This is a genomic window from Alistipes sp. AF48-12 (assembly GCF_003477565.1).
Lineage (GTDB): Bacteria > Bacteroidota > Bacteroidia > Bacteroidales > Rikenellaceae > Alistipes_A > Alistipes_A hominis.
Genome location: NZ_QUDJ01000005.1, coordinates 1 through 115,343 on the forward strand (window position 1 = coordinate 1; position 115,343 = coordinate 115,343).

92 protein-coding genes, 3 tRNA genes and 10 pseudogenes are annotated in these 115,343 nt (G+C 51.9%); 49 read left to right on the forward strand and 56 right to left on the reverse strand.

Going from position 1 to position 115,343, the window contains the following annotated elements; genetic code table 11:
* Positions 1-110 precede the first annotated feature (110 nt).
* The gene (locus DW082_RS04195) at positions 111-899 is read left to right on the forward strand and encodes a hypothetical protein (RefSeq protein ID WP_118457508.1); all 789 of its coding nucleotides are present in this window, start codon (positions 111-113) and stop codon (positions 897-899) included.
* A 75-nt stretch (positions 900-974) separates the two neighbouring features.
* Here the strand turns inward: DW082_RS04195 and DW082_RS04200 are convergent, their stop codons facing one another.
* On the reverse strand, positions 975-1,865 hold the full coding sequence (locus DW082_RS04200; RefSeq protein ID WP_118457607.1) for a HEPN domain-containing protein: 891 nt from the start codon (positions 1,863-1,865) through the stop codon (positions 975-977).
* 479 nt (positions 1,866-2,344) lie between these two features.
* Here DW082_RS04200 and DW082_RS04205 point away from each other — a divergent pair, with 479 nt between their 5' ends.
* From DW082_RS04205 to DW082_RS04215, 3 genes are read left to right on the forward strand one after another with little or no spacing between them, the layout of a single operon-like run.
* Entirely contained in the window at positions 2,345-3,061 is a 717-nt protein-coding gene (locus tag DW082_RS04205) for a helix-turn-helix domain-containing protein (RefSeq protein WP_147386958.1), read from the forward strand.
* A 34-nt stretch (positions 3,062-3,095) separates the two neighbouring features.
* Positions 3,096-3,563, forward strand: a complete 468-nt coding sequence (locus DW082_RS04210; protein WP_145996565.1) for a hypothetical protein — start codon at positions 3,096-3,098, stop codon at positions 3,561-3,563.
* The gene (locus DW082_RS04215; protein ID WP_118457512.1) at positions 3,553-4,173 is read left to right on the forward strand and encodes a hypothetical protein; all 621 of its coding nucleotides are present in this window, start codon (positions 3,553-3,555) and stop codon (positions 4,171-4,173) included. The genes DW082_RS04210 and DW082_RS04215 overlap by 11 nt, the downstream gene beginning before the upstream one ends.
* Here DW082_RS04215 and hxsC read toward each other — a convergent pair.
* The 12 genes from hxsC to argF all read right to left on the reverse strand — a co-directional run bounded on the left by hxsC (position 4,151) and on the right by argF (position 16,584).
* The gene (hxsC, locus tag DW082_RS04220) at positions 4,151-5,026 is read right to left on the reverse strand and encodes a His-Xaa-Ser system radical SAM maturase HxsC (RefSeq protein WP_118457514.1); all 876 of its coding nucleotides are present in this window, start codon (positions 5,024-5,026) and stop codon (positions 4,151-4,153) included. The genes DW082_RS04215 and hxsC overlap by 23 nt on opposite strands.
* 1 nt (position 5,027) lies before the next feature.
* Positions 5,028-6,437: a His-Xaa-Ser system radical SAM maturase HxsB gene (gene hxsB, locus DW082_RS04225; protein WP_118457516.1), complete on the reverse strand. Its 1,410-nt coding sequence runs from the start codon at positions 6,435-6,437 to the stop codon at positions 5,028-5,030.
* Between the two features lie 3 nt (positions 6,438-6,440).
* Positions 6,441-6,794: a His-Xaa-Ser system protein HxsD gene (hxsD, locus tag DW082_RS04230; RefSeq protein WP_118457518.1), complete on the reverse strand. Its 354-nt coding sequence runs from the start codon at positions 6,792-6,794 to the stop codon at positions 6,441-6,443.
* Positions 6,794-7,615, reverse strand: a complete 822-nt coding sequence (locus DW082_RS04235; RefSeq protein WP_118457519.1) for a peptidoglycan-binding protein — start codon at positions 7,613-7,615, stop codon at positions 6,794-6,796. Before DW082_RS04235 ends, hxsD begins: the two co-directional genes overlap by 1 nt.
* A 221-nt stretch (positions 7,616-7,836) precedes the next feature.
* Positions 7,837-7,913: transfer RNA gene (locus tag DW082_RS04240), tRNA-Asn, on the reverse strand.
* A 314-nt stretch (positions 7,914-8,227) separates the two neighbouring features.
* Positions 8,228-9,868, reverse strand: a complete 1,641-nt coding sequence (locus DW082_RS04245; protein WP_101572909.1) for a family 78 glycoside hydrolase catalytic domain — start codon at positions 9,866-9,868, stop codon at positions 8,228-8,230.
* Positions 9,869-9,939: 71 nt separating this feature from the next.
* Positions 9,940-10,779 carry a hypothetical protein gene (locus DW082_RS04250; protein WP_118457521.1) on the reverse strand — a complete coding sequence of 280 codons (840 nt, stop codon included), beginning with the start codon at positions 10,777-10,779 and terminating at the stop codon, positions 9,940-9,942.
* A 272-nt stretch (positions 10,780-11,051) separates the two neighbouring features.
* Positions 11,052-12,341, reverse strand: coding sequence for an OstA-like protein (locus tag DW082_RS04255; RefSeq protein ID WP_147386959.1), 1,290 nt, complete (start codon positions 12,339-12,341; stop codon positions 11,052-11,054).
* 10 nt (positions 12,342-12,351) lie between these two features.
* Entirely contained in the window at positions 12,352-13,761 is a 1,410-nt protein-coding gene (locus DW082_RS04260; protein ID WP_101572907.1) for a peptidylprolyl isomerase, read from the reverse strand.
* Between the two features lie 6 nt (positions 13,762-13,767).
* The gene (locus DW082_RS04265) at positions 13,768-14,634 is read right to left on the reverse strand and encodes a hypothetical protein (protein ID WP_228385793.1); all 867 of its coding nucleotides are present in this window, start codon (positions 14,632-14,634) and stop codon (positions 13,768-13,770) included.
* A 45-nt stretch (positions 14,635-14,679) separates the two neighbouring features.
* A complete protein-coding gene (locus DW082_RS04270; RefSeq protein ID WP_101572905.1) occupies positions 14,680-15,567 on the reverse strand; it encodes a CPBP family intramembrane glutamic endopeptidase in 888 nt (295 codons plus the stop codon).
* Between the two features lie 12 nt (positions 15,568-15,579).
* The gene (argF, locus tag DW082_RS04275) at positions 15,580-16,584 is read right to left on the reverse strand and encodes an ornithine carbamoyltransferase (RefSeq protein ID WP_055205161.1); all 1,005 of its coding nucleotides are present in this window, start codon (positions 16,582-16,584) and stop codon (positions 15,580-15,582) included.
* Positions 16,585-16,927: 343 nt separating this feature from the next.
* Between argF and DW082_RS04285 the strand changes: the two genes are divergently transcribed.
* The 18 genes and pseudogenes from DW082_RS04285 (at position 16,928) to DW082_RS04360 (ending at position 33,106) form a co-directional block, all read left to right on the forward strand.
* Positions 16,928-17,692, forward strand: coding sequence for a ParA family protein (locus tag DW082_RS04285; protein ID WP_055205062.1), 765 nt, complete (start codon positions 16,928-16,930; stop codon positions 17,690-17,692).
* A gap of 10 nt (positions 17,693-17,702) precedes the next feature.
* On the forward strand, positions 17,703-18,581 hold the full coding sequence (locus DW082_RS04290; protein ID WP_055205063.1) for a ParB/RepB/Spo0J family partition protein: 879 nt from the start codon (positions 17,703-17,705) through the stop codon (positions 18,579-18,581).
* A 307-nt stretch (positions 18,582-18,888) separates the two neighbouring features.
* A pseudogene (locus DW082_RS15420) lies at positions 18,889-19,599 on the forward strand (DUF5683 domain-containing protein); the annotation flags it as partial.
* A gap of 62 nt (positions 19,600-19,661) precedes the next feature.
* Positions 19,662-20,954 (forward strand): lytic transglycosylase domain-containing protein, encoded by a 1,293-nt coding sequence (locus DW082_RS04300; protein WP_118457526.1) that lies wholly within the window; start codon positions 19,662-19,664, stop codon positions 20,952-20,954.
* 2 nt (positions 20,955-20,956) lie between these two features.
* Positions 20,957-22,345, forward strand: a complete 1,389-nt coding sequence (mnmE, locus tag DW082_RS04305) for a tRNA uridine-5-carboxymethylaminomethyl(34) synthesis GTPase MnmE (protein WP_101572900.1) — start codon at positions 20,957-20,959, stop codon at positions 22,343-22,345.
* Positions 22,346-23,034: 689 nt separating this feature from the next.
* Positions 23,035-23,578: pseudogene (locus tag DW082_RS04310) on the forward strand (metallophosphoesterase).
* A gap of 1 nt (position 23,579) precedes the next feature.
* Positions 23,580-24,356, forward strand: a complete 777-nt coding sequence (locus DW082_RS04315; RefSeq protein WP_118457528.1) for a metallophosphoesterase — start codon at positions 23,580-23,582, stop codon at positions 24,354-24,356.
* A gap of 3 nt (positions 24,357-24,359) precedes the next feature.
* Positions 24,360-25,730 (forward strand): hypothetical protein, encoded by a 1,371-nt coding sequence (locus DW082_RS04320; RefSeq protein ID WP_259335501.1) that lies wholly within the window; start codon positions 24,360-24,362, stop codon positions 25,728-25,730.
* A gap of 257 nt (positions 25,731-25,987) precedes the next feature.
* Positions 25,988-26,376 (forward strand): annotated as a pseudogene (locus DW082_RS04325) (DUF6577 family protein).
* 151 nt (positions 26,377-26,527) lie between these two features.
* Entirely contained in the window at positions 26,528-26,731 is a 204-nt protein-coding gene (locus DW082_RS04330) for a helix-turn-helix domain-containing protein (RefSeq protein ID WP_101572897.1), read from the forward strand.
* Between the two features lie 5 nt (positions 26,732-26,736).
* Positions 26,737-28,707, forward strand: coding sequence for an N-6 DNA methylase (locus tag DW082_RS04335; protein ID WP_259335502.1), 1,971 nt, complete (start codon positions 26,737-26,739; stop codon positions 28,705-28,707).
* A 256-nt stretch (positions 28,708-28,963) separates the two neighbouring features.
* On the forward strand, positions 28,964-30,328 hold the full coding sequence (locus DW082_RS04340) for a restriction endonuclease subunit S (RefSeq protein ID WP_118457530.1): 1,365 nt from the start codon (positions 28,964-28,966) through the stop codon (positions 30,326-30,328).
* A gap of 57 nt (positions 30,329-30,385) precedes the next feature.
* Entirely contained in the window at positions 30,386-30,658 is a 273-nt protein-coding gene (locus DW082_RS14255) for a hypothetical protein (RefSeq protein ID WP_147386960.1), read from the forward strand.
* A gap of 300 nt (positions 30,659-30,958) precedes the next feature.
* A complete protein-coding gene (locus DW082_RS04345; RefSeq protein ID WP_118457532.1) occupies positions 30,959-31,240 on the forward strand; it encodes a hypothetical protein in 282 nt (93 codons plus the stop codon).
* Between the two features lie 167 nt (positions 31,241-31,407).
* Positions 31,408-31,575 (forward strand): annotated as a pseudogene (locus DW082_RS15425) (hypothetical protein); the annotation flags it as partial.
* A gap of 39 nt (positions 31,576-31,614) precedes the next feature.
* The gene (locus tag DW082_RS14950; protein ID WP_259335503.1) at positions 31,615-31,968 is read left to right on the forward strand and encodes a hypothetical protein; all 354 of its coding nucleotides are present in this window, start codon (positions 31,615-31,617) and stop codon (positions 31,966-31,968) included.
* The gene (locus tag DW082_RS04355) at positions 31,947-32,276 is read left to right on the forward strand and encodes a hypothetical protein (RefSeq protein ID WP_118457536.1); all 330 of its coding nucleotides are present in this window, start codon (positions 31,947-31,949) and stop codon (positions 32,274-32,276) included. Before DW082_RS14950 ends, DW082_RS04355 begins: the two co-directional genes overlap by 22 nt.
* 2 nt (positions 32,277-32,278) lie before the next feature.
* Complete coding sequence (locus DW082_RS04360) at positions 32,279-33,106, forward strand: GIY-YIG nuclease family protein (protein ID WP_101572887.1); 828 nt, start codon at positions 32,279-32,281, stop codon at positions 33,104-33,106.
* A 53-nt stretch (positions 33,107-33,159) separates the two neighbouring features.
* Here DW082_RS04360 and DW082_RS04365 read toward each other — a convergent pair whose 3' ends face one another.
* The 4 genes from DW082_RS04365 to DW082_RS04375 form a co-directional block, all read right to left on the reverse strand.
* Entirely contained in the window at positions 33,160-36,408 is a 3,249-nt protein-coding gene (locus DW082_RS04365) for a DEAD/DEAH box helicase family protein (protein ID WP_118457538.1), read from the reverse strand.
* Between the two features lie 6 nt (positions 36,409-36,414).
* On the reverse strand, positions 36,415-37,032 hold the full coding sequence (locus tag DW082_RS14685; RefSeq protein WP_220452638.1) for a hypothetical protein: 618 nt from the start codon (positions 37,030-37,032) through the stop codon (positions 36,415-36,417).
* 54 nt (positions 37,033-37,086) lie between these two features.
* Entirely contained in the window at positions 37,087-39,333 is a 2,247-nt protein-coding gene (locus tag DW082_RS04370) for a site-specific DNA-methyltransferase (RefSeq protein ID WP_220452639.1), read from the reverse strand.
* A 308-nt stretch (positions 39,334-39,641) separates the two neighbouring features.
* Complete coding sequence (locus tag DW082_RS04375) at positions 39,642-42,413, reverse strand: SNF2-related protein (RefSeq protein WP_259335504.1); 2,772 nt, start codon at positions 42,411-42,413, stop codon at positions 39,642-39,644.
* 433 nt (positions 42,414-42,846) lie between these two features.
* Between DW082_RS04375 and DW082_RS15290 the strand changes: the two are divergent.
* A pseudogene (locus DW082_RS15290) lies at positions 42,847-42,942 on the forward strand (PKD-like domain-containing protein); the annotation flags it as partial.
* A complete protein-coding gene (locus DW082_RS04380) occupies positions 42,922-44,022 on the forward strand; it encodes a PKD-like domain-containing protein (protein ID WP_147386961.1) in 1,101 nt (366 codons plus the stop codon). The pseudogene DW082_RS15290 and the gene DW082_RS04380, both read left to right, overlap by 21 nt.
* A 1,441-nt stretch (positions 44,023-45,463) precedes the next feature.
* Here DW082_RS04380 and DW082_RS04390 read toward each other — a convergent pair.
* The 4 genes from DW082_RS04390 to DW082_RS04405 all read right to left on the reverse strand — a co-directional run bounded on the left by DW082_RS04390 (position 45,464) and on the right by DW082_RS04405 (position 51,898).
* Positions 45,464-46,531 (reverse strand): metallophosphoesterase, encoded by a 1,068-nt coding sequence (locus DW082_RS04390; RefSeq protein WP_118457542.1) that lies wholly within the window; start codon positions 46,529-46,531, stop codon positions 45,464-45,466.
* A 20-nt stretch (positions 46,532-46,551) separates the two neighbouring features.
* Positions 46,552-48,066 (reverse strand): redoxin family protein, encoded by a 1,515-nt coding sequence (locus DW082_RS04395; protein WP_147386962.1) that lies wholly within the window; start codon positions 48,064-48,066, stop codon positions 46,552-46,554.
* Between the two features lie 127 nt (positions 48,067-48,193).
* Complete coding sequence (locus DW082_RS04400; RefSeq protein ID WP_118457546.1) at positions 48,194-49,996, reverse strand: LysM peptidoglycan-binding domain-containing protein; 1,803 nt, start codon at positions 49,994-49,996, stop codon at positions 48,194-48,196.
* 69 nt (positions 49,997-50,065) lie between these two features.
* The gene (locus DW082_RS04405) at positions 50,066-51,898 is read right to left on the reverse strand and encodes a hypothetical protein (protein WP_118457547.1); all 1,833 of its coding nucleotides are present in this window, start codon (positions 51,896-51,898) and stop codon (positions 50,066-50,068) included.
* 328 nt (positions 51,899-52,226) lie between these two features.
* Between DW082_RS04405 and DW082_RS04410 the strand changes: the two genes are divergently transcribed.
* Positions 52,227-52,715 carry a ferritin-like domain-containing protein gene (locus DW082_RS04410; protein WP_259335505.1) on the forward strand — a complete coding sequence of 163 codons (489 nt, stop codon included), beginning with the start codon at positions 52,227-52,229 and terminating at the stop codon, positions 52,713-52,715.
* A 226-nt stretch (positions 52,716-52,941) separates the two neighbouring features.
* Here the strand turns inward: DW082_RS04410 and DW082_RS04415 are convergent.
* The 3 genes from DW082_RS04415 to DW082_RS04425 all read right to left on the reverse strand — a co-directional run bounded on the left by DW082_RS04415 (position 52,942) and on the right by DW082_RS04425 (position 54,406).
* A tRNA-Asp gene (locus DW082_RS04415) sits at positions 52,942-53,015 on the reverse strand.
* 103 nt (positions 53,016-53,118) lie between these two features.
* Positions 53,119-53,655 (reverse strand): RsmD family RNA methyltransferase, encoded by a 537-nt coding sequence (locus tag DW082_RS04420; protein WP_101572864.1) that lies wholly within the window; start codon positions 53,653-53,655, stop codon positions 53,119-53,121.
* Positions 53,642-54,406, reverse strand: coding sequence for a DUF3822 family protein (locus tag DW082_RS04425; RefSeq protein WP_118457551.1), 765 nt, complete (start codon positions 54,404-54,406; stop codon positions 53,642-53,644). The genes DW082_RS04420 and DW082_RS04425 overlap by 14 nt, the downstream gene beginning before the upstream one ends.
* Positions 54,407-54,582: 176 nt before the next feature.
* Here DW082_RS04425 and DW082_RS04430 point away from each other — a divergent pair, with 176 nt between their 5' ends.
* From DW082_RS04430 to DW082_RS04470, 10 genes and pseudogenes are all read left to right on the forward strand, one after another.
* A complete protein-coding gene (locus DW082_RS04430) occupies positions 54,583-56,004 on the forward strand; it encodes an ATP-dependent RecD-like DNA helicase (RefSeq protein WP_118457553.1) in 1,422 nt (473 codons plus the stop codon).
* 91 nt (positions 56,005-56,095) lie between these two features.
* A complete protein-coding gene (mutS, locus tag DW082_RS04435; RefSeq protein ID WP_172970802.1) occupies positions 56,096-58,687 on the forward strand; it encodes a DNA mismatch repair protein MutS in 2,592 nt (863 codons plus the stop codon).
* Between the two features lie 301 nt (positions 58,688-58,988).
* Positions 58,989-59,416, forward strand: a pseudogene (locus tag DW082_RS04440) (Hsp20/alpha crystallin family protein).
* A gap of 303 nt (positions 59,417-59,719) precedes the next feature.
* Positions 59,720-61,972, forward strand: coding sequence for a pyruvate formate lyase family protein (locus tag DW082_RS04445; protein WP_101572858.1), 2,253 nt, complete (start codon positions 59,720-59,722; stop codon positions 61,970-61,972).
* Positions 61,930-62,346 carry a hypothetical protein gene (locus DW082_RS14260; protein WP_147386964.1) on the forward strand — a complete coding sequence of 139 codons (417 nt, stop codon included), beginning with the start codon at positions 61,930-61,932 and terminating at the stop codon, positions 62,344-62,346. The genes DW082_RS04445 and DW082_RS14260 overlap by 43 nt, the downstream gene beginning before the upstream one ends.
* 11 nt (positions 62,347-62,357) lie before the next feature.
* Entirely contained in the window at positions 62,358-62,951 is a 594-nt protein-coding gene (locus DW082_RS04450; protein WP_118457555.1) for a 6-bladed beta-propeller, read from the forward strand.
* A gap of 56 nt (positions 62,952-63,007) precedes the next feature.
* Positions 63,008-63,580 carry a hypothetical protein gene (locus tag DW082_RS04455; protein ID WP_118457557.1) on the forward strand — a complete coding sequence of 191 codons (573 nt, stop codon included), beginning with the start codon at positions 63,008-63,010 and terminating at the stop codon, positions 63,578-63,580.
* Between the two features lie 34 nt (positions 63,581-63,614).
* Positions 63,615-64,883, forward strand: coding sequence for a 6-bladed beta-propeller (locus tag DW082_RS04460; protein ID WP_118457559.1), 1,269 nt, complete (start codon positions 63,615-63,617; stop codon positions 64,881-64,883).
* An 8-nt stretch (positions 64,884-64,891) separates the two neighbouring features.
* Positions 64,892-65,284, forward strand: a complete 393-nt coding sequence (locus DW082_RS04465) for a DUF1573 domain-containing protein (protein WP_220452640.1) — start codon at positions 64,892-64,894, stop codon at positions 65,282-65,284.
* 200 nt (positions 65,285-65,484) lie between these two features.
* Positions 65,485-65,559: transfer RNA gene (locus tag DW082_RS04470), tRNA-Pro, on the forward strand.
* 560 nt (positions 65,560-66,119) lie between these two features.
* Here DW082_RS04470 and cysK read toward each other — a convergent pair.
* The 7 genes and pseudogenes from cysK to DW082_RS04505 form a co-directional block, all read right to left on the reverse strand.
* Positions 66,120-67,067 (reverse strand): cysteine synthase A, encoded by a 948-nt coding sequence (cysK, locus tag DW082_RS04475; RefSeq protein ID WP_101572831.1) that lies wholly within the window; start codon positions 67,065-67,067, stop codon positions 66,120-66,122.
* Positions 67,068-67,198: 131 nt separating this feature from the next.
* Positions 67,199-70,981 carry an ATP-binding protein gene (locus tag DW082_RS04480; protein ID WP_118457561.1) on the reverse strand — a complete coding sequence of 1,261 codons (3,783 nt, stop codon included), beginning with the start codon at positions 70,979-70,981 and terminating at the stop codon, positions 67,199-67,201.
* A gap of 269 nt (positions 70,982-71,250) precedes the next feature.
* Positions 71,251-71,916, reverse strand: a pseudogene (locus tag DW082_RS04485) (DUF1080 domain-containing protein); the annotation flags it as partial.
* 161 nt (positions 71,917-72,077) lie between these two features.
* Positions 72,078-73,549: pseudogene (locus DW082_RS04490) on the reverse strand (Gfo/Idh/MocA family oxidoreductase).
* A gap of 36 nt (positions 73,550-73,585) precedes the next feature.
* Positions 73,586-74,458 (reverse strand): sugar phosphate isomerase/epimerase, encoded by an 873-nt coding sequence (locus DW082_RS04495; protein WP_259335506.1) that lies wholly within the window; start codon positions 74,456-74,458, stop codon positions 73,586-73,588.
* A gap of 319 nt (positions 74,459-74,777) precedes the next feature.
* The gene (locus DW082_RS04500; RefSeq protein WP_180951556.1) at positions 74,778-75,659 is read right to left on the reverse strand and encodes a hypothetical protein; all 882 of its coding nucleotides are present in this window, start codon (positions 75,657-75,659) and stop codon (positions 74,778-74,780) included.
* Between the two features lie 5 nt (positions 75,660-75,664).
* A complete protein-coding gene (locus DW082_RS04505) occupies positions 75,665-76,303 on the reverse strand; it encodes an HAD family phosphatase (RefSeq protein ID WP_101572821.1) in 639 nt (212 codons plus the stop codon).
* 90 nt (positions 76,304-76,393) lie between these two features.
* Between DW082_RS04505 and DW082_RS04510 the strand changes: the two genes are divergently transcribed.
* Genes DW082_RS04510 through DW082_RS04520 form a run of 3 tightly spaced genes read left to right on the forward strand, consistent with a single transcriptional unit; the run spans position 76,394 to position 79,405 of the window.
* Positions 76,394-76,615, forward strand: a complete 222-nt coding sequence (locus DW082_RS04510; protein ID WP_055204903.1) for a DUF4492 domain-containing protein — start codon at positions 76,394-76,396, stop codon at positions 76,613-76,615.
* Positions 76,616-76,619: 4 nt separating this feature from the next.
* On the forward strand, positions 76,620-78,236 hold the full coding sequence (locus DW082_RS04515; RefSeq protein WP_101572819.1) for a cytochrome ubiquinol oxidase subunit I: 1,617 nt from the start codon (positions 76,620-76,622) through the stop codon (positions 78,234-78,236).
* A 14-nt stretch (positions 78,237-78,250) separates the two neighbouring features.
* Positions 78,251-79,405: a cytochrome d ubiquinol oxidase subunit II gene (locus DW082_RS04520; RefSeq protein ID WP_055204908.1), complete on the forward strand. Its 1,155-nt coding sequence runs from the start codon at positions 78,251-78,253 to the stop codon at positions 79,403-79,405.
* Between the two features lie 98 nt (positions 79,406-79,503).
* Here the strand turns inward: DW082_RS04520 and DW082_RS04525 are convergent, their stop codons facing one another.
* The 8 genes and pseudogenes from DW082_RS04525 to DW082_RS04560 form a co-directional block, all read right to left on the reverse strand.
* Complete coding sequence (locus DW082_RS04525) at positions 79,504-80,382, reverse strand: carbohydrate kinase (protein ID WP_055204910.1); 879 nt, start codon at positions 80,380-80,382, stop codon at positions 79,504-79,506.
* A 55-nt stretch (positions 80,383-80,437) separates the two neighbouring features.
* Positions 80,438-81,550, reverse strand: coding sequence for an ABC transporter permease (locus DW082_RS04530; protein WP_118457565.1), 1,113 nt, complete (start codon positions 81,548-81,550; stop codon positions 80,438-80,440).
* A 2-nt stretch (positions 81,551-81,552) separates the two neighbouring features.
* The gene (locus tag DW082_RS04535; protein ID WP_101572813.1) at positions 81,553-82,659 is read right to left on the reverse strand and encodes an ABC transporter permease; all 1,107 of its coding nucleotides are present in this window, start codon (positions 82,657-82,659) and stop codon (positions 81,553-81,555) included.
* Positions 82,660-82,663: 4 nt separating this feature from the next.
* On the reverse strand, positions 82,664-83,404 hold the full coding sequence (locus DW082_RS04540; protein ID WP_118457567.1) for an ABC transporter ATP-binding protein: 741 nt from the start codon (positions 83,402-83,404) through the stop codon (positions 82,664-82,666).
* On the reverse strand, positions 83,397-84,311 hold the full coding sequence (locus DW082_RS04545) for an ABC transporter ATP-binding protein (protein ID WP_055204916.1): 915 nt from the start codon (positions 84,309-84,311) through the stop codon (positions 83,397-83,399). The genes DW082_RS04540 and DW082_RS04545 overlap by 8 nt, the downstream gene beginning before the upstream one ends.
* Positions 84,311-85,203: pseudogene (locus DW082_RS04550) on the reverse strand (HlyD family secretion protein). Before DW082_RS04550 ends, DW082_RS04545 begins: the two are co-directional and overlap by 1 nt.
* 1 nt (position 85,204) lies before the next feature.
* A complete protein-coding gene (locus DW082_RS04555; RefSeq protein WP_118457613.1) occupies positions 85,205-86,464 on the reverse strand; it encodes a TolC family protein in 1,260 nt (419 codons plus the stop codon).
* Positions 86,465-86,511: 47 nt separating this feature from the next.
* Positions 86,512-87,150: a TetR/AcrR family transcriptional regulator gene (locus DW082_RS04560; protein ID WP_101572807.1), complete on the reverse strand. Its 639-nt coding sequence runs from the start codon at positions 87,148-87,150 to the stop codon at positions 86,512-86,514.
* Positions 87,151-87,582: 432 nt separating this feature from the next.
* On the opposite strand from DW082_RS04560, the gene DW082_RS04565 reads away from it, so the two are divergent.
* The gene (locus DW082_RS04565) at positions 87,583-89,250 is read left to right on the forward strand and encodes a family 43 glycosylhydrolase (RefSeq protein ID WP_118457568.1); all 1,668 of its coding nucleotides are present in this window, start codon (positions 87,583-87,585) and stop codon (positions 89,248-89,250) included.
* A gap of 122 nt (positions 89,251-89,372) precedes the next feature.
* Here the strand turns inward: DW082_RS04565 and DW082_RS04570 are convergent, their stop codons facing one another.
* Genes DW082_RS04570 through pstS form a run of 8 tightly spaced genes read right to left on the reverse strand, consistent with a single transcriptional unit; the run spans position 89,373 to position 96,074 of the window.
* A complete protein-coding gene (locus tag DW082_RS04570) occupies positions 89,373-91,172 on the reverse strand; it encodes an ATP-binding protein (protein WP_259335507.1) in 1,800 nt (599 codons plus the stop codon).
* Positions 91,150-91,833, reverse strand: coding sequence for a response regulator transcription factor (locus DW082_RS04575; protein ID WP_118457570.1), 684 nt, complete (start codon positions 91,831-91,833; stop codon positions 91,150-91,152). The genes DW082_RS04570 and DW082_RS04575 overlap by 23 nt, the downstream gene beginning before the upstream one ends.
* 2 nt (positions 91,834-91,835) lie before the next feature.
* The gene (locus DW082_RS04580; RefSeq protein WP_055204928.1) at positions 91,836-92,519 is read right to left on the reverse strand and encodes a PhoU domain-containing protein; all 684 of its coding nucleotides are present in this window, start codon (positions 92,517-92,519) and stop codon (positions 91,836-91,838) included.
* 13 nt (positions 92,520-92,532) lie between these two features.
* Positions 92,533-93,294 carry a phosphate ABC transporter ATP-binding protein PstB gene (pstB, locus tag DW082_RS04585; RefSeq protein ID WP_055204930.1) on the reverse strand — a complete coding sequence of 254 codons (762 nt, stop codon included), beginning with the start codon at positions 93,292-93,294 and terminating at the stop codon, positions 92,533-92,535.
* On the reverse strand, positions 93,282-94,160 hold the full coding sequence (pstA, locus tag DW082_RS04590; RefSeq protein ID WP_055204932.1) for a phosphate ABC transporter permease PstA: 879 nt from the start codon (positions 94,158-94,160) through the stop codon (positions 93,282-93,284). Before pstA ends, pstB begins: the two co-directional genes overlap by 13 nt.
* 2 nt (positions 94,161-94,162) lie before the next feature.
* On the reverse strand, positions 94,163-95,029 hold the full coding sequence (pstC, locus tag DW082_RS04595) for a phosphate ABC transporter permease subunit PstC (protein ID WP_118457572.1): 867 nt from the start codon (positions 95,027-95,029) through the stop codon (positions 94,163-94,165).
* Positions 95,029-95,289, reverse strand: a complete 261-nt coding sequence (locus DW082_RS15295) for a hypothetical protein (protein ID WP_310648297.1) — start codon at positions 95,287-95,289, stop codon at positions 95,029-95,031. Before DW082_RS15295 ends, pstC begins: the two co-directional genes overlap by 1 nt.
* Positions 95,286-96,074 carry a phosphate ABC transporter substrate-binding protein PstS gene (gene pstS / locus DW082_RS04600; protein ID WP_310648298.1) on the reverse strand — a complete coding sequence of 263 codons (789 nt, stop codon included), beginning with the start codon at positions 96,072-96,074 and terminating at the stop codon, positions 95,286-95,288. The genes DW082_RS15295 and pstS overlap by 4 nt, the downstream gene beginning before the upstream one ends.
* Before the next feature lie 258 nt (positions 96,075-96,332).
* On the opposite strand from pstS, the gene DW082_RS04605 reads away from it, so the two are divergent.
* The 5 genes from DW082_RS04605 to DW082_RS04625 all read left to right on the forward strand — a co-directional run bounded on the left by DW082_RS04605 (position 96,333) and on the right by DW082_RS04625 (position 99,739).
* Positions 96,333-96,833 carry a flavodoxin gene (locus DW082_RS04605; protein WP_055204938.1) on the forward strand — a complete coding sequence of 167 codons (501 nt, stop codon included), beginning with the start codon at positions 96,333-96,335 and terminating at the stop codon, positions 96,831-96,833.
* Entirely contained in the window at positions 96,830-97,189 is a 360-nt protein-coding gene (locus tag DW082_RS04610; RefSeq protein ID WP_055204940.1) for a DUF2023 family protein, read from the forward strand. Before DW082_RS04605 ends, DW082_RS04610 begins: the two co-directional genes overlap by 4 nt.
* 89 nt (positions 97,190-97,278) lie before the next feature.
* The gene (locus DW082_RS04615; RefSeq protein ID WP_101573151.1) at positions 97,279-97,974 is read left to right on the forward strand and encodes a hemerythrin domain-containing protein; all 696 of its coding nucleotides are present in this window, start codon (positions 97,279-97,281) and stop codon (positions 97,972-97,974) included.
* A complete protein-coding gene (locus DW082_RS04620; RefSeq protein ID WP_101573149.1) occupies positions 97,974-98,585 on the forward strand; it encodes a response regulator transcription factor in 612 nt (203 codons plus the stop codon). Before DW082_RS04615 ends, DW082_RS04620 begins: the two co-directional genes overlap by 1 nt.
* Before the next feature lie 122 nt (positions 98,586-98,707).
* Positions 98,708-99,739, forward strand: a complete 1,032-nt coding sequence (locus DW082_RS04625) for an AI-2E family transporter (RefSeq protein WP_055204941.1) — start codon at positions 98,708-98,710, stop codon at positions 99,737-99,739.
* A gap of 16 nt (positions 99,740-99,755) precedes the next feature.
* On the opposite strand, the gene DW082_RS04630 is transcribed toward DW082_RS04625, so the two are convergent.
* The 3 genes from DW082_RS04630 to DW082_RS04640 all read right to left on the reverse strand — a co-directional run bounded on the left by DW082_RS04630 (position 99,756) and on the right by DW082_RS04640 (position 102,022).
* Positions 99,756-101,420, reverse strand: coding sequence for a hypothetical protein (locus tag DW082_RS04630; RefSeq protein ID WP_118457574.1), 1,665 nt, complete (start codon positions 101,418-101,420; stop codon positions 99,756-99,758).
* A 104-nt stretch (positions 101,421-101,524) separates the two neighbouring features.
* Positions 101,525-101,797, reverse strand: a complete 273-nt coding sequence (locus DW082_RS04635) for a hypothetical protein (RefSeq protein ID WP_118457576.1) — start codon at positions 101,795-101,797, stop codon at positions 101,525-101,527.
* Between the two features lie 18 nt (positions 101,798-101,815).
* Positions 101,816-102,022 carry a hypothetical protein gene (locus DW082_RS04640; RefSeq protein ID WP_055204947.1) on the reverse strand — a complete coding sequence of 69 codons (207 nt, stop codon included), beginning with the start codon at positions 102,020-102,022 and terminating at the stop codon, positions 101,816-101,818.
* Positions 102,023-102,464: 442 nt separating this feature from the next.
* On the opposite strand from DW082_RS04640, the gene DW082_RS04645 reads away from it, so the two are divergent.
* Positions 102,465-102,791, forward strand: coding sequence for a nitrous oxide-stimulated promoter family protein (locus DW082_RS04645; protein WP_055204949.1), 327 nt, complete (start codon positions 102,465-102,467; stop codon positions 102,789-102,791).
* Between the two features lie 178 nt (positions 102,792-102,969).
* On the opposite strand, the pseudogene DW082_RS04650 reads toward DW082_RS04645, so the two are convergent.
* The 5 genes and pseudogenes from DW082_RS04650 to DW082_RS04670 all read right to left on the reverse strand — a co-directional run bounded on the left by DW082_RS04650 (position 102,970) and on the right by DW082_RS04670 (position 107,771).
* Positions 102,970-104,020: pseudogene (locus DW082_RS04650) on the reverse strand (class I fructose-bisphosphate aldolase).
* A gap of 19 nt (positions 104,021-104,039) precedes the next feature.
* Entirely contained in the window at positions 104,040-104,789 is a 750-nt protein-coding gene (gpmA, locus tag DW082_RS04655) for a 2,3-diphosphoglycerate-dependent phosphoglycerate mutase (RefSeq protein WP_118457617.1), read from the reverse strand.
* A 249-nt stretch (positions 104,790-105,038) separates the two neighbouring features.
* Positions 105,039-105,755, reverse strand: a complete 717-nt coding sequence (locus DW082_RS04660) for an ATP-binding protein (protein ID WP_101572796.1) — start codon at positions 105,753-105,755, stop codon at positions 105,039-105,041.
* Positions 105,749-106,336 (reverse strand): DUF2284 domain-containing protein, encoded by a 588-nt coding sequence (locus DW082_RS04665; protein ID WP_101572794.1) that lies wholly within the window; start codon positions 106,334-106,336, stop codon positions 105,749-105,751. Before DW082_RS04665 ends, DW082_RS04660 begins: the two co-directional genes overlap by 7 nt.
* 1 nt (position 106,337) lies before the next feature.
* The gene (locus tag DW082_RS04670) at positions 106,338-107,771 is read right to left on the reverse strand and encodes a GH39 family glycosyl hydrolase (RefSeq protein WP_182424088.1); all 1,434 of its coding nucleotides are present in this window, start codon (positions 107,769-107,771) and stop codon (positions 106,338-106,340) included.
* Positions 107,772-108,055: 284 nt separating this feature from the next.
* Here DW082_RS04670 and DW082_RS04675 point away from each other — a divergent pair, with 284 nt between their 5' ends.
* Positions 108,056-111,196 (forward strand): ATP-binding protein, encoded by a 3,141-nt coding sequence (locus DW082_RS04675; protein WP_182424089.1) that lies wholly within the window; start codon positions 108,056-108,058, stop codon positions 111,194-111,196.
* On the opposite strand, the gene DW082_RS04680 is transcribed toward DW082_RS04675, so the two are convergent.
* Positions 111,193-112,245: an HPP family protein gene (locus tag DW082_RS04680; RefSeq protein ID WP_182424090.1), complete on the reverse strand. Its 1,053-nt coding sequence runs from the start codon at positions 112,243-112,245 to the stop codon at positions 111,193-111,195. The genes DW082_RS04675 and DW082_RS04680 overlap by 4 nt on opposite strands.
* 146 nt (positions 112,246-112,391) lie before the next feature.
* On the opposite strand from DW082_RS04680, the gene DW082_RS04685 reads away from it, so the two are divergent.
* From DW082_RS04685 to DW082_RS04695, 3 genes are all read left to right on the forward strand, one after another.
* Positions 112,392-113,219: an AraC family transcriptional regulator gene (locus tag DW082_RS04685; protein WP_118457580.1), complete on the forward strand. Its 828-nt coding sequence runs from the start codon at positions 112,392-112,394 to the stop codon at positions 113,217-113,219.
* 94 nt (positions 113,220-113,313) lie between these two features.
* On the forward strand, positions 113,314-113,919 hold the full coding sequence (locus DW082_RS04690; RefSeq protein WP_055205151.1) for a DUF417 family protein: 606 nt from the start codon (positions 113,314-113,316) through the stop codon (positions 113,917-113,919).
* Positions 113,906-115,276 (forward strand): FAD-dependent oxidoreductase, encoded by a 1,371-nt coding sequence (locus DW082_RS04695; RefSeq protein WP_118457581.1) that lies wholly within the window; start codon positions 113,906-113,908, stop codon positions 115,274-115,276. The genes DW082_RS04690 and DW082_RS04695 overlap by 14 nt, the downstream gene beginning before the upstream one ends.
* Positions 115,277-115,343: the final 67 nt, after the last annotated feature.

The window sequence follows — 115,343 nt, forward strand, 5'->3', positions numbered from 1 at the left end:
ATTACGGCCCTGATCGCGGCTACGACCGAGGCTATTCTCAATCAGATCGCCGAGAACAACCGTAAGCGGCAAATCAAACCGAAACAACAATTTAAAATGAAATTTTAATAATGGAAAATACTGAATTATTAACCGAGTTATATGCTACGGTCAATAAAATCCTGAATATCGTGACCGACCTGAAAAAGAACCGACCGGACGCAAATGCGACACCGTCCGACGGCAGTACGGTCGATCTGGATTTGAAAGCCGATATTTTAAGCCTGAAAGTAGGCTTTGAGTTCTATGTACAACAGATGCAGTTAATGGTACGGACGGTTTCCAATCTTTCGCCGAATTTCAATTTCAGCTTGCCCGACATGACGAACCTCGAAGACCTGTATCGAAAGATCTTGAATGAGATTGCGCTCATCAACCGGGACAAGGCATCTACAAAATCCGTCGAAAGGTTGTGCGAACAGATCGAGGCTGCGGTCCGTTCCGACATGAAAAAAATCGAAAGCGTATTATTGGCTGGATTCGCCGAGTTGAAAACGTCCGTCGAGAATTTTGAAAACAGCGTCCTGCGAAATCAGCGGCTACGCAACCGGAATCATTTCTGGAAAGCGTTATTGGTCGTTTCCATCGCCGTCATGGTTACGTTGTCTTCCGATTTCTGGCAGTACAGGCGCGACAGTTGGAAATACCGCTACTTGCGGGCGTACAATTACGGGCGCGACTCGATGATCCTTTTACTCGACGATGTGTATGACTTTCATCCGTGCGATTCGGCGATTCGAAAAAGCAAACAGATTGCCCGCGAATACGAGACAGAGGCTGAAACGGTCGATTATGCCGGAGTGAATCGTAGGTATCAGGAAGCAGAGGCTTCAACGGAGAAGCAACCACAGAAGCGATAACCGTTTCAACAGGATTAATTAAAAGACAACCGACCGAAATAGAATCGGTCGGCTTGTCTTTATTTTGGCAGTCTTTTATTTGCGGCTCAATCGGTCGTACTCGGCGATCCGTTCGGTGCAAATCTTTTTGGTAATATCGCGGAGTTGTTCGACTTTGGGTGTAAGGGCGTCAATATCTGATTTCGTCACGATAAAATCATCGTTATAGCGGGCCTCAACGTAAGCGCGCTTTAAAAGTTCGAACAACCGTTCTTCTTCTTCCGTATCGCGTGGAAAAACTTTTGCCAGTTCCAGTGTATGTAGTTTACATTTCCCCAGTAAAAATTCGAGATCGTGTTCCTTATGACCGTAAAGACTATAAACCAATCGGATTGTTTTCAAATAACTTTCAGCAGCCTGATGGAGTTGAAAGGCGCATCTTTGATACCGTCCTTTTTCATACAGGGCTCTGGCTGCAATTGAAAAATCTTCTGCTGTCCCAAATTTGTTATCAAAATATTTCTGCGCCATTTCTTTGATCTCGGAATAATTCAGGTCGCGGGGAGTAACCAATTCATACTCTCCTGAATCATAAAGCATAACCCCCTGTTCGAGAATATCGACATAGAAATACCAACATTCTGAAATTGCGTTGTTCAGTTTAGAGATACTCTCGTTGATGATTTGAGGTCGCGTATTGAACTCGGCATCCTTACCGCACAAAAAACGGTCTTTGATGCGGGTGTTGATTGTGGACTCCCTCTCTCCCAATCGTCTTTTCGTCACGACTAACAAATCGTAATCGCTTATGTAAAACGTTTTCACGCCGAAATCGCGGCGTTCGTCGCACTCGACATAGGTATTTTTGGCGTAACTGCCGTAAAGAATAACCATTACGACATCTTTTACCTCGTCGCGGATCAGGCGGACGAGTTCGTGCAGGTCGCGTTGTTTGCGCTCGGGCAGAAAATCGATCGAGTTCTTCATACTCACAAAATTAGCAAGAAATTTCCAGAAATACATACCCGGTGCGCTGAATTAATTTTTATTCGTATCTTTGTTTAACGGTTCCTTAAAACAGGTTTTGTTGTATAGGGACGGCATAAGTCGTCCGGGAACAAACCTAAAAGCAATTACAATGCAAACTTTAAGGAACTACGACGATTCGGCATAGCCGATGGACATAGTATAAGGGTAAAAACAACTCTTTAGGCCATGTGGTAATCTTGCGACCATCGTATTACGGTGGGATTATTTTTCCGGCTTTAACTGTTGTCTAACCCGAGCTATACCCAGACCAAACGTTTGGGTAAGCTTGGGCGCAGGACAGTTTCCGGAAAAAGGTTCGCAAGACCGACCACATGGGGCTGACACCGCGCCTTCTTTTTTCTCCCTGCACAAGACCGATCTATTTCTTTGCTACGGAATCGCGGGCGCTATTTTCCAATCCTGTAAAATATCGAGCCGTGAAAGCACCGACCAACGCAAACTGGGAACGGCTGTGTAAAGTGATCGAACATTCGGGCCTCTCGGTCAATGCCTTCGCCCGCGCTATCGGCCTGTCGTGCGGGGAAACCCTCTACCAGATCAGGCGGGGCAATAACGGCATCAGCCCCAACGTGGCCAAACGAATCCACCAGAAATACCCCGACTTCAGCCTCGCATGGCTGATGTTCGGGTGCGGGGAACCTGTGTCCGAAGTCTCCGGCTCCGTCGCCCGGATTCCGGTGTACCGCACATTGCCCGAACGCCTGTTTCGGGGCGAACCGGACGACTGCCTGATCCTCTCGGCGGCATCGTCCCACGGGGCCGAGTTCGCCGTGCCTTATGCCGACGATCTGCTGAATCCGTTTCTGCGAAATTCATTGCTGCTGCTCCGGCAACAAAAAGGCGCAATCCTCTACGGCAATATCCATCTGGTTGAAACCGAACACTTCCGCCTGTTCCGCATCCTGCAACCCGCGCCGAACCAGTCCGTCCGTTTAACGGTTTTGCCGGGTTCTGCTTTGCCCGGAGCCACTTTGTCCGATTCCGCCGGGCTGAACGGGCAAAATGGACGGGCAGGGCTGAATGAGTTCAGGCGCGTTCCTGCCGAAAATCCTTTTGCCGACATCGTTGTTCCGCGCAGTAGTATCCTCTCCCTCTGGTTGGTCTGCGGCGCCGTCTGCGACCTGTGCCGGTAAACGATTTACCAAATTACTATTATTGAATATCATTATGAAAAAAGAACTCTTATTATCCCCGCACGAACTCGACCGCTACAACCGAAGCGCCGATTTCCTGCAAAACCATACCATCGTATTCGTCAGCCAGCACGAAATCCCCGATCCGCTGTTGGTGTCGTGGTTGGAGTGCGATCCGGTCGGAGTACTGATGAAATTCGCCGACCAGACCGCCGAACCCGGACAAATTTTTACCTACGCGATCTATTTGTACGCCTACGAGTTGCATGACCGGTGTTACCATCAGATTTTGGGAGAATCGTACCGCACCCCGCCGGAAATCGTGATGCTGAATTTTCTCCGTTACCAGAAACTACTGCGCTACACGGCTTTTCTGCGTAACCGCCGGATCGAAACCCCGCCGTTCCAGATTCTTCATTTTATGAACTATCTGACGATCTACCCGATGATGAGAAAGTACGCACACGGTTACATGAATGACAAACAGCGCAATGGGGATTGAAAAAACGAACCGGGAAATACTCGTCCGGTTCGTCCGGGAAAATTTCAATATTCGTTCCAGGGAGATACCGGGCGACATATTGCGTCGGCTGCGGGTAAAGGGCGATCCCGATCTGGACGATTTGACGAAACCGCGCTTTCAGCCGATCCACGATTTGATGGCGGATATGATCGCCCTGTACGAAAAGCGGCTGAACGTGAATATCCGGATACTCAGCATGGACGAATACGTGCGGCTGTCATGCCGGGCGAAATACGCCTGCCGCCTTTGCGGGTTTATGGAATACCTGTTCGATGCCGAAAACCGAACGGTCTACATCGAGAGATACGAATACGATATCCGGGTCCTGATTTTCCTGTATTATGCCGATGCGGTTTTACGTTCGCGCGGTTGGTTCCGTCGCCCTGTGAGCAATATCCGACTGTTTTGCATCCATGCCTATCCGCCCCTGTCAGTCTTTGCGCTCAACAGGCTACACCGGTTCGGAAACCCGTTCCTCGGATCGGGCGACCGCTGCGCGATGTATCTTCCCGAAACTCTGGAAAAAGCACGGTATTGGTTTAACAAGAATATAATAATGAAGCGGACTAAATGGTTTGAACTGGTTTGATATTGATACTTTGATATTTGGATGTTCCGAATAATCCGCAACACATTTCTTTTACGGCACATTCATGGCAACATGGAGCATATATATTTTTCCAATCCGATATCGATCTTTTTGCATAAGACCATAATGACTGATTTAATAAACAGTGTTGTAGATTAAAAATAGATACATCCTTTTTCCATTGAGATAGTCCGATAACAGCGGATTCCAATTCTTTTTGATAATCGACTGGCTCAATCCAGACCTGTGTCCTATTTTTGATAGTATAGCCTGTGTATTCTAAACCCATTAACGATATGTACTGGACGAAAGGGAGATTTCGGTATATGAAATTAGGTAGAAACGGTAATCGCTGATAATTTAGTTTTGTCAGGACTACCCGTAATTCAATTCCGAAATCGAACCGAGCCAGATTATACAGTCCGCGCATGGTTTCGTTGAACGAACCTTGTATTTGTGTTATTGTATCGTGATCTTGGACACAATCCGAATGGATTGGAATACCCAATAATAATTTATCGGTTCCGCAATCGGCTAGCCTCCGAGTAAATTCTCTGTCCGAGAACTTCCGCCCGTTGGTTAGCAAATGGATTTCCGTTTGTGGCAATTTTGAGCGAATATGACCGATGAGTTTTAATAAACGATCTCCCAAAAGTGTCGGTTCGCCTCCCGTGATACCTATACTGATTAATTCCGGTGGCGCAGAATCGATCAGCGCAATATTTTTATCGAAAAGAAAATCGAGATCAGGTTTACTCAAGGGCGGTTGGCAGCACATAACACAGCGATTATTGCATTGTGCCGTGACAAACAATGCATTATCATTGGAGTTTATGTCGATGGTATCTCTCATTTTATCCTCTTGTACCTGTAAGCCAGCGTTTAAAAATAGGTAAGACTCGTTCTTCCTGCTCCGTCAATAAAGTGAAAATATGTTCGATAATTGCTTTATGTTTTTTACAGAATGTTGAAGTCGGTCGGAAACCATACATATTTCCCTGTGTGGAATAATTACGAACGGGGTCGGCTCCGCAAATGGACTGGAAAGCGCAATCCGCACATCCGGCTATTGTTTCAGTAGCCCACAACTGTGCTATTTTTTGTACTTTTTCCCCATAAAACAAATAAAGATAATCATCCGATACTTTTCCTAACTGAAATGTGTAGTCATTGAACTCGGCTAACATTCTTGATTCATCCGATGCATATACGTAGCCATCGTAATTATATACGACAACGGCATTGATAATTCCTGCAGGAGACTGCAAATCCACAAAACCAATTGGAAACGGAGTGAGAATTTTTCTCAAAATCAAAGTTGTAAACTCTTCGATAAACATTTCTCCTGACAAATTGATCTCAATAATGTAGTCCAATGCTTTCTTATAAAAATCAACAAATCGATCAAAATACAGACCCCAGTCTTTATTTTCTCGTGCCAGTCCATAAGGATTCAATGCGCGTATAAAAATACTGTGAAATTGATTTTCCCGATAGCTGTCGATAATCTCTTGGGGATAGTTCAACGAGTCTTCGGATGTTGTCATCAAGGCCGAAACTCGATGTTGCCCAAGACGTTCTTTTGCTTTCGTTATCCCTGCAATTACTTTCTGATAACTGTCCTGTTTCCCCCGGTTATGGTTGTGCAAAAATAACGGGCCGTCCAAAGAGGTTGAAATCAAAACTTTATATTTTTCACAAATATCCAGTATTTCGTCAGTCAGATTAACGCTATTGGTACAAATGACATAATTGATTTCTTTGTTTGCGTTCTCATTTTTTGATTCTGCATATTCAATAGCGAAACGTATTAACTGGGGAACTAAAGTAGGTTCTCCTCCCTGAAATTCCATTGTCAGACAAGGCGATGGAGAACAGAACATTAAATCGACAGCCTTTTTCAAAGAATCTATCGACATATCGTATCCGTGCAATTCTTTTTCCCTACTTGATGCCTGACAATAGATGCAATTTTGGTTGCATCGGAGTGTCAGAACGAAAATATGCAATGAGGTAAAGTGATCTAAAAAAGCTTTCCGGGTTGCCAGTCGGACAGACATTACATCTAATAGTTCCGGAACAGGCGTCTCGCTAATAAAAAACGAAGCTGTTAAGTTTTTATACAGTTCCTCGTCTTTTTCGATATTTTTATTTGCGATACGCTGTACCGTTCCGCGTGGGACGATCATGTAATCCCCTAGGTCATTAATCAACAGTTCTTTGCCGTTGAATATGTTAAATTTGAACGGAAGCAGATAATACATTGGTTATTGTTTGTCGGAGAAGTCGAATTCTATAAAATCGTCCCGGTTTGCAAAGGCTTTTACAAATAAAATATTACGTAAATCTTTTGTTTCTTCATCTATAATCTGCCGAGTCTTGAAGTCAATGAAATCGTGGTTGAGACGTTTTTTAACACGACAAAATTCCTCTTCGGAAATAATTCCGTTAATTTTATTGAAACAGATTTTTTGATTTACTGAGCCTGCAATATATTTTCTGCTTATAATATAGTCTTCTGACAACCAATATAATACTTTAGATATAACGTTGTCATTGTATATCTTTGTATCTACATATAAAATGATCTGATTGTCATCCCTGAGTTTGATATCGTACATTACAGTTTTATTAAGATAGACAATGTTTTATTGTCTACTATACCAGTAGCTGTGATATTATGATCTTTTTGAAACGACTTTACCGCTTTTTCTACGTGTTCATCAAATAGCTGTTCGTCTTCGATCTCTGAATCAGATAATAGATCTTGAGCAATAAGTACCTTTATCAATTCAGCGACATCAGAACCATACATACCTTTTTTCAAGACCCGATCTCCTAATTCTGGAGACCAATGTTGTAACTTGGATATAGTTACTGATCCCGCTATACCGTCTGTTTTTAATTTGGCGTCTTCTTGAAACGCTTTAATTGCTTTGGTAATATGAATGTCGCAGCAAACATCTCCCAAATAATCTTTTTGTACAGAAGACTCATCCAGATAACGATATTTTACCAAAAGTTTTGCTAAATCTTCGACATCCTCGCCGCTAACGCCACTGCTGATCGTCCGTTGTCCGAGAGAATAAGTTTTGACTGTTGTCGTAGTTGATGAGTAATGGGATGACGCTGAAGAATGCGATGAATGTGAAGTATGAGAGTAATGCGAAGAACCAGAACTATGTGAACTATGCGAACTGTGACTTCGATGTGAACTGTGGCTTCGATGAGCGGCCAGTAGATACGTATCGTCACTATTCAAATGCAACAGCATTTTGACGTTCAGTTTATTCGACGATTTGGATAGTGTAAGGTTGTCATCCTCTGCCGCATCATCTGATAAATGATAATTAGGTACAGCTTTTAGTCCATGTGTTTGAACTAAAGTGGCTATGGATGTAACAACAATACTTTGGAGTAATGTTTTAAATTTTGCTTTCATCTATTTATATAATAATCTGTAATGTATTTTCGATAAAATATGTACAAATTTAATAAAACTAATTTATTAGATCATATACAAAAGGCTAATTATCTTGGTAAGTGATAAATTCTGATTTTTTTTGTTAATATTCAGATTGTGACTTTGAATATATTTGTATGCAAATTGTATGTACACAAAAGAAAAGAGGTTACGATGAAAATCGTAACCTCTTGATTTTCTGGCTCCTCAACTAGGACTTGAACCTAGGACCCCCTGATTAACAGTCAGGTGCTCTAACCAACTGAGCTATTGAGGAATATGTTTCCAAAAGAGAGCGGTTGAAGTTTTTTAATCGAACCCGATGTTTCTCTTTTGCGAGTGCAAATATATACCAAATAATTTATTCTGCAAACAGTTTTGGTAAAAATATCTTCGCTTTTTGCTATTACGACCGCGGGCGTGGCGTATCGGGAATATTGGTGTCGGTCGAGGCGGTCTTCCGTTCGAGTGAAATAAAAAAATCCGGAACGTTTCTGATCCTCAGAAAACGTTCCGGATAGGATCGGGATCGGTTACGGGAACCGGGTCCGATCGACGGGCGGCGAATTGTGGAACGCCGTCCGCCGGTTGTTATTGCTGGAAAATTTCTTTGTACTTGTTGATAAAATAGACCGGTGTACAGCTCCAGGCATGGCAGTAGCTGTTGATCGGGTAGAAATTATAGGGGGATTTAAAGTCGTCCTTCGGATCGTACACTTCCCAGAAAGTGTCGGCTCCCTTGCGGATCATACTGCCCCAGTAATCGACCAGCAGTTCTTTTGCCTGCCGGTTCATGCCGCAGTGCAGCATTGCTTCGATCAGATAGTGGTAGGCGTAGGGAGAGCCCGGATAGCAGCTTGCCGGATCGGCAAATGCGGCTTCGAGCGCCCGGACGCTCTCTTTTTGGGACAGCGTGCCCGAAAGAATCATCCATACCTGCGATAGGTAGGAAACCTGCCTGTCCGGGCCGGATACGACGACTCCGTTTTTCGAATCGTAGAAGTTTTTCCGCGAAGCCTTCCGCATGGCTTTGACAACTCCGGGCCATTCGGCCACTTCCTGTTCGCGTCCGAGCATCCGAGCGAGTTCGTAGCTCCGGTCGATGGCGAAAGTCATCAGCCCCTGCATCGGCGCGTGGCGGTTCAGGTCTTCTTTCCAGTCGAAAACAAGCCACCATTGCGGTTTCTTGTCCATGTCGTAGATGTCGTCTTTGAGGTAGGTGCGGGCGAATTCGATCTGGCGCACCACCACCGGCCATAGATCTTCGGCGGTTTCGCGGTCGCCGGTGGCCTTCAGGTATTCGTACAGGGTCACTCCGTAGAGCAGACTGTAATCCATGCAGTGTTGCCCGGTTTGCGGGTGCGGGTCGGGGTATTCGAACACCGTCGCATGCAACCAGCCGTCTTCGTCGGCCAGCGCGGCGAGCAGGTAGAGGCAGCGCCGGGTAAGTTCATGGTTCTTGAACGAGTAGGTATTGGCGAGGGATTCGAGGTACAAGTCGCCGATCCACAGCCGTTGGTCGCGTTTCGGGCCGTCTTCGTAGACGGTCTGCATACACTCTTTCAGCGTGATCAGGCCCATCCGGTTGATTTGGGCGATTATGGGATCCGTGGTCGGAGCCAGTTCTTCGGGCGTGCCGCTCGCCGACGTTACGGCGGTAAACTGCATGTCGGTAATGGCGAAATCGAACGACGAATGGGCCAGCATCTCGATCTTTACATAACGGAAGGCCATACGGCGGGGCAGCGTGACCGTCGCCGGCGCGCGCATCACGGTGACCACTTCGTCTTGCAGCCATGCGCGGCTCAGACCGCCCGGATAGGGATCGAATGGGGTATTCAGTTCGGCGGGCACCTCGGCGAACGTCAGGCGGAACCGCAACGGAGCGTCGGCGTCGGTGTTCAGTTTGCCGATCGTGAACGAGAAGTAGCCGGTAAGATGTTCCCCGAAATCGACGGTCACCTCTTTCAGCGCCTTGAACGATTGGTTGTACAGCGTTTCCATGCCGTCGGTCTCGACCATCTTCCAGCCCTGGAAGGCATCCGGATCCTTTTCGCTGCGGACGAGGCATTGCGGTTTTTTGACGGTTTCGGTTAGTTTCGGCATGTTGTCGGCGGCTTTGCGCAGCCAGTTTTCCCGTTCTGCGGCGAAGGCTACCGGCTGGGCATGCACCGATGCGGCGGTCACCCCGAGAAGTACTACGGATTGCAACAGGTGTACGATTTTTCTCATCGAGTCAGATTTAGGTTAAAAAATATATGCGGTTAAAATATGAGTCCGTATGTCGTTTCGTGTCCGAAAGATCAATTCCCCAGCGAGCGGACGAATTCCAGAGCCTCCTGGCTCAGGTAACGGTCCGTCCGGTCAATCCAACCCGATTTCGGAAGTTCCGTACGCTGTTTGTCGATGCGTCCCGTGATCGGATAGGTCGGTTTGCTCAACGTTTCGTAACGGGCGCGCTGCGACGGACGGATCGTTCGGGTGAAGACCTGCTCTTTGGTCGGCTTGCGCTCGATTTCCCATTTGAATCCTTTCATCAACTGCGACTGCGTTTCCGGAATTTTATCCATCGGGTAGATCGAATAGGACGGGTTGCCTCGGTAGACGATCTCGCTGACCTGCCGCTCGGTGAATCGGAACGTGATGTCGGCGCATTCCGCGACCAAGAATCCGCTGATGTACCGGTCGGTACTGTCTCCGTCCTCCATGTAGTAGTAGGTTTGGCCGTTTCCGTTCACATCGGTTTTGAAGATCTCCCCATTGTTGAAATAGGTTTCGATCACTTTGCCTTTCACCTGGTTGAAATGCGTCGAATCGACCCTCGAGCACATCAGCGGTTCCCCTTTGAACACCGCTTTTTCGATGGTTTGGTTTTTCGTGAAGATATCGACCGTCTGGGCCGTGATTTGGTTTTCCCCGTTCCACAGCACCGGATTGGTGTACATGTGGATCGTCGAGTCGATCGAGAACCCCACGATCGAGTCGCACACGGCCTGGAAATCCGAGCGGTAGATGCGCACGTTGTAATATCCGCGGACGATCCTTACCAGCGAATCCGCCGGATCGACGATTGCCGCCGAATCGGCGGCCGCTTTTACCGTCGCCGAGTCCGCGGCAGGGGCGGGGGACGGCGTTTTCTGCACGGTCGAATCCGGGGAGGCCGCCAGCGTGTCCGCTGCGAAAACCTGTTGCAGCGAATCCAGTTTCAGCAGGGCCAGCGTATCTTCCGAGGTGGCTTTGCCTTTGAGGAACCGACGGGCCAGCTCTTTGCGCTGCCGCGCCCATTCCTGTTCCTGCTGGGCCCGGGCGATCGCCGCTGCTTTTTCTCGCGAGGCTTTGATCTTCGCTTTGATTTTTGCGGTGCGTGCTTCTTCCTTTTCCTTTCGGAGTCTCTCTTTTTCGAGCTTTTTGGGGTCTACCGGCCGTTTTTTCGCCTTTCGGACGGAATCGCTCGTCGATACGGAGTCCGGTACGGGGGGCTCCGATTGCGCCAGGGAGTCGGCCGTTTCGCCCGGGATGTTCCGTTGCGCGGAGTCGGCCGGGGTTTCCGTGTCGTTTCCGGCCGGAACCGGGGGCGGAGCGGGGCAGACGCAGGAGGCGGAGCTTGCCCGTCCGGAAGCGTCGGAATCGGCGGACGTCCCGGCCCGTTCGTCGCGGGACGGACCGCCGCGCTGTCTGCGGCGGGGGACGGCGCGGGAGTTTCCGCTGCCAGCGAATCCGCTGTTTTCTGCGTCGGAACAGAGTCGTTGCGGAAACGGTTCAGCGTATAGATGAAGATGCTGTCCGAGCGCATGAAAACGGTATCGGGTTGTTCACCCTCCTCGTAGCTAAGCACCGATGGGTCGCGGGTCAGCAGGGCTTGTTTTTTATCGCCCCAGTATTGGCCGTAATCGCCGAAAGCCATGGCTTTTTGTTCCTGGTCGGCGATCTGGATGTTGTTTCGCAATACCGCGTCCTGTCCGGTTTGCCGGTACACGATTGTGTCGGCCCACAGTTCCTGGGTTTTGGTCATGATATAGGAGCTGTCGGTGAACGTATAAAGGTCTTCCTTGGCATTGTAGCTGCCCCGGCGGGCCGTGAGAAATTCGTCCTGGTCGTTCCAGATGTAGGACGGCGTATCGAAAGTCGCGATTTCGGTGTCCATGTTATACGTTACCGAATCGGAGCTGATCGTATATTGCGGGTTTTGCATTTCGACGTTCCGTACGCCGATCAGCTCGCGGTTGTCGGCGTAGTAATACCCTTCGTCGGACTCCATTAGGTTGTCTTTCTGCGACATGGTTCCCCCGCCGTAATAGCGTCCGATGTTGGTCAGCGTGTTGAACGTAAAATTATAGGTGTACAGCGTAGCGTCCTTGTCCACCATTTTGATCAGCGGGGAATAGATGCGCGCTTCGTTCAGCAGCCCGTTGTAGTCGGCCTTGTCGCCGTAGATGAACGTGCTGTCCTTGTTGACGACCACGTTGCGGTAACAGTCCATCATGCGGTCGCTGTACCGGATTGCGCTGTCGCAGGTAATGACGGCCCCGTTGTGGAAAAAGACGACGTGCCCGACCAGGCACAGCGCCGTGGAGTCGGCTATCTTGATGCTGGACATCACGTCGGCCCGGAAGTCCACGGTCGTGACTTCCTGCCCCCGTACGCCTGCTATGCAGGCCAGCAGCAGCACCGCGAACACGGCGGCTATGCGACTTCTTCGGATCACCGGCAGCGAATTATTTAAGGAGTTCTTTGTGCTGGAAATCGCAGTCGTGGAATTCCTTGTCGATCCGGATGTACATTCCCTCGATCTTGCTTGCGAGCCACTTGTCGAAAACTTCCTGCTGTTTCTGGGCGAGGGTCAGTTTCTCGATCTGCTTGTAGTCTTCGTTCAGGTTGGCCGAATGGGTCGGGATGACCTCCTTGAGCATGACCAGCTTGCACAGCAGGCTTCCGTGCGTGTCGACGGCGGCGAAAGGTTTCGACACCTCGCCGGGGGTCAGCGTTTGCAGTGCTTCCAGGTCTTCCCGGTTCAGGTTTTCCTTGTAGAACTTCGTCGAAGCTTCCGACGGGTCGACCATTCCCCGGTAGTAGAATTCGAGTTGTTCCAGATTGGATACGATCCCGCCGTTTTTAGCGGAAAAGCGGTCTTCCGAATATTTTTCCACGGCTTTTTCGAACGTCAGGTTGCCGGCCTTGATCTCCCTGCTGACGCTGTCCAACAGGTCGTAAGGTTCTTCCATATCTTTCTGGGTGTACTGCGGCTTGATCAGGATGTGGCGGACGTGGTACTGGCTACCCGTTTTGTCGATCATCTGGATCAGGTGGAATCCGTATTCGGTCTCCACGACTCCCGATACTTGTCCCGGTTTGAGCTGCGACATCGCCTTGGCGAACGGCTCCACCATCATGTCTTTGGTAACCGTACCTACGTCGCCCCCCCGAGACGCCGATCCCGGGTCTTCGGAGTAGATACGCGCCAGCATGTCGAACTTGTCCCCTTTCAGGATCCGCTCGCGCAGTTCGAGCAGGCGTTCCTGCGCCCGCATCTTGGCATTTTCCGCCGCGGAAGGATAACGGACGATCTGCGCGTATACGTATTGTTCCGGGATGACCGGAATACTGTCCTTGGACTGTCGTTTGAAATATTTTTCGACTTCACCCGGAGTGACGGTGACTTTGTTCTTCACCGTATTCTCCATTTCGTAGGCGTAGCTGTCTTCCTGGGCGCTTCTCTTCATATCCGCCCGTATGTCGAATATCGGCTTGTGGTAGTACATTTCGAGCGCGGCCAGCGATCCGAACTTTTCGGTTTCGTCGTTCAGGCGATCCTGCACCTTCTGGTCGATGATGCGTTCGTTATAGATCTTGATCGAGTCGATCTGGGACTGGTTGTAGAGCACTTTCTGGACGATCAAGTGTTCGAGCGCCTCGCAACGCGGATCCCGTCCGGAAGTATAACCCGTCTCTTTCTGCTGATCGATCAGCGATTGGGTCAGCCTTTCCAGGTCGGAATAGAGCACCATCGAATTCCCGACCACGGCGATCACCTTGTCCGCCGTAAACTGCTGCTGCGCCGCAGCCCGGTTACACAAAGCGCAGGCGAGCAATCCGCCCAGAACGATCTTCAATTGATATCCACGCATCGTATTTTAATTTACATTTACTACTATTTCCTTGTTGTCCAGCGCCCCGCGGTACAGGCTGTCCTCGTGGGCGCGGATGATTTCCTCTTTTCGTTTGTTGAAAATGACCCGTTTGATGACCTCCCGCACGCTTTCCTGCGGCGCATACTCCCCGGCCCTGCAAACGGACAGCACCCGGACGTAAAATATGAAGTCGTTCGCTTCGAACTCATTGACTTTCGCCGTGTTGAGTAGGTAGTCGTAATCCTGAGTCTTGTCGACCGGCAGCAACGACCGCAGCACCGCGAAGTCCGTCCATTGGTTCAGTTCGGTCAGTTCGAAATTGTTTTTGACGCACAGGTCGAGCAGATCCTGATAGCCCTCCTCGCGCGGGGTGAGCATCAGCTCTTCGATCGTCTTTTTCTTGTCGTAACTGCGCGGAATACGTACGATCCGGGCCTTCACTAGGGTCTTGTCTAGGATGAAATCGGCCTTGTTCTGGTTGTAATAGTCCGCAATCTGCGTATCGGTGAAAAGCGTGTCGATGTTCTTGTCCACGTAGAACTGGTCGACCTTGTGGGTCAGCAGCGAATTGCGGTACTCCTGCACCATCTGGTCGATGTCTTTCTGACTCTCTTCGAGCATCCGCTCGGCTTCTTTGATTTTCAGTTGTTTTTTGACCCATTGGTCTACGTAGGAACGCAGTATTTTCAGGCTGTCCTCGGAGGTCATATTCGGCGTGAAGATCGGGCTCACGTCGTGCAGGTACAGTTTTTTGTTCTCCACTTCGGCCAGAATGGTGTTGTGCTCCGCAAACGGATTCGGAAAACGCTTGCAGGAGTAGGCCGTCAGCAAGACCGCTACCAATAATATTTTCGGGACAAATTTCATCATTCGTTTGCTGCGATACAAAGATATACGATTCCGGGTAAACAACGGTTATTGCGGACTTATATTGTCATTTTTCCCGAAAACTTTCCCGTTTTCGGACGCTTCCGCCGCCGGAACCTCCACGTTGCGATTCCGCCGGAGCGTGCGTACGATGCCGGCGACGGCCAGCAGCAGGACGACGCAGGCCGCGGCGTACAGCACATGGTAACTCCGTTCGCTCCCGAACATCTCCTTCGTGAAGACGATCTTTTCGCCGCTGAGCATCCAGACGAAATAGGAGACGGCGTTGTTCAGCGCATGGATCAGTATACAGGGGATCAGCGATTGGGTCTTGTAGTAGATGAATCCGATCATCGCGCCTACGAAAAAGGCGTTCAGGGCCTGCTGCGGGATGCCGTGCACGATGCCGAATATGGCCGACGCGATCAGGATGCCGCGCCAGGGGCCGTATTTGCGGGTCAACGACTCCTGGAGGATGCCCCGGAACAGGATCTCCTCGAGGATCGGCGCGACGACGACGGTCGTAAGCATCATCCATCCGCCCAGTTTCATCTGGTCGCCGAGCCATTCGAGCCACCGGCTTGGGAAGAGCTCCAGCAACGGTTCGATGACCAGCGTCGTGGCGAGGACGGTAATCACTCCCCATAGCACCAGCGCCGGGTCCGTTTTCCGGAATCCGAACCGGAGCAGTTTTACGTCCGGCCCTACGCGCAGCCGCTTGGCGAACAGCGCATAGCAGATCGTGCTGAGGAATGTCAGCGCGTAGACGAGCGCTACGACCGGCCCCTGCGACGCGATTCCGAACCGGAGCAGCAACCCGCCTCCCAGGTTGAACGCCAGCATCGCTACGAGGTAGATGCCCAGAATGGCGAGCAGGTCGCTCCAGGTCGGGTAAGCCCCTTTCTGCGGATTGGTCTTCATAGGTCGTTCTGTCATCCGGCCGACCGGTTAATAAACCTGGTCGCCCAGCGTGGCTACCATGACCGCTTTGATCGTGTGCAGGCGGTTTTCGGCCTGGTCGAACACGACCGATGCGTCGGACTCGAACACCTCTTCGGTCACTTCCATTTCCGAGATGCCGAATTTGCCGAAAATATCCTTGCCGACCGTGGTTTCCATGTTGTGGAACGCGGGCAGGCAGTGCAGGAACTTCGCTTCCGGATTCTGCGTGGCGTCCATCACGGCGCGGTTGACTTGGTACGGGCTCAGCAATTCGATGCGGTCGCGCCAGATGTCGTCCGGTTCGCCCATCGACACCCATACGTCCGTGTAGACAAAGTCGCAGTCGCGTACGCCGTCGATGCGGTCCGTCACGGTAATCCGGGCGCCCGAGGCTTGCGCCAGTTCGCGGCAGGTTTTCACCAGCGCCGGGTCCGGGGCGCACTGCGCCGGGGAGATGGCTCTGAAATCCATACCCATTTTCGCCGACGCGATCATCAGCGAATTGGCCACGTTGTTGTGCGCGTCGCCCAGAAAGCACAGTTTCATTTCGGACAGCGGCTTCTGCGAATGTTCGCGCATCGTCAGCATGTCGGCCAACGCCTGCGTCGGGTGAAATTCATTGGTCAGGCCGTTCCATACCGGAACGCCCGAGTATTCGGACAGAGTGTGCACGATGTGCTGCCCGTATCCGCGGTATTCGATTCCGTCGTAGATGCGCCCCAGCACGCGGGCCGTGTCTTTCAGCGACTCTTTTTTACCCATCTGCGAACCGGTGGGGCCCAGATAGGTGACCCGTGCGCCCTGATCGTAGGCCGCCACTTCGAACGAACAGCGCGTCCGCGTAGAGTCTTTCTCGAACAGCAGCACGATATTTTTGCCCTGGAGCGTTTTTTTCTCTTTCCCGATGTACTTGTCCGCTTTCAGCCGTGCGGCCAGATCCAGCAGATAACCGATCTCCCCCGGCGTGAAGTCGAGGAGCGTCAACAAACTTCTTTTACTTAAGTCAACCATAACCATTCCGTGAGTTTTTCGATGCTCCGGCTCCGGTTCCGGGCCTGCGGGCATCCGCCGTCCGTGTCCGGGCGGCCGTTCAAATCAGCTTCAAAGATAAAACATAAATTTATAAATCCCTATTCCCCGCGCCGTTTCCTGTTGTCCGACCCGTCGTACCGCAGGATATGCCGGCGCCGCGACCGTCGTCGGCCGGCAGTCCGAAAAGTTCGCCGGTCGGGCGGATGTTGCCTCGATTTTGATAAATTTTGCCTATCTTGCACCGGATTTGGGGCCGGATGCGGCTCCGGACGCACGGCAAGGCGTCCGTTGCGGATGTACAATTATTAAAACCAAAAGAAATATGGGCAAAATCGTGGCGTTGGCCAATCAGAAGGGCGGGGTAGGAAAGACGACCACGGCCATCAATCTGGCGGCCAGCATGGCGGTGCTGGGCAAAAAGGTGTTGCTCGTAGACGCCGATCCGCAGGCCAATGCGACTTCGGGGCTGGGGCTCGACATCAACGGGAAGGGGATTTACGACTGCATCACCGGACAGGCGCAGCCGGCGGAGATCATCCTGAAATGTCCGGACGTCAAGAAGCTGGACGTTCTGCCGTCGAGCATCAACCTGGTCGGGGCCGAAACCGAGCTGCTGGAGATCGAAGACGGGCAGCGGAGGCTGAAGGCGATCCTGGAACCGCTCAAACCGCAGTACGACTTTATCCTGATCGACTGTTCGCCGTCGCTCGGGCTGGTGACGCTGAACGCGCTGGTCGCTTCGGACAGCGTGCTGATTCCCGTACAGTGCGAGTATTTCGCGCTGGAAGGGCTCGGTAAACTGCTGAATACAATTAAGATGACCAAAACGAAGCTGAATCCGGGACTGGAGATCGAAGGGTTTCTGCTGACGATGTACGACTCGCGGCTGCGGCTGGCCAACCAAGTGGCCGGCGAAGTGCGGGAGCATTTCGGCGACCTGGCTTTCCGGACGATCATCCAGCGCAACATCCGGCTCAGCGAAGCGCCCAGTTTCGGCAAGCCGGCGCTGTTGTACGACGCTTCGTCGACCGGCAGTATCAATTACCTGAACCTCGCCAAGGAGTTTATTAAGAAAAACAAGAGTTAAGCGATATACGATGAATCCGAAAAACAAGGGCCTGGGCCGGGGCTTGGGCGCAATTTTTGAAATAGAGGGTTCGGCGCTGCCCGAGAAAACGAAGGGAACGGCGTTCGAGGAGATCGAAATCGGACGGATCGTCCCGAACCCGAAGCAGCCGCGCACCCGTTTCAACGAGCAGGCGCTCGACGAGTTGGCCGATTCGATCCGGACGCTGGGCGTGATACAGCCCATTACGGTCAAGAAGGAAGCAGACGGGAGATATATGATTGTCAGCGGAGAACGCCGCTGGAGGGCGTCGCAACTGGCCGACCAGGCGACGATTCCGGCCTACATCCGCGAGGTGGACGACCAGGCGTTGCTGGAGATGGCCATCGTGGAAAATATCCAGCGTCAGGATTTGAACGCGATCGAGGTGGCGCTGAGCCTGCAACGGTTGGTGGACGAATGCCGGCTGACGCAGGATTCGCTGGCGGAACGCGTCGGTAAAAAACGCTCGACGGTAGCCAATTACATGCGGTTGCTGAAACTTCCGGTCGAGGTGCAGTTGGCTCTGCGCGAAGAACTGATCTCGATGGGACATGCCCGTGCGCTGGCCGGGCTCGACGACCCGCAACAACAGATCGCACTGCTCAAAAAGATCGTAAAGAAAGGGTTGTCGGTGCGTCAGGCCGAGGAGCAGGTGCAGAAGATCCGGCAGGAAAAACCCGTCCGGGACGATGCGGACGAGGAGTTCCCCGAGAGCTACGTCCGGCTGGTCGATTACCTGGAGAAGTTTTTTACGCAGGAAATCAGCATCAAAAAGAATAATAAAGGCGGGGGAAAGATCGTTATCGGTTTTGAATCGGATGCGGATATCGAGGCGTTTATCGGCAAATTCAATGAATTTAAGAAGTAACATAGCCGTTTTCGGAAATTTTACGCGGAAGGGCGTTGCGACAATCGTTCTTTCTACGGTGCTGATCGTATCCCAGTCCGGAGTTTCGGCCCAGGAGCCGGGCGTCCGGTACAAGGTGGAGGGGGGCGTCCGCACGTCGTTGACTCCGGCCGCAGCCGACAGCAGCGCGGTCGCGCGGGATTCGATCGTGCGGGAGGCGTCGCCCGTCGAAATCGATACCACGACTACGGCCCGCGAACGTCGCCGGCTGGAGCGCGAGGCCCGGGATACCGTGACGGTGCGTTACAGCAGGCTGTTCCGCGATACCATGCCGATTTCGCGAGTCTGCGCCATTTCGGCGATCGCACCCGGGTTCGGGCAGCTTTATAACAAACAGGCGTGGAAAATTCCGATTCTGTACGGAACGGTCGCTACGACGGCCTATTTCGCCTTCCAGCAAAACAGCAAATACAGGGGTCTCAAACGCCAGTACGATGCGATGAAGCGCGAGAACGCCACGCAGGAAGAGACCGATCCGATCCAGTCGCAGATGATCCGGCACAATACGGCGCGGACGCTGCTGTTCGTCGGAGCTATCGGTTCGTATCTCTATTTTATCGGCGATGCGGCTATCTGCTACAAAGGGCCGGTCAATAGCGTCAAAAAGGCGACTACGCTGTCGACGATTTGTCCTGGCGCCGGCCAGATCTACAATAAAAGTTATTGGAAGATGCCGATCATCCTCGGCGGTATCGCCACGATGGGCTACGTGATCAATTTCAACAACCGCGGGTACGAGCGTTTCAAGCTTGCCTACGATCAGGTTGCCGCCGGCAAACCCGACGAGTTCAACGGTCGTTATACGGCCGACTACCTGCGTAAGCTGAAAAACAATTACCGCCGCAACCGCGACCTTTGCATCATCATCACCGCCGGACTTTACCTGTTGAACATCATCGACGCTCACGTGGATGCCCACATGAAGGATTACGACGTCAGCGACGACCTGTCGATGACGCTCGAACCGACGGTGACGAATTTCTATACGATGCGAACCGGCAATTCGAACGGTTACGGACTCTCCTTTAAACTTCGTTTCTGATGCCGAAATCCCTGACCGCCTTACTGATCCTGACGCTCCTCCCGTTGTTCGCCAAGACCCAGGCGGATCCCAGGGAGCAGCTCAACATCGTCGGTTCTCCGACCGTTTACGACTCGGTCGTCGCAAGTTGGCGGACGGACAATATCAACGAGACGTTCGGGGACTACCTGCGGGACTACATCGAACTCGATACCACGCGCTACCTGCCCGCGGTGTCGACCGTTACCGACAACGTTTGCCGGACGCGGCTCAAAAACATGGTTTCGCCGATCTACCTGCCTTATAACGACATCGTTAAGAAGCATATTGTGGCTTACGCAACGACCCATAAATCGGTGACCCGCCGGATGCTCAGCTACGGAAAGTACTACTTCCCGATGATCGAGCACGAACTGGCCAAAAACGGCCTGCCGCTGGAGCTGAAATTCGTTGCGGTGATCGAATCGGCGCTGAATCCGACGGCCACGTCGCCGAGCGGAGCGGTCGGCCTGTGGCAGTTCATGCTGCAAACCGGTCGGCAGTACGGACTCGAGATATCTTCGATGGTCGACGCCCGGCGCGATCCGGTGCAGGCGACGGCCGCCGCCTGTCGCTATATGAAGGATCTTTACGATATCTACCACGACTGGACGCTCGTGATGGCTTCCTATAATTACGGCCCCGGCAATGTGAATAAGGCGTTGCAGCGGGCCGGGGCCAACGCTTCGACTTACTGGGACATTTATCCTTTCCTGCCGAAAGCGACTCGCGACTATGTTCCCGCGTTCGTAGCGCTCGTCTATCTGTACTATTATCATTCCGATTACGGGGTCGTCCCGTTCGCTTCGCCGCTGCCGTTGGCAACCGATACGGTGATGGTCAGCCGCCGGATCGACTTGAACCGCGTTTCGGAAAAATTGAACTTGCCGTCCGAATTGGTGAAGTTGCTGAATCCGCAGTATAAGCAGGATGTCATTCCGGCTACCGTGAAAAGTTATCCGCTGGTGCTGCCGCAGCAGGAGGTCTGTCGTTTTATCGAGTGCGAGCAGGCGCGTCTTGCGCAGGCCGACACGTTGCCGGCCGATACCGTTTCGGACGGACGACTGACAGCGTCCGCCGCTTCATCGCAACAGGGCGGTTCGAACGGAGACGGTTATTCCGGCCCCGATCCGTTGACCTATAAGGTCAAAAAAGGCGATACGCTCGGAGCCATCGCGCATAAATATAAGGTGACGGTTTCTCAATTGATGAAGTGGAATCAATTGAAAAACAGTAATCTGAAAATCGGACAAACCCTGAAAATCATTCGCTGACGATGATCGAGAACGATACGATAGCCGCCGTTGCCTCCGGGGTTGGGGGAGCCGTTACGCTGATCCGCGTCAGCGGCGGCGGAGCCATTGCCGCCGGCGACCGGATCTTCCGCGGGGTACGCGGCCGGCGGCTGGCCGATGCCCGGGGGTTTACGATCCTTTACGGGACGATCCGCGACGGCGAAACGGTTGTCGACGAAGTGCTGGTTTCGGTATTCCGCGCGCCGCACTCCTATACCGGCGAGGATATGATCGAAGTTTCGTGCCATGCGTCGGCGTATATTCAGCGCGAAGTCATGCGGTTGCTGGTCGAGTCCGGAGTACGGACGGCCCAACCCGGCGAATTTACGCTGCGGGCATTCCTGGCCGGTAAAATGGACCTTTCGCAGGCCGAGGCGGTGGCCGATATGATCGCGGCCGACAACCGGGCAGCCCATGCGCTGGCTTACGAGCAGATGCGCGGCGGTTATTCGGACGAGTTCGGGCAATTGCGCGGCCGGTTGCTCGAACTGGTGTCGCTGGTCGAACTCGAACTTGATTTCGGCGAGGAAGATGTCGAATTCGCCGATCGCACGCAGTTGCTCGACGTGCTGTCGTCTGTCGGGCAGCGGGTGGATCGCCTGATCGCTTCGTTCGGGCTCGGCAACGTATTGAAAAACGGAGTGCCCGTTGCAATCGTCGGGGTTCCGAATGTCGGGAAGTCGACCCTGCTGAATACATTGCTTTGCGAAGAAAAAGCGTTGGTTTCGGATATCGCCGGCACGACGCGCGACGTGATCGAGGATACGCTGAACATCGACGGCGTGACGTTCCGGTTTATCGATACGGCCGGGATTCGCCGTACGGACGATCCGCTCGAGAGTCTGGGGATCGAACGTACGTTCGACCGGATCGGCCGGGCGTCGGTAATTCTGTTGCTGACCGACGCGCGCGACAGCGTGGACGATATCTATGCGCAGTACGCTTCGCTCTCTTTCAAGGCGGGGCAGCGTATCGCACTGATTTTGAATAAGTGCGACTGTCTGCCGGACGAAGAGCTACGGCAGAAAAGGGAACGACTCTCGTCGAAAATCCCGCATCTTGTCCTTCCCCTGTCGGCCAAGCGGCAAATCAACCTGGACGAGCTGACCGATTTTTTGAAACGGAGCGTCGATTCCGAGACCCTAAACGGCGACCGGATCGTGGTTTTCAACAGCCGGCACCATGAAATCCTGCTCCGCGCGCGCGAAGCGTTGCAACGAGCTCGTGAAGGCATCGAATCCGGACTCGCCGGAGACCTGCTGGCGCAAGACATCAGAGAAGTTTTACATTGTATAGGCTTGATTACCGGTGAAATAACGACGGACGATATCCTCGGTTCGATTTTTTCTAAGTTTTGCATCGGGAAATAACATCACGCAACAAATTGATTATAAATATATTACACAGCGGACGATAGAAAGTGAAAGAAGAAGCAATCAAACTTTGATAATATTGATAATCAATACTTTAAATATGCATGAATAATAAAGTATTGATCAAATTTTCCTAATTTTGTCCCCCGTTTGTTCTCTGAACGGATACAAGGGACAAAATTCTGTTCCTCATACAATTTGATAAATATTCCCTGAACATCCTCTTAAATCTCACAGCGATTTTATAGGGCGATTTGAAGAGTTCAATAAAAAACATTTGGAATATTGCAGAATTATTCTGTACATTCGCGCCTCTTTTGAAAATTTACAATGCTGCAAAATAGAATGAACATATTATCTCAAACGACAATTCGAGGCAACAAATGCTTCGGAGTTCGGTCGTATGTTCTTCATGTTTGGAGCATTGAAACGTCTGCAAATTTCATAAATACTTTCCAGCGAACACATATAGGAGATAAGATGCGATAGATGCTCGTATCTTGATCTTAGAATAAACAACAGAGAAGAGTTGGAGAGTCCTTACCGAACTTTCCAACTATTTTGTTTTATGCCCATTGGTGACTGTTTGCTCCGTGCAATTCCTCTCCCGTCATTTCCGTCCAATGAGCGTAAGAACATCCAATTTATTAATTAACCGCACAGCGATGTGCACAAAAGAGAGCAAAATGAATTACAAGTTTGACGGAAGCAAGGTATATTTTACATCGGACACACACTTTTATCATTCGAATATCATTAGCTTTTGCAAGAGGTCATTCAAAAATGTAGAAGATATGAATGAAACACTGATCGAAAATTGGAACCGGGTAGTTAGTCAAGATGATATCGTGTTCCATCTGGGGGATTTTTGTCTGGGAGGATCCCATGAATGGACCAAGATTCTTAACAGACTGAATGGGAAAATCTATCTTGTTCTCGGTAATCATGACATGAAAAATATCAGGCAAGGGTACACCAGCAGATTTGAATTGGCAATCATGCAAATGCACATAGAGGTCGACAAGCAGAAAATCTACCTATACGTGGCAACTGTTCGGACACGTGCATACGAGCAAATATAACACGGGAAAAGACGCTTCACGGCTGGATATGATTTTCCCGACGCAATATGATGTGGGAGTGGATAATAATGACTTTACTCCGGTCTCATTCGCGCAGGTAAAAAGGATAATCCAAAAGCAGGTTGAACAATCGAATAAAAAACAGTAATATGAAAATACAATACATGAGCGATCTGCATTTTGAGTTTCGGGAGAACAGCAGATACATAAAACATAACGAATTCCCGGTAACGGGCGATATACTCGTATTGGCCGGAGATATTTTCTATCTGAAGGACAAAGTCTCCCCTTTATCAAGATTCTGGAAATGGGCATCGGAGAACTACCGACAAGTACTCATTATTCCCGGCAATCACGAGTATTACAATTATTGTGATGTGATGGAACGGGGATTACAATGGCGATGGATGTTCAAAGAGAATGTCGGTTATTATCAAAATCAGGTATTGAGAATAGACGATACCGATTTCATAATGAGCACACTCTGGTCGCATATCGAACCGGCAGACGAATATTTCGTTTGGAAAGGACTTAACGATTTCCGTCAGACCATGTATAAAGGGAAACTGCTCCAAACGGAAGCATATAATCAGATGCATGACTTCTGTTTAGGTCATATCAAAAAAAGTCTTGCCGAAAGTACGGCAAAACACACAGTGGTCGTAACTCACCACCTGCCTACTTTGCAGGTTGTTGCTCCTCAGCATAAAGATTCCGTATTGAACAGTGCCTTTGCCAGTGAATACGGAGACCTGATCGGTAACAGCCGGATCGATGCATGGATTTACGGACATTCGCATACCAATATCGACACAGAAATCGGGAGTACAAAAGTGATTTGCAACCAGATGGGATATGTATTTGAAAACGAGCATATAATCAACGGATTTGATCCGGGTAAATTTTTAACGATTGAAAACGAATGAGATATGGAACGACATAAGATAGAACCACATAAGAAGACAATCTTTACCAAGCATCTTTTCATAGACTTGGCGAAAGAATGCGGATTGAATGCTGCGATATTCGAACAGCTCGGAAGCGGGCGCGATACAGAAATCGTGGTTGATAACGATACATTGAAGATGTTAGTTAAACTTCAGGAGCAATTTGCCCGACTGGAAGAGATGGGTAACGATGAATACAGGGGATTTTATATCGAATTGCCCCGCCCTACTCCGGAAGAATGGGGAGATTGCGAAGCGTCGATTGCAGACGGAGAATATGAGAGCAAGGAAGAATACCTCCGGGATTGGGAATTGTCAAATCCCAGAGAAACGGTATGGTATCATGTCGGCTCCGCCAGATACAAAGAAAAGCGTACCATACAATTCACGGATAGGAAACACTCGTATTTTACTATTGCGAATTATTCTCGATATATAAACCGAGTAGGCAACAATTTTCCCAATGAATGGCAAAGGGATTTCTTGGCAGAGTTGGCCTTATATTTTCATAAGCTAATCGATGCTATCATACAAGACCCGGAGGGGTTCAATGATTATGTAGCGAATCATCTTCCTTACCAGCAGCGAGACGGAAGAATTGCGAGAAAGGAGTTCAACAGAATCGAATCGAGATTTAAAATTGAGGTCGAAGACGAGACGACGGCAATAAAAGCACTGGAGGATTCCGTCTGCAAGAATTTCGGACAGCCGTTAGATACAATGACGATACGTTCGTATTGCAAATACTATCGAATCGCTCATGAAGCCTATGACCGGTATTTTGAAAGGTTTGATACTACACGAAAGATACGTACCCTTCCGAATGGAGTACCATTGGAATTACAAGATGTCGCATATTACAACATGGTTACATTCTGTGATTTGCAGGATAAATACGATCTCGACAGTGAGACGGATTTCAACAAATTCGCCTCGAACCATTATGGGGAACTGGGGTTGTCGCGGCTGAACATACTCGCTTCGAATTTTGACAGTCCCGGATGGAGAATCATTGTTTCCAACAGCTACTCGGCGTATGCGGATGTTGCGGTAGAAGTCGCCACTGCGCTTTACAAGTCTGGCATTCCTTTGGAAATACACGACGCTGGCAAACTTTTGCGAATACTCAAGGAGGAGGATCATGTGAAATTGATTCCGTACACATTCCACGATTACATGGGCCATCATGAAGAAGGGACCGTTTATCAACTTCCATGGGAGTACGAATGTATGGATAGCGAGGAGAATGTTTTATCATTGGAACAATACCATGAAATTATCTCCCTGGCAGAATGGGGAAAAATTAAAGAAATAAGAATCAACAAGAAACGGAATAAAAGACAATTGAGTTGAGTTACGATGTTAAAAATTCAAAATATCGGCACTATTTTGAATTAGTGCCGATATTTGGTTTTATTTGTCCCCGGAAACAGCTATAATATGAATAACGAAACAGTGACATCCATACTAAATTGCTGATACCCATCATAATTTCAGTATAGAGGACTTGTTTGCCCTTCTGCAAAAAAATTGGCATAAACAGGTCTTCCTTGTCATGGTATCTGTTCAAGCTAGTGAATGAAAATAGGCTGGTTAGAACCGGGCGTGGAATGTACGCCGAAGTAATGAAACAGACCTTTGCCCCCAAACCAGTAAAGGAAGTAAAGGAGATTTATGAACTATTACATGCCAATTTCCCATTTGCGAAATTCTGCGTCTACCAAGGAGAGATTATCGCACCTTTGCAACATCATCTTTCATCTAACCGCATCATCTATGCGGAAACGAACAGAGACTCGACAGAAACCGTTTTCAATTTTCTGAAAGGCAAGCAGCGTAATGCTTATCTGCGTCCTGATAAGAAAATGATATACCGATATGTGGATTTGGATAGCCGTGTCTTTTTTGTGAAAATCTTATCTCCGAGGCTCCTTTGCAAAAGGTATCTGGAGTTCCCATGCCCACGCTGGAAAAACTATTGGTGGATATATTAAGGTAAGCTAAAAAGAATCTATTTAATACCTCATGTCGCTATCCATTAATTCTTAGCCTTGGACAATACCCAACAAATGAAAAAGAAATTCGCCTGTTTTTATCTTTTTATCGCATAATATTTTATATCTTCGTAAATAAAAACGGTACAGTATATAATGAACAAACCCATGAACCGAATCAAAGAAGTGCTTGAAGAGAAAGGCATAAAACAGACTTGGTTGGCAGAGAAGCTTGGAAAAAGTTTTTGTATTGTCAATTCATACGTCTGCAATCGCCGACAGCCAAGTTTAGAGGTGCTGTTTGAGATAGCCCAAATACTTCAAATTGATCCCAAAGAATTAATAAAAAGTACAAAATAGTATATATGGAACTCCAGATTAACGGCAACAAAATATTTGCTCCTCTGAAAAATAAAGAGTTGGTTCTAACTCCCGAAGAGAGAGTTCGTCAGGAATACATCTGCCGGCTTGTTAATGTCTATGACTACTCGCTTGATCAAATGGCTCAGGAAGTTCAAGTGAGTAATTCTCATCGTGGGCTGGGTAAAGCTCGAGCCGATATTGTAATATGGAAGTCTTCATCAGATAAGAAGGATGACGCTTCTGCTATAATCGTTATAGAGTGCAAAGCCGAGCATATTACAATTCAAGAAGAGGATTATTATCAGGGATATAACTATGCATCTTGGGCTGGAGCGGATTTCTTTGTTACCACCAACCTGAAGGAGACTCGTATATTCAAGGTCGTTAAAGGAAAAATTCCAAAACGGCTTGAAGAGATTGTTGATATCCCCAAAGCCGAAGATCTGACCAATGCAAAAAAGATCAGGGAATTATTAAGTCAGACCAAAGCGTTTACGCGCGATGAATTCAGTAGGCTGCTTTTTAAATGCCATAATATCATACGAAACAACGACAAGTTGTCGCCGGAAGCAGCGTTTGATGAAATCAGCAAGGTCCTCTTCATTAAAATCCGATATGAACGAGATAATACCGGTACTCAGATTTTTTCAAAAGAGGAATTTACGAAACTACGAGAAGCCTACGACAAGACAAAGTCCAAACAAAGTCTGCCTTTTTATCAGCAATTATTCGAGCGTACAAAGGAGGACTATGCAAAAGATGGTCTATTCGAATCCAATGATACGATAAAGATTAAAGAGGCAAGTTTTGAGGCAATAGTTAAAGAACTCGAAGTGTACAATCTCTCCCGTACGGCAGATGATGTGAAAGGTATTGCCTTCGAGAAATTCTTAGGGAAAACCTTTCGCGGAGAGCTGGGCCAATTCTTTACGCCTCGCACCATTGTCGATTTCATGGTAGCATTACTTGACCCTGAGGAAGGTGAAATCATCTGCGACCCCTGTTGTGGTAGCGGAGGGTTCTTAATCAAGACCTTCGAGTATGTGCGCGAGAAAATTGAAAAAGACATACAAAAAGTTAAAGAGCAGATCAAAGCCCAGCTTTTCAATGAAAGCTATGAGACTCTGAGCGAAAAACAGAAATCAGCTATTGATGAACAGGTCAATGCCTATTTTGCTGCCCTTAACAAGGAACTTGATACCGGTAATTCAAACAGCCGTTTACAGAATCTATCCAGCAACTGTATCTATGGTACGGACGCCAATCCACGCATGGCACGAACCGCAAAGATGAATATGATTATGCATGGAGATGGACACGGAGGCGTTTATCACCACGACGGATTGTTAAATGTCAATGGTGTTTTTGAAAATCGTTTCGATGTGATTCTCACCAATCCGCCATTTGGTTCTCGCGTAGAAAAATCGCTGGAAATAACAGAAACTGATGTGGAAACCGATGTGCAGAAGATTGCCGCATACGAGAAGAAATATGGTAAAGAGGTATATCAACAGGCCAGGAGCCAGATCAATGACCACATAGGGGATTCTGTACTGGATTTATATACGGTTGGCAAACTTAGCGGGCTGACCGAAGTATTATTTATCGAACGTTGTATCCGCTTGCTTAAGCCGGGTGGACGTTTGGGCATTGTCTTGCCGGAAGGAGTTCTCAATAACACTAATTTGCAAGCTGTACGCGAACTTTTCGAGGAAATGGCCAAAATAATTTTAATCACCTCTATCCCGCAAGACGTATTCATGGCCTCTGGGGCTACGGTAAAACCCAGCTTACTATTCTTCAAAAAGTTTACGACCGAAGAGCGGGCCCAGTTCGATGCAATTAAACAGGCGGCGACCGAAGAGGTAGGCTCCAAGTATCAATCGCAACTTGATAAGATTGATTCATCCTGGCGGAACGGGGTAATTCTGCAGAGGAAAAGAAAGCAAAGAGGGCTGAAAGGCGTGCGTTAGAGACGAAAATTGCAGCCGAAATATGGGCGATCGTTAAAGAAAAATTTGATTATACTATCCCCATCGCCCAAGTAGAAAAAGCAGGCATTACGACAACCGGTGCCGAATGCGAGAATCAATTAATCGATTTGCTCGAAGAGTTTACGCCTTATCGCAAGAAGCATCATATGTGGGCCTCAAATGAGTTGAAATTTCACTATGAGATAGTCGATAATAAAGTCGTTCGAACCGATCAAGATGGCAATACGAAGGAGTTATGTTAAAGAGTAAAAGCACATACAAGTATTTGGATTTTGTAAAGTTATCGCAACTTTACAACTGGAGTGTGCAGTATCTGAATGACTCCAAAATCCGATTCACCACCAAATACCCGCTGGTTCAGATTAAAGAGTTCCTGACCCGTAATAAAACAGCTATTGAAATACAGGACGATGTATATTACAAGCGTGCCACCATTAAGGTACGCAACGGTGGAATCTTTCTGCGAGATACAGTTATAGGGAGTAAAATTGGCACAAAAAATCAATTCGTGATTTCCAAGGGACAATTCCTGTTGTCCAAGATAGATGCTCGTAACGGTGCATTTGGCGTTGTCCCAGAGGAGTTAGATGGAGGAATCATAACAGGTAATTTCTGGACTTTTGATGTAGATTATTCAAAAGTAAACCCACATTATTTAGCATTACTCACGACAACGAATGAGTTTATTGAATTCTGCGAACAAGCAAGTAATGGTACGACCAATCGCCACTATTTGCAGGAACCTCTGTTTTTAGATATAAAGGTTCCTCTTCCCTCACTAGCAGAACAAAATAAGTTGGTGGAGGAGTATAATGCTATAATTGAAGAAGGGAATAAAATAGACATCCAAATTGAATCAATTCGACAAAAAATACAATCGTATTTATTAAATGCCATCGGCATAAAAGATAGTAATAACCTTGAGAATAATAAGACTGCAGAATGTCAATATAAATACCTGAAATTCACAAATTTATCCGACATAAACAGATGGGATTATTGGAACCAGGAGCAGTCAATAACAACCTTGCTCCATACTACAAAATACCCCATAGTTACGCTTGGATCTTATAATCTAATACATAGAAAATGGGTGCGAGACTCTAATACTTTCAGATATGTGGAAATAGGAAGTGTCGAACCCTTGCGTGGTATTGTCAATGCAGAAGAGCTTAGTACGGATAAAGCGCCAAGCAGAGCTACTCAAATTATAAAAGAAGGAGATCTGATTATCGGTACGACGCGACCATACTTGAAGAAATTTGCAATAGTTCCTTCTGAATATGATAGTTGTGTTTGTTCGTCAGGTTTTCAGGTAATCGCAGCTAACAAGAATTACAATCTGAATTTCCTGTATGAGTATTTGCATACATATTTGGCAATAAATCAATTTGAATTTTATATGACCGGAGCCCTATATCCGGCGATAACAAACAAAGATTTAAAAAAAGTATTAGTACCATTCCCTCCTTTAGAAATTCAGAATGATATAGTACAGTATATTCAGGTTCTGAAAGAAAAGGTACAATCACTAATACAGCAGGCTAGTATAGCCCACACAACCGCAAAAAAAAGATTTGAGACCCAAATATTTAAATAATATGACACGTGACGAATTGAATAATATTGCAAATCAGGTTCAAAAACGAAACGGCCTGTGCCAATAACTAAACGCGAATTAATTAATTCTCTCGGATGTGAAAAACGCACTACAGGAAATATTGCATACATTAATTCATGGCTTGATAAATATAATTTAGTCACAGTCCCCAATTATGCTGATGGATATATAGACGATGTTACAGAATTGAAGTTTAAATATTCCATTAAACCAGATAGGTTCCAATTATATTCTCTTAATATAGGAGAATATAAAACCTACATCAATTATGTATTGATTTTAAATCAACTGACAAATACTGCTGCCTAATCGGGTTAAATGGGTCCGGAAAAAGTAATGTTTTAGAGGTCATAAGTGCCATTTTTTATAGTCTGTACCATATTGCCACCTTGGTAAGATGGGCTCAGAAAATACCCATGTCCATTTAAATATCGAATTAGCTATATCAATGATAATGAATTTTATGAGATCATTGATGGTAGATTAAAAAATGGGAATAAAGTAACATTAGATATTTTACCCAAAAATATCCTTGCTTCATATAGTGGGGAAGATACAAGGTTATGGAAAACATATTATAAGCCTATATATGAAAAGTATTGCAGCAAAATGACTGCTACCCAGGGATTTATTCCTCCATTTATGTTTTATATAAGTCGGCATGAATGGGATATTTCTCTATTAACACTGCTGTATTCTGAGGATATTGACGTTGTTAAGTTTGTTGCAGGAATAACAAAAGGTGCTGAATGCAAAATATCTTTTGAGTATAATAATACCAATATAAAGAAGTGGGACGGAACAGAAATCGAAGGTTTTATAGAAAAATTAAAAGAAAAGTCTACTTATAATATCGAATCGTTTAGGGCGACAATAAAAGTCTACTTATAATATCGAATCGTTTAGGGCGACAATAAATGAAATTAATTTTATTGATCAGCTAGTACTCTTATTTTACTGTCTATATAAATGCCGAACAGAAAGTGATAATCAAATTATACAAAGAAATAAACATTGAAATTTATAAATAAGGGAAACATTGAGGTCTCAGCGAAGGAGAAAAAAAGTTAATCAATGCTAATACCATAATTCATATTCTTTCTGCTCCTAATAGTTTGTGTCTTTTTGATGAGCCTGATTCACACATTCATATTGCAAGAAAAGATGAATTAAAAGAATTGATTAATACAGAGAACCGCTATAGTATAGTTACAACCCACTCTCCCGTATTTGTGAATTGTCTTTGCGATGAAAATATTCGGTATTTGAAAGATGGCAAGATTGAAGATCTGGAGAGGAGCAAAAAATTATCACTTTTATCTGGCGGAGGCATTTCCATTTTTGAAGGTTCTTTAATATTAGGGACAAAAAAAATTCTAGTTGTCGAAGGCCCCTATGATAAAAAATACCTTGAAAAGGCTATTTCAATTTTTGCAAAAAGAAATTCTAAATATAAAGCTCTTAAACAAATTGCTATTATCCCAGCCGGAAGCGCAGGAAACGCAAAAACAATGTATGATGATGTTTTATCTAAACAAGTTGACGGATTAGAACTAATAGCTTTCCTATTCGATTATGATAAAGGAGGATTGGAGGGGTGGAAAATATTGGCAATATAAAATCTGAGAAAGTAATTCCCATATTTTATCAGGACAATTATGCAAAAGAATACGAAACCAGTATAAAAAATATAGCAGATAAAGATTCGTATATGGTCGAAGATTTATTTTCACCGGAATCATATAAAGAAAAAGTCGAATATATTCATAAAAAGAATACACATAAAGAGTTCCGGTGCAATGACCAAGGTAAAACGACGGAAGCAATAAAAAAGCATATTGAGAACCATTACTCTCAATTTAAAGACGAATGGTTTGATGGATTCAAACCTGTATTGGATCAATTAATTAGTATTTTTAAATTATAGCCATGGGCAAAACAGTAACTACATATTTGATTGACGGAGATCCAAAGGGGACGCAGTATGCATTTATCAGCAACAAGATTTGTCAGATGTTTGTGATTCCGCGTTCGAACCTGGCCTATCTGAACGAGCAGGAGAAACTGCACAAGCCGGCGTTTTATATCCTGATTGGAGAAGATGAGACGACAAAACCGCAAGCCTATATCGGAGAGACCGAGAATTTTAAGGAACGGGTAAAAGACCACGACAGCAAAAAAGCATTTTGGCAAAAAGCACTTGTCTTTGTCTCGAAAGACGAAGATATGACCAAAGCCGACGTGCAATATCTGGAATATCGTGCGATTGCTGAGGCCAAGCGGTCGAACTCGTTCGTGCTAAACGAAAACAAACAGGTTCCCAAAGCGCCGAATCTTCCCGAGCATCAGCGGGATGCTATGGATGAATTTTTTGACGACATTAAGTTCCTTGCGTTATTCATTGGTTGTGGCATCTTTGAAATATCTCAGCCCAAGGAAGAACATCTGTTCTATACAAAGGCCAGAGGCTGTAATGCAAAAGGATTTTATAATTCCGCAGGGTTTACAGTATTAAAGGGCAGCATTGTAGCCAATAATTGTGTCCCCTCTTTTACATGGAAAGCAAAGAGGGAAAGAATGGTCGAAGAATATGCGACTTTGAATAACGGCATTTGGACGATGGACTCGGACAAGACCTTCTCCAGTCCCAGTACCGCCGCCGATTTCTGCACAGGTCGGCCATCCAATGGATGGAACGAATGGAAAGATAAGGATGGGAATACATTGGATTTGGTATATAGAAAGCAGTTGGAATAAAATAATTACCTTCTTGTAGGATGAGCAATCTACTATATATTTATTGATTAACTTTACAAAAAGCATATTTTATTTATCATACTGATAACACATTGGTCATCATCAAGAGTATAGACATTGTGTGCCTCTCTTGTGGTTTTATCCCAATGCCACCATTCATGCAAATCTGCTGATTTTGTTGCAGACATAATAAATGAATTGAGAACAATCTGCTTATCACCTGCTGTCGGTGCTAACTGCTTTTCCAAATCCTTGATTGTTTTGTAAAATTCAATCTTAGGGTCATCAGGCATAATACGAAGCAAACCTTTCGGGTCGACAAATGTGATATATTGCTTTTCAGGTGTGTCTATCCATAAGATATAATCAGGATAGAAATTACCTGCAACAAAGAATCCCATACCCACCTTACTTTTATTTCTTAGAAGATAAAGAGATTTGTTTTCAAGTACATCACCATTATTCTCTGTAAATTCCTTCAGATAATCAACAAACAGCTTTTCATCTTCATTCAAACTGACAGGGGTAATCTGTATATTGGTATTTCCCTTTTTCAAGCACACCAATGGCGCATACAAGTGAGAACGGAAATCGAACAGACACAGATTTTTGTTGAAGTCAAACTTCTTTTCGTATTCGTTCAATCCATTATTATCTGTAAGAATAGATTTTATATCTTCAATGAATTTATCCAATTCTTCACCAGTGGTATCTAAGCTATTTTGTGGTGTAACGGTGAAGGTATATTCATCTACAAAATTATTGTCAGTAGCCGAGATTTCTTGGAATTCAAGCAATGGTGCTTCCCATCTTTCTTGCTCGAATTTGCAGAATTTGTCCATATAAGACTTTAATGCCATAATCGCATAATCTGTGGCATACTCAATTTTGCGAATTGAATCTATTTCAAGTTGCTTTTCTGGAATAATTAGTTCATACCAACCATCTGTTTCAAGAATAGGTTTCAGCTTGTTTCTATCAATGCTGATATTGAAATAAGACTTCTCATTCTTGTATTGCTGAATCTCATCAAAAATGCGATAATAATCAAGCAAGGCAAGTGTTGACGCTGGAATCGTGAATCTTGTATCAATCATCTGAATATTCATTTTTAATGAGCCTGATGATTCAATGGATTGAATCTTGCTTCGGCAATCTAGTACCGACTTGTTACGAACAAGGTATCGCATGAAGTCTTCTTTGGGTACATCGAGCACCATACGTCGTGCTTGCTTCTTGAAATTCTTCCCGTCCTTTACTTTTATGACACGGAGTTTCTTTGTCTTCACTTCATCATAACGGTTGACTACCGGCAGAGTCACTTCGATAATATCATCATTGGTTGGAGCGCCTTCCTGTTCAAGGAATTTCTTGAAATCCTCCATATATTGCGCCTTCACACCGAAAATGGTAAGTGTTTCTACGCAATTCATATATCGCAAAGGCTTTACTGAGGTATCGTCAAGGCATGTAGACCTTTTTAGCATTCCTTTATATCCTTTCAAACGAACACCACGACCAAACAACTGAATTGCCTGCGAACCTTCACCTTTGGCAAAATTTATCAATCCCATTGTAGACACACGCCAGCTGTTCCATCCTTCGGTAAACTTTCGTGAACCGATAAGTATTCTAACCTTTGATTCTTTATCGTTGATGCTACTGAATAATGAAGTAGAAACGAATTCTTCGCTTCTGCTTACTATTCCCTTTGCTTCACAAGCCTTAATAAGATTAGCTGTATCTCCAATGTTTATCACACCAAAATAATCACCATATTCGCCAATCTTCATTGCAATTTCGCCTTGCACTTGCTTTATGGCTTCAATGTGCAATCGTGGAGCATCGGCAACAGTGTCGGTATTGAATATCAGATGAAGCATATCTTCATATAGCACTTGCGCTGATGGTAATTGGCCATACACATCTATTAGCGCATTGAAATCGTGTGAAAATAGATCACGTCCATATTTATCGGCAAGACCTGTTTCTTCTGACTTCACTTGCTCTATACAACGGATGCTTTCTTGTTTGTTACGAACAAATCTGTCGATAAAACATAACACTTCCTGAACATCACTTAACTCATCTTTTGATGTTGATGCCGTTACACGGTTTCCAACAAACACTAATAATGGATTCTCTATATTGAAAGGAATCAGTTCGGTTCGTTTTTCAATAGAATACTTCACTTGTTGGAAGAAGGAAAGCAAACAACCTATCAAATACAAATGACGGTGATTATCATCAATACCTGCTCTGAGGTTATAGATACGATAATCTTTTCCATAGCCATCGCCATAGAAATATTTGTATGAGTAGTCCATTATTATAGACTTGCCATATTCCGCTACCATCTGCCTGTCTTCCTTTTTTGAAGATGTGGCATTCAGTGCTTGTTTAAATGTAGCTGAGTACTCAAAGGCAAAACCTTCTTCGCTTAAGCGTGTACGATAGTCGTACCAAACACCGTCTGTTGAAGACATGCCACGATGGGCTTCATCCACAAGAACAAGGTTATTGCGTTCAAAGCTGTCTACCGATACGGTTTTCACTTTGCCTTCTTCCTTGAGTTTGTTCATATCAATGATGGCAATACCTTCATTTTGTCCGCTAGACATACCGCCACCATCTTTGTTGAAGATAGTGGCTTTAATTCCAGAAAGAGTAAGTTCATTTAAATGTTGTTTACTCATTCCTTCATTTGGCGAAAGCACAATAATTTTATTGATAGCGATACCGCCGTTTATTCGTTTTGCTCGCTTCAAATAGAATATAAATTGCTTTATGTTGATGTGCATTAAAAGTGTCTTACCACTACCTGTAGCACACATATACGCTAACTTGTTCATTGAGCTAATGGTATATGGTTCCATCGCAAGAGCACCCAATGTTCTTGCGTTTTCGCTATCAATGAATTCGTTAAGCGACTTGCAGAAGGCTGATCTGTCTGCAAAGTAGTTGTCGAGATACATCTCAGTGAATAACAGGGAGATGTATTGAAAATACTTCAGGCTGATTCCACCACGGTTTTCTCCAATTTCTTTTGTATACCGACAGATTCTCTCATCGTATTCTCGCAACTTGTCTGTTGTGATACTACAATGTTTCATCTTTGCTATCTGTGCTATGTAGTGATGAAAATGAGTATTGCCATTTTCATCCAATCCTTCATATTCAATGCTGTTGAGCTTGTTACCCAAACTTTTCAGTTCGGTGGTGCCTATCTCACCAAGAAAGTAACGGAATAAAACCAAATAGGTTTCAAAGCTGACTGATGGTGAACTTTTCTTTTTTGCCATATTTCGTTATTCCTCCCACATTCGTTTATTGAATTCTGTTTCGATAAGCACCACTTTCCATTGCTCATCGTCAAGACGCAGATTCTCAAGGTTGTTATCCCCATTGATATATATTACATCAAACTCACGGTCGGCAGGATTGATGCGATATTTCGAAAAATAGGCATCCAGTGCAGCATTGCTCGTTAGAATATTATCTTGATTAATGTTACGCCATATAATCAGAGCTTTACGACCATCTGGTAATGTTCCTTCTATCTGACGAAAGCTATATATGCCATTTTGGTCTTTTTGCAAATCAACTGCACCCTCATATGGAGGATTAACAGCTTCTTTGGTTGAGAAGTAGGAGATTGAAGATTGACTATGAACAGAAAGACCAATAAGGTAATTGAAGGTTTCAACGACATCAACTTGTCTTTCTTTGCATTCATTCTTCTCTGTAATCTTCATATTATACTCAAATGGAGTGATGAAAGCCTCAAGGTTAAGCAAGCTGCCTTTTGATTCCATATCAAGCATATAGCCTATTAGGTATTCATCTCCTAAGTTGGATCCGAAGAATGAGCCTTTATTTTCAAGCGTAATATTAGAAAGAGCATCCTCGTAGCTTTCAAGTTTCACATATTTCATCATTTGGGATATGCCACTTATTCGATCAGTTGGATACCCATCTTTCTAATTTGATCCATATATCACTTTCTTAATACGTGGAAGGGTTACAGAATTAAAATACTCCCCCATTTCAACAAGAATATATTTTCTGTTACAATTATTACTTCTATTCAATTCAATTACAGCATGACCTGTTGTTCCAGAACCAGCAAAAAAATCTAAAACGAGTCCTTCGGATGATGAACCAACAATGATATTGTCTTCAACTGTATATAGACTTTTAGGATAATTGAAAGGATTGTTTGGTATTATGTTTTCCAAAATGTTAGTGCCTTTCGAAGATGCATCGTATTTATCTCCCACCCAAATTGATTTTGGAGTTACTTCAATATCAGCAAAATCATATTGATATACAGCATAACCATCCTTTACTTTTTTGCAAAATAAAGTACCATTTGAAATACCTTTTACGCAACTATCATATCCCCATCTCCAGCGAAGAAATTCTCCTTTTCCACTATTAGGGAGAATTGCATAGTATCCTTTATCTGTGTAGGATTTTATTACATCATTAAGATATGCATCGTTAAAAGAATCAGTATCTTTGTTATATATATTAATGTAATTATCTTTTGGAATCACGAAAAACTCTTTTGTCTCTGGATGAAAAAAGAAAGGGAAAAACATATAAGGTCTTTCATATCTAAATTTTCCTGTCCCTGTTCTTTTTAGTGGCAATTCCCTTAATGCTTCACCTCCTTTTGATTTAGAGAATTTCTTTGACAGTTCATCGTCAGATAGGATAAAGTTATATGTTTCAGCATATTGTTTGTTTTTTGCATATATGATTGAATAATCATGAGCTTGAGCTATGAATCCTTGATCTCGCCCTTTTGGATTTGTAAAAATCGCAATATTAGAGATAGCGTTGTTCGCTCCATACACAGAGTCCAAACAACAACTTAAATATCTCATTTCATAGTCATCGATAGCCATCTCAATAATTCCAGTATCTTTTAAAAGCGCTTTGCTATTAATTAAACGACTATGAATCAATGATAACCAGCTAGAATGTTCATAACCATTTTTATAAAGTATTTTACTTGCATCTGTATTATAGGGAGGATCGATATAAATGCAATCTACTTTTTCAGTATTCCCTTGAAGAAGCAAATTGATAGCTTGGTAATTATCACTATTAATCATCAACCCATTAGTTTTCTCATCTATATCATCTATAGACGCAATTAGACGATCTCGGAATGTGGTTGAAAAATTCTTTGTATCAACAATCAAGTTCTGATTCTCCTTCAAAAAATCTATGCTTGGAGGATTTGTAAATGCTGTTGTATGTAGATCTCCTTTGATTTCATCAATAGCATACATATCAATCCATTCTTGAATCTGCGGCTTGTTATCTGCTATCTCTTGATAGAACGATTCATCAATATGGTCGAGGGTGATACACCAATTTGTTTCCACCACAAACTTCTTCTTCAGCCAAAGTTTGCGCTGGAAATTCTCTATCTGCGCCAAGAATGTGATTATCTCCTTACCGATACGTTTTACCGCACGCACCTTTGCAAGATAACTTTCTGCACGTACTTCGTTATCTGTGTCAAGGTCATCGAGATGCATTACTTCGTTCTTGATAAAGAAGTCAAGTTCACGTGTGAGAAATCCACCTAAATCCTTATGAATGAAATAATCGAATGTGTTCTTTGCTACATATCCGTTGAGATGTTTCTGAATCAAAGTTACAGGTTTCTTTGGGTCTGTTGATGTTTGGTACATCAATGGCATCATCAATTCAGGTACACCAATAATATATTCACGAATTTTTGCATAGTTATCATCAACATAGTTCTTCTTTTTGTCTGCAGGTATGTCAAAGATAAAGCGAATGATTAGTTCCTTCGATTCAGCATTCCATTCGAATGTCTTCAATTCAGGCCGCTCATCATTTTCTGTATACAGCATGAACGCACGTTTAGAATCGTCAGTTTCCTTATTATTGTTCTGCTCGATTGTAGCATCAACCAAGCGAAAATGAACATTTATCCCTTCCTTTGTAACAAACGAATAATCCTTGAAGTTTTCAGCAGTCTTGATGTAATACTGGTCTTGGTTAGCCCAATACAGTTTTACTTCTTCACCTTCATAAGGAATGGCATAGACACCTTCTTTATAACGACGTTTAGAGATAAAATCTCCTTCGTCGTAGTAACGATTAAAGAATGAATATAGTGCAGAATAGACGTCGCTTTCGAGTGCTGACATATCTGAACCTTGAGATAATTGTTTCTGCAAAGCATATATTCTTGCTTTTTGGGAGTATTGTCTTGAAGAGCATCAATAGTCATACCCATTGATTCAACATCCGACTCTATCTTAGCCAACTTTTGCTTGATTTCATCAGTCTTTTCATTTGCAAATGGGGCGAGAATCTCTTGTATTTTCTTGGGTAGACGATTCTCGAAGTAATCAACAATCTCACGTTGACGAATATTGATGATTCTGTAAATACCGAAATCAAGGTCAGACTTATCTAACTCAAATATAGTTTTCAATAATGCGACGAAGCGCTTCTGATATTCATTCATTATGTTATTTATTAATTAGTTAGTACTCCAACGAACAATAAATAGATTGTCTGATGAAGTTGTTTGAATCATTTTTCTCTCAAGTTCAGCAACGAGCTCTTTTCTACGAACAGATATTTCATCTTCCCTATTTTCAAGTTCATTACGCTTTCTACGCTTCTGACGGCGCAAGTCCTCTGCTTTAGCTTCAAAGCTGATACGTTCTTCTATATTTTCAGCTTGGCGAGCAAGTCTTTCTGTCTCACGTATATTACGTTTTACCATATCAAGTTCTTGCTCAATACCATCAATAACATCACGTTCCCAACGATAGATTCTGTCTTCTTCCTCTTTGAAGAATGAAAGATTTCTGTTATCCACATTCTTTGTTGTTGTTACGATGTGCTGTTTTGAATTAGCATCCAGTCGAGAAACAATGGTATCGGGTATTTCGATATTCATCTTTTCAGTTCCACCGCAGAGGAATAGTTTTTCGGCTTCTTCTTGTGTCAAAAACTTGCCATCCTCAGTGAATGCAGTAAACAAGCAATATTGTTCGTCTTCAAATGATGAAATTTGAAGCTTTGATAAAACCAAATAGCCTGATTGGCATCTAAGATATTCAGGCAGTACTACGTTTATACCAGTGTCTTTATTGTTGAATACGATTTCACTGTTGCAGTTGTCTGTATCTAAAACCATAGCTTTGCCGAGGACATATTGAGCTAAAGGGTGAGAAAGTCGATACGGAGCACCATCTCGCAGTTGTGAGAGTAAATCATATTTACCGCACGCGCAATTCGCAACCGACTTTTTGAGAACGAAAGAATGTTGTTTATCATCGAATTTAGCTTTGCCATCAAGCACATACTTTGTTAATTCCCAAAGAATATGTTCATATCTATTTAAGAAAGTACTTGCTTCATCTTTTGCTACACGAAGATGTTCTTGCACGTCAATATCAAAGTTTTCCAAAATTTGATGGCGAGTATCTTTCATGCGTTCGTCTATCTCAACCTGCATATCAGTTTGAAGACGATCGAATGCTTCATTGATTTCTTCTTCAGTTCTACATTGCTGATAGATTTCCCAAATGCGAGTTTCAAAGTCGATAGCGTCTGCCTTACCGAGAATTTCATCAGAAGCGCCGAATATATCATCAAAAAGGTTGAATTTCTCGTTAAGGATATTGAATACACGCACATCTGCGTAATTCCTGATATTTACGAAGTTGACAACAACAACATCATGTTTTTGACCATAACGGTGGCAACGACCAATGCGCTGTTCAATTCTCTGAGGATTCCACGGTAAATCGTAGTTTACAACAAGAGAACAGAACTGAAGATTAAGACCTTCGCCAGCAGCCTCTGTTGCAATCATAATATCTGCCGATTCTCTAAAATAATCTACTAATGCCATTCTTCGGTCAGCAGATTTGATGCCACTAACTTTTGAAGGATTAGCTTCGCGCCAGTTTTTATATATTTGTGTTGTTTTAGAGTCAGAACCACGACCATTGAACAATACGATTTTACCTTCGTAGCCATTCGCTTCAAGATATTCTTTCAGATATGCCTGTGTCTTTGTAGATTCAGTAAATATCAATGCCTTTCGTGAAGCACCTTCTTTGGCTTGCATCTCAAATGATTTATCCAATGCTTGAAGAAGAGCTTCTGATTTGGAATCTTGCTTTATCTGTTTGGCTTTGTTGATAAATGATTGTAATAGCTCAATCTCAGCCTTTAGTTTATCAATGTCAATCGCATCCTCTTCCTCGGCTGATATATCTTCGTTATCATCAACATACAAATCTATTTCTTCATCATCGTCTATCAAATCCTCTGCTGTAAATAAGAGCATAGATGCCGTTTCGAGCATCTTTTCAAGACGTGATTTTATATTGGTCAATGTACTTATAAGAGCAAAAGTTGAAGAAGCCAATATCTTACGGATTATCATTGTAGTCAACTTCTTCTGCTGTGCAGGAACTGAGTAGATATCGTTTCTTCTGAGAAAATCAGAAATAGCTCGATATAACTCATATTCAGCATCAGTTGAGTCGAACTTCTGTGTCAGTGGTAATCTATTTGTATAATTGATATATTCTTTTACATCACGTCTCAATGTACGTTTATACATCGTAGACAATCGTGCACGAAGGTCGGTATTATTTTCTCCAGAACCGTATTCACTTCTAAATGATTTCTCGCTACCAAAAATATGATCATCAATTATGCTTGTCAAACCATAAAGCTCCAGTAATGAGTTTTGGAAGGGTGTAGCTGTAAGCAACAACTTCTTTGTTGTTGTGAGAGCATCACGAACTGCATGAGATGTTTTGCTTGATTGGCGATAAACATTTCTCAGTTTGTGAGCTTCATCAATGATTGATATATCGAAACCATGCATCAATATTTCATCCTTTTTACGAGCCACAAAATTATAGGAACAAATAATTGCCTTATTCTTTGAATATGGAGATCTGCCGTTCTTGATGGCTTCATTGTAGTTCTTGGTGTCAAGGATAATATTGTCAATACCAAATTTATCTATCAATTCTGTACTCCATTGTTTTCTTAATGCAGCAGGACAAACAATTATAATCTTTCGTTTGCCTATAGCCCAATATTGGCAAATGACCAAACCTGCCTCGATAGTCTTTCCTAAACCGACTTCATCAGCTAAAACGATACCTTTGGATAGTGGTGATTTGAATGCAAAGAGTGCTGCATCAATCTGATGTGGATTGATGTCAACAGACGCACTCATTAGTGATTGCGAGATTGAAGATAGTTCACCGCCCACAGCTTTTTGTGTAAGCAAGTTTGCGTAATACTTCGCGTGATATTTAGTTATCATACTAATAAAAAACTTCGTCACAAAACGCTTTAACAGATTTAGTCAGACGTAGATATGAAAGAGTATCCTTTTGATTCATCGCCTTCGACTACGTTATAGTTGAATGATAAATATTTTGCTCTTAGTTGACCTATTTATTAGGTGAATATGTTTGCGAAAATACACATTCGAACTTGAAAATACCATTATTTGTACCGTTTTCTTCTAAAAATCTACGGAATAGTTGGTAATGTGGAAATCTGTCCCTTCCGTTCATTTTAAGATAATTACTGATTTACCTGGAGTTCTACATTCCTAAATTAGCCCACATTTCTGAGTTTTTTGGTTCGTACTGTAACCCAAATTAGTGGACATGTGCTTTTTTTGAAAAACCGGCCAATCGATTACAATTGAACCGATCGTCGAGTATGCCGGTAACGATGCCGTGTACTTCTGGCGAATTGATGGGAAGACAGTGGGCCGCGATAAAACATATACTTACGAAGCCGGGAATGATTCTTTCACATTCTATATTGACTTTTCGATTACGACAGATTACGGCTCGGACGAATTGGAGATACAGGTGGATATAGTGTCTTTGCTTTCCCCAAAAATTTTACTGGCGGTTCCGGAAGAAGGGTATATTGTTCCTGTAGGCGTCGATCTGGAACTCAAACCCGAGGTAATCAATTCCGAAAACACCGAATATACGTGGACGGTGTACGGAGAGAAAAAAAGTGATCAAAAAGATTTCATATTCAACTCGTCGAAAATCGGTATGTATGAAGTGGTGCTTATTGCTAAAAATGCTGACGGTGAAGGGGTGTTAAAATTCAATGTCAAGGTCTGCACTTCGGAAGAGATGCCGTTCGAATGGATGTGGGAAACAGAAACATTCAACTTAACGATTGGACGTACGGCTTTTATACGCTCTTATTGGATTAAGAATGCTTTCGATGCCACCTATTCATGGCAGGTAGACGGCAGTGATGAGATTGTGCAAACCGGGCATGAGTGCCTGTTTGCCTACAAACCAGAAACACAGGGGACACATCCGGTAACTGTTACGATGAAAAACCAGTATATCGAGCGAAAAAAGACGTTTACGGTTAATGTTTATCCTCCGGTTCAGCCCAGGCCGATTACCGCTACCAGTAAGGCTACGGCGGATCATGGTTATTTTTTCCTTCTGGCGCCAGCCCAACACGTCAATCGCGGTAATAGTGAAACCGTAATCCCTTTTGCGAACCAAGCGGCGGTCAATGCTTTCATCTACGACCATCCCGGTTCAACCGAATTCGGAGCGTCACTCGGTGCTTGGGGCGGATATCTGATGGTCGGATTCGATCATAGCGTCGAAAATAGCGGCGCATACGACCTGGCGATTAAAGGGAATCAGTTTCCGGATTGGTCTGAGCCCGGTATCGTATGGGTGATGCAGGATGAAAATGGCGATGGAGAGCCAAACGACACTTGGTGCGAACTTAAGGGAAGTCTTTACGAGGCGGAAGGATATGTCCGGGATTACGCTGTAACCTGCTGTAAAGGAGGAATCTACGAGCCGATTATATGGTAAGATAATTTAGGCAATACCGGTAAAGTAGACTACATTCACAGTCATTATCCGCCTACGTTATATCCGCGTTGGATCGATACCGAAAGTTATACGTTGGTCGCTTTCGCCTGCCATCGGCTACAGAGCAGTCATCTACTTCAGGATACTGGGAGAGCAGGGATTTAGGCTGGGGGTATGTTGATAATTACAGCCTGATCGATATGTTTGTCAACGATGGGAATCCAAATGCAGGCTGGGTTGCTAGTCGCCTGAGAATAAGCGATGCCGTTACCTGCGACGGAAAACCGATTCGTCTTGATTTTATCGATTTTGTCAAGATACAGACTGGCGTCAACGCTACGGCCGGAGGCTAGGGCGAAATTTCGACCGAAGTCGGTGCCGTCCAAGATCATAATATGATAAAAAATCAATAATCATACGGTTGTTCCCATCTTATTAAAGCTTATAAAATCTACGGGTTTTATAAGCTTTTTGCATTTATGACTATATAGTGTTCTTTCACTTGCGACAGATGTCTTCCAGATAGTGTTTGACCCGGATGTATTCGCAGGATTTGGCGATAACGTAGCCGCCGTTTTCCGACCATTCGAACGGGGAGAGGTGCTTTCCGGCGAGTATGTTTGCCGTCTACGCTGATTTTAAAATACCCATTTTCAAACAGCGTTTTTAGTTGTGACTAATTTATTGTTGTCCTTTCAGGTGGGCCGCTGGCGTTTTTTGTTATTGGTTGCTTTTCATTGTATTACAAGGGAGTGTTTGTATCGGATTAGTCATATATCTTCTTTCAAAAGGCATCTACCTGTTTTTTATCTCGTAGGTTTCATATTTCCCGTCGAACATGCTTTGTTCCAATGGCTCCAGTTTTCTTTTTTCTGCTCAGCTTCGTTAAAGCCCAACGAACCATCCGGATTCTGATGTAAAGAGTATGGGGCGGAACATTGCTCCCGGTCTCGAAGACCAATGCAAGCTCGGATTTATTCCATACTCTGATGTCTTAGCTATTCAAATTTATAATCTTTACAGTTTATGAGCCAATTTTTTCAGGGAAAGACAGGGCGCTTCGACCTGATATGGGCTTGACATTTTTGCGAGTTCATACAGGGGCAGGCGATAAGGATTTCCTGAGCGAGGATGACAAAGATGAGCCTTACTCTGGAGAAAGGTCGATTCCGGTTAATGCCTTATCATTGACGCGGGTTGCAGGTCGTTGTTATCTTTGCGGTTTGTTGTCTTGCCAATGTTTATTTCGCTCTGAGAGGAGATGACTGGACGGATGAGCAAAAGGCAGAAATAGAATCGTTGCCGTTTCGTTACCTCGTCCTATTACAAAAAATGTAACGTCCCTATTTATTAGACTGTTACATTAATCTAAAGGCGTTCGATGACGAGACGGGCTTTTACATTCCGGGTAAGGCCGTTTTGCCGGAAGCTGCGGCCGGGCTTATTCGAGCGAGAACGAAAAATGGTCGTAAGGTTCCGTGCGCAGCGACAGGCCGACCGTCGACGGCGAGACGGCGAACAGCGGCGAGAACGTGTGAACGGTCACCGTTTTGCCGTCCGGATGGAATTCGAGTATCCGTAGCCAGCCGTCGCCCCCGTTGCCGTGCCAGCTGCCCCCTTCGGCCTGCGCGTTGAACATCATCTGGTTGACCGTGCGCCCGGCCCGGTTCTTATCCGTACGGAAACCTACGTGGCCCCGGTGCGACATTTCGTCTACCACGTGGCCGCAAAGTACCATCGACGAATTGGCCGACGGTTCGACCAGTTTTTCCCACAGGGCTTTCCCGCAGGTTACGTCCGTTATTTTGTAACCTTCTTTTTCGATCCGCCTGCCTTTTGAGTCCATGTAACTATGGGTCAGGTATATGACTTTGTGTTCGCTGTATTCGGGCTTGTTTACCAGTACTTTGGCTTCCGCTACGACGGCTGCCCGCGGATTGAATTCCAGCGAGACGATCAGAAACCGGTCGCCGCCGGGCGCCTGGAATTCGTACCAGGCGTTTTCGAGCGTCGGGATGCCCGCTTCGTTTTTGAACATACCTTTCAACAGGCCGGTGTACAGGCTCTTCCGGTTGGCGGGGAAGAACGAGTTCAGTTGGCTGTAACGGTTCTCGGCCCGGTCGAAACCGTGATCGTGGTTACCGGTGCACAAGATGTACGGAACCACGTCGTCGAGGATGCCGAACGCATCCGAGACGAACTGCCACTGTTTGTCCGAGGGCAGGTTGCCGTTTACTCCGTCCGGTACGGTACGCTGATTCTGTTCGACCAGGTCGCCGGTGCAGAGCACCAGCCGGATGTTCAGACGTCGCTTGTTCTGCTTGATCCAGTGCATCATCAGTTCGAACGTCGGGTGGTTGTAATCGAATTTGGTGTAGGTTTGCGGATCGGGTATCAATACCATGCACCATGAACTGCTGTCGCTCAGCGCTACCGGTTCGGGATTCTGCGCGGCGGCGAACGGCCCGTTCAGACAGGCCAGGATCAGCAGGATAATCAGTTTTCTCATCGCTGCGATGGGGGCTGGTTTTACAACAGTTTATCGATTTCTTCGACGATCCGGTCCTTCTCGCTGGGACGCGGTGCGTTGTGGGAAACGATTTTCCCATTCCTGTCGACTAGCATATAGTGCGGAATTCCTTCGATTCCGAATTGCGTATAAAGTTCGTTGATCTGCTCCGAAGTCGGCTTGTAGTGGATTCCGGTCAGCTTTTCGGCAAGAACCGTCCTGCGCCACTGATCGTTCGGGCATTGTCCGCAGAGGAATACGAAAACGACGTTCTGGTCTTGGTAGTGTCGTTGCAGTTCCAGCGAAAATGGCATTTCGGCCATGCACGGTCCGCACCACGGTGCCCAGAAATCGACGTAAACGACCTTGCCCGCGTGGTCGGCGACGATCGATTCGAACAGGTTCCCGCGGATCGTCGAGTCGGGTTCGATCAGTTGCGTTCCTTCGGCGGGTTCTCCGTTCAACACAGCGTTCAGTTCGTCGTTGGCGGCCTGCATTTTTTCGCGCATGTAGGCGTTGGCGAATTGTTCCGGCGCGATGTATCTGTTCAGGATATCGGTCGGTGCGTTGGGCAGCATCTCGAGGTAAAACCGGCAGCGGATCAGCTCTTCGGTGAATCCGGACGTTTCCTCGCTCAGGCGTTTTCGCAGGAACTGCAGCGCGTCGTCGTCGGATTTGATGGCCGGATTGTCGTCCATTTCGCGGTAGATCGACTCAAGCAGGTATTGATTGTACATATCCAGGAAGGCGGCGTGCTCCATCGTGACGATCCGGTTGTCGTCGGGATTGTAGCTTTTTACAAAGCGAATGAAATTCTTCGGCAGTTCCGGCGCCTGGGCTTCCGGATTTTGCTGTTTGATCACCTGACAAATGTTGGCGTAAGTCAATTTTGCCTGCCACGTTCCGTATCGCAGCATGTCTTCCACCCATGCGTTCAGCTCTTTGACGGGACGGTGCTCTTTGCGGAACCGGTTCCATACGTCGCGGTATTCCTGCTCTTTGCGATCGGCGAAGGTTTCGAACTCTTCCGGCGAATATTTGCGGATGGCCTGTTCCATGCTGTTTTCACCCGTGTATTTCAGCCGCAGCGGTTGGTAATATTGCTGTAGATCGGCCATATCCCGGTTCAGCGCCGCCGCGCGTTCGTCTCCGGCGAACGTGATGACAGACTCCGGAACTGTTCCGTCGCGGATCGTATCGTTCCAGACGCGGGCGTCGAGTTCGATGTAGAGGCTGTCGCCCGGAGCGAGGCACAGGCGGTGGGTCTGCCGGTAGTTCATCAGCACTTCCTGCGGGTAGCCCAGCAGGGTTTCCATGCGAAAGGCGCCTTTTGCGTCCGCCGATACTTTCAGCGTATTCTGGCCGCTCTGTTTCAGCAGGCCGTTGAATCCGAATCCGATGTCCTTACGGTCGGGATGTTCGTCGAAATGACGAATTTTGCCGGCGATTACGACGCGGCCGGTTTGCCAGGGATCCGCTTGCCGGGAACAGGAGCAGATCAGCAAGGCGGAGAGCAGCAGGAGTGTGATGCGCATGATACGATTGGTTTGATTGATCGCCAAAGATAGCACAATAATCCGACAAATCGCCCATCCGCGAGGACCCTCGGCGGATGGGCGATTTGTCGGTACTGTCCGGGGCTCGCTTTAGTTCGTCAACAAACTATTTGACTTCGATCGTGTAATTGTTATTGTAGCAAACGAGCGCCCACTCGTCGTTCTCGTATTTGTGTCCGGGGCTTTTCTGAACGAAGCGATAGGGCGTTTGCAGCAGCGGCAGTTCGGCACGGTTCAGGAACGACGCGAAGTCGGCCCCGTGCATTTTGATGCCGCCGATGAAAAGTTTCGCGATGTCGTACCCCCGGTATGCGTACAGGCTCGGAAGCGAATTGAAAGCCGATACGTAGCGGCGGTCGAAATTGAGTACCCGTTCGTTGCCTCGGTCTGCATGATAAGAGGTGACATAGCGCAGGTTCAGCTTGAAGAACAGGTTTCTTTCGATATTCTGCAGCCGGGCCCAGCGCGAACTCCCGATAACCCGGATCGCCGGATTCTTAATGCTTCGCGAAGTCAGGCTGTTTTGCACCGAACTGACGTAAGCCAGAATTCCGTCGATATTCGTTTCATCCGAAGCCAGCACGACGATCACGTTTTCTTTTTCTCCGCTGAGCAACCCTTCGAGGGCCGTTCCGCCCATGCCTTTGACATAGTTGAAGCGGTGCGCTCCCTGCGGGATCAACGGCTGTATCTCGGCCGCGAATTCCGAATCGTTACCGGTCGCAGAAATCACGATGACGTTTTTGTCTCCCGCGAATTCGTTACGCAGCTTGTCGTTCTTGACCGAGGGCCCCGGCGCGGCCTGGAACAGCAGCGGACTGTCGACGCTTTCCACGACGGCCAGCGGCGATACGACCGGAATGCCGTGCTGTGCGGCGAATGCCGCGACCGGCGGAAAACATTCGTCGTAGACCGGGCCGATGATCAGGTTGGCGTTTTGCAGTTCGGGCTGTTGCAGGATTTCGGCTGTTTCAGCGGCCGATTTGCCGGTATTGAACAGGTCGACTTTGACCGAAATGCCCGAGGTTTTCAGCTCTTCGAGGGCCAGCAGCGCTCCCTGGTAAAATTCCAGGAACTGGCGTCCCGACACGCCGGCTCCTTTCAGCGGGAGCAACATGGCCATTTTAATGACGCCGGTTACGTCGACCGGCCTGATCGATGCGCTTTCCGTTGCCGGTTCCGTTCCCGGATGCTGCGGCAGGGAATCCCGTACCGGTCGGTCGGTTCCTTGCTGCGGGATCGGGACACGCAGGATGCTTCCCTCTTTCAGTCCGTCTTTCAGGATCGGTTCGTTGTAGGCCGCGATCGAATCGACCGGCAGACCGAAGCGTTTGCCGAGCGAATAGAGCGTTTCGCCTTTTTCCACAACGTGGTGGGTGAAACGGTCGGATACGCTGTTCAGCGCGTCTTTGTAGGATTCGATCTGCTCCTCGATCTCTTCGGTGTCGCTTTTGCCCTGGCTCGCCTTGCGGATGTTGATTTGCTGGCCGATCGACAGGTGCGCCGGGTCGAAACCTTCGTTGTCTTCCATCAGTACGTCGAGTCCTACGCCGTAGCGTTTGGCGATCGAGTAGGCGGTTTCGCCCTGGTTGATGGTATGGATATCGAACAGACGTTTCCTTTTACGGTCGGAAAGCGGTTTCTCGGACGCTTTGACGACCGGGATCTTGATTACCTGGTCGGCCTGCAGACCGTCGGCGACGTGCGGGTTGCTCGCCCGGATGGAGTCTTCGTCGGTGTCGTACACTTTACAGAGCGAGTAGAACGTGTCTCCCGGTTTTACGGTGTGTACGTAGTAGCTCTCTCCGCCGATCGTGACGATGCTCGTCGATTTCTGCGTTTGATTTTGTGCCTGAACGGTAGCCGCGGCCACTATCCAGCAAACGATAAACAGCAATATCTTTTTCATCCCAGGTTCAAAGTTACCCGCAAAAATACAAAAAAAGCCGATACGACGAAAGCCGCGCGTCGTTCGTGTCTATTCGACCCTGAATTTTTTGCTTACTTCTACGGGCATCGGTTCCGCGGACGGCGTATCCAGATCGTAAGGGGACAGCGCGTAGCGGGTGCCGACTCCGTTGGCCGTAACGGTCAGCAGGTGGTCGCCCGGGGTCAGTTCTTCGCTGGAGAGCGAAACGCCCGTTCCGCCCGCCGCCGCCTCGACCGTCTGCCCGTCGATGGCTACGGTGAAACTTTCGGGCTGCACGCCGACGGTCGTCCAGTGTACCGATATTTTCCCGTCCTTACAGTGAACGGGCGCTACGGCCATGACGGTAACATCGTCCGCCTGCCCGTTGTAGATATCGACCAGCGCCCGGGTCAGGTTCAGGTAATAGAAACCCCATCCGCCGTTGTCGCCGCGGAATCCGGGGGCCGTCAGCGATACCGGTTCGTAATCGTCGCTGTATTCGACGCTGTAACTGTCCACGAAAATATCCTTGTCCGGCCCGTACCCGTGCGATCCCTGACCGGTAAATTCGTTGAATTGGTGCAACATTACCATGCGCGGACGGTGTTCGAGGGCGGTTTTGAACGATTCGAGGTATGTCCATCCGTCCCGGCGGCCCCATGCTTCGGGCGCTTTCCAGCCGTTTTCGGCGAAACAGGCCGGATTGACCGTCGTGCATTCGGCCACGTCTCCTTTATAGGTCACGGTCGGTTTCAGCGAACCGTCCATCCAGCTCCAATACCCCAACTTATCGTGTCCGGTCAGTTGGTTTTGCGACGACATCCAGCGGATCGTAAAGCGCGAGCTGTCTACCGGAGGATTTCGTCGGCGCAGGTCGTCGATCTGTTCGGCCGTCCATCCGAGCGTCTGCTTGAAGAACGGAACGCGGAAGGCCGTTTCGGTCTTGCCCTCCTTGACGCCCATGGCTCCCGTATCCAGAATGACGGTTAACGGTTTTCCGTCGTATTCGTACCACAATCCTTTGAAGCGGGGATTGCGCACCATGTATTGGTAGATCCAGTTCAGCTCTTCGTTCAGCGCTTCCATCGTCGCCGGGGGGCCGTTGCTCAGGCCCGGCATGATGATCGCCTGCGGAACGGGAAGACCCTCGTCGCGCATGTCGGTCATCACTTCGAGCGCCAGTTCGGTGTTGTGCACGATGGCGTTCACTCCGTCGCCGCGTTCGTCCCAGTGCTTGCAATCCCAGATATGGTTCGACCAGTCGAACAACACGGCGTCGGCGCCCGAATCCATCAGCCACAGCAGGTGCTGACGGATCACGTCGGGATCGGTAAAGTCGTAAAAGCCGACCAGCGGAACGGCCTGAGCCGTCGTCCACATGCTGCCCGGAGCGAACCACGGCTCCCATTGCGATACGAATGCGGTCGGATGTTCCGGTCGCTGCGGAATGTCGCGGCGGCGGACGTCGACGTCGATTTTATTGGAATGCAGTCCGGCGTTCGGCATCGGCCTGCCGGTCAGGTAGGGCCTGTAATCTTTCAGCCCGCACCACAGCGACGTGTCGCGCGGTACGGCCACCACCTCGATTTCGGCCGTGCCGACGTTTGGCAACGGCAGCAGCAACAGCGCCCTGCCGTTGCTGTCCGGAAATTCGTGCGATCCCCACCTGCGTCCGTTGACGTATGGCATCAGAATCACTTCCCGGACGGAATCGCCCTGCGAAGGCGTGTAGCTCGCTTCGATCTGCACGGTGCGTCCCATGTCGATTTGTTGAACATTGGCCGTGATTTGCAGTCCTTCGCGCTGCGAGCAGGACGACAGCCACAGGACGGTGCAGAGCGACAAAATTAATCGCGCAGTGCGGTCGGCGCCGTGCGCGAAACGGAAAGTACGGGTATTCATAGTTCGGTTCATTAAGGGTTCGAATGTTCGATAGATAAGGATAAAGGTAAAAAAAATTATCGGATAAACCGTCCGCCCATTCCGTTTTTTTGTACCCGGATTTTTTCCGAAGAGTCCGTCTCAGGTTTTTTGCATCTGTATTTTTCGGAATATTTCCGGATGCGGAAGGCGTAAAATGCGTATTTCGGAGGTTTTTGACGGAAACGGATCGTTCCGGACGTTAAAAGTGCTGAAAAATTTGTTATTCTGATGGGAAACCCGTACTTTTAGAATTATGTTTCAATGTAAAAATTATTGATTATGAGTAAAAAAAGAAAAAAGCATCGAATTGCTGAACAAAGCCGTGTCCGACGAACTGTTGGCTGTAAACCAGTATATGTATTTTCACTTCCGTTGCGACGATTACGGGTACGACCTGCTTTCCAATCTGTTCAAACGCACTGCGATCCACGAAATGCTGCATGTGGAACGCCTGGCCGAACGGATTCTGTTCCTCAAAGGAGAGGTGGAGATGACCCCGTCCGGTTCGGTCGAAAAAATCCACTGCGTGAAGGAGATGCTGAAAAAAGCGGCTGAAATGGAAACCGGCAGCGTGGACGATTATAACAACTGGGCCAACGAGTGCGGGGCGAACGCCGATTCGGTGACCAAGAAAATGTTCGAAGCCCTGGTCGGCGAGGAAGAGGTGCACCTCGACCAGTACGAAACGGAGATCGATAACCTCGAAAAATACGGGGACAATTACCTGGCGCTGCAATCCATCGAGCGTAGCAAAAGCGTCGCTACGCAAATGGCGGCTCCCGCTGCCGGCGAATAGCGATGCGTCGTTGATATCTGTTGCGAAGAGGAATCCACTGCTGGATTCCTCTTCGCGGTTTTAGGCTTCTAAGTAGAAATCAGAAACAAATTATAATGATTTTACAGGGATTCTTCCTTTTTGCGGAGCCGGGAATTTAGGGAGTCGTAACTTGTCTTTAAAACTCTATGTCAGAATATTTACGACAGAAATAAAAACAAAAAGCGCCCCGTAAGGACGCTTTTTGCGGTATGGACGAGACTCGAACTCGCGACCTCCTGCGTGACAGGCAGGCATTCTAACCAGCTGAACTACCACACCGTACTGATGTGCAATCTTGTTCCCTGATTGCGTTGCAAATGTAATGTAATTTTTCGATTCTCCAAAATTTTTCGAAAAAAATCAGGAATTTTTCAGCCAGCCGTCAGTCGCGTTTGAAAATCGAAAAATGTACGCTTCCGTAACTGCGGCTCTCCGCGAAACCCGGATAACGGCTTACATCCAGGTTCTTAGAGTGCTCCAGAATCAGCCATCCCCCCTCCCTGAGCAGGTTCCGGTCGAAGACGGCGGCGGGGATCGTCTCGCTCCCTTCGATGTCGTAAGGCGGATCGGCGAAGATGATGTCGAACTGTTTGGCGCAGCTTTTCAGGTAAAGAAACGCATTGGCTTTTACCGGATGGATATTCGTAAAACCGAAACTTTTGGCCGTGTTGCGGATATATTGGTGGTGCACGGCGTTGATTTCGACCGATACGACGGAAGCCGCTCCGCGCGAGGCGAATTCGTAGCTGATCGAACCGGTTCCCGAAAAAAGATCCAGTACGTCGAGTCCTTCGATCTCCAGGCGGCTGTTCAGTACGTTGAAAAGGTTCTCCTTGGCGAAATCGGTGGTAGGCCGCGCGCGCAAGTTCTTGGGAGGCTGGATAACCCGGCCCCGGTGGATGCCGCTAATGATTCTCATGGTTCAGACGGATCAGATGGGTGAAGTCGCATACGTTTTCGCTGCCTGCGACAGATCGGTTTACGGACGGGCGGAAAAGCCGCGTATGGCGGAAATAACGGGCCGCGGCGCGGCGCAGTTGAGGGGCGTCCGTCCCGGAAATTTCGATCCGGAAATTCGTTCCGGCATATATTTTTGTCAGGGCGCCGAGGTAATAAAGCAGGTCGGCGTCGCTGTGGCGCGGCAGGGTTTCGGCGAATAACAGCCCCCCGTCGTAGGCCGACAGGTGAACGAAGCTGCGGGTCAGCGCCGCCGCAAGCAGCGGTTTCCGGGCGTGCCGGACTGCGCTTTCGAGCAGCGGATGCGTATAAGCGAGCCGATCTCCGTAAGCCGAATGCAGGCAGTCGTATACTGTGCGTGCGATGCTTATCAGCGCGATCTTTCCGTCGCGCGGCGCGGTGGCGACCGTGCGGCGTTCCGCTTCGCCTGGAATGCCGGACAGGGTCATGTACCGCTCGGCGTCTTCCTCCCGGTAATATTCGGCCGGGATCAGGCAAACCCGGTCGGTGTCGTACAATACGGTCGCCCCGCCTTCCGGGCATTGCAGCGCTTTCTGTCGCAGCAGCGACCGCAGCGCGTCGGCCTGTTTTTCGCCGTGCGGCAGCGGGTAGGACGCCAGCGTTCCGATCTTTCCGCCGGACACCGGGCAGAAGGCGAACCTTCCGTCCGAAAACTGGATCAGCAGCCTGTCGGGCGCGTCGGTCGTTTCCATCGTTCGTGTAATTTCATCGTTTTAAAATACCGGTTTTCGACTGTGCCGCCGGAATAAATCCGGAAAAATCGTTTTCAACCCCGGAAATATTGACGTAAATTTGTAACGGTCGGCCGGCCGTTATCCGAAAGTCCGGATACTCCGGCCGTTGTGTCGTCCGCAACTCAATAACGCCCATGTTAGCAGAACATATCGCCTCCCAAATTTACGAGAATTTCGCATTCGAGCCAACTCCCGCGCAGAAAAATGCGATCGATCGCCTCGGCGGGTTCCTCTGCGGCGATGCGCAGGATCGGATTTTTATTCTGAACGGATACGCCGGAACGGGAAAGACTTCGCTGATCGCCGCGTTGGTGAAAACCTTGTCCGGACTTCGGGTCAGGACGATCCTGCTGGCGCCTACGGGGCGGGCTGCCAAGGTGATGAGCCGTTACGCCGGAGCGAAAGCCTACACCATCCATAAGAAGATTTACCGGCAGAAATCGCTGGCTTCCGAGGACGCTTCCTTTTCGCTCGACTATAATAAAGAGAAGGGGGCCGTATTTATCGTCGACGAGGCGTCGATGCTGTCCAATTATTCGTCCGACGGTTCGATATTCGGCTCCGGGCAGTTGCTCGAAGACCTGATCGCCTACATCCGCAAGGGCTGCGACTGCCGGCTGATCGTCGTCGGCGACAGCGCGCAGTTGCCCCCGGTGGGTCACGACGGCAGTCCGGCGCTCGATCCGCAGAAAATGAGCGTGTACGGGACGGCCGAAGCCGCTCTGCTGGACGACGTGGTGCGGCAGGAGGCCGATTCCGGCATTCTGTTCAATGCAACGCTCGTGAGGTGTATGCTGGAAGCCGGGATTATCGATATTCCGCTTTTCGACACTTCGTTCGACGATGTGGAGGCCGTCGACGGCGGGGATATCCTTGAGGCGATCCAGGGCGCTTACGACAGGTACGGCATGGAAGAGACGATCGTCATCACGCGGTCGAATAAACGGGCCAACCGTTTTAACGAGGCGATCCGCCGGCACGTACTGTTCGCCGAGGAAGAGATCGGTTCGGGCGATATGCTGATGGTGGTCAAAAACAATTACCACTATACCGGACGCGAGGAGGAGTGCAGCGTCGATTTTATCGCCAACGGGGATACCGCGCTGCTGAGACGCATCCGCAAGTTCGAAGATTTTTACGGGTTCCGTTTCGCGCAGGCCCGGTTGTCGTTCCCGGATTACGACGATCTGGAACTGGAGTGTAAGATTTTGCTCGACACGCTCGGCAGCGATTCTCCGTCGCTGACGCGCGAGCAGGGCAGCCGGTTGTTTTTCGCGGTAGCGGAGGATTACGCCGACGTTCCGTCGAAGGCGAAGCGCTATAAACAGGTGCGCGAGAATCCTTACTTCAATGCGATGCAAGTGAAGTTCGCCTATGCGGTGACGTGTCACAAGGCGCAGGGCGGGCAGTGGCGCTGCGTTTTCGTCGATAAAATGCTGTTCGGCGACGAACAGATCAGCCGCGACCTGCTGCGGTGGCTCTATACGGCGATCACACGGGCGACCGAAAAATTGTACTTTATCAATTTCGACGAGCGATTTTTTGACGGAAAATAGCTAATTTTACCGTCCGATCGATCCAATAAAATATAGAAGAACCTTGGCAAAAGAGAAAACCAAAGAGACCAAATACGTCGAGACGCCGCTGATGAAACAGTACTACGGCGTGAAAGCGGTGCACGGCGACGCCATCCTGCTGTTCCGGGTGGGCGATTTTTATGAAACTTTCGGCGAGGATGCGATCCGGGCCAGCCGGATACTGGGCATTACGTTGACGCGCCGGGCCAACGGCTCGGCTTCGTTCGTCGAGCTGGCCGGGTTTCCGTACCATGCCATCGACACCTACCTGCCGAAATTGGTGCGTGCCGGCGAACGGGTAGCGATTTGCGAGCAGCTCGAGGACCCGAAAACCACGAAGAAGATCGTCAAGCGCGGCGTGATCGAATTGGTTACGCCGGGCGTGTCGTATAGCGACAACGTGTTGAACTGCAAGGAAAATACTTTTCTCGCATCGGTTTTTTTCGGTAAGAAGCGCACCGGCGTGGCGTTTCTGGATATTTCGACCGGCGAATTTTATGCGGCCGAAGGCGACGACAAGTATGTCGACAAACTGTTGGCCAACCTGTCGCCGAAAGAGATCATTTACCAGAAAGGGTGCGAAGCCGAATTTACGGAAGCTTTCGGATCGCGGTACTATACCTACCGGCTTGACCCGTGGATGTTCGCCGAAGATGCCGGCAGGGAGAAGTTGCAAACCCAGTTCGGCACCGCTTCGCTGAAGGGATTCGGCATCGACCGGATGCCGGAAGCCATCGTGGCGGCAGGAGCCATTCTTTATTACCTCGAATTTACCGAGCACCGCGATACCAAACACATATCGTCCATCGCGCGGATCGACGAGGACCGCTTCGTGTGGATCGACAAGTTTTCGATTCGGAATCTCGAACTGTTTTCGGCCAACGGCGGCGAGGAGGGCCGTTCGCTGTTCGATGTGCTCGACCGGACTTCGTCGCCGATGGGCGCGCGGATGTTGCGTCGCTGGATATCGCTGCCGCTGAAGGATCTGCGGCAGATCAACCGCCGGCTGGACATCGTGTCGTTGTTTATCGGCGACGCCGCGCTGCGCGAAACGCTTGCCGGAGCCGTCGGCGTGGTCGGAGATCTGGAACGGATCATCTCGCGGATCGCCGTAGGGAGGGTGACCCCGCGCGAGGTGGTGCAGCTCAAAAATGCCCTTTTTGCCGTCGAAAAGATCAAAAATACGCTGGAACGCTCCGGGGCGGAGCCGTTGCGGGAGCTGGCCGACAAGCTCGACCTGTGCCTGCAGGTGCGCGACCGGATCGAGCGGGAGGTCTATCCCGATCCGTCGAACCAGATCCAGAAGGGGGGCGTCATCGCTTCGGGCGTCAACATCGAGCTGGACGACCTGCGTAACGTCGCGGCGCACGGTAAAGAGATTCTCGCCGGTATCCAGCAGCGCGAGAGCGAAGCGACCGGCATCCCGTCGCTGAAGATCAGCTTCAACAACGTGTTCGGTTACTACATCGAAGTGCGCAATACCCACAAGGACAAGGTGCCGCAATCGTGGATACGCAAGCAGACGCTGACCGGAGCCGAACGCTATATCACGTCGGAACTCAAGGAGTACGAGGAGAAGATTCTCGGAGCCGAGAGCCGTATCCTGGTGCTTGAGCAGGAGTTGTTTGCGGCGCTGCTGGCCGAACTGGCGCAGTATACCGCGCAGATCCAGGTAAACGCTTCGGCGATCGCGCGGATCGACTGTCTGCTGTCGTTCGCGTCGCTGGCCGTCGAACGGAACTATTGCCGGCCCGATGTCAACGATTCGTCGGTTCTCGACATCCGCGAAGGGCGTCACCCGGTGATCGAGACGCTGATGAAAGTGGGCGAGGAGTACGTTCCGAACGACGTGCTGCTCGACGACTCGTCGCAGCAGATCATCATCATTACCGGCCCCAACATGTCCGGTAAGTCGGCGCTGCTGCGGCAGACGGCGCTGATCGTACTGATGGCGCAGATGGGATGCTACGTGCCGGCGAAAGAGGCCCGTATCGGGATCGTGGACAAGATCTTCACGCGGGTGGGCGCTTCGGACAACATTTCGCAGGGCGAATCGACGTTCATGGTCGAGATGCTCGAGTCGGCCAGCATCCTGAATAATATTTCGGAGCGCAGCCTGGTGCTGCTCGACGAGATCGGACGCGGGACGAGTACCTACGACGGGATCTCGATCGCCTGGGCGATGGTCGAGTACATTCACCAGCATCCGACGGCGCGGGCGAAGACGCTGTTCGCGACGCACTATCACGAACTGAACGAGATGGAAGAGTTGTACGAACGGGTGAAAAACTACAACGTGTCGGTCAAAGAGGTGAACCGCAAGGTGATCTTCCTGCGGAAACTGGTGCGCGGCGGTACGGAGCACTCGTTCGGTATCCATGTGGCGAAAATGGCCGGGATGCCGGGGCAGGTGACCGAGCGGGCCGCCCGGATACTGAACGATATGGAGTCGGCCCACCGGGGCAAGCTCAAGGACAATAAGAAGAAAGCTCCCACGGTCGCCCAGTATGGAAGCAACGGCATACAGCTCAGTATGTTCCAGTTGGACGATCCGGTGCTCAAGCAAATCCGGGACGAGATCCGGGGGCTGGATATCAATTCGCTGACGCCGCTCGAAGCGCTCAATAAACTGAGTGAGATTAAAAAAATTACGGGGATTTGATTTGTATGACATGATGTTGTTGGCAATTAGTTGATTGTCAGTGAAAAAATGACATTGTTCCGGACATTTTTTCATAGATGCGTGACAAGTTGACAACTTGTTTGGATTCCGGCGCCGGGCATTCGTTTTTTTTTAATTTACAGAGTCACAGGACATAGCCGTTCGGGCAGCGTCCTGTGGCTTTTTGTTTGGTATGCGTGGCATATATTTTGAGTATTTTCTTTCCGGAACCGGGAAGAGAGAGCCCGGGTAAGGTTTAAAAGAATGTTTAATAATTTAAAATATTTGGGAGGACAAAACTATGATGCCTGTAAAAAAATCTCAGAATTGGTTACCGGGAATTTTCAACGATTTCTTCGGGAACGAATGGATCGAAAAAGCCAACAGCGCTTCGCCGGCCATCAACATCATCGAATCGGACACGGATTATAAAGTCGAACTGCTGCGCCGGGAATGACCAAGGATGATTTTTCGGTGAAAATCGACGCCGATAACCAGTTGGTCGTTTCGATGGAGAAAAAAGAAGAACACAAGGACGAGGACAAGAAGGGCAGGTACCTGCGTCGCGAATTTTCGTACAGTCGTTTCCAGCAGGTGATGATCCTGCCGGAGAACGTCGAAAAAGATAAGATCGACGCGAAAGTGCAGAACGGCGTGCTGACCATCGACATTCCGAAAAAACAGGAAGCCGTCGAAGCGAAGAAGGTGAAGGAGATCGCCGTCAAATAACGGCCGGCGGTTTCCCTGTACCGAAAGCGGAGAAAATTTCCATGCGGAAGTTTTCTCCGCTTTCCGTTTTCGGCCGGAGAAGTCGCGGGGCAGGGACGGGAGTGCGGCCGGCCGCGCGATCTGTGCAGGAAGAAGCTGTGGGAGACGGGCGGTCCGCCCCGGAAAAAGATCGGACGGAGACAGAATAATGTATTGCATTTCCGTATTTTAATTATTAACTTCGCCAAAAGGCGGTGTGCGTTTGAATGGGGGCGGGAATTGCCGCGTAAGAATTGACGCTAAAACCTATAAACCTGAAATACGATGAACAATCAAGAACGCATTTCGCGAAGCGAATTTCTGAAACGCTCGTCGCTCGGATTGTGCGCCCTGTTTGTGGGACTCAATGAAAAAGTGTTTGCCGGAAGCGCGCCGGCGAAAGCCTTGTCCGAACCGGGCGAACATCTCTATAACTGGGGGCAGGCGTGGCATCCCGAATCGCCGAAACGTCTCAGCGATATCACGCACCACTTGGCGCAAATGGGGCTGTCCGGTCAGCACGGCCGCAACATGCCTACCGTCGACTGGGAATTTCCCGAAGGGCGCGATGAAAAATTGTCGAATAACCGCAAATACGGCTATGCGGCTCTGAGCGTGGCGCGGAATGCTCCGTTGCGTATTCTGCCGGGCGAACTGATCGTCGGGTCGGCCACGCTGCGCGAAGCGGCGCAACACCGCATTCCGGCGCTGAACATGGGCTCGGTCAGCCATACTACCGTCGGATTCGCCAAAGTGTTGCACCAGGGGTATAAGGGGCTGCGGGCCGAGATCGACGAACGGCTGAGCCGGGGCGGGCTGGATTCGCACGGAACCGACCTGCTCGAATCCATGCTGATGACTCTCGATGCCGCTGCGCTGTGGCAGCAGCGCAACATCGCTCTGCTCAAGGAGATGAAAGGGAATGCGCCGGACAGCGAACGCCGGTTTTACCAGAATATCATCGATACGCTCGAAAACGTCCCCGAGAATCCGCCGCGTAACTTCCGCGAAGCGGTGCAGTCGCTATGGTCGCTGTACGCTTTTCACCGGTTGATGGGCAACTGGTCGGGGATCGGGCGTTTCGACCAGATGTTGTGGCCTTATCTGGAGGCCGACCTGCAGAAAGGGAAGATCACGCTGGACGAAGCCCGCGAACTGATCGCCCATTTTTGGATCAAAGGAACCGAGTGGATCGGCGAATTCAACGGTTCGGGGGATGCCCAGTTCTATCAGAACATTATCCTCGGCGGGATCGACAAGGACGGGAACGAAGTGACCAATCCGATTACCTACCTCGTCCTGGATGTCGTCGAAGAGTTGCATATCAGCGATTATCCGATCGCCGTGCGTATCGGCGACCATACGCCCGAGAAACTGTTCCGCCGGATTGCCGAGGTGCAACGTTTCGGCGGCGGGATCGTTTCGATGTACAACGAGAATACCGTGATCGACGGGTTGGTGCAGTTCGGCTATCCGCTCGAAGAAGCTCGCGAGTTTACCAACGACGGTTGCTGGGAAGCGATCATTCCGGGCAAGACGGCGTTCATCTATTCGCCTTGCGACATGATGCAGCCGTTGTTCCGCGCACTGAACCTCGATAAGGACGTTCCGCTCGAAGCGGACGATTTCGAAACGGTCTACGGCCGTTTTACGGCGGAACTCGGCCGGGAGATCGACAATCTGCAAAAAGCGCTGGACGGCAGTTGGAACGATCCGAACAACCCCAATCCGCTGGTGTCGATGTTCGTCGAAGGATGCATCGAGAAGGGACGCGGTTATTACGAGCGCGGCCCGAAATATACGGTCAACGGTATCCACTACGGCGGAGTCAGCGATACGGCCAACAGCCTGCTGGTGCTGAAAAAGCTGGTTTTCGAAGAAAATTACATCGGGCTGAACCATTTCGTCAATATCCTTCGTCACAACTGGGAGGGCAACGAGGGCCTGCGGCGACTGGTGCAGAACCGTTTTACGTTTTATGGCAACGACCACGCCGAGGCCGACGATATGATGAAACGGGTGTTCGACGACTATACCTCGATCGTCGGCCGGGTCAAGGAGCGCAACGGACTGAAACGTCCGTGCGGAATCAGTACGTTCGGTCGCGAGATCGACTGGCGGATGGCGCGGCGGGCGACACCCGAAGGCAGCCGCGTCGGGGATATCCTGGCGACGAACTGTTCGCCGACGCCCGGCAGCGACCGCAAGGGGCCGACGGCCGTGCTGAATTCGTACTGCAAACTCGATTTCACCCGCTGTCCGAACGGCGCTACGGTCGAACTGAAAGTCCTGCCCGATTCGGTCAAGGACGAGAACGGGATCGCCGCGCTGGTCGCGCTGGCCAAGACGTTCCGCGAGAAGGGCGGTTTCTACATGCACATCGACGTAGTCGATTCGGCGACGCTGATCGACGCGCAGATGCATCCGGAGAAGTACCCGAACCTGCCGGTGCGCGTAGCCGGATGGTCGGCCCGTTTCACGACGCTCTGCAAAGAGTGGCAGGACATGGTCATCCAGCGGACGCAGCAGATCGTGTAACGGGCGATGTTTGTGAGCGGCGATTAAAAAGGCAGGTTGTCGCTTTTTCTGCGACCGTTTATTTTCAGGGCAATTCCGCTTCTTCGGATCTGCTGCTTGCCAATGTCGAAGCGTTGAGTGGAGATGAAGGGGTGGATGATTGTGATATTTTTACATACGTGCGTGATGCCGTGGAAGATTATTCCAAGCCTACAGAAGTAACTACTTACTTAAGTGGGGATGGAACAATTGTCGTTACTATTGGAGGAATAGATTTTCCCATTTCCGGAGATGGAAGAGTCGGTGTTACTAAAACAGTGCGTTATGGAATATGTCCTTCTAAAGATAATAACTGCTGTGCTAAATCACATTTGAGTGTAATACAGGAATTATAATTCATAAATTAATGAAACAATTTCTTATCATCGTGAGCCTGTTTTTACTCGGATGTAGTGATTCAGTAAAAACAGGCTTATTGGAGGTCAGCGTTATTGATGTAGCGGAATGTCCTGTTAAAAATCCTTTTCTGAAAGACAGCGTTCCGCATAAATGGCGTTTCGTAAAGCTTGAAACCAGCGATAGCTGCCTTATCGGGCAGATCAAAAAAGTTGCTATTTGTAAGGATCTTATCTTTATTCAGGATGATCAGCATGTTTTCGTCTTCGATTCCGCGGGAGTATTCCGAAATCGGATCGGGCAAAAAGGAAGAGGCCCCAAAGAACAGTTGAGTATCGACGCTTTTTATGTGGATAAAGAACGGGAATTCGTAGGTATTTACGATGCTTTGCTGCACAAAATTTTCCGTTATGCTTTCGACGGCGATTTGATCGAGAAGGTCGATTGCGATAAAGAGTTGGATTTTATTGCGGATCTATGCAAAGCCGACGATAAGCATGTAGTCGTTCAATTCAGGAATGCCAATGATTATCCCAATGAATATGCGGTTTCAAAGAACGGAACTATGCGTTCCGTTCTTACGCATTGCCTTTTCGTGTCATGAGTGAAATAGCGTCCGACGTGGCGAGACCCTCTTTCGGTAAAAACGACGCGACTCTTATGGTCACAGCCGTTTTGTCGGATACTCTGTACGCTTTTTCGCAGGGAAAACTGGTGCCTTCGCTGTTGGTTAAAACAGGCAAAAAAACGATTCCGCAGAAACTGATAGATAACGGAGGGCCTTACACCTGCTATCAGAAAGTGGTTGACAAAGCCCAACGGGAAGGTTATTCCAGCGGAATTGAACGGGTCTGGTTGACCGAGAAGTTCGGTTGTGTGGAATATCACATCTATCGAGGGACAGGGTCATTTTATATGAATAACCAATTGCACGAAATGATATTTCATGCCGTCAATTACCTGATTTGGGATCTGAAGACCCATCGGGCCATTCATTACTCCCCGGCGGGGACGTGGGGCATCAACTTGTTTTATCCCGGCCAAAAAAATTTTTGCACGGCTACCGAAAATGAGTTGGTGAGTTGCATCCCCGCTTACGAGATTGCGGGGATCGACCGGGCGAAGATGGACGGCGACCCGATTTATTCCGATTCCCGGATCCGCGAGATCGTTGATTCGACCGAAGAGAACGACAATCCGGTTATCGTTTATTATCCTTTGGACAGTATCTGATGAAAACGGTGAAAATCGCATGTTTTTTTGAAGAATGACTGAGTTGGTCGGAAACTCTAAATTAAAAGAGATTGTTATTGTGAAGTATGCCGTATTGGTTTTAATATTATTAGCAGTAGGATGTAGTCAACCGAACGATCGGATTCTTTCCGGGGTGACGGTCTTCCGTACGAAAGATTGTCCGGTAAAAAATCCGTTTTTGAAAGACAGTCTTCCCGATAGATGGAGATTTGTGAAATTAGAGACCTCGGACGATTGTCTGATCGGTCAAATCCAAAAGGTTGCCGTCCATAAAAACTTTATTGTCGTTCAGGATGACAAACGTACTTTGGTTTTCGATTCGACCGGCGCATTCAGAAATCGGATCGGGCAGATCGGCAGAGGTCCCCAAGAACAGTTGAGTATGGGGGCTTTCTATGTCGACGATCAAGGCGAGTTTATAGGCGTATATGATATTTTGCGTAAAAAGGTCTTCCGTTACGGCTTCGATGGAAAATTGCTCGAAAAGGTCGGTTATGACGAGGAGATGGATTTTATCAAGGATATGTCTCTGGCCGACGATCAGAACCTGGTCGTACTATTCACGAATGCTCAGGATTATCCTAATGAATACGGGGTATTTAAGGCGGGTAATTACGCGTTTCGGGATTATGCGTTGCCTTATCGGGTGACAGGTGCGACGTCATGCGGAGTAGCGCAACCGTCGATGGCTAAAAACAACGGTATGTTCTTGATGACTTCCGTCCTGAACGATACATTATACACATGGCACGACGGACGCGTAGACCCTTTGTATGTAATACAGACCGGTAAACAAGCGTTCCCTCAAAAGGCGATTGACGATGGCGGTCCCTATGATTATTATCCGGAAGTGGTCAGTAAGGCTCAAAAAAAAGGTTATTCCAGCGGAATCGAACGGGTCTGGTTGACCGAGAAGTTCGGTTGTGCGGAATATCACATCTATCGAGGAACAGGAACGTATTATTTGAATAACGAATTGAAAGAGATTACATTCCATGCCGTCAATTACCTGATTTGGGATCTGAAGACCCGCCGGGCCATTCATTACTCCCCGGCGGGGACGTGGGGGAGCAGTCTGTTTTATCCCGGGCGGAAAACTTTTTGCACGGCTACCGAAAATGCGTTGGTAAGTTGCATCCCCGCTTACGAGATTGCGGGGATCGACCGGGCGAAGATGGACGGCGACCCGATTTATTCCGATTCCCGGATCCGCGAGATCGTTGATTCGACCGAAGAAAACGACAATCCGGTTATCGTTTATTATCCTTTGGACAGTATCTGATGAAAACGGTGAAAATCGCATGTTCTCTTTTGGGGATTGCCGGGGTGTGTCTGGGCTGGCCGGGATGCGGGAACGGTGCGGCGTCCGCGTCTCCGGAGATCGAAACCGATACGTTGATCGACTTGGGGAAGTTCCCGATCAGCCGGGATACCGTGTTTAACGTGGTTTACAGAAACGCCGGTACGGAGCCTTTGCAGATCGACCGGATCGAAACGACCTGCGGCTGCCTGTCGGTAGTGAGTCTGCGTCCCCGTCCGCTGGCTCCCGGCGATACGGCTTCGGTGCGTTTGCGCGTACACCCGGTCGTTCCGGGGCACTTCGAGCAGGAGGCCGATTTGATTGCGGAGGGGTACGATCTGCCTGTCAGGATATCGGTAAAAGGATTCGGACAGAACAAATAAAAGCATCGTTTCTATATCGTATTTACGCTACGGCCGGTCGGTTCGGCGTCGGGAAGTGAAGCCGTGGAGATCTCGGATAAGGGGGGAAATGACTTTTAATCTATTTGTGGAACGTTTGAAAACGCCTGCCGTGGAAAATGACGTGTAAAAGTTTTGCAGAATGACTTTTTTATGCTACATTTGCACTGCTTTTACGGCTACGGGGTGTAGCTCAGCCCGGTTAGAGTACACGTCTGGGGGGCGTGTGGTCGAAGGTTCGAATCCTTTCACCCCGACAAGTTAAAAATCAACAGGTTAGATTAGGTTTCTAACCTGTTTTTTATTCTTATTTTTTTATTACTGACGTTTTACTGACGCTATTGCGTAAAACAAATACAAATGAAAACGAACAAAAAATCATCGTAGATACTTAATACATAATGGAAGGTTTATTTCGCTCCGAGAGGAGATGACTGGACGGATGCGGAATTTTCACCTGTTTTATGATAAACTACACTTTTCATAGAGACTGTTCGTCGTTTGTAAATCGGTACTGCACAGCAAGCTACTAAAGCCGGAAGCATTGGAGAAAAATATGATTAAGGTCTGAACTGAATAGAAGAGCTCCAGAATTTGCTGTTCTCGAAGTGTTTTATTGCCTTATTATCAGTTGTTTGATAGTGTGAATCCAAAAGCAAAACACGGAAAATAGAACCGTTGCTTTTTCGTTACCTCGTCCTATTATAAAAAATGTAACAGCCCTATTTATTAGGCTGTTACATCAATTTTAAGGCGTTCCGGAAAGGCGGCGGAATCTTTTTTCGAACTCCTGGCCAGAGCCGGCGTCAGCCGTGTTTTACAGCGGATATTCGTCGAATGCGTAGAGTAGGGTCGACAGGTAGCGTTCGCCGGTGTCCGGCAGCAGGACGACGATGTTTTTCCCTTTGTTTTCGGGCCGCAGAGCGAGTTGCGTCGCCGCCGCCGCCGCCGCTCCGGCCGATATGCCGACGAGCAGTCCTTCTTCGGCGGCCAGCTCGCGGCTGGTGCGGATCGCATCGTCGTTGCTTACGGGGATTATTTCATCCACTACGCCAGCATCGTAAATTTTGGGGACGAATCCGGCCCCGATGCCCTGTATTTTGTGCGGGCCGGGCTTTCCGCCGGAGAGTACCGGTGAGTCCTGCGGTTCGACCGCCACGATCCGGACGGCCGGATTGTGCTTCTTCAACGCTTTCCCGACACCGCTGACGGTTCCGCCCGTTCCGACTCCGGCGACGAACAGGTCTACCTTTCCGTCCGTGTCGCGCCAGATCTCTTCGCCGGTCGTGGCGACGTGGACAGCCGGATTGGCCGGGTTTTCGAATTGTTGCAGGATGATCGCCCCCGGATGCTCCGCTTTCAGCGCTTCGGCTTTTGCGATGGCTCCTTTCATGCCTTCGGCCCCCGGCGTCAGGACGATCTCCGCGCCAAGGGCTTTCAGCAGGTTTCTGCGTTCGACGCTCATCGTGTCGGGCATCGTCAGGATCAACCGGTATTTGCGAACGGCGGAGACGAGCGCCAGGCCGACTCCGGTGTTGCCGCTGGTCGGCTCGATGATGACGCTGCCCGGTTTGAGCAGGCCTTTTTTCTCTGCGTCGTCGATCATGGCCAACGCTATGCGGTCTTTCACGCTGCCGGCCGGATTGAAATATTCGAGTTTTGCAATGATCCGGGCGGGAAGGTCGTGTTTGCTGCCGTATTGGTTCAGTTCGAGCAGCGGAGTGTTGCCGATCAGATCGGTCAGTCGTTTGGCAATTTTTTCCATCGTATTGTTTTTTATGTCGTTTATTCGTTGGGCGGCCGGGCCGCCGAAACATTACAGTCGCAAAACTGCTATTTTCATACCATAAATCGGTTCCGCCGGAAAAATCGGCCGGGGTTCGTATTTTTGACCGGTCAGAGATCCGCGATCGTTTCCGGGTCTCCGCCTTCGGGCGGCCGGGGCGGAATCGTAAACCAGAAAGTCGTCCCTTTTCCCTCCTCGGATTCGACGCCGATTTCGCCTCCCAGTTTGTCGATGATCGTTTTACAGATAGAAAGCCCCAATCCCGTTCCCTGAATGAAAGCGTCGAACTTGGCGAACCGTTCGAATACGTGAGGAAGATTTTCCGGGGCGATGCCCTTGCCCGTATCCGTGACGAAACAACGGATGAGACCGTCGGAGCATTCGTATCCCATCGTGATCGATCCTTCCGTCGTGAACTTACAGGCGTTGCTCAGGAAGTTCGACACGACCTGCGTGAGCCGGTTCCTTTCCGAATGGGTGACGAACGTTCGTTCGGGCAGGTTGCAGATCAATTGCACCGTTCCTTTGAGTCGGAAAAGGTAAATTTGCTCCAGGTTCCGGAACAGTTCGTTCATGTCGATGTCCGAGTAGACGAACTCGAGCTGTCCGGCTTCGATTTTCGACAGGTCGAGGATATCGTTGATCAATTGCAGCAACAGTTCGTTGTTCGTTTCGATAATTTTGCAGAATTCGGCGATCTCTTCGGGATTCCGCGTTTGGGCGATCAGGTTCGAAAAACCGACGATCGCGTTCAGCGGAGTGCGTATCTCGTGACTCATGTTGGCGAGGAACGCCGTTTTGAGACGGTTCGCTTCCTCGGCCCTGTCGCGCAGAACGATCAACTCGTGCGTCATGTTTTTCAGGTCGGTGATATCGCGCCGCAGCCCGGTTATCTTGGTGATCCGTCCGTTCGGGTCGCGTTCGAAAGCTACGCCGTGAATATCCGCCCAACGATATCCGCCTTCCTGTTGGATATTGATTCTAATTTGGTGGTGAATCGTTTCGTCTCCCCGCTCGATCATACCTTGCAGGGCTTCTTTGAAGCGGTTCGCATCTTCCGGATGGATCAGTTTCAGATAAGTTCCGATCGGCAGGCCGTCGCGCAGGAATGCATTTTGGTTCGGCGAAGAGATGATGCCGGTCTGAACGTCGTAATCCCACTGGACGATGCCGCTCGATTTGATCGCCAGATCCGATTTGAAGTTGTAGGCTTTCAACTTTTTTTCCGCTTCGAACGATTCGGTGATGTACTTCCGGGTTCCGACGATTTTCCGGGCCTGTCCGTTCGAATCGCGTTTGAAGGCTTTGGCGGCGATCTGAGACCACTCTTGCTTTCCGGAGGCCTGCTTGAACAGGAAAACGGCGTCGATCGCCTGCGTCGTGCCGTCGATCAGGTGCCCGATCGCTTCGAGGAAAGAGGCCCTGCGGTCGTCGGGCATCAGCACCTGCACGGCTTCCTGCAACGAATACCGGTGTCCGTACAGTACCGATTTATCGCTCGGAGAGGTAAATTCGTCGTTCTCGACGTCGTAAGACCACGGCGTAATGCCCGCGGCGTCGAATGCCAGCTCCAATTGGAGCCGGTACTCCTCTTTTTTCTGTTGCTGCTCGATTTCGTCGCTGATGTTCCGTTCGGTTCCGACGATCCGCACGACGCGTCCCGTACGGGGTGATTTCTGGGCGATGGCGTACGTTTCGTACCATCCGTACTGTCCGTTGCGCATGAAACGGAATACGCTCCGGCGCTTCGGCTCCCTGCCCGAAAGCAGGGCTTCCATGAACTGGTCGAGGTCGGCGCGGCTTTCCGGATGCGCCATGTGTTGAATGACGTCCGGATTGGGCGAACCGTCGGAAAGCGTGTTGCTGTACAGCGACATGAATTTCGCTTCCTCCACATCGTAAATCCATGCGGACAGCGATCCCGCATCAAGGGCGATCGAGAGTTCGTTGCGGATGTTGTCCAGTTCGGTCTCCTTTTTATGCAGGTCGGTCATATCCGCGATGGTCGTGATGATGTACCGCGAACCGTCGTCGCGGATCAGCCTCGATTTGGTTGCGACGCCGAACCGGTAGGATTTCGTCTCGTTATCGTACATGACCCGGTCGAACACCAGCGGCGTTTCGCTTTCCAGCGCTTTTTCGTCCTCTTCGCGGTATTGCCGGGCTACCGGGCTGTCGAGTTCGTAATCGTTCTTACCCAGCAGGAGCTCCTTTTCCTCTTGGTAGAAGTCGTTCGCTTTTTTGTTGTAGAACAGGTAGCGGAACTGGTCGTTGGCGTCCTTTACGAATACGCCGACCGGAAGGCTGTGGATGATCGACTGCAGGAAATCTTTCAGCATGACCGCTTTTTTCTCGGCCGCGACCCGTGTCGTCGTATCGTGGACGAAAAGCAGCACCTTGCGGTCTTCGAACGGTACGGAACGGGCCTCGATGTACAGCGTTTCGTTCCGGGTAGTGGTGACTTCGTAACTGAAATCGCGGGCCTGTTTCGTTTTTTCCGTCGAAGTTACATGGGAAATCAACGTTTCCGCCGCTTCGGAAAATGTCGGAAAGTTTTCTTGCAGACGGTATAGGTTGTTGCCTTTCAGTTCGTCGACCGTTTTGCCGAGCATGATGACCCGGTCGGGATTGAGGATATCGACGATGTTCATCTCCCGGTCGAAGATGACGACCATGTTGGGCATCGATTCCAGCAGGTGCTGCATTTTCTGCGAGTTTTTTTTGTATTGTTGCTCGCGTTTTCTGCGGTAGACCAGCGCGAAGATCGCGCTGGCGGTCAGTAGCAGCAATAGACAGCAGACGAGAGCGACTTCGACCGGATATCTCTCCAACAGCGTGGGGTCGGTGTTGTGCAGTACCGTGTCGGCGGGGAGCCGCGACGGATCGATCCCCATTTTGAGGAGCGTTTTGTAATTGACGTGATGCCGGGGCGACGACGGGGTGGGGCCGAATGCCGGGCTGTTTTCGATCCCTTCGGTCAGTACGCTGTAGGTCAGTCCGGCGATGTCCCGGCCGAGTTCTTTGCCGGAAACGAAGTAGCCTCCGATGTAGTTGGCCTCCGTCAGATCCTGCTCCTGCAGTTGGTACATGTTTTTTGTCGAATGTCGGGTCAATTCGTTGTGAAGCATCGAATAGGCGTGCGGGTAACGGTTCCGGTCGGTGTACCATCCTCCGGTCAGCAACGCGTAGCTGCTGTCCATCGCGAAGATACTTTTCAGCAGTTCCTGGGTCGACAGCCGACTGCCGACCAGGTAATCCAGTTCGAGCGGCGGGTGAGAGGCGACCAGTTGCGACAGGTACGGTTCGAAAAAATCGTGCGCGTAACGGTCGTCGTAGCAAAATGCGATGCGGGTGACCTCGGGTTGCAACCGTTTGATAAAATCGATGTTCTCGTTGAAATAATCGGCGTAATAATAACCCGTCACCCGGAAACCGTCGAACGTCGAATCGATGGGGGAGATCTGCCGTATATCGGTTATTTTCTCTTTCTCCCGGGCTACGTAATCGATGTACCCTCTTTTTACCAATCCCAGGACGACCGGAACGTCGCGCCAGGTATCGGGGACGCATTCCCGATAGGTCGTCCATGCTTCCCCGCCGAGGATCACGATCGCTTCGGGCGTTTCGTCGTGCGCCCTGAACATCGAGCTCATCCATGATTTCCACTCCGCCAGTTCGGGCGAATTTTCACAATCCATGTATTCGACGAACAGGTTCCTGTCGGTTTCTTCCCGGAGCGCGCCGACCAGGGACGCGATGACGTGGTTGCCGTTTTCTTTCAGCGGGGAATAGGAGCTGATGACCAGGATACCGTCTTTCGAGCGAGCGGAGCCGTGTATGCAATCGCCTGTCAACAACGCAATACACAGCAGCAGATATATTCTTATACGCATTATCGTCCGAGTTAAAATAGCAATGAACGGTATCTTCCTGTCTGTCGGCGATATCAGTCGGATAGAAAGTATCGTTTAATATAGCAAAGTAATGATTTTTTTGCATTTTAAAAAATGCGGGAAAGGGGCGTCCGTGTCTTTTTCGATAATTTTCCGCAAATAGGAACGGTTTGTTTATTACCGGAATAAAAAACCGGAACAGTAATCTATACTGTTCCGGTTTTCGAATATGCGAAGTCCGACGGAATTTTCGCCGGTTGCGGACGATTTTACAGTTCCTTAACGCGGATGTTGCGGAACCATACGTTGTTGCCGTGATCCTGCAGACCGATGTATCCTTCGTGGTTTTCACCGCCGCAGTTCAGCAGCAGTTCGTAGGCTTCCGGCCATTTGTCCTTGCTGAATTTGCTGTTGTCGAGCATCTCTTTCCACTTCGGGGTCCACAAGTGGTATTCCACGACCTGCGTACCGTTCTGGAAGTGAGCCACGGTTCCGTCATATACGAGGATTTTGGCCGTATTCCATTCGCCGAACGGTTTCGAGTTCTGCGGTTTCGCAGGGATCATGTCGTACAGCGAAGCGGACTGGCGGTTGCCGTCGACGCCTAATTTGGCGTCGGGATGGTTCTCGTTGTCCAACACCTGGTATTCCGGAGCGGAGATGTAAATCGGTTGGTTCGGAATCTCCTGAGCCAGGTAGAAAACGCCGCTGTTTGCTCCCTTATCGACTTTCCAGTCGAATGCCAGTTCGAAGTTCTTGAACTTCTTGTTGGCGAAAATGATATCGCCTCCGTCCTTGGCGCCGGCTTCGCCCATGCCCGACTCGTTGATCTTGATGCAGCCGTCTTCGATGGTCCATGCCGAGGGCACGTCGGTACGGTTGTAGCCGCGCCATCCGTCGAACGTTTTGCCGTCGAAGATGGCAACGAAGCCTTCTTCTACGTCGCAGTCTGGGCTGTGGCCGTGCTGTCGGCCGCGGCTTTCTTATTCGGATTCGATACGCAGGAAGCTGCCATTGCGGCAACGGCCATGCAACTGATAGCACACATTAATCGTTTCATTTTCTTGTCTTCGTGTATTAATTAATAATTCGTTGATTACTTGGGCATGGCCGGCAGTTCCCAGCCGTCGCGGTAATTGTGCTTGATCATCTGTCTGCGAACTCTTTCGCGTTGAACGGATCGGTGTAGCGTTTGTTGAAGGTCGGGTGCCCGTTGTGGATCGTGAACCCGTCTTCGATCATGATCTGCATCGTTTCGTTCGCGCCGATGTTCTTGAACTTCATCTTTTCGCCGTCCCATTCCAGTTCGCGGTTCAGGCCCTGCAGACGTACTGCCAGCACGCCCATTACGACCATTTCGTTGAACGGACCCGCTTCGCTGAAGTCGGACGAGGTCTGTACGCGCGATTGAGGATTCTCTTTGCAGGCGCGGATCCAGTCCTGTTCATGGCTGGCGGTGATTTCGCGGTTCATCTTCGGAACTTCCGGTTTGCGGCCGGATACCAGCCACGGGTTCACGCCGTAGCAACCGCAGATCAGCGTATCTTTCGTTCCGTAGAAGATAGCGCCGCCGCCGCTGTCGTTCAGCGATTTGCCTGCCGGTACGCCTGCCGGCCGCGGCGGGGTCAGACCGCCGTCGTACCAGGTTACTTCCACTTCGGGCATGTTGACCTTCTCTTTTTTCGCACGGGCCGGGAAAACGTATTTCACCATCTGGGCGTTCGGGGCGCAATCGGTCAGCAGGGCCGTCGAACTGCCCTGTACGCGGTCGGGATAACCCAACTGCAGACCTTTGAATACCGGGTGCAGGATGTGGCAGGCCATGTCGCCGAGGGCTCCGGTGCCGAAGTCCCACCAACCGCGCCAGTTCCACGGGGTATAGATTTTGTTGTACGGACGCATCTGAGCCGGTCCGATGAACAGATCCCAGTTCAGCGTTTCGGGAATTTGATCCACTTCGCTCGGGCGCATCAGCCCCTGCGGCCAGATCGGACGGTCGGTGAAGGTGTCCACGCGGGTCACTTCGCCGATCTCGCCGTTCCAGATCCAGTCGCAGACCTGGCGTACGCCGGCTCCCGACGCGCCCTGATTACCCATCTGCGTAGCTACTTTGTATTTCTTGGCCAGTTTGGTCAGCAGACGCGATTCGTAAACCGAATGGGTCAGCGGTTTCTGTACGTAAACGTGCTTGCCGAGGGTCATGGCTTCGGCGGCGACGATACAGTGGGTGTGGTCGGCGGTAGCCACCAGCACGGCGTCGATGCTCTTGCCCATGTCGTCGAGCATCTTACGGTAATCCCAGTACCGTTTGGCTTTCGAATAGCGGTCGAAAGTTCCTTTCGCATATTGCCAGTCCACGTCGCACAGGGCCACGATGTTCTCCGTTTCCATGTTCGACAGGTTGGCTGCGCCCATGCCGCCGATACCGACGGCCGCGATGTTCAGTTTGTCGCTCGGGGCGGTTTGTCCGGCCGCTTTACCGAAAACGGAACTCGGAACGATGGTCAGTCCGGCCAGGCCGACTGCGCTCGTGCGCAAAAAGTCTCTCCGGGATATTTTTTCTGCCATAAGATATAAAGGTTTTAGTTTGGTTGGTTATGTCGGTTATTTAACGAATTTAGCTGCGCTGAGGTATTCGGCGCTCTTTTCGGCGCACTCCATCGGCGGGATGTCGTTGGCTTCGATCTCCACGTAGTAAGCTTCGAGCCCCTGTTTGTAGGCGGCATTGAAGATCGCTTCGAAGTCGATGGTCTGGCTGGCTCCGATGACATTGTCGTCCTTGATGTGCAACAGCGGGAAACGCCCTGCGTATTTCTGGATGTAAGCCGACGGGTTGACGCCGCCCTTGCTGGCCCAGTAAACGTCCAGTTCGAACATCACTTTCTCGGGATCGGTATGTTCGAGCAGGTAGTTCTCGATCACGTATCCGTCCTGTTTGTTGAATTCGTGGGCGTGATTGTGATAGCCGAATTTCAAGCCGGCGGCATTGGCGATGGCTCCCACCTTGTCGAAGTATTCGCAGGTTCTTTTCAGATCGGCTTCCGTCTTCCCGAAATCGATGCCCGGCAGTACGATGTACTTGCCGCCGACGGCAGCCTGCGCGTCGCAAGCCTGCTTCCACCAGTCTTCCCATCCGGCGTCGTATCCGCGGCCGAGGTGCGCTCCGGTGACCCGGATGCCGACGTCTTCGGCCATCTTGCGGAATTCGGCGGGCGTGCGGCCGTAGAATTTACCGTCTCCGTATGAAGCGGTTTCGGCGGCCGAATAACCCATGTCCGATATTTTTTTCAACGATCCGGCGGCGTCTTTGCCCATATCGCCCCCGATCGAATAGAGCTGGAGCCCGATCGTTTTTTTCTTCCCGGTGGCGCTTCCGCTTTGGGCGGCCGACAGGGTCGCTTCGGAAAACAGGGAACCGCCGACCATGGCTCCGGCGGTCAGCAACATTGATTTCTTGAGGAATTCTCTTCTGTCCATAATGGCTTCAAATATTTAGGTTTTGTTTTAAAGTTAGCAAGTTAAGTCGGGTCGTTGAAACTATCAGGCCTTTAACCTATATACATATAGTTGTGTAAAGGTATAAAAAAAAGTTTTTGATGCAAAAAATATTTCGGCATTAATTTAATAAATTTAAAAACGGCCTTTTCTCCGGCCGGCGGAATTTCCGTTTCACATGCGGGATATGGTTCTGCGGGCCGGCGGGCCGGAACATTCGTTCCGGAAAGCGCAAACGTAAAAAACGCAGGCGTTTCGCGGCGGATGCCGGATGCCTGCGTCGTTTTTCGTACGGAGATCGTTAACGGATGTCTATCTCGACTACTTTACTGCCCGGAAGATCGGGAACGTACAGTTTTTTGCCGTCGGTCGACAGCCGGGCCGGCCCTTCGATTCCGACGCCCGGAGTCAACAGTTCGGTCTTTCCCGTTCCGAGATCGTAATAGCCGACTTCCGAATCGACCCAATTGGTGAAATACAGGCGGCTCCCGTCGCCGCTCAGCGCGAGGCCGTCGTACTGTCCCGGACGGTCGAACAACTTGGTGGCTACCGGAGTGGATATGTTGTCGATGCGGTAGATCACGTTATCCTGCGTGGTGACGCCGTCCGGCGGATACGATGCGATATACATCGTGTCGCCCCGGATGACGATCCCGTTCGCTCCGGGTACCGTCACGTAGGGTTTCAGTCCCGCGGTGTCGAGCTGCGACGGCCGGGCGACGTTCAGCGCGTAGATGCTGCCGGTGTTGGTCACCGTCACGTAAAGGGTGTTCCCGTGCAGGGCCATGTCGTTGACAAACAGTTCGCCTTCGGGGAACGGAACGATTTTCGGCTTCTCGTTCGGCGCGGCGAGGTTGTAGACCGCCATTTTGCCGACGTCGGCGATGAACAGGTAATCGTCTTTTACGAGCAGTCCCTTGGGCGCCGACAGCGTGCCGTCGGCCGGAATCAGCACCCGCGAAACCGTGTCGGTGAATTCGAGGATATAGCCTTTACCCTCGGTGTTCAGCGGATTGAACTCGTCGGAGCCGAAGCTGCCGACCAGCAGTTTGCCGTCCAGCGGCAGCGTGGCTTCGCAGAATACGATCTTATCGGTGAGAACGGGCGTTGTCGGCGTTTTTTCTGCGGACGAGCAGGCGACAGCCGCTACGGCAACCGCCGCAAGGGAAATGCGCTTTTTCATAACTTTTATTTTTCGGTAAACGGTTCGTATTGCGAAAACAGATTTCGGAAGTCTTCGTGCTGTGCGGCCAGGTAGGTGTTGAATCCCAGCGAAGCGGCCGTTCGGATGTTGGCTTCGGAGTCGTCGATGAACAGGCTTTCGGCAGGTAGGATACCCGATTCGTCGATCATTTTCCGGTAAATCTCCGGATACGGTTTCACCAGCTTCATCCGGTAAGAGAGGAACAACCGGTCGAAATAGGCGTCGATGGTCAGCCCCTGTTGTTTGAAGCGGTGTTCCATCATGAAGCGCATCATGATCGGGTTCGTATTGCTGAGCATGAAGACCCGGTAGCCCTGCCGGCGCAGGTCGAGCAGCATGTCGAGCTTGTACTGCGGCAGGTCGAGCAGGAAACTGCACAGCGCGTCGTCGATCGCCTGCGGGTCGACCGGGCGTCCGATTTCCCGGATGATCGCGTCGTGGAAATCTTCGGGGCGGATCTCCCCGCGTTCGAGTTGCAGCAGCACGCCGGACTGTTTGTACGGATTGATGAATTCGGCGGCGTTCATACAGCCGATCTGTTCGAATTTGCGGACGGTCGCTTCGATGCTGTAATTGATCAGTACGCCGCCCAGGTCGAATATGATGGTTCTTATCTTTTTCATTTGGATTATTCGCTGTTACCGGACAAAGATAGGAAATTTCGAAATAATTCATATATTTGACTTTCGGTAAACCGTATAGACAAAGACGTCATGAGCCGCAACGTGTTCGTTCGTATTTTCCGTTTCTACCGGGATGGTTTTCGCGAGATGACCAGCCTGGGGCGGACATTGTGGGCGGTGATCCTCGTCAAGCTGTTTATCATGTTCGCGATCCTGCGGCTGTTCTTTTTCCCGGACGTGATGGGGAAATTCGACACCGACCGGGAGCGGAGCGAGTATATGATGGAACGATTGTTGAATACAAATCATTGATATTATGATTCTTACTGCAAATGAGTTGGCGGAGGTGGTGGATTGGTCGCGGGCCCAGTTTGCGATGACGGCCATCTACCATTGGCTGTTCGTGCCGCTGACCCTCGGGCTGGGTTTCATCTGCGCCATCATGGAGACCGTTTACTACCGTACCGGCGATCCGTTCTGGAAACGGACGGTCAAGTTTTGGATGCGCATTTTCGGGATCAATTTCGCGATCGGCGTGGCCACCGGACTGATCCTCGAATTCGAGTTCGGGACGAACTGGTCGAATTACTCCTATTTCGTCGGCGATATTTTCGGAGCGCCGCTGGCAATCGAAGGAATTATGGCTTTTTTTCTGGAAAGTACGTTCATCGCCGTGATGTTTTTCGGCTGGAATAAGGTGTCCAGAGGTTTTCACCTTACGGCGACCTGGCTGACGGCCATCGGCGCGAACCTGTCGGCGTTGTGGATTCTGGTGGCCAACGCGTGGATGCAGTATCCGGTCGGAACGGCCTTCAACCCCGAAACGGCCCGCCAGGAGATGACCTCGTTCTGGGATGTGCTGTTTTCTCCGGTGGCGATCAACAAGTTTTTTCATACGGTGACTTCGGGTTATGTGGTGGCCGCCGCGGTGGTTATCGGTATCAGCGCCTGGTTCCTGTTGAAAAAACGCGAGCGGAAGATGGCTCGCAAAAGCATGGCGATCGCTTCGTGGTTCGGCCTGTCCGCTTCTCTATTGTTGGCGATGACCGGCGACGGATCGGCCGTACAGGTGGCCCGGACGCAACCGATGAAACTGGCGGCGATGGAAGCGCTCTACGACGGTAAGAAAGAAGCCGGACTGGTCGCGTTCGGGATATTGCGTCCGGAAGTGAACGACCGGGAGCTGATCATGTCCAACGAAAGCGCTTTTTATTTCAAACTGGAGATCCCCAAGATGCTGTCGCTGCTGAGTTTTCGGGATGCGGATGCCTATGTCCCGGGCATTAATGACCTTGTATACGGCAATTTCGATCCGTTGATCACTCCGGTCGGCGTGAAGATGGAAGCCGGGCGGGAGGCTGTGCGGGCCATTGAAGATTATCGGGAGGTCATGGCCGGGGGCGATGCGGTCGCCAAAGCCCGTTACAAGGCCCGATTCGATCCTCAGACGGAAGAGGGGGCCAGGTTTTGTAGCTGGGAACTGAAATATCTCGGTTACGCATACCTGAAAAATCAGACGGACGTGATTCCGAATGTGCCGCTGGTGTTCTATTCGTTCCGCGTTATGTTCATGCTGGGCGTCTATTTCATTCTGTTTTTCGCCGGGGTGCTTTTCTTCGTGTACCGGAAGAAACTGTACGACAGACGGTGGTGGTTCCGCGTGATGATGTGGTCGGTTCCGCTGGCCTATTTGGCTTCGGTTTCCGGATGGATCGTCGCGGAGGTCGGTCGACAACCGTGGACGATCCAGGATTTGCTGCCTGTTTCCGCGTCGGTGTCGGATATCGCTCCGGGGCCGGTCAAGGCGACCTTCTTTATCTTCCTCGCACTGTTTACGGTGCTGTTGATCGCCGAACTGATGATCATGTTCAGGCAGATCAAAATCGGGCCTAAACCGGCGGAAACGGCGGCCGAAAACGAATTGACGGAATAAAAAAGAGCGATTTTATGGATACGGTATATATTTTTCTGCAACACTACTGGTGGTTTATCATTTCGTTGCTCGGCGCGCTGCTGGTGTTTCTGCTGTTCGTGCAGGGCGGCCAAGGGATGCTCTACCTGATCGGGCGTACCGATACGGAACGCAACCTGATCGTCAACACGCTGGGACGTAAATGGGAGTTGACTTTCACGACGCTGGTCACGTTCGGCGGCGCGTTCTTCGCATCGTTCCCGCTGTTTTACAGCACGAGTTTCGGCGGCGCGTTCTACGTGTGGATGTTGATCCTGTTGGTTTTCGTAATCCAGGCGGTAGCCTATGAATTCCGGCGCAAACCGTCCAATTTCCTTGGCGAGAAAACTTACAACTGGTTCCTGCTGATTAACGGCGTGCTCGGAGCCTTCCTACTCGGAACGGCCGTGGCGACGCTGTTCACCGGCGCTCCGTTCACGGTCGACCGCGCCAACTTCGGCAATCTGGAAGGTTTCAATACGATTTCGCGTTGGTCCACTTCCTGGTACGGGTTGGATGCGCTGGCCGATCCGCGCAACATCCTGCTCGGCTTGGCGGTGCTGTTCTTGTCGCGGGTGCTCGGCCTGCTCTATTTTATGAACAGCATCGACGACGAAACGATTTTCGCGCGATCGCGGCGTTACCTGAAGTGGAATGCGGGGCTTTTCCTGTTGTTCTTCCTTCCGTTTCTGCTGTTGCTGCTGCTGTCGGAAGGCGCAGCGGTCGATCCCGTCTCCGGCGTGATTTCCGTCGAGCCGTACAAATACCTGCACAACCTGCTGGCCATGCCGCTGGTGCTCGTCGCACTGCTGGCCGGCGTGGTCGGGGTGCTATGGGGTATCGGAGTCGGTATTTTCAGAGGGTGTCGCTGCGGGATTTGGCCTGCCGGAGCGGGAACCGTACTGACGGTGCTCGCGCTGCTGCTGACCGCCGGATACAACCATACGGCCTATTATCCGTCGCTCACCGACCTGCAGAGTTCGTTGACGATCTACAACAGTTCTTCGAGCCGGTTCACGCTTTACGTGATGGCGATCGTGTCGATACTCGTCCCGTTCGTGGCGGGGTACATCTGGTACGTATGGCGCGCGATGGGCCGTAAACGCATCTCCGAACAGGAACTGCAAGAGGAGGGCGACCATCTGTATTGATTTGCGGGCCGTTCGGCCCGGATCGCTGATACCCGAAAGAGGCCGCATTCGGATCGGATGCGGCCCCTTTCGGATTTCCGGTCGGAAATCTCGTTTTGTCAGTATATCAGCGAATCGGGCAGCACGGGCGTGCCGCCTGCCTGAGTACAGACGAAGGCGGCGGTTTCGGTCGCCCGACGGTGCGCTTCGTGTAGCGGCCGGCCCTGCAGGATGCCTGCGACGAAGGCGGCGGTGAACGAGTCGCCTGCGCCGACCGTGTCGGCGACTTCGACCTTTGCAGTTTCCATGACGGAAAAGTCGTCCGGGGCCGTCACCCGGCTGCCCCGGCTGCCGAGCGTGTAGACGATGTACCGCAGGTCGTAGCGTTGTCGGAGTTGTTCCAGTTGGCTGTCGGCATCCCCGTGCAGCGACAGCATCCCCGCCACGACGGGCAGTTCGTCCTCGTTCAGTTTCAGGATGTCGGCCTGTTCGAGCGAGGCGCGGACGGTCTCTTCGCTGTAAAAATCCTGCCGCAGGTTGATGTCGAACACTTTGAGACACTGCTTATTCACATGCGACAGCAGTTTTCGGATCGTCGCGGCGGACGTTTCGCCGCGTTGCCCGAGCGTACCGAAACATACGGCGTCCAACTGCGGAGCCAGTCGTTCGAGTCCTTCGTTCCATGCGATGAAATCCCAGGCTACCGGCTTGTGGATCGTGTACGACGGAACGCCCCGCGCGTCGAGCCGCACGTCGACGGTGCCGGTCGGATAGTCGTTTTGCTGTACGTATGCGGTGCCGAGCTGAGCTTCCTGGAGCTTTTCGAGAATTTGGAGGCCATACGGATCGTTGCCGACCGCGCTGACGACTGCCGACCGGCAGCCGAACTGCGCCGCATGGAATGCGAAGTTGAGCGTCGCTCCGCCCAGTTGCTTGCCCGAAGGCAGCAGGTCCCACAGGAGTTCCCCGACGCCTGCTATGGTGAATGTCTGTTTCATACCTGCAAATTTAGCAATCCGCGAGGGAACTGCAAGCGTCGGCCGACTTTTCTGTTTACCGGTTTTTGCGGTAGCTCAGCACGGCCCATAAGTTGATCGTCACCGTGAAGACGGCCAGCGCTGAGAACTGCGTCAGCAGATCGGCGAATCCGCTCCCTTTGAGGTAAATCATTCGCATGATCTGGATGAAGTACCGCAGCGGATTGAACAGCGTGATCTTTTGCGCCCAGCCCGGCATGCTACTGATCGGGGTGAACAGTCCGCTCATCAGAATCAGCACGATCATGAAAAAGAACATCACGAACATCGCCTGCTGCATCGTGTCGGAAGTGTTCGATACGAGCAGGCCGAGGCCCGACACGGTCAGCACGTACAGCGCCATCCCGGCGTAGATCGTCAGCAGGTTGCCCGCCGGTACGAGCCCGTAGACGAGCCATGCCAATACGAAACTGATCGACAGCACGACGAATCCGATTACCCAATACGGAATCAACTTGGCGAGGATGAACTGGAATTTGCCGACCGGCGACACGTTGATCTGTTCGATCGTCCCGATCTCTTTTTCGCTGACGATGTTCAGCGCCGGCATGAATCCGCAGACGATCGTCAGCAGCATTACCATGAGCGCCGGAACCATATAGACTTGGTAATTCAAATGCGGGTTGAACTTGTACTGCGGGGTGATCCGAACGGCCGGCGCGGCCGAAATCCGAGACTGCGCGGCGGTTTCGTTGCGCAAGTCGGCCGAGAAGTCGTTCACGATGGCCGTGAGGTACGAACTGCCCAGCCCCCCCTTCGTTCCGTTGACCGCATTGGCCGCAATGAGCACCTGCGCGGCGCCTTCGGTAGTCAGCCTGCGTTCGAATTTTTCCGGGATTTCGAGGATGATGTCGGTTTGTCCCGATTCGACGCCTTTCATCGCTTCTTCGTACGAGGACGCGACGTCGACGAGGTTGAAATAGGCCGACGCCGAGGCTTTTTCGGTCAGTCGCCCGGAGTAGGCCGAGCGATCGTTGTCGACGACGGCCAGGTTGATGTTGCGTACCTCCATACTGGCCGCCCACGGCAGTACCAGCATTGTCAGGCACGGCATGAACAAGATCAGCCGGGGCAGGAACGAGTTGCGGCGGATCTGTTTGAACTCTTTTTCGATCAGGTATTTCAACATGGCTATTCGAGTCTGTATTTGAATTTCTTAAGACTTACGACGACCAGCACGACGGCCATTGCGCTGAGGATCGCCACCTCTTTGAGCGCGTAGGTGATGCCGAGTCCTTCGATCATCACTTTTTTGACCGCTTCGATGTACCAGCGCGCCGGGATAACGGCCGACAGTCCCTGTAATACGCCCGGCATACTTTCGATCGGAAACATCATGCCCGAGAGCAGCGTGGTGGGCATCATCAGCACCATCCCCGAAGCGAGCATCGCGGCTACCTGCGTTTTGACGAGTGTCGAGATCAGCAATCCGAGCGCCAGTGCCGTGATGACGAACAGCAGTGAGATCACCGACAGCCAGAACAGGCTGCCCGCTACCGGAACCTGCAGGATGTAAACCGCTACGAGAATGATCGTCGCCAGGTTTACGGCCGACAGCGCGAGGTAGGGGACGGCTTTGGCGAGGATGATGTAGATCGGTCGCATCGGCGACACGAGCAGCACTTCCATCGTTCCGCGCTCTTTTTCGCGAACGATCGAAATGGCCGTCATCATCGCGCAGATCAGCATCAGGATCATACCCATCACGCCCGGCACGAAGTTGTACGCCCCTTTCATCTGCGGATTGTACAGCAGTTTCACTTCCGGAACGATTTGTAGCGGGGCGGGGGTGCCGGCCGAAAGCTCGGCCTGGTATGCGGCCAGGATGTTCGATGCGTAACTTGTCACCAGCGTCGCGGTGTTCGGGTCGGTTCCGTCGCAGATCAACTGGACGTTCCCCGTTCCGCCGTGCAGCAGGTTTTGTTGGAAATTCTCCTCGAAGACCAGCGCGAGGTCGGCCCGGTTCGAACGGAACGCTTCCTCGATCTGTTGCGGGGTGCGGAGCGTTTCGACCAACGAGAAGTAGCGGTTTGCGTCGAAACGCTCTACGATCCGCCGTGTGGCGTCATCGTTCGACGGGTCGTAGACGGCCAGCCGGACGTTGTTGACGTCTGTCGAGATAGCGAATCCGAACAGGATGATCTGCACGATCGGCATTACCAGCAGAATCAGCACCGTGCGGCTGTCGCGCAGGATGTGGCAGAACTCTTTATAGACGAAAGACAGAAATTGTTTCATGGCGTTATTCTCCCCGTTTAGCTTCGCGGGCGAGGCGGTGGAACACCTCGTCCATATTCGGCGCGTCGAAAGTTCGTTTCAGGTTGGCCGGAGTATCCAGCGCCCGGATCGCCCCGTCGACCATGATCGAGACGCGGTTGCAGTACTCCGCCTCGTCCATGTAGTGCGTCGTGACGAAAACCGTGATGCCCCGTTCCGACGCGTCGTAGATCAGCTCCCAGAACTGCCGCCGCGTAGCCGGATCGACCCCTCCGGTCGGCTCGTCGAGGAAGACGATGCGCGGCTCGTGGAAGATCGCTACCGAGAAAGCCAGTTTCTGCTTCCAGCCGAGCGGCAGTGCGCTCACCAGCGTGTTGCGTTCTTCGGCGAATCCGAGCCGGCGCAGCACCCGGTCGGTCTTTTCGGCGATCTGCCGGCTTCCCATGCCGTAGATGCCGCCGAACAGCCGGATGTTTTCCCACACTTTCAGGTCTTCGTACAGCGAAAAGCGCTGGCTCATGTAGCCGATGTTGCGTTTGATCTGCTCGCTTTGGCGCACGATGTCGAACCCGGCGACCGTACCGCCGCCCTCGGTCGGGCGGCTCAGGCCGCACAGCATCCGCATTGCGGTCGTTTTGCCGGCGCCGTTCGCGCCGAGGAATCCGAAGATCTCGCCGCGCCCGACCTCGAAACTGATGTGGTCGACCGCCGTGAAGCTGCCGAACCGCTTGGTCAGTCCTTTCGTTTCGATTACTTTATCATTCATTGGTACGATCCAGTTTCATGTAACAATCTTCGATACCCGGTTCGATCGCCTCGATCCGCAGATTGCGGTATCCTTCCGCGGTCAGGTAAGCAGCCAGTTGCTTTTCGGTCAGCGTCGCGTCGGGCGTCGCGTGGTGCGTGTCGCCGAACGCGAAGGCCGAGGTGATCTGCGGATGACGGCGCAGCGTTTTCAGCATGGCCGGCATCCGGTCGCCCGATACGGCCCACAGCCGCTCTCCGAATTTTTCGATGATGCGTTTCGGCGTGTCTATATCGAGGAACCGGCCGCCGCGGATCAGCGCGATCCGGTCGCAGCGCGACGCCTCGTCCATATAGGGCGTCGATACGAGGATCGTGATGCCCTGGCAGCGCAGTTTGGCGAGCATCTCCCACAGTTCCTTGCGCGATACCGGGTCGACGCCGGTCGTCGGCTCGTCGAGGAACAATACCGACGGTTTGTGGATCAGCGCGCAACTGAGCGCTAGTTTCTGCTTCATCCCGCCCGAAAGCGCTCCGGCCCGCCGCGTGCGGAACGGTTCGATCTGACTGTAAATGTCGCGGATCAGGTCGTAGTTCGCCTCGATGGTCGTCCCGAAAAGCGTTGCGAAAAAGCGCAGGTTCTCTTCGACGCTCATGTCCTGGTACAGCGAGAACCGTCCCGGCATGTAACCGACCCGCCGCCGGATCTGTTTGTAGTCGGCCGCGACGTCGAGTCCGTCGACCGTCGCCCGGCCGCTGTCGGGCAGCAGCAACGTCGTCAGGATGCGGAACAGCGTCGTCTTGCCGGCCCCGTCCGGGCCGATAATCCCGAAGATCTCGCCGCGTTGCGCATCGAAGCTCACTCCGCGCAGCGCTTCGATGCGCCCGTAGCTTTTCGTGAGGTCGCGTATGGTTACTGCGGAAGCCATTATTCGGAGAATTTGACGTCGGCGTACATGCCGATTTTCAGCAGACCGTCGTTGTGGACGGCGATTTTGACCGGATAGACCAGGTTCGCGCGTTCGTCGCGGGTCTGGATCGTTTTCGGCGTGAACTCGGCTTTGTCCGAGATCCAGATCACTTCGCCGTCGTATTCGCGGCTGCCTTTGTCGCCCGAATCGGCGAACACGCGCACCTTGTCGCCGAGTTTCAGGCCTGTCAGTTGGCCCGATGTGATGTAGGCGCGGAGTTCCATGCGATCGACGTCGGCGATCTTGAACAGCGGTTTGCCTTGGGCGGTCACTTCGCCCGTTTCGGCGTATTTGACCAGTACCGTCCCGTCGATCGGGTTTACGATGCGGCATTTGGCGAGCTGGTCTTCGATCTGGGCTACCTGGATTTCGATGGCCGAGCTCTCTTCGTTGACGCCGCGGTTGCTGTTTTCGAGCGTCGAGAGCTGCGCTGCGAGCTGTTTTTCGAGTACGGCGATCTGCGCGTCGATATCGTCCAGTTGTTTGGTGTTCGCGGCGTCGGCTTTCAGCAGGTTTTCGACGCGCCGTTTTTCGCGCTGCTGCGTGGCGATCTGCTGTTGCGTGGCGGCGATCTGTTTGCCGATGTCGGACGTGCGGCTGCGCGTCGCCCCGAGCTGTTTTTGGAGTTGCAGTTTTTTCAGGTAGAGCTGGACGCTGTCGACCGTGCCGACGGTTTGTCCGGCCGCGAGCCGCCGGCCTTCTTCCACGCCGAACGAAGTAATTCGTCCGTTGCTTCCGAAGATACGATCACTTCGGTCGCCTCGAACGTCCCGGAGGCGTCGTAACCGTTTTTATTGCCGCCGCAGGCCGTCGCCCCGGCGCAAAGCGCGAGAATCAGAAATCGTTTCATATCAGTTGTTGGTTATATTTTTCAGGTTGTATGTCGTCATGATCAGTTGCATCCGGTGCAGCGCGCGGTTCTGCCGCGCCGTTTCGGCTTTGGTTACCTCCTGCATGTAGTCGGTAACGCTCATCGTGCCCTCCGCGACCTTCGCCTCCGACGCGCGTTTGATATTGTCGCGCAGCGCTACGATCCGGTCGTCGTCGGAGAGCGTGCGGCGGTATTTTTCGAGTTCGCCTTGCGAGGATTCGACCTGCTGGTTCGTATTGAACAGGAACGTTTCGCGTTGTGTGCGGAGCGCGTTGCGCGCGACGTCTATCTTGGCCGCGTCGCTTTTATGCGTGTAATAATTGCCGAAATTCCATGAAAACCGCACGCCGCCGATCGCGAATGCTTTGAATTTGTCTTGCAGCATGTTCAGTCCCGGTTTGCCGTAGGCTCCCTGTACGAACAGACCGAGGGTCGGGTGGTTCCGGGCGTTCAACTGTTTCAGTTGGGCGTCCAGCAGCGTGTTGCGGGCGTCGAGCAGGCGCAGCTCCGGACGGTTCACGTCGGTAGGCGCCGGTTCGCTTCCGACTTCCGGGCAGATCAGTTCGGCGCTGTCGGCGTTTTCGCCGATGAAGGCTCCCAGCATCTGCCGGTACGCGCGGTTGGTCGCTTCTAGCGAGACGCGCTGCTGCCGGTTCGAGAGCTGTTCGACCTGCACCGCGTCGAGGTCGGCCTGGTTGGCGACCCCGTTCTCGATGAAGTTGCTTATTTTGCGGTAGTTGCGTTCGAGCTCCTCGTCGTACAGCCGGTTCAGTTCCAGTTGTTCCTCGGTCAGTAGAATGCCGAAGAACAGCGAATTGACCCGTTCGCGGATCGCGTACATATCGACCTGCTGCTGTTGCAGGTCGACTTCGGCGGACGCTTTGACATTCTGTTTTTTCGCACGGATGTTCCCGCCGTCCCAGATTACCTGGTTCACCTCGGCTACGACCTGATACTGGTCTTTGCTGAGGGTCGGGATGTCGATGCCCGGCAACGAGAACGGTATTTTCGTCACGTCGGTCTGGTAAGAGGCTTTGGCCGACAGTGACAACTGAGGCAGGTAGCCTTTGTCGGCGTTTTCCAGATCGTACTGTTCCGATTGTCGGATCAGTCCGTACTGGGCCACGAGCGGATAGTTGGCCTGCGCTTTCTGCTGGCAGGCGTCGATGGTCAGTTGCGCCTGTGCCGGCAAAGTTCCGAAACCGACGGCCAGCAGCAGGATGGATCGGATTATTTTCATCGTTTTACTGAATTTATGCATGAGTGAAGTGAAGGTTTTCCGATGTTTTACGGTTTGAGGCTTTGCAGGATGATTTTCACGTTCTCCTCTTTGCGGTGCTCGAGGAAGCCGTCCATCGCTTCGTCCGTCAGGCCGAGAATGTTCTGCAGTACCGGTCGGACCAGGAACGTGGCGAGATTCAGCGACAGCGCGCTGAACATCAGGTCGAGCGCATTGGTTTCGCGGACTCGTCCCTGCGCGATCTCTTTTTGCAGATCTTGTTCGAATGTAGCGTAAACGCTCAGCGGCAGTTCGCCGATGCTGTCGCGCAGCGATGCGATCCGTTCCGGGTTCGTCGTGATCTCGTTGATGACCAGAAAGGGGATTTTCGGATTCTTTTTCAGGATTTCGAAATGCGCTTCGATTTTGCGCCGCAGTTTCTCTTCGAAAGTTCCGCCTTCCCGGTCGATCGAAAATATGTTCGAGATCAGCATCCGTATTTTCTGTTCGAAAATTTTCTCGAAAAGGTTCTCTTTCGTGCGGAAATAGTAATGAACGAGCGCCTGGTTGCAGCCCGCTTCCCGGGCGATCTCGGTCGTTGAGGTCAGTGCGAACCCTTTGTCGAGGAACAGCCGTTCGGCCGCCCGCAGGATCGCCTGTTCCATCGGTTCGGTTTCGTTTTTCGCCGTTTTTTCCGTCTGTTTCATGTGTTAATAGTTTAATTTAATATATCTATTGATACCGCGAATGTAGGAATAAATACGAACCTTGCAAATTTCAACGCTGTTTTTTTGTGGATAAATCGTTCAATGTATTTATAATGAATGCTTTGAATCTGTGTGTTTCCGGGCTCTACGCAAACGGGCCGGAATATGTGCCGGCAGCCGGCAAACGGCGCGACTTACCGTATTTCAGGTTTCCGAAATCGTCGTCCGGTCTGTTGCAAGAATCAGACCTATATTGCTTTCTCGGGCCTTTTCGCCTTTGAACCGAGGCCGTTGCGGGTGTTGCGACCGGGGTTCTTCGCGTAAAAACGGAGCGGTAAGGCGGCCGGCGGAATTGCCGGAAAAATTTCTTTTAGTTATATTTGAAAGTACCCGGTCGGACGCATCGGGCGTTCTAACGTTATTCTATCGTTTATGAAAAGGTTTTTTTTGTGGTCGCTGACGCTCTTTTCGTTCGTTTTCGGAGCGGGCGTATGCAGCGGCGCTGCGGGCGGCGGAATCCGTCTGGACAAGGCGGCGTTTATGATCGACAGCGGGGATAAGATGAAAATCCGCCTGGCGGAGGCTCCTGCCGGCGGCGTGCAGTGGACGTCGAGCGATGAAAAGGTGGCGACGGTTTCCCGGAGCGGCGTGGTGACCGGCGTTTCGAAAGGCGATGCCGTAATTACGGCTTCAGCGGCCGGTTCGAAAGCCGAATGCATCGTGTCGGTCGGTTACGAGGGACAGAATCCGATCCTGCCGCCGACGTGGGGACTGTTTATCGCCGACGGCGAGCCGCACGTTTTCGACGGACGGATGTATATTTTCGGGTCGCGGGACGTGACGAACGGTTTTCTGCCGAACGGCGAACGGGATTTCTGTTCGACCGACTACCATGTGATCTATTCCGACGACCTGATCCACTGGACGGACGCGGGCGTCAGCATCTCGATCGACAGTATTCCGGCGGAGATCCGCGGAAATACGCGGCGGCTGTGGGCGCCGGACGTCTTCAAAAGTCCGACCGAAAAAGACAAGTATTACCTGCTGTTTTGCGGCAACGGCCAGCCGGTGTATATCGCCGAGGGGACGAGCCCGACAGGGCCTTTCGGCAACGTCCGGCTCGTAACGCTGAACGGCGAGCCCATCCCGCAGATCGATCCGGGCGTACTGGTCGACGACGACGGCAAGGTGTACCTGGCGAGTCCGAAATTCTTTATCTGCCGGCTCGACCCGTCGGACTACTCGCGGGTGATGCCCGAAACCTGCCGCGACGTGACGCAGTATATGCCGGTCGGCGACGAGCCGTTCGAAGGGCCTTCGCTGCGGAAACGCAACGGTATTTACTATTACATCTATATTCAGAATAAAGGCAATATCGAACGCGACGGCGCGGTTCCGACGCTGATGGGGTATATGACGGCCGAAAATCCGCTCGGCCCGTATACCTACCGCGGCGTGATCGTTACCAATTACGATTATCCGGCTTCCGGAAACATACACGGCTCGATCGAACCGTTCGACGGACAGTGGTACGTGTCGTACCATATGCCGGTGTCGGAGCTCGGTCTGACCCGTGCCGCCTGCCTCGACCGGATCGAATTCGACGATGACGGGACGATCCGGCGGGCCGAGCCGACTTCGTCCGGCGTAAAGGGCTGTTTCGTACCGGGCGAACGGATCCGCAGCTCCAGCGGGGTCGTCTATTCGGGCGGCCGTAACGATCGCAGGCTGGTGACGCGGCGCGAGCCGACCGCCAATCCGTATGTTTTCCGGTATGTCGGTTATCCGTACACTTTTTACAACGAGCTGGGACAGTGGATCGGATACCGTTTTATGGATTTCTCACCGGAAATTTCGACAGTCGGCATGAGCGTCTGCACCGAAGCCTCCGGCGGGTCGCTCGAAATTCGCCGGGGCTCTGCGGACGGGGAGTTGATCGCCGCCGTCGATCTGCCGAATACCGACGGCGAATGGAAGAAGGTCGAAGCCCCGGCTTCCGTAACCCGCGACGGGAAGGATGCGTTCTATATCTTTCTGAAGACGAAGCCCGGCAGCGGGGATGTTCGGGTCGATTGGCTGGAATTCGGCGCGCGGCGGTAATTTTTTCGACGGACGGCCTCTGTCCGGCAACCGGCGTATTCGGCCGGAATATATCTTATGAAAACGCTCCCGTTGTGAACAGTTTCTTCGCAACGGGAGCGTTTGGCGGAAGCGCGTTTCGGTCAGCTCTTTTTGGCCAGCGAGAACAGGAATTCGAGTCCCCCTTCTTTCCGGTTTTTGGCCGAAATGCGTCCTTTGTGGTACAATACCGAGTTGCGGACGATCGACAGTCCGAGTCCCGATCCTCCGTTTTTGCGACTCCGACCTTCGTCGACCCGGTAGAAACGGACGAATATTTTTTCCAGATCGGCCTCCGGTACGCCGCAGCCGTTGTCGTGGAACGAGAAGTAGTAGAAATCGTCGTCCTCGGCGTATTGCTCGATCGTGATCGTGACGCCTTCGCCGGCGTAATTGACCGCATTGTCGGTCAGGTTCCAGAAGATCGAGTAAAGCAGCGTGTGGTTTCCTTCGACCGTCGTTCCGCGGCTGATGCGGTCGACGATCTGCACGCGGTGAGCGTCCAGCGTATTTTTATGGTCGGCGATCACCTCTTCGACGACCTGTTTCAGGTCGACCGGTTTGCGCTCGAACAAGTCGGTCGCCTCTTCGATCTTGGTGATTAGCGCGACGTCGCGGATCAGGTCGGACAGTCTCAATGCCTGGGTATAAGCCCGGTCGAGAAAGAAGCGCTGTTTGTCCGGACTGATCTCGTGCTGTTGCAGCAGGGTTTCGAGGTATCCCCGGATGCTGGTGACGGGGGTTTTCAGTTCGTGCGCGATGTTGTTGGTCATCTCCTGTTTCAGCAGCCGATTTTTCTCCTGCGCGGTGATGTTATCGAGCGTGATTTCGAAACTGTTGTCGTTGAAAATCAGCAGCCGGACGGCGAAATGACGGCCTTCCCGGGTAAGCTTGGTTTCGTAGATCGGGATCGAGGCCGACTGCGGGTTGACCGGCCGGTGCCGTTGCAGGAATTCGCGCAGGTCGCCGAAATCTTTGGCCCGGAGAATTGCGGTCGCGTCGGAGGTCGGTTCGTCGAGGATCGTGTTGAGGTGCTGTATGAAGTGCGAGTTCGCATAAATTTTGTCTCCGTCCGGCGAAAAGATGCAGATTCCCTCGTCCGAATAGTGGAAGTGGCGGATCAGTTTTTCACGTTCCGTATCGAGCAGGTTGCGGCTTTCGCGCAGCAGCCGGTAATTGGTGACGATGCGGTTGCCTATCTCGCCGAGTTCGGTATCCGGGAATCTGACCTTGTCGAAATCGGGACGGTTGTTCTCGGTCGAGACCAGAAAGTCGCGCAATCCGCTGACCGCCTTGCCGAAACGGTCGGACAGGTACAGCAACGAGATCAGCGCGACAAAGAAAAGCAGCAACATGAAATAAAGAAAGAAATCGTCCGCTTTCAGGCTCAGTTTCGCCGCGTTGTCGTAAGGCAGCGCCACCCGGACGAAATCGTTGCCGAACAGCCGCGCATAGTAATAATAAGTTTTTCCGGTGGTTGCCGAGTGCCGAATGTGGCTTCCGCCGCCGCGGATCAGCGCTTGGGCGATTTCGGGCCGCGACAGGTGGTTCTCGACGATCGGTTTTCCGTCGGAGCCGTTGTCGAACAGCACGTTGCCGCGCCGGTCGATGATGCTTATCCGCAGATCCCGGGGCAGCAGCGGCAGCAGGCTGTCAAGCCGGGACATCGAATCCGGAGCGGTCAGATGGTTTTCGGCGATGTATTTCGAGATCAGCGTCGCGTAAACGTCCATTCCCCGTTTGAACTCGTCGTTTCTGAAGGTTCGTTCGCGGTTTTGCTGGACGAAGACGACGATCGCCGCGAAAACGGCGAATACGATCAGGAAGTAAAAAAACAGTTTTTTTCGATAGCTCAGGCGCATGGCGGTATCGGTTATCGGGTTAAAATTCGATGCAGTATCCATATCCGGAACGGTTCGTCAGGCGTTCGCCGAACGTTCCCAGTTTTTTACGCAGCCGTGTGATGTGCACGTCTACGGTGCGTTCGAGCACGTAGGACTCCTTTTTCCAGACGCGTTCGAGAATATCCTCCCGCGAAAAAACCTTGTTCGGAGTCCGCGCCAGCGTCATAAGGATTTCGAACTCCTTTTTGGTCAGCAGGATGTGTTCGTTGCCGAGCGTCGCGCTCTTGGTTTCGGGATCGATCGTCAGTTCGCCCAGTTCGATCGTACGGTTCGTATCGGCCGGCGCTGCGGCGCTCCGTTTCAGCACGGCCTTTACGCGGGCCGTCACTTCCTTGATCGAGAACGGTTTCGGAATGTAGTCGTCCCCTCCGAGGCTGAATCCGGTGAGCAGGTCGTTTTCGGTGTCCTTGGCCGTCAGGAAGACGATCGGAACTTGCAGTTTCTGCTCCTTGCGCACCTTTTCTGCCATCCGGAATCCCGACATCCCTTCCATCATCACGTCCAGCAGGATCAGGTCGTAGCCGTCCGGCAGCATTTTCAGGGCCTGCTCGGCCGATTCGGCCGTTTCGACGGCGAACCCTTCGCATTTGAGGTTGAAGCGCAGGATCTCGCACAGATCCTGTTCGTCGTCCACGACCAGTATTTTCTCGCGTTTTGCCATTTTTACAACAGGTTTTTGTCCGTGTGCTTGATGTCTTTCCCTTCGGTAACGAAAATCACCGCCTCGGCGATGTTCGTCGCCTGGTCGCCGATGCGTTCGAGGTTGTTCGCGATGCCGAAAACCGACAGCATCCCTTCCATCTCTTCGGCCGTCAGCGTCCGCTGGGTTCCCGTGCTTTTCAACTCGCCGGAAATCCGCCGCCACCATTCGTCCACGCGGTCGTCGCTGCGGATCACTTCGCGCGCCAGCCGTTCGTCGCTGCAGTTCATCGCAAAAATAACGTTTTTCACCATATCCGCCGCCAGGTCGAACATTTTGAGCAGTCCGTCGCTTTTGCGGCGGTACAGTCCGGTGCTGACGGCCGTGCCGCCGGTGAATTCGTAGACGTTGTGGATCAGGTCGCCGATGCGCTCCAGATTCGAGGTCGTATCGTAGCAGGCCATGATGATCCGCAGGTTCGAGGCGCGCGGCGCGTGCAGTACGATCACGTTGACCACTTCGTCGCGGATCGAGACTTCCAGGCCGTCGATCGCGCTTTCGTTGCGGTTCAGTTCGTCGCGCAGTTCGGCGGACGAATTTCCCGCGAGCAGTTGCCGGGTGATGGAGAGTTGTCTCAGGATGAGTTCGGTCAGCCGGTCGAACTGGTCGCCTACCGGTTTTAAAACGGTGTCTTTCAATCGGTTCATAATAGGTGTGTTTTTATCCGAACTGGCCGGAGAGGTACTCTTCGGTCCGTTTGTCTTTCGGTGTGGTGAACAGGGTTTGCGTGCGGCCGGATTCGACCAGCTCGCCGAGGTACATAAACAGCGAGTAGTCCGAGATCCGCGCCGCCTGCGCCATATTGTGCGTTACGATAACGATCGTGAACTCTTTTTTCAGTTCGAGCATCAGCTCTTCGACGCGGTGCGTCGCGATCGGGTCGAGCGCCGAGGTCGGTTCGTCCATCAGCAGCACTTCGGGTTTCAGCGCGATCGCGCGGGCGATGCACAGCCGTTGCTGCTGTCCGCCGGAGAGGAATCCTCCTTTGCGGAACAGCGAATCGCGCACTTCGCTCCAGAGTCCGACGCTCGTAAGGCTCGTTTCGACGATCTCGTCCTTCTGCGCTTTCGACAACCGGATGCCGTTCAGCTTGTATCCGGCCAGCACGTTGTCGTAAATGCTCATCGTCGGGAACGGGTTCGGCCGCTGGAACACCATGCCGGCCATCCGTCTCACCTCCATCGGATTCATTTTGAAGATATTTCGTTCGTCGAGCAGGATTTCGCCCGTCACGCGGATGTCCGGATAGAGCTCGTGCATACGGTTGATCGCCCGCAGCAGCGTGCTTTTACCGCAGCCCGACGGGCCCATGATCGCCGTGATCGTCCGTTCGAGGATACCCGTCGTGACGTGTTTCACGGCCAGTTTCTCCGGAGTGTAGGCGACCGACAGGTCGTTTATTTGCAGTTTCAGATTTTCCATTTTGCAGCGATTCGTTTGGCAATGATATTCAGCACCAGCGTCAGGATCAGCAGCAGCAGCGAGCAGCCCCAGATCAGGTCGACGAGGTTCGGATCGTTGTAGAACTCCCAGATCAGCAGCGGAACGGCCGAAGTGGGGTGCAGCGGGTCGAAGTTCAGCGTTGCGCAGCCCAGCGCGGTCAGCATCAGCGGGGCGGTTTCGCCCATCGCCCGCGATACGGCCAGCAGGATGCCGGTGAACATCCCGCCGAAAGCCGACGGCACCAGAATACGCATCACGACCGAGCGGTAAGGCGCTCCGAGCGCCAGCCCGGCCTCTTTCAGCGGTGAGGGCAGCATATTCAGCGTCTCCTCGGTCGAGCGGACGATCAGCGGCAGCATGATTCCGGCAAGCGCCACGCTGCCGGCCAGCATCGAGTAACTGCCCAGCGGTACGACGATCCAGGCGTAGGCGATGATCCCGATCACGATCGACGGGGTGCCTTGCAGCAGTTCGGTCAGAAAACGTACGATGCCTGCGAACGCCGTTTTACGCTTTTCTGACAGGTAAACTCCTGCGAGAATCCCCGACGGGATCGCGATCAGCGCCGCGATCAGCGTCATCGACAGCGTGCCGAGGATGCCGTTCGCGATGCCTCCGGGGATCGACTCGCCGGCCGTTTTGGCCAGCATCGCGTCCAGCGTGCTCGGCGCGTTCTCGGTGAAGAACGACAGCGAGATCTGACGGTATCCCTTGCGTACCACTTCCCAGATAATCAGCAGCAGCGGGACGGCCGTGAGCAGTGAGAATCCGCAGACCACGTAGAAGAACGCCCGTTCTTTCGCCTTGCGGAACCGCGTCCGCGATTTAGGAACCGTTATCGTCATAGTTATCGGAATTTACGAAGAATGAGCCGCCCGATCAGGTTGATTACGGCGGTGATAATGAAAAGCAGCAGCCCGATGGCGACGAGCGAGCTGAGCTTCAGCCCGTCGGCCTCGCCGAACTGGTTGGCGATGACGCTGGCCATCGTGTTGCCGGTGGCGGTCAGGCCGGTCGGAATCAGGTTCGTGTTACCGATCAGCATCGTGACGGCCATCGTCTCGCCGAGCGCACGCCCGAGCGCCAGTACGTAACTGGCGAAAATACCCGACCCGGCGACCGGAAAGACGACGCGGCGGATCACGTCGAGCCGCGTTCCGCCGAGGCTGTACGCTCCTTCTTTCAGTTCGCGCGACACCATCGAGATAAACTCCGAACTGAGCGACGCGGCATACGGGATCACCATGATCGCCAGTACGACCGATGCGGTCAGGATGCCGAATCCCTGCGACGACAGTCCCAGGTCGACGATCACCGGCCGGATCACGTAGAATCCCCACAGCCCGTAGACGATCGACGGGATGCCGGCCAGCAGGTCGATCACCGTACCGATTATTTTCGCGATCCGCCGGCCCCGGAAATATTCGCCGGTGAAAAGGGCGACCGGCAGCGACAGCGGAAGGCAGAACAGCATGGCCAGCAGCGAAGTCAGCACGGTCCCCGCGATGAACGGCAGCGCCCCGTAGCTTTCGGAGCCGGTCTTCGGGTTCCAGTCCGACGAGGCGATGAAGCGGAAAAAGCCGAAATGGTCGAACGCCGGCGCCGCTCCGCTGATCAGCGAGTAGAACATTCCCCCGCAGATCAGTATGATGGCGGCCGCCGCCGCCAGTAGCAGTCCTTTGAAAATACGGTCGCGTGCGGCTGTGCGGATCATTACTTCAGCAGTTTTTCTCCTTTATACGTAACTGTGCCCAGTTGTGCGCGCCCGTTGTTGATCACCTGTTGCGGCAGCGGGGCGTAATTGACCTTGCCGGCCAGATCCTGCGCTTGGCTGCCGAGCATCCATCCGAGCAAGTCGACGAGGGCTTCGCTCTGTTCGCGGGTGCGCTTGTCGTAGCCTTGTTCCTTGTACAGCAGAATCCACGTAAAGCAACTGATCGGGTAAGCGTCCGCCGCGTCCGGATCGGTAATCATGCAACGCGTGTCGGTCGGCAGGTCGCCCGCGGCCGCTGCGAGATGCTTTCGAGGGTCGGGTCGATGAAGCGGCCCGCCTTGTTTTGCAGGCTCGCGTAGCTGATATGCTGTGCAAAAGCGTATTCCGACCCGATGTAGCCGACGGCCCCTTCGGTCTGGCTGACTGTCCCCGATATGCCGGGATTGCCTTTGGCGGCGAGGCCGGCCGGCCATTCGAGCGATTTGCCGGCCCCGATCGTCTCTTTCCATGCGGGGCTTACTTTTGTCAGGTAATCGCTGAATACGAAAGTCGTGCCGCTACCGTCGGAACGGTATACCGGATGGATCTCCAGATCGGGAAGCTGTACGCCGGGGTTGATCCCGCGGATGCGGGCGTCGTTCCAGCGGGTAATTTTACCCAGGTAGATATCGGCCACCAGTTCGCCGGTCAGTTTCAATTTTTCCACGCCCGGCAGGTTGTAGGCCATTACCACGGCGCCCATGCAGGTCGGGATGTGGATCACGCTGTCGGGCATCGCGGCCATTTCCGCATCGGTCAGGTAGGCGTCGCTGCCGGCGAAATCGACGATCCGGTCTTTCAGGCTGCGGATGCCGCCGCCGCTTCCGATACCGCCGTAGGAGACTTCCGCCGGAACGCTGTCGCGATAGGTCTTGAATGCAAGATTATAGTACGGCAGCGGGAACGTTGCGCCCGCGCCGGCCAGTTTTTCCCGGCCGCTCCCTTTCGGAGATTGTCCGCAGGCGGCCAGAACGGCGGCCAATGCGATGAGAATCAATTTTTTCACTTCTCGAAATTTTAGTCGTTAAATTGATGTTGCAATATTAGGGGTTTGTTGTTACGCTCCCGTTAAGCGATTGTTACGAAACGGTTACTTTGCGAAACGCCCTTTTTACGGCACTCTTTTCTAAGGCGTTGGTAATGCAAGGAACGGACCTCGGTTGACGGTTTTAGGTATCGGGGCTCTCTTTTTTCGCTTTTTCTGGGTATTTTTCCGCCGGGGCCGGTTTGCTACTTTTGCATCAAACGAAAAACAAATTTGGAAATGAAAGGAATATTTTACGGAAGCACTACCGGGACTACCGGTTCTTTGGCCGGCCGCATCGCGGAGGAGTTGGGAATCGCCGCGGCGGACGTGCACGATGTGGCCGGCGCGGCGGCGGATGCGGTTCAGCGTTACGATTGCCTGCTGCTGGGCTCCTCCACATGGGGATGCGGGGAGTTGCAGGACGATTGGTTCGGTTTTCTGGAAGGGCTCAAAGGGCAGGATCTGTCCGGGAAGAGCGTGGCACTGTTCGGATGCGGCGACAGCAGCATGTATCCCGATACGTTCTGCGACGCCGTCGGGATTCTGCGCGAGGAGCTCGCCGGGACGGGATGTCGGTTCGTCGGAGCCTACGCGCCGCAGAACTATTCCGTTACCGATTCGAAAGTGTGCGAGGACGGAAAGTTCGTCGGATTGGCTATCGACGAGGCGGACTCGGAAGCCGTTTCGTCGGAACACCTGAAGCAATGGATCGCGGTACTGAAAGAGGAAGGGGTATGAGCGAACAGGATTACGTCCGTTTCGGCGAACTGAAAATCTTCATGCACCAGATTTACGAATTCAAGAAAGGAGTTCGGAATCTGGTGCTCTGCACGATGTGCCCGACCTGCGCCGCGCTGGTGGCAGAACGGCTCCGGGGGCAGCGGATCGAGTACCTGATTCAGGAAGTGACGGACAATAAAGTGAACCTTTATTTCGGAAAACGCGCCTGTTTGGATGCGGTGCGGGCCTTTATCGACAAGCCGCTGAACCGGCTCACCCCGGAGCAGGATTTCATGCTGGGGGCCATGCTCGGTTACGATATCATCCAGCAGTGCGAACGCTTTTGCCGGCAGCGGAGCCGGTTCGCCCTATGACCGGCGGAGGCGGCGTGCCGGACTTCGCGTTTCCGGAGAAAAACGCTATCTTTACGCCGGATGCTCCCATCCGTCAAAAGACTCATGCCATGTACAGACTCAGTCAATATAAGGAAACCGACAAAATGGGCGACCTGATCTGTGAAAACTATCCGATTCTTCTGGTAGTTAGCAGGTTCGGTATTTCGCTCGGGTTCGGCGACAAGGATATCGCGCAGGTGTGCGCGGACAACGGGGTCGATACGCCGACTTTTCTGGCCGTCGTGAACCTGCTGTTGGACGAGGACGAATCAGCCGCGCCGGCCGATGCTCCGCTGTCGGTCGGAGCGCTCGTACGGTACTTGCAGAATTCGCACGCCTATTTCCTGGATTTTCGTCTGCCGGTGATCCGCCGCGAACTGGCCGATGCGCTCGGCAGCGATCACGGCGACGTTTCGTTCGCCGTGCTCCGTTTTTTCGATGAATATGCGGCTGAGGTGCGCAGGCACATGCTTTACGAAGAAGAGAAAGTTTTTCCTTATGTCCGTTCTTTGCTCGAAGGGCGTAAGAAGGGACGGTACAGGATCGATATTTTCCGGAGACAGCACGATCAGGTGGAGGCCCGGCTGACGGAGTTGAAGAACATCCTGATCCGCTACTATCCGGGCAGCGGCAGCAACGAACTCAACAGCGCGTTGTTCGATATTTTTTCGTGCGAGCGCGACCTGGCTTCGCACAATCGGATCGAAGACCACCTGTTCGTTCCGGCGGTCGTGGAACTGGAGCGTAAAAACGGTTCGCAATGATGAGCGTTTCGTTGAAAATAGCCGTAGCCGAGTCTTCGCAAATTATCCGCAGCGGTCTTCTTGCGGTGCTGAAACGGCTACCCGGACTGAATGTGAGCGTCGTGGAGATCGCCGATCCCGAACAACTGGTCAAGTCGCTTTGCTGGCAGAAGCCCGACATCCTGATCGTGAATCCGGCGTTGCCGGGGCTTTTTTCGTTGCAGCGCATCCGGCACGAATCGGGGTGCGAGACGATGAAATGCGTGGCCCTGCAATGTGCGCTGGCCGACGCCCTGTCGCTGAGGATCTACGACGAGACGATCTCCCTGTACGATACGGCCGAACAGATCCGGCTCAAACTGTCCCGTCTCGCCAACCGGGACGAAAAACCCGAATCCCGGCGCGACTTGCTGAGTCCGCGGGAAAAAGACGTTGTGGTCTGCGTGGTGAAGGGGATGACCAACAAGCAGATCGCCGAGCGGCTGTGCCTGTCGGCGCATACCGTGATTACCCACCGCCGCAACATCGCCGGCAAATTGCAGATACACAGTCCGGCCGGGTTGACCATCTATGCGATCGTCAACAAGCTGGTCGAACTCGACGAGATCGGAGAGACCGTCGCGGCCGGGTAATTCCCCGCCGCCCGGAATCGCCGTTTCGTCCGGATCGTTCCGATTTTTCGTTTTGTTTTTGCTTTCACCGAAAAATTGGTGAAATATTTGCGGAGTGATCCGCAATATCCATTCTTAGAGCTATGACAGACGGAACGATAGGGAAAAACAACGCTTTTTTCCGGCAACTGCTTTATATCGGCATCCTGATTACGATCGGGCTGGTAATTTTTACACAACTCCAATTTTTCGTAGGATCGTTCCTCGGGGCGATCACGATGTACGTCGTGTTGCGGACGGTGCTGTTCCGGTTGACCGAGCGCTGGAACTGGAAGCCCTGGGTCGCCTCGCTGATGCTGGTGTTGGCAACGACGCTGCTGCTGTCCGGGCTGGGATTTCTGATTTTCGAGGTGATCGCCTCCGAGATCCCGAACGTGGACACCTCGAAAATCGTCGATGTTTTCAACGAACTGCTCCGGCGGGCGAACCATCTGCTGGGCTTTGCGATCGTGCCGGAAAATATCATCAAGGGTTCCGGCGGGACGATCACGAAAATGGCCTCGATGCTGCTCAATACGACTTACAGTTTCGCAGCGAACGTGTTCATGATGCTCGTGATCCTTTATTTCATGCTGCTGCACGCTCGGACTATGGAACGAAGCGCGAATCGCTACCTGCCGTTCCGCGGTCATAGCCAGCAGGTGATTCGCAGCGAAGTCAAGAGCATTATTTTTAGCAATGCCGTCGGCATTCCGCTGGTCATGTTCGCGCAGGCGGCGGCCTCCTTTTTGGTCTATTGGGCGCTGGGCGTCAACAATGCGGTCTTCTGGGCCTTCGTGACGGCCGTCTGCGGGTTGATACCGATGGTCGGCACCGCGATCGTCACCGTGCCGATGGGCGTTTATATGATTTTCGACGACAGCGTCTGGATGGGGATCATCATGATCGCGTGCGGCATACTGATCGTGGCCAACGTAGACAACCTGTGCCGGATCATCCTGATGAAGAAAATCTCCAATACCCACCCGCTGATCGTGATTTTCGGGGTGATTCTCGGGATTCCGCTTTTCGGCTTCTGGGGGATTATTTTCGGGCCGCTGCTGATCTCCGCCTTCCTGCTGTTGATCCGGATCTATTACAAGGAATACCGGTTGCTGCCACCGTCGGAATCCTGAACCGGCGGACGGCCGCTTATCGCCGGTCGTCCCGGTGGCGGTGTCTTTTGACGACCGTTCCGTGTCCGACGACCGTCTGTTTGATACCCGGCATCAGCGACTTCCACAGGTAGTTGAACTGCGAGCGGTAGGGATCCCGTTCGGTCACGCCTTCGCCGGTGCGGGTCACTCCGTCTTCCGGATTGCCGGTGCGGATCAACAGGTCGTCCACGATGGCCGAAAGCAACCGGCGGGCCTTGGGCCCGTCTTTCTCCTGTTTCATTAGCGAGACGTTCAGGCTGTCGTACAGCAGTAGTAATTGTACGTCGGCTTGGCGAGAGTCTCCCGCGATGCGGAAATTCATTCCGTCGATTCGCCCCGTATTGATTCGCGCGTTCACCAGCGGTTCGATCGCCCGGTTCATCGCCTGTAGTTCCATCGGGCCGAGCTTTCCGTCCACTTCGAAACGGTCGTCCAGCGAATCGGCCGGCAGCAGGAAGGTCGCCTGTAAGACTCCCCGGTTCATCAGTCGCCCGCTGGCTTTCAGGGTGATGCGCGGATGTTCCGGCGAGGCGGCGTTGGCGAGTCCGTACAGGTCGCCTCTCAGACTGTCGAAGGTGACGGTACCTGGAACGGTTCCCGTCGCCGACAGTTCTTCGTACACGGCGCGAATGTCGCTGAAACTTATTCTACGAACTTCCACTCCGAAAGAGAGTTTTTGCAGGGATTGGTAAAAGAGCGGTTTGATGCGCTGTTTTTGCGGGATCTGTCGGTTCTTGAAGCTGCCGATTTCCACGTTGCCGATCCATACGCTGTCGATTTTCAGCTTTTTGTTCCGCGCGATCTCGGGATAGTCCACCCCCGTGCACGCGATCCGGCCTGCGACGACCTGCGTCCAGTCCGGATGGCCTGCTACCAGCGAGGCGAATTCGCTTTTCGGGTATTGCGGCAACAGGCGGACGCCCGCTACCGAGCATTCGCCTTTGCGGGTGTCGATTATCAGCGTATCGGCCTGCAACGCGACCGCTCCTTCGTCGAGCTGATAGTTTACCGATTCGACGGAAGTGCGGATGCCGTTGTCGAGCCATCCGTTGTCGTTCGCATTCCCGGCGTTCAGGCGGAAATCGTCGGTTTGTACGGAGAGTCCCCGCAACGTATGGCATGTCTGCCGTCCGTTCCGGATCTCGCAGTACGTTACCGAGCCGTCCGCGATCCGGAGCCGGCCGAAGCCGATCGTCCGGACGATCTGTCCGGATGCCCGTTGCAGCGAGTCGACCGGTGGAACCGAGTCGCTGAAGTTGCGGACGATGTCGACGTGCGGCGCCGACACTTCGATTTCGGCGATCGTCGGCGTCCGGTCTCCGTCTTGTTGCGTCAGGCGGATTCCGCCGATCGAAAGCTGTGCTGCGGTGAGCCGGAACATCCGCAGGCCGGGATGTCGTTTTGCGAGCAGCAGGCTGTCGGTCGTCAGGACGATGCCTTTGAGCCGCAGCGACCGGCCGACCGGATTGAGACGCACCCGGTCGATGCTGATCCGGCACATTCCGCCGGTCTGCTCGGCGACCTCTTTTTCGATCTTTTGCCGGACGATCCGGCCGATCCAGAGGTTTGCGCCCGCAAGCAGCAGCAGGACGGCGACGACGACGATCCCCGCCGTCCGGACGATTTTTCTGAAACGCGGTTTTCGTTCGATAGTTTCCATAATTCTGTGCATTTTACGAATAAAATGCATAGCTTGCAAATTCCTGTCCAAATCGCCGGTCGATGGATGAGATATTCGACGATGCGGATTATCTACCGAAGATTTTATTCTCCGGTCCTCCCGCTCCGGTGCCCGTAACTGAAATAGAAATCTTTGAGTTCGTTGCGGGTCGCCCGCCTGACGGATACGTATTCGGGAGGGACGCAGGCGTCCCTGTAAAATCGGGTCAATCCGCCGGTCATGACCTCCAGAACGACGTTCCCGTTTTCGAGTTTGTCGAAAATTCCCCACAGGCAGCGGTCCGGGTCGTGGCGCCGGGGATCGAGGGAGAAAAGATACAGCTCTCCCGGAACGAAATGGAAATCCTGGATCGCCATAGCCGCTGTCGGTCGGTTTTATTCCTGTTCGACCAGAAGTTCTTCGAGACAACTGGTGTCCACGCGCATGTAACGCAGGAACGTATCGTAGTTGAAGCCGTATTTAGGAAATACGTGTTTCAGCCAAACCTGTTTGTAACATTTGTCGTGCCGTCCCGGTTCGTAAAATTGTGCTGCAAAGTCCTGGATTTCTTTTGCTCTGATTAAATAACTGATAGAATGCATACATATCGATAATTGGTCGGATCGGTTTCGGTCCGAATTTCTTAAGTATTTGGATCTAAATGAAAAATAATAGTGAAAGTGACTAAAATTTTTAGCGCTGTACGGTGTCGGGGATACTGCATTCGGTCCGGGATAAATGAGTTTTCTGTCAGTCGGAACCGTTCTTTCGGAACGGGGCCGTGACGGTTTCCGTTTCTAAAATAGCATGTTATGCGGCGAGGGGTATTTCCCGGAGACGGGAGTAAACAGCGTCCGGATAAAATACAAATATCCGTACAATTTGATTATATTTGTACAAAATGCTTTGGTACGGCGGAATTGCGAGATGTCCGGGCGGTTTGGGAAACGGGTATGGCGGTAATGATCGTTTCTGTACGGTGCCGTATTCGAGATTTGTGGATAATTGATTTGCAGCGAGTTGATTGATTGTAAGATCGGACGTATGATTTTTCCGGGGGGGCGGATAAACTATGAGAAGCGGGTCGTCGAGCGGATGATCCGTTTTTACTGTATCCACCGGGAAGGGAACCGGGAGCTTTGTCCGGAGTGTCGGGAATTGCTCGCGTATGCCGTTGTCCGGTTGGATTGCTGTCGGTTCGGCGACAGGAAACCGGTTTGCAAGAAATGCCCCGTTCATTGCTACAAAATATCCATGCGGGAACGGATGCGGTGCGTGATGCGTTATGCGGGTCCCCGCCTGCTGTGGTATCGTCCGCTCGATGCGTTCGGGCACTTGCTCTGCCGTCTGCGGCTTTTCGGCGGCCGGTAATTTTCCGGGTCGTAGCGGCTTTTCGTAAGGCGATGTCCTGCGGCGGGTATCCCGTTTTCGGAGATCGCGGGGGACGGTTTTCCGGAATGAACGGCATAAAGAACCGGCACCCAGCGATTTTTCGATGGATGCCGGTTTGAATTATTCAGCGGATTTGCCGGAACCTATTGCCGGTAGATTATGCAATAGTGATGCCGGGATCGAGGTAAACGTCCTGAATCGCGTGCAGTAACGCGATGCCCTCTTTCATCGGGCGTTGGAACGCTTTGCGTCCGCTGATCAGCCCCATGCCGCCGGCGCGTTTGTTGACGACGGCCGTGATGACGGCGTCTTTCAGATCGGATACGCCGTGCGATTCGCCGCCGGAGTTGATTAGTCCGACGCGACCCATGTACCGTTGGCCACCTGGTAGCGGCACAGGTCGATCGGATGGTCGGACGCTAACTCTGTGTACATTTTTTCGTTCGTTTTACCGAAATGCAGCGCGGTGAACCCGCCGTTGTTGGTCGGCAGTTTCTGTTTGACGATGTCGGCCTTGATCGTGACGCCAGGTGATCGGCCTGCCCGGTCAGGTCGGCCGACGCGTGATAATCGGCGCCGTCTTTTTTAAAACTGCCGTTGCGCAGGTAACACCACAGGATCGTCGCCATACCCAGTTCGTGCGCCCGTTCGAAGGCTTCCGAAATTTCGACCAACTGCCGTCGGCTCTGCTCCGAACCGAAATAGATTGTCGCGCCGACCGCGACGGCTCCCATGTTCCACGCCTCGTCGACCGATCCGAACAGCACTTGGTCGTACGTGTTCGGGTAGGTCAGCAACTCGTTGTGGTTCAGCTTGACGATGAACGGTATCTTATGCGCGTATTTGCGGGCCACTGCGCCGAGGTTGCCGAACGTCGAAGCTACGGCGTTGCAGCCCCCTTCGATTGCCAGTTTGACGATGTTTTCTGGGTCGAAATAGACCGGGTTCGGAGCGAACGACGCGCCGGCCGTGTGTTCGATGTCCTGATCGACCGGCAGGATAGACACGTAGCCCGTGCCGGCCAGCCGGCCGTGGCCGAGCAGCGTTTGCAGGCTGCACAGCGTGCGGACGTTGCGGTCGGACGGAATCCATGTCCGGTCGACCGTGTCCGGCGACGGGATGTGGATCAGCGACTTGTCGATCGTCCGGCAAACGTGATTCAGGTAATATTCGGTTTTGTCTCCCAATAAATTGATGATCTGGCTCATATTCTATAACGGTTTAAATTTATTGTTGTTTTTTACCCTGGCGGGCGACGGCTTCCATCAGTTTGCGGATCTCTTCCGGGTCGCCGAGAAAATAATCCTTCGTAAGATTCAGCCGGTCGTCGAATTCGAAGACGTACGGTACGGCCGTCGGCAGGTTCAGGTTGACGATGTCGTCGTCCGAAATGCGCTTCAGATGCTTGATAATCCCCCGCAGACTGTTGCCGTGCGCGACGACCAGCAACTGGTCGGCCATTTTCAGGTTCGGAAAGATCGCGCACTGCCAGTACGGCATGATCCGTTCGATCGTCTCTTTCAGGGATTCGGTGCGCGGCAGTTCCCCGTCCGGAACCAGCCGGTAGCGCGGGTCGAAACGCGGGTTGCGCGGATCGTCCTCGGCGAGCGGATCGGGTGCGATGTCGTAGCTGCGTCGCCAGACGAGCACCTGTTGGTCGCCGTATTTGGCGGCTGTCTCGCTCTTGTTGAGTCCTTGCAGCATACCGTAATGCTTTTCGTTCAGCCGCCAGCTCTTTTCGACCGGGATCCAGTCCTGGTCGAGCTTGTCCAACACGCGGTCGAGCGTTTTGACGGCGCGTTTAAGGTACGAAGTATAGGCTTTGTCGAATGCGAAACCCTCTTTTTTCAGCAATTCGCCGGCCCTGTCGGCTTCGGCGACGCCTTTTTCGGTCAGGTCGACGTCCGTCCAGCCGGTAAAGCGGTTTTCCCGGTTCCAGGTGCTTTCTCCGTGTCGGAGCAAAACGATTTTTTTCATAGTCTTATGCGGTTTGATTTTCCATGTCGGACGCGGTTGCAGGCTGGCGTTCCGTGCCCGTGCGGCGGATGCGCGGCTCTCCGTCGCCGCGACGCTCCGGATATCGGTTCTGTGCAAATAGTGTGCAATAACCTGCGGCCCCGTTGTTTTAAGGAGTAAAAAAAGTAAAATCGTCCGTTTAAAGCAATACCCGGAGGTAGGTATTGTTGCCGGCGAGGGAGAACGATAGGGTAGGTGCGCGCGGGCGGATCAGCCTTCCCGGATGTCGGCGAACCAGTAGGCGTAGTTTTTTACCGTGCCGTCGTCCAGTTTGACCGGGTACCTGCGCTGCAACGGTTCGCCGAGCGCGAACTGCACGGGCGTGCGGAACGGACCGCCGGCGTAGCAAAATGTGTGGTACTCGCCGTTTTCGCCGCATACGTCGACGCCGTCGGGCAGGTCCCGTACGAACGTTTCGTCGATTCGCCGCCCGATGAAGTCGCGGCCGAGCCGGTCGGCGGTCGTCGTGACGATCACGGTTTGCAGGCCCGAGGCGAGAAATTCCCGCATGATTTCCGCGGAAGATTTGCCCCACAGCGGTTCGACGACCGTGATGCCGTAGGGCGACAGTTGCTTTTCGCGGTAGGAGCGCACGTCGTGCAGGAAAATATCTCCGAAAATGAAACGATCGGCGCCCGTATCCCTGAAGTGTCCGACCGCCGCCGCCATCGCCTCTTCGTAGTTCTCCATCGTGCCGTCCGGCGCGAGGTCTATCGTGTAGAGCGGCAGGCCGATGCTGTCGGCCTGCCGACGAAGCAGTCCGACGGGGATGCCGTGCATCGACGAGCGCGCGTTGTCGCGGTTCACGGTCGTCAGCAGCGATACGATTTCGTAGGCTTCGCTCTGCTGCGCCTTGTACAGCGCCAGCGCGGAATCTTTTCCTCCGCTCCAGTTGAAAACGGCTTTTTCGCGCTTCCCGCTTACCATGATCCGTCGTTTGCGGGGCGGCTGGAGAAAAAGCCGCTGACCAGTGTGAAATATTCGGGCAGTCCGGACGATCCGGGTTCGCTCCACTTCAGTTCGATGCCCAGCAGTTCCGACGCGGTTTTCCCGATGTCGAAACCGAGGGATTCCAGCGAAGGGCGTATCCGGTCGGGATAGCGGCACGGCCGGCCTTCGCTCCGGGCGCATGTCTCTTCCGGGCACAGGTGGCAGGTTCCGGCATAAAAAGCGCGGCTGCCCGGATATTTCCGTTCGAGTTCCAATAGCCGGGCGTCGAGCGTCCGCCGGACTTCGACGATCATCCGCTGTCCCGCCTGCCGGCCTTGTTCCGGCGTCGCGCATTCGGCGCGGGCGGACGGCTCGGGGATGATCCGTGTGCCTATGATCAACGCCGTGCGGTATCCGGACAGGTATTCGTCCGCATCGAATCCGTGCGGCGGACAGGCCCAGCAGGCGCCGTAGCGGGAACATGCTTGGCAGAATACGATGAATTTTTCAGCGTTCCGGTAGCGGGCGACGTACTCCCCGGCCGGGATCGTCGCGGCGGTCTCTTCGGTTCGGTACATGTCAGTCGTTTTTCGAAAGCCGGATCAGGATCACGCCCGAGTCGGAAACCGTCCCGATCTTCAACGGACCTGCCGTCCGCCCGGTTTCGAACACCCGGCTCAGGTCGTGCGTTTCGTCGAGCAGGAATACTTCGGTTCGGGCGAATTTCCCGATGCCATCGATGTCCAGCGTGAACTCGCGGGGGCCCGATTTCCAGCAGGCGGCGAGGATCGCCAGGTTGCCCAGGCTGTCCGTGCCGGCCAGCACGCGGCTTCCGGCGGGCATACCGTCCGTTTCGGTGCGTACCCGTTCGGGATAGGCGGTCAACTCGCCGAACGCTTTCATGCCGTAGTAAGTTTTGACCGGCGTCCGGTTTTCAAATACGCCCCAGCGCGTCGTGGTGACCGTGTAGTAGAATCCTTTGTCGAGCGGCGTATCCTGCCAGCCGATCATCACCGTGTTCAGGAAAGCCGCCGATTCCAGTCCGCGCATGAACCGGATCGCTTCGTTCTGCTCCGCCGGGCCCATGTTCCACAGCGCTCCGCCGTACGGGTTGTAGTGCCATTCGTTCAAGTGGATCTCCGTCTCGGGATAGCCGCATTCGTCCAGATACCGGCGTGCGTCTACGGCCATTTGCAGTAATTCGGTATCGGTGGGCGAGTAGTAGTGGAACGAGTAGAAGTCCAGCGGCGCTTTGTGACGGGCGCAGTTCCCTGCGAAATCCCTGACCGCCTGTTCGCCGAAGGCGCAGTGCCCTGGCCCGCCGAATTTCAGGTGCGGGAAGCGTTTTTTCAGTTCGGTCGCCGCCTGCGCATAGAAGTCGTTGAACTGCTGCAACGTCCCGGTCCACATTTTCGGGCCCAGATCGGGTTCGTTCCATATCTCCCAGTAACGGATGTCGTAACGGAACCCGTTCCATTTTCCTTCCGTGTAGTGACGGATGACGTTCGATGCGACGTCGACCCATTTTCGCACGTCTTCGGGCGGGTGCACGAAATATTTGTTGACGCTGTGCTCGATCGAGGTTCCCAGCCGGTAATAGACTTCCGTGCCGCACGCGATGCAATTCGCAATATAGTCGTCCGTCTGGGCGAAATAGTAGTTGTCCGGATCTTCCGCGTCCGCTTCGGGATTCGCGAAGATCAGCGGAAGATCGACCAGTCTCATGCCGGGATTCTCCAGCGGAGCGTCGTGCAGCCGCGTGATCGGGATGTGCATTCCGGCGAACGCTTCGCGGAGGTTGCATCCGGGCATCTCTTCGTCTTCGAGCGGCGGGGCCAGGTTGCCGCCGTTCACCGGTTTGATCTTTCCGGCGGACTCTCTCGGATAGACCCGGATCGTCGTCTGCCGGTCTTCCCCGGAAACGACGTCTTGCAGGGCTGCCCGTGCGGCGGCTGCGAATCCGGTGCACGCCAGAACGGCGAGCAGGTATTTCAGGATCGTCTTTTTTTTCATGCGACGGTTTTTCATTGTTCCGGATTTATTGCAAAGATACGGAATTTCATTCGTTCCGCGAAACCGAAGCGATAGGGCTTTTACGGAAGTTTTGTATGGAGAAAACCCGTTTAAAACATATTCCGACTTTATTGCGCCCGAACACCCGGGCGGCACGCTTCCGGTGGATTATAAAAAACTCGTATCGTGCGTTTTGCAGGAATAAAAGGTATATATTATATTTGTATGCCATATTGTGCGCGAACAATGAAGTTGAATGTTAAATGGTTTGTATATAGTTTATTATGATAGATAGGCCTGATGTCCGTTTGTTTCGCCCGATAAAGGGCGGATTGCTTTTTGTTTTTTGCCTGCTCGCGGTTTTTCCCGGATTCGGAAAACAGCAGGGTCGGGGAACCGATTATATGCTGGTCGTCAGCGTTTATGCCGAGGCCTCCGCATGGAGCAACGACATCATTATTCCTGTCATCAACATGGCCGCCGGGATCGAGAACCTGAACGTGTATTCCGAATACATGAACATGTTGTTGATCGACAACGATACGCTGGCGACCGAGTTCAAGCGGAGGCTGTTCGCGAATTACCGGGAACACCCGCCCCGGATGCTGCTGTTGATCGGGAACCCGGCGAAGATATTGCTGGAAGATGTAAAAAAACACTGGGGCGACATTCCGATCCTTTTTTGCGCGGACAAGGAGTATGTGGGAACGGACAGTCTGTATCTGAAGCGAAATCCGATTCCGCCCGATCTGAGAACCCCGTTGTCCGAATTGGTTTCGGAGTACAACCTGACGGTCTTGCAAACGCCCGTTTTTCTGCAGCAGAGCGTCGATCTGATGCGCCGGATGATTCCGGGAATGAAAGAGCTGGTATTCCTGGGCGACGACTTGTATATCAACCGGCAGGACGAACAGGAACTCTCCGAACTGATGCGGACGGATTATCCGGAACTAAGCTACCGTTATTTTTCCGCGGCGGACATGACGACCGGGCAGTTGTTCGATTCTTTGAAAATGATCGACAGGAAAACTACGGGCGTGCTCTATTCGTCCTGGTGGTATAAAAAAAACTTCGTGGGCAATACCGTGCTGATGACGAACGCTTACCGGGGAATCACCACGTTCGCCCTGCCGTTTTTTTCATTGCATCCGTCGGGGATCAGGGATTCCAACGGTATCGTCGGCGGTTTCGTTTACAGTCAGGAAGCGTTCAATAAAAAGTTGCTCGAAACCATTTCCGGGGTGCTGGCCGGTCGTCAGCCGCGGGATATTCCGTTTTATTTTCCGCGGGGCATTCCTACGTTCAATTACGAATCGCTGGTCGGCAACGGGTTTTCTCTGGCCGATACGCCGAAAGGGGCGGTGGTTTACAACCGGCCTCCCTCTTTTTTCGAGCAGTACAAGTACGTCCTTTTCGGGACGGTCGTTCTTTTCGTCGTCGCCCTGCTTCTTTTTCAGTCGAAGCGTAACCGCATGTTACAAAAACTCAGCAAGGCGCAACTGCGGGAGATCCAGATCGGTGAAAACTATACGAACTTGTTCGACAACATGCCGATCATATACATGCAGGAGCGTGTAGTGCTGGACGAATCCGGCGATCCGGTCGATACCGTGTTCTGCGACGTGAACCGGTCTTTCGAACGGTCGTTCTATCCCAAGGAGCGAACTATCGGCAGGAAGGGAAGCGAAATTTTTCCCGAGTCGATGCCCGAATTCCTGCATTTTATCCGGATCGCGATCGCCGAACGGCGGAGCATTACTTTTACTTACTATTTTAAGTCGATCGACACGTTCTACGAGGTGGTGCTGTGCTGTTCGCATATGCCGGGAATTATAGACGTATTTTGCCTGGACAGCACCCAGCTTCACGACGTGCAGCAGAAACTTTCCACTACGAACAAGAAGTTGTCGATGGCCCTGGAGATAGCCAGCATCGTTCCGTGGAAGTGGAACCTGCGGGAACGCACCATTCTGTGCGATGTGAACCGGCCGATCGAACTGGGGAGGACGGACGGCGATGTCCGGGAAGAGCAGCTTTCCGTGCCGGATACGCAGTATTTCGCCAAAATCCGCCGGGAAGACCGGGAAAGGGTGCGCCGCGCTTACCGGGATTTGGCGGAAGGCCGGGTAGCGAAAGTGAAGGAGGAGTACCGGGTGATCGTCGGCGAAGGCCGGGGTAGGCGGCAGGAGTGGGTGGAGGCGCAGGCGGCCGTCGAGACATGGGATGGATCGGGCAAACCGCTGGTGCTGGTCGGTTCGTCGCAGGTGATTACCGAGCGGAAGAAGATGGAGCAAGAGATGATGTCGGCCAAAGACCGGGCGGAAGAGTCCAACCGGCTCAAGTCGGCTTTCCTCGCCAATATGAGCCACGAAATCCGGGCGCCGCTGAATGCGATCGTCGGTTTCTCGGGGATTCTGGCATTGTCCGATTCGGAGCAGGAGAAGCAGGAGTACGTCGGCATTATCGAGAACAACAACGCATTGTTGTTGCAGTTGATCGGCGACATTCTCGATCTGTCGAAGATCGAAGCCGGAACGCTCGAATTCGTCTATTCGGATTTCGATCTGAACGAACTGATGCAGGAGAAGGAACGCGTGATGCGGATGCGCCTGAAGACGGATCGGGTGGAACTGGCGTTCGAACGGCCTTTGGCCGAATGTCCTATTCGCTCCGAAAGAAACCGGCTTTCCCAATTGTTGATCAATCTGATATCCAATGCGATCAAATTTACCAAGCAGGGAAGTATCCGGTTCGGCTACGAACTGCGCGGCCAGGAGATCTATTGTTACGTGACCGATACCGGCTGCGGAATTCCGCAGGATAAGAAAGACAGCGTTTTCGGACGGTTCGTCAAACTGAACCACTTCGAACAGGGCACCGGTCTCGGCCTTTCGATCTGCCATACGATCGTCCGGCACATGGGCGGACGGATCGGCGTGGAGTCCGAAGAGGGCAAAGGTTCGACGTTCTGGTTCACGATCCCTTATACGCCGGCCACGCTCCGGCCGGAGGACGAGCCGGAAGAGCGTCCGCTCGTGGCGGTCGAAAAAGACAAACTGACCGTCCTGATCGCCGAGGACGACGACAGTAATTACAGACTGTTCGAAACCATTCTCCGGCACGATTACCGGCTGGTACATGCGTGGAACGGAAAAGAGGCCGTCGAATTGTTCGAACAATACCGGCCGCACCTGGTGCTGATGGATCTCAATATGCCGGTAATGGACGGTTACGAAGCCACGCGCGAGATCCGTAAAATATCTTCCGACGTGCCCGTGCTCGCTGTCACCGCCTTCGCTTTCGCGTCGGACGAGCAGAAAGTGATGCAGAACGGCTTCGACGGTTACATGCCCAAGCCGATCAATGCGAAACAGTTGAAAGGGCAGATACTGGACATGTTGCAGTCCCGGATGACGCTGATCTAAAATTTCCGTACCGCTTTCCGCATCCGGCGTCCGTCCCGGTTCAGGTGTTTCCGCAGCGGAGCCGGTACCAGGCAAACGATCAACTGAGCCCGCTGCCACCGGTAACATTGCTGGAACAGCAGCATTGCCGCGGCGATAAACAGGGCTGCGCCGGCGGCGATCTCGAAGGGCAGTAGCGGTAGGTCTTCCTGCGGCACGATCATCGGGATCAGCGCGACCGCTCCGGCCGGGGCGAAAAATTTGCCGATGCGTTCGAACAGCAGGAACAGGCTGGTGAAGACCGCGAGCGCTACCGCCCATTCGGGCCATTGCATACGGACGTGCCCGGCCCACTGGAACAGCGTGCCCAGGAAAGCGGCGGCCGTCAGCAGCAGGAAGATCTGAACCGGCCGGTTTCGGAAGCCCGCTTTCGATCCGGCGAATTCGACGTAGGTGACTATCAGCGGCGGCAGAATGAAATAGAGGTTCGACGTATAGACCGGAACGGCCGCGACGACTAGAATCGTGCTGAGCAGGAACAACCAACGGAGCGTCTCTTTTTTCCACTCCGTTGCAGCCGGCGTAAAATCGGCTGCCGTCCGCAGGCGGCCCCGTTCCATCAGGCGTTGCCCGGCCGCTACGGTCAGGGTCATCGTCAGTACGGCCGCCGGATAGATCCAACTGTCGGTGCCAAGCAGGATCGGCAGCATGCCCGCCGAGATCAGCGGGGGCAGCGAAGCGCGGAACAGCATCAGGCATACGGCCGTAAAGGCGAACGAAACCGCGATGTCGGCTATCAGCGGCAGCGGCGAGTAGCGCACGATGCAGACTCCGGCTACGGCGCCTGCGGTCATCAGCGCCACCATCCGCGCGCGGCTGACCCGCCATACCTGCTTGTCGACTATCCACATGCCGATCGTGAGGGCTGCCATTTCCGGGAAAATGATCTCTTTTTCGCCGGACAGTTCGGCGACCGCTACCATCAGCAGGATCATTGTCAGGGCGAAAAGGTATCTTTTTCTTTTCGTCGGATCTGCAAACAGCCGGGTTTCGGGGGGGCGAATGTTCATAGCCGTGTTTTTCGGGAACGACTGCAAAGGTAATCATTTTCGCCCGAATGGGACGTTTTTCCCGCAACGGAGGGTTGCGCTGTCCCGAAAGATGCGGTTTTATCGGCGGATTATGCTTATCTTTACTACCGGAAAACAGCAGCCCTATGGATTACAGCGTTACCACCCGTCTGAAAGGAGTCGTCGCGATGACCAGCAGCTTTCATGCCGATCCGGTGCTGCGCCGGGACCGGAGCCTGTATAAATTCATCTGGGTGCAGCGCGGGACGCTAACTCTCGTGATCGACCATGTGGAAACGCAACTCGCCGCCGGCGAGATCGTTTCGCTCACTCCGTTGCACCGGATCGAATTCGGGGAGTCCGGCGCAGAGTATCTGGCGTTGCTGTTCAACAGCGATTTTTACTGCATCTACGGGCACGACGACGAAGTGTCGTGCAACGGCCTGCTGTTCAACGGATCGTCGGACGTTATGCGGCTGAAGTTGACCGCCGGACAGTCGGAAGCGCTGCATGAGATCACCGACCGGATAGCTGCCGAGTACGCCGTCGCCGACAACCTGCGCGAAGAGATGCTGCGCATTCTGTTGAAACGTTTTATCATTACTTGTACGCGCATGGCGCGGGAACGGTTCGCAGCCGGGGCGGGCAGCGAACGGCAGTTCGACATCGTCCGCCGGTACTATGTGCTGGTCGACCGGTACTTCCGTGAAAAGAAGCAGGTGCAGGAGTATGCCCTTCTGCTGCACCGCTCCCCGAAAACGCTGTCGAATCTTTTCGCCGTTTACGGCCTGCCGTCGCCGTTGCAGGTCATCCGCGACCGGACGCAGGCCGAAGCCCGGCGTTTGCTGCTCTATACTTCGAAAAGCGCCAAGGAGGTCGCCGGTATCCTCGGATTCGAAGACGCGGCCTCTTTCAGCCGGTTCTTCAAAGGGGCGACCGGGAAAAGCATTTCGGAATACCGGAGCCGGAAATAGGGAATAATTGCCAACACATCCGGCAGAATCGCCATTTACCGGCCGGCGTAAACGGCGGATCTTTGCATCATCGTTAAACCTCAAAAGAGAAATGATGATGACGGAACTCAAAAAACTTTACGTCGGTTCGCTGAGATTGACTGCCGGCTGCCGGAAACTGGGCATCGGCCTGATGCGTGTCGCTATCTTCGTGATCTTCGTCTGGATCGGCGGCCTGAAATTTTGGAATTACGAGGCCGAAGGGATCGTCCCTTTCGTCGCCAACAGCCCTTTCATGAGCTTCTTCTATACGAAATCCGCGCCCGAATACAGGGATTACAAGCTCCGCGAGGGCGAATTCGACCCGGCTAAACGCGACTGGCATACGGCGAACAATACGTACGGGTTCTCGCGCGGACTGGGCGTCCTGATTATGGGGATCGGGGTGCTGGCGTTTCTCGGCATGTTTTTTCCGAAAGCGGGCCTTGTTGGTGCAATCCTTGCAATCCTGATGACTGTCGGCACCCTGTCGTTCCTTGCGACGACTCCCGAAGCGTGGGTTCCCGACCTCGGGGCGGAGCACGGATTTCCGCTGCTGAGCGGGGCGGGGAGGCTGGTCGTCAAAGATATCGCGATTTTGGCCGGGGCGGTGATCCTGCTCTCCGAATCGGCCAGAAGGCTATTGAACGAACAAAAAAACAACGGCGATGAAGACTTATGATGCGATTATTATCGGTTTCGGCAAAGGCGGAAAGACCTTAGCCGTCGAACTGGCCAAACGCGAATGGACGGTGGCCGTAGTCGAACGTTCCGAGAAGATGTACGGCGGAACTTGTATCAATACCGGATGCATTCCGACCAAAACGCTGATACACCAGGCGAAAGCGGCGGCCATGCGCCTCGAACTTCCGTTCGACCGGAAAAAAGAGTTTTACCGCCGGGCCGTCGCGGTCAAGGAAGAGGTCGTTTCGTCGTTGCGCGACCGGAATTACCACAACCTGGCCGACCGTCCGGGGATCGCGGTCTATACCGGCGTCGGCTCGTTCGTCTCCCCGGACGAGGTTTCGGTGGAGGGCGCGGAAGGCAGGCAGGTGCTGAAAGCGAAATACATCTTTATCGATACCGGGGCCGAGACCGTCCTGCCGCCGATCGACGGGCTGTCTGCGAGCCGTTTCGTCCATACGAGCGCGTCGATCATGGAGCTGAAGGAGTTGCCGCGCCGGCTGGCGATCGTGGGCGGCGGGTACATCGGGCTCGAATTCGCCTCCATGTACGCCTCTTTCGGCTCGGAAGTGACGGTGTTCGAAGGGGGGCCTGTGCTGATGCCGAGGGAAGACCGGGATGTCGCCGACAGCGTCCGGGAGACTCTTGAGAAAAAGGGGATCGTTTTCCGAACGGGCGCCGACGTATTGTCCGTGCGCGATTCCGGCGGGGCGGCGAAGGTATCCTGGCGGCAGGCCGGGGAGGGCCGGGTCGGGGAACTGGAAGCGGACGCCGTACTGATCGCTGCGGGCCGCCGGCCGGCGACCGAAGGACTGAATCTCGAAGCTGCCGGCGTAAAGGTCGATTCGCGCGGGGCCGTCATCGTGGACGATCGGCTGAGGACGTCCAATCCGAATATCCGCGCGATCGGCGATGTGAAGGGGGGACTCCAGTTCACTTACATTTCGCTGGACGATTACCGGATTATCCGGGACGACCTGTTCGGCGCGGCGGTGCGGAAAACCGGCGACCGCAATCCGGTGGCCTACTCCGTATTCATCGACCCGCCGTTGTCGCACATCGGCATTACCGAAAAGACGGCCCGGCGGAACAACCTGGATGTCCGGGTCAACCGGATAGCCGTCGCTTCGATTCCCCGGATGCGGACCATCGGCGAGACGGACGGCCTGTTGAAAGCGGTGATCGACGCCCGCACGAACCGGATTCTGGGATGTACGCTGTTTTGTCCCGAATCGAGCGAGGTCATCAATACGGTCGCCGTGGCGATGAAATCCGGACGCACTGCCGCTTTTCTTCGCGATTTCGTTTTCACGCACCCGAGCGTCAGCGAAGCGCTGAACGACCTGTTCGTCTGAAATCCGCCGGACGTTTCGGCTTGCCTGCCGGTTCTGAGTCCGATAACCGCAACGTTCTCCGATGTGA

Bases quoted from the DNA above. Each gene is read 5' to 3' on its own strand.
- DW082_RS04270 (WP_101572905.1), bottom strand. From the start codon at position 15,567: ATGACAGAACGACCTATGAAGACCAATCCGCAGAAAGGGGCTTACCCG.
- DW082_RS04335 (WP_259335502.1), top strand. From the start codon at position 26,737: ATGGAACTCCAGATTAACGGCAACAAAATATTTGCTCCTCTGAAAAAT.
- DW082_RS04690 (WP_055205151.1), top strand. From the start codon at position 113,314: ATGATGACGGAACTCAAAAAACTTTACGTCGGTTCGCTGAGATTGACT.
- DW082_RS04555 (WP_118457613.1), bottom strand. From the start codon at position 86,464: ATGAAAATAATCCGATCCATCCTGCTGCTGGCCGTCGGTTTCGGAACT.
- DW082_RS04515 (WP_101572819.1), top strand. From the start codon at position 76,620: ATGATTCTTACTGCAAATGAGTTGGCGGAGGTGGTGGATTGGTCGCGG.
- DW082_RS04245 (WP_101572909.1), bottom strand. From the start codon at position 9,868: ATGAGAAAAATCGTACACCTGTTGCAATCCGTAGTACTTCTCGGGGTG.
- DW082_RS04445 (WP_101572858.1), top strand. From the start codon at position 59,720: ATGAACAATCAAGAACGCATTTCGCGAAGCGAATTTCTGAAACGCTCG.
- DW082_RS04570 (WP_259335507.1), bottom strand. From the start codon at position 91,172: ATGGATACTGCATCGAATTTTAACCCGATAACCGATACCGCCATGCGC.
- DW082_RS04635 (WP_118457576.1), bottom strand. From the start codon at position 101,797: ATGGCGATCCAGGATTTCCATTTCGTTCCGGGAGAGCTGTATCTTTTC.
- hxsD (WP_118457518.1), bottom strand. From the start codon at position 6,794: ATGTACGATATCAAACTCAGGGATGACAATCAGATCATTTTATATGTA.
- DW082_RS04610 (WP_055204940.1), top strand. From the start codon at position 96,830: ATGAGCGAACAGGATTACGTCCGTTTCGGCGAACTGAAAATCTTCATG.
- DW082_RS04680 (WP_182424090.1), bottom strand. From the start codon at position 112,245: ATGAACATTCGCCCCCCCGAAACCCGGCTGTTTGCAGATCCGACGAAA.
- DW082_RS04620 (WP_101573149.1), top strand. From the start codon at position 97,974: ATGAGCGTTTCGTTGAAAATAGCCGTAGCCGAGTCTTCGCAAATTATC.
- DW082_RS15295 (WP_310648297.1), bottom strand. From the start codon at position 95,289: ATGATTACCGATCCGGACGCGGCGGACGCTTACCCGATCAGTTGCTTT.
- pstC (WP_118457572.1), bottom strand. From the start codon at position 95,029: ATGATCCGCACAGCCGCACGCGACCGTATTTTCAAAGGACTGCTACTG.
- DW082_RS04500 (WP_180951556.1), bottom strand. From the start codon at position 75,659: ATGAAAAAGCGCATTTCCCTTGCGGCGGTTGCCGTAGCGGCTGTCGCC.
- mutS (WP_172970802.1), top strand. From the start codon at position 56,096: ATGAAACAGTACTACGGCGTGAAAGCGGTGCACGGCGACGCCATCCTG.
- DW082_RS04210 (WP_145996565.1), top strand. From the start codon at position 3,096: ATGAAAAAAGAACTCTTATTATCCCCGCACGAACTCGACCGCTACAAC.
- DW082_RS04480 (WP_118457561.1), bottom strand. From the start codon at position 70,981: ATGCGTATAAGAATATATCTGCTGCTGTGTATTGCGTTGTTGACAGGC.
- DW082_RS04495 (WP_259335506.1), bottom strand. From the start codon at position 74,458: ATGGACAGAAGAGAATTCCTCAAGAAATCAATGTTGCTGACCGCCGGA.
- DW082_RS04420 (WP_101572864.1), bottom strand. From the start codon at position 53,655: ATGAGAATCATTAGCGGCATCCACCGGGGCCGGGTTATCCAGCCTCCC.
- pstA (WP_055204932.1), bottom strand. From the start codon at position 94,160: ATGACGATAACGGTTCCTAAATCGCGGACGCGGTTCCGCAAGGCGAAA.
- DW082_RS04365 (WP_118457538.1), bottom strand. From the start codon at position 36,408: ATGGCAAAAAAGAAAAGTTCACCATCAGTCAGCTTTGAAACCTATTTG.
- DW082_RS04195 (WP_118457508.1), top strand. From the start codon at position 111: ATGGAAAATACTGAATTATTAACCGAGTTATATGCTACGGTCAATAAA.
- pstB (WP_055204930.1), bottom strand. From the start codon at position 93,294: ATGGAAAATCTGAAACTGCAAATAAACGACCTGTCGGTCGCCTACACT.
- DW082_RS04695 (WP_118457581.1), top strand. From the start codon at position 113,906: ATGAAGACTTATGATGCGATTATTATCGGTTTCGGCAAAGGCGGAAAG.
- DW082_RS04315 (WP_118457528.1), top strand. From the start codon at position 23,580: ATGAAAATACAATACATGAGCGATCTGCATTTTGAGTTTCGGGAGAAC.
- DW082_RS04290 (WP_055205063.1), top strand. From the start codon at position 17,703: ATGAATCCGAAAAACAAGGGCCTGGGCCGGGGCTTGGGCGCAATTTTT.
- DW082_RS04615 (WP_101573151.1), top strand. From the start codon at position 97,279: ATGTACAGACTCAGTCAATATAAGGAAACCGACAAAATGGGCGACCTG.
- gpmA (WP_118457617.1), bottom strand. From the start codon at position 104,789: ATGAAAAAAATCGTTTTGCTCCGACACGGAGAAAGCACCTGGAACCGG.
- DW082_RS04560 (WP_101572807.1), bottom strand. From the start codon at position 87,150: ATGAAACAGACGGAAAAAACGGCGAAAAACGAAACCGAACCGATGGAA.
- DW082_RS04200 (WP_118457607.1), bottom strand. From the start codon at position 1,865: ATGAAGAACTCGATCGATTTTCTGCCCGAGCGCAAACAACGCGACCTG.
- DW082_RS04285 (WP_055205062.1), top strand. From the start codon at position 16,928: ATGGGCAAAATCGTGGCGTTGGCCAATCAGAAGGGCGGGGTAGGAAAG.
- DW082_RS04320 (WP_259335501.1), top strand. From the start codon at position 24,360: ATGGAACGACATAAGATAGAACCACATAAGAAGACAATCTTTACCAAG.
- DW082_RS04660 (WP_101572796.1), bottom strand. From the start codon at position 105,755: ATGGTAAGCGGGAAGCGCGAAAAAGCCGTTTTCAACTGGAGCGGAGGA.
- DW082_RS04330 (WP_101572897.1), top strand. From the start codon at position 26,528: ATGAACAAACCCATGAACCGAATCAAAGAAGTGCTTGAAGAGAAAGGC.
- DW082_RS04235 (WP_118457519.1), bottom strand. From the start codon at position 7,615: ATGAAAGCAAAATTTAAAACATTACTCCAAAGTATTGTTGTTACATCC.
- DW082_RS04605 (WP_055204938.1), top strand. From the start codon at position 96,333: ATGAAAGGAATATTTTACGGAAGCACTACCGGGACTACCGGTTCTTTG.
- DW082_RS04430 (WP_118457553.1), top strand. From the start codon at position 54,583: ATGTTAGCAGAACATATCGCCTCCCAAATTTACGAGAATTTCGCATTC.
- DW082_RS04460 (WP_118457559.1), top strand. From the start codon at position 63,615: ATGACTGAGTTGGTCGGAAACTCTAAATTAAAAGAGATTGTTATTGTG.
- hxsC (WP_118457514.1), bottom strand. From the start codon at position 5,026: ATGAGAGATACCATCGACATAAACTCCAATGATAATGCATTGTTTGTC.
- DW082_RS04405 (WP_118457547.1), bottom strand. From the start codon at position 51,898: ATGAATACCCGTACTTTCCGTTTCGCGCACGGCGCCGACCGCACTGCG.
- DW082_RS04400 (WP_118457546.1), bottom strand. From the start codon at position 49,996: ATGAAAAAGATATTGCTGTTTATCGTTTGCTGGATAGTGGCCGCGGCT.
- DW082_RS04675 (WP_182424089.1), top strand. From the start codon at position 108,056: ATGATAGATAGGCCTGATGTCCGTTTGTTTCGCCCGATAAAGGGCGGA.
- DW082_RS04455 (WP_118457557.1), top strand. From the start codon at position 63,008: ATGGTCACAGCCGTTTTGTCGGATACTCTGTACGCTTTTTCGCAGGGA.
- DW082_RS04625 (WP_055204941.1), top strand. From the start codon at position 98,708: ATGACAGACGGAACGATAGGGAAAAACAACGCTTTTTTCCGGCAACTG.
- hxsB (WP_118457516.1), bottom strand. From the start codon at position 6,437: ATGTATTATCTGCTTCCGTTCAAATTTAACATATTCAACGGCAAAGAA.
- DW082_RS04215 (WP_118457512.1), top strand. From the start codon at position 3,553: ATGGGGATTGAAAAAACGAACCGGGAAATACTCGTCCGGTTCGTCCGG.
- DW082_RS04545 (WP_055204916.1), bottom strand. From the start codon at position 84,311: ATGGCTTCCGCAGTAACCATACGCGACCTCACGAAAAGCTACGGGCGC.
- DW082_RS04530 (WP_118457565.1), bottom strand. From the start codon at position 81,550: ATGTTGAAATACCTGATCGAAAAAGAGTTCAAACAGATCCGCCGCAAC.
- DW082_RS04265 (WP_228385793.1), bottom strand. From the start codon at position 14,634: ATGATGAAATTTGTCCCGAAAATATTATTGGTAGCGGTCTTGCTGACG.
- DW082_RS04525 (WP_055204910.1), bottom strand. From the start codon at position 80,382: ATGAAACAGACATTCACCATAGCAGGCGTCGGGGAACTCCTGTGGGAC.
- DW082_RS04645 (WP_055204949.1), top strand. From the start codon at position 102,465: ATGATTTTTCCGGGGGGGCGGATAAACTATGAGAAGCGGGTCGTCGAG.
- DW082_RS04395 (WP_147386962.1), bottom strand. From the start codon at position 48,066: ATGCGCATCACACTCCTGCTGCTCTCCGCCTTGCTGATCTGCTCCTGT.
- DW082_RS04340 (WP_118457530.1), top strand. From the start codon at position 28,964: ATGTTAAAGAGTAAAAGCACATACAAGTATTTGGATTTTGTAAAGTTA.
- DW082_RS04580 (WP_055204928.1), bottom strand. From the start codon at position 92,519: ATGAACCGATTGAAAGACACCGTTTTAAAACCGGTAGGCGACCAGTTC.
- DW082_RS04565 (WP_118457568.1), top strand. From the start codon at position 87,583: ATGAAAAGGTTTTTTTTGTGGTCGCTGACGCTCTTTTCGTTCGTTTTC.
- DW082_RS04535 (WP_101572813.1), bottom strand. From the start codon at position 82,659: ATGAAACAATTTCTGTCTTTCGTCTATAAAGAGTTCTGCCACATCCTG.
- DW082_RS04390 (WP_118457542.1), bottom strand. From the start codon at position 46,531: ATGAGAAAACTGATTATCCTGCTGATCCTGGCCTGTCTGAACGGGCCG.
- DW082_RS04685 (WP_118457580.1), top strand. From the start codon at position 112,392: ATGGATTACAGCGTTACCACCCGTCTGAAAGGAGTCGTCGCGATGACC.
- DW082_RS04345 (WP_118457532.1), top strand. From the start codon at position 30,959: ATGACTGCTACCCAGGGATTTATTCCTCCATTTATGTTTTATATAAGT.
- mnmE (WP_101572900.1), top strand. From the start codon at position 20,957: ATGATCGAGAACGATACGATAGCCGCCGTTGCCTCCGGGGTTGGGGGA.
- DW082_RS04665 (WP_101572794.1), bottom strand. From the start codon at position 106,336: ATGTACCGAACCGAAGAGACCGCCGCGACGATCCCGGCCGGGGAGTAC.
- DW082_RS04630 (WP_118457574.1), bottom strand. From the start codon at position 101,420: ATGGAAACTATCGAACGAAAACCGCGTTTCAGAAAAATCGTCCGGACG.
- DW082_RS04360 (WP_101572887.1), top strand. From the start codon at position 32,279: ATGGGCAAAACAGTAACTACATATTTGATTGACGGAGATCCAAAGGGG.
- DW082_RS04505 (WP_101572821.1), bottom strand. From the start codon at position 76,303: ATGAAAAAGATAAGAACCATCATATTCGACCTGGGCGGCGTACTGATC.
- DW082_RS04300 (WP_118457526.1), top strand. From the start codon at position 19,662: ATGCCGAAATCCCTGACCGCCTTACTGATCCTGACGCTCCTCCCGTTG.
- DW082_RS04640 (WP_055204947.1), bottom strand. From the start codon at position 102,022: ATGCATTCTATCAGTTATTTAATCAGAGCAAAAGAAATCCAGGACTTT.
- DW082_RS04260 (WP_101572907.1), bottom strand. From the start codon at position 13,761: ATGCGTGGATATCAATTGAAGATCGTTCTGGGCGGATTGCTCGCCTGC.
- DW082_RS04520 (WP_055204908.1), top strand. From the start codon at position 78,251: ATGGATACGGTATATATTTTTCTGCAACACTACTGGTGGTTTATCATT.
- cysK (WP_101572831.1), bottom strand. From the start codon at position 67,067: ATGGAAAAAATTGCCAAACGACTGACCGATCTGATCGGCAACACTCCG.
- DW082_RS04450 (WP_118457555.1), top strand. From the start codon at position 62,358: ATGAAACAATTTCTTATCATCGTGAGCCTGTTTTTACTCGGATGTAGT.
- DW082_RS04540 (WP_118457567.1), bottom strand. From the start codon at position 83,404: ATGAATGATAAAGTAATCGAAACGAAAGGACTGACCAAGCGGTTCGGC.
- DW082_RS04670 (WP_182424088.1), bottom strand. From the start codon at position 107,771: ATGAAAAAAAAGACGATCCTGAAATACCTGCTCGCCGTTCTGGCGTGC.
- DW082_RS04510 (WP_055204903.1), top strand. From the start codon at position 76,394: ATGAGCCGCAACGTGTTCGTTCGTATTTTCCGTTTCTACCGGGATGGT.
- DW082_RS04425 (WP_118457551.1), bottom strand. From the start codon at position 54,406: ATGGAAACGACCGACGCGCCCGACAGGCTGCTGATCCAGTTTTCGGAC.
- argF (WP_055205161.1), bottom strand. From the start codon at position 16,584: ATGGTTGACTTAAGTAAAAGAAGTTTGTTGACGCTCCTCGACTTCACG.
- DW082_RS04575 (WP_118457570.1), bottom strand. From the start codon at position 91,833: ATGGCAAAACGCGAGAAAATACTGGTCGTGGACGACGAACAGGATCTG.